Here is a 101,537-nt window from a genome sequence, read left to right as displayed (position 1 = left end):
GGAAAGGAGGAGAATCAATTTACATCATAGTCCGAAGTGCTAATAGCAATAGCCAATGGTAGGGCTATAGGAGAGAGTGTGTGATGTTAATCCTTGCTCAATGGGAGCTAAAGCCTTTGTGTTTATAGCCGATTTTGGATGTATAATTTCCGACGCAAATACAATTGGTATATTAAATATGGTATGTGGTGCGTCGGGATTATTTTGCTCATATACCCAGGGCGCCGTTTCACTTGCCCTGGGCTAATATGTATCGCCCACTTTGGGGCTTGATGGGCAGGATGTGGATAAAGCGCCAACGGTGCTAAAGATATTAGCCTAGGGTAAACGTAGTGCCGCCCTAGGTAATTAATTAATCCTCAATCCGACGCATCACGCATTCGTTTATCTATGGTAATCTTATTTGCGTCGGAATAATATAACTCAAGATTTAATCCCCCTATTTTCCTAAAAAAAAGGCATAAAAAAAGCTCCCTTCAATTAAGAAGAGAGCTTTATGAGTACTCGAGGCGGGACTTGAACCCGCACGTCCAGATGGACACAAGATTTTAAGTCTTGCGTGTCTACCAATTCCACCACTCGAGCATCCTTGGAGCGAAAAACGGGACTCGAACCCGCGACCCCGACCTTGGCAAGGTCGTGCTCTACCAACTGAGCTATTTTCGCGTAATCAATATTTTGCTGGTCATATGCTTTTCATTAAAAGCTAACCTGTTTTATTTCAATTAAAAAGCGCTCTTCAATTAAGAAGAGCGCTTTACTTGGTACTCGAGGCGGGACTTGAACCCGCACGTCCAGATGGACACAAGATTTTAAGTCTTGCGTGTCTACCAATTCCACCACTCGAGCATCCTTGGAGCGAAAAACGGGACTCGAACCCGCGACCCCGACCTTGGCAAGGTCGTGCTCTACCAACTGAGCTATTTTCGCAATTCAATCTCTTGCAGACCACGTGTTTGCTCATCTTTATAAGAAACACTTTTTCGTGATTGCGGATGCAAATATAGAGTATATTTATTTATTTACAAACTTTATTTTCGATTTGAATGAACTTTTTTCTTTGCCTGTTTATTTATGATTGAACCTCAATAAATAAGCCTACTGTATGCCGGCAAACTTTTTTATTTCGTTGAGCTTATTCAATGCCTCAACAGGCGTTAAGTTGTTAATGTCCGTACTGGCAATTTCATCACGAATTTGTTTTAGTACGGGGTCATCCAGTTGAAAAAAGCTCATTTGATAACCCTCGCGATGCTGCCCCAGGTCATTTACTGGTTTAGATAGGCTGCCTTTTCGTTTGGTGCCTTCCAACTCTTCTAATATTTCGTTGGCTCTATTGACTACACTTTTGGGCATTCCTGCCATACGAGCCACATGAATACCAAAGCTATGTTCGCTACCTCCTCGTACTAATTTGCGCAAAAAGATGACCTTATTAGCCACTTCTTTAACCGATACGTTATAGTTCTTACATCGATCAAAGGAGCGCTCCATTTCGTTTAATTCGTGATAATGGGTGGCAAATAATGTTTTGGCCTTGGCGCGTTTATTTTCATGGATGTGTTCCACAATACTCCAGGCGATAGAAATACCATCATAGGTACTAGTTCCACGACCTAACTCATCAAATAGTATCAAGCTTCGGGGCGAGATGTTATTTAAGATACTCGCCGCTTCGTTCATTTCCACCATAAAGGTTGATTCTCCAGCAGAAATATTATCAGAAGCGCCAACGCGGGTAAATATTTTATCTACAACCCCAATTTTAGCTGATTCGGCAGGTACAAAACAACCAATTTGGCCTAGTAGTACAATCAAAGCTGTTTGACGTAATAATGCCGATTTACCAGCCATATTTGGTCCAGTAATGATAATTATTTGTTGTTTCTCGCTATCTAAATAAACATCATTCGGAACATATTCTTCATCCGCAGGTAACTGCTTTTCTATAACAGGATGGCGGCCACTTTTAATATCGATAATGTCATTGTCTTCAATAACAGGGCGTACATATTTATTTTCTTTAGCCACCGAAGCAAATGAAAGCAAGCAATCCAGATTAGCCAGTAAGTTGGCATCGAGTTGGATGGCAGCCAAATATTCTCCTAAGCTGATGACTAAGTCGTTAAATAATCGAGTTTCTAAACTCAGAATCTTTTCTTCCGCACCTAAAATTTTAGCTTCGTATTCTTTTAGCTCTTCGGTAATATATCGTTCTGCATTTACCAAAGTCTGTTTCCTAATCCACTCTTCAGGTACTTTATCTTTATGTGTATTTCGTACTTCTATATAATATCCAAATACATTATTAAAGCTTATCTTAAGCGAAGATATACCTGTTCTTTCAATTTCTCTTTTAACCAGATTATTTAAGTAATCCTTACCCGAGAAAGCAATTTTTCTAAGATCGTCCAACTCCTCATTTATCCCTTCGCTCATCACATTACCTTTGTTTATTTGAGCAGGCGGGTCAGTCGCAATTTCATTTTCAATTCTTTCTCGTATCGAGACACAGGGATTCAGCTGCTCACCAATACGATTAAGCGTGGTATTCTGACTTTCTTCACAACCTTTTTTAATGGGCTCAATGGCTTTTAAGGCTTGCTTAACTTGTACTACTTCTCTGGGCGAGATGCGTCCTACAGCTACTTTAGAAACCAATCGTTCTAAATCACCCACAGGGCGAAGGTATTCTTCTAACTGCTCTTTAAACTCAGGAGCCTTAAAAAAATATTCTACCGCAGTTAATCTATCTTCAATCAACTTGACTTCCTTTAAAGGGAGAGCTACCCATCGTTTTAGTAACCTACTTCCCATTGGCGAGATGGTTTTGTCGATGACAGAAACCAGCGAATTACCACCTTCGTTCACCGTACCGTATAACTCCAGATTTCGAATGGTGAATTTATCTAACCAAACATATTTGTCCTCTTCAATTCTGGATAGACCAGTGATGTGCTGAACCTTGTTGTGCTGTGTAAGGTCGAGATAATGCATTATCGCACCAGCAGCAACAATTCCATATTTTAAATTGTGAACCCCATATCCTTTCAGAGATTTGGTTTCAAAGTGTTTTAATAATCTATCGTGTGCAGAATCTTCGGTAAAAACCCAATCCTCTAATCCGTAGGTGTAAAATTTGTCGCCAAAGTTTTCGATGAATAAGGAGCGCTTACTTTTTTCAAATAATACTTCCTTTGGTTTAAAGCTATTTAAAAGTTTATCGATATACTCAAAACTACCTTCAGCAGTAATAAACTCACCGGTAGAAATATCTAAAAATGCGACACCAGCTAGTTTTTTATCTAAATGAACGCTGGCTAAAAAGTTATTTTCTCTGTGCTCTAATACATTGTCGCTAATGGCTACTCCAGGAGTTACTAGTTCCGTAACGCCCCGTTTAACAATGGTCTTGGTCATTTTGGGGTCTTCCAATTGATCGCATACAGCAACGCGTTGGCCCGCTCTAACCAATTTGGGCAGATAAGTATCTAAAGCATGATGAGGAAAACCTGCAAGTTCAACAAATGAAGCGGCACCATTGGCACGTTTGGTTAAGGTAATTCCAAGTATCTCGGCGGCTTTAATCGCATCATCCGAAAATGTTTCGTAAAAATCACCCACCCTAAAAAGTAATATAGCATCAGGATGTTTATCTTTTATTGAATAATACTGCTTCATTAACGGTGTTTGAACCGCTTTTTTTCCTTCTTTTTTAGCCACAGAAAAGTAGTTTTTCGATATATTGACCTGTTTGTAAGACTTCTAAAATAGATGCCTTTTTAACAGACTATAGTTTAATCGTGCAAATATAGAATTATTAGTCTTGTTAATAAATTTAGCATGATTATTATGCAATGGGATTTGACAAATATTTTAAGTTTTCTCTGTGTGCTTAGCAAAATAGTTGTTCTTCTATACAAAGATTCTGGTTACATACCGATATCAGTAAGGTAACTTGGGGTCTACTTTATTTTTTTTTGACTGTCGTAAAAAAGTAAAAGTCCTTGCTACTTGGCAAAGTATAGTTATTCCTCACTAATTATGCTTAGTTAGGTTGATTTTGTTAAGAATGCGTTGTATCTTATAATCTGATGAAAGATTCTCCTCAAATATTAATTCTAGGTGCAGGAAAAGTAGCTGCTCCAATGGTCAGGTATTTTTTAAGTAGAAAGTACCATGTAACAGTGGCTTCTGAGTATGCTTACCAAGCCGAACTTATTATAGAGAATAATCCACTGGGAGAGTCTGTCGAATGGCATTCCAATGATTTAAATAGATTAAACTCATTGATAATGTCGAGTGATATTGTGGTTAGTTTGTTGCCTTATCATTTACATGTGATTGTTTGTAAGGCTTGCATTAAATGCAGAAAAAACCTCATTACCACTTCGTATCAACAGCCAGAAATGGATGCTTTGCACTCGGAGGCTTGTAAAAGCAATATTACCATTTTAAACGAGATGGGACTGGATCCTGGTATTGACCATATGTGGGCTTCAAAAATGATTGATTCGGTACGTGCACAAGGAGGAAAAGTAGAAAAGTTTATTTCAGTCTGCGGTGCTTTACCTTCACCCGAATCCTTGGATAATCCTTTTAGATATAAGTTTTCGTGGAGTCCGTTTGGCGTTATGAAAGCCAGCATGTCCAACGCACATTACCTAAAAGACGGTAAGCTTTGTGAGCATGGCAGGGGGGATTTAATGAAAAATACTTTCGATTTAAATATTGATGGGATAGGGGATTTGCAGGCTTATGCCAATAGAGATTCTATCAAGTATATTGAGTTATATGATGTGCCTGAGGTAAAGACATTTTTTAGAGGAACTTTAAGATACAAAGGCTGGTGCGAGATTTTGGATACCTTAATAAAAACGGGTTATTTATCGGAGGAACCATTTCCTGAGAATATTACGACCTACGCCCAGCTGACTTCGTATTTGAATAAACTGAATGGGGCAGAAAATTTAAGGGATGCTTTTGCAGAAAAACTAAAGGTAGAGACGCATTCTAATTCTATCATGGCCATGGAATGGATCGGGCTTTTCTCCAATAACCATTTTAGTACTTTTTATGAAAATCCGCTTACTGTACTTACCAACAAAATGATTGGTAAGATGAAGATGCTACCGTCCGATAAAGACTTGGTATTATTGAACCATCATCTAATGTATGCTTTGCCTGATGGAACAAAAAAAGTATTGACGGGCGCATTAAATATGTTGGGTGCAGATAATGAGAATACTGCCATAGCCAGAACGGTTTCTTATCCTGCAGCTTTAGCTGTAGAATTATTCCTTGAAAAAAGAATAGCCCATAAAGGGGTTATACGTCCGTTTTATAAAGAGATATATGAGCCTATATTAAATGCTTTGACAGATAGGTTTAATTTTAGTTTTATAGAACGTGAGGATGATGTAAGTATTTGGCCTGAAAATTGGTAAAGACAGGTCGAGATAAATGATATATATGAGATGTTTTTTGAAATATATTGGTTTGTTATTGATTGTAGCGGGAGGTGTTCTGTTAATTTTTTATACCACCCTGAATAGAATAACCAACATGCATTTTTTATTGGCAGGCTTGGTTGAATTATTAGGACTCTCCATTTATATCGTTACCAATCGTTTTATTAAAGATAAGAATCCACAGGATAGTTGTAATTAGCGCAACTAAAATTTACTTTTCAATTACAATTACGCCTTCTTTATTGTAATGAGGAATTACATCATATACATCGGATTTAAAACAAAATTCTAAATCATCTATGTTTCCTAATTTTTCAAGACGTTGATAGTGTTTGCCTTTGCTTGCTATTGCAATAAGGTTTGTCTGATGTTGTTCATATAAGCTACACATAGCAACGGCAGCATCGCTTAAGTCTGCTTGATGTGATTGTGCTAGTTCAAAAGCAAGTTTGCCAGCGCATAAAGAGTCCTCTAAAGTAAACAAGTCGTTTGATCCCGAAGCTACAAAAACAATATCTGCATCATCTTTAATGGCACCAATAATAGCTTGGTCGTTTAAAAAGGAAGCGATTAATAATCGTTTGGCTGTTTTGGAATGAAGTATGGCTCTTGTTCCGTTGGTAGTTGTAATCACCAAAGTTTTATTTTTGATGACATCAGGCGTGTATGAAAAAGGAGAATTGCCATAATCAAATCCTTGAATAGGAATAGCGTCACGTTCTCCACCTAAAATCACCTTTTCTTTTCCCATTTTATGTTGGATGTTAAAAGCTTCTTCAGGAGATAATACAGGGATGATTTGTTGAGCTCCGTTGGCCAGCGCAGTTGTCATAACCGAGGTAGCTCTTAAAACATCAATAACAACAACTGTTTTTCCTTTAACTCGTTCTTCTGTAATTTCTTTGGCACTTGCTATAAAGTCAATTTTCATACTTGTTCGATTTTTTGTTGAGTAGTTTTTTGTAGATATTGGAGAACCGAATTTGTAAGGAAACACTAGCTAGTATTAATCCTGTTAAATATCCCATCCAAATTCCAATAGCTCCCATTTTTAATGTGAAGGCACAAATGTATGAAACAGGTAGCGCCAGTAATATCCAAGTAATAAATGTAATAACCGTAGGAGCCTTAACATCTTCTAGTCCTCGCAAAGCGCCAAGCCAAGCTGCTTGCAATCCATCAAAAATTTGAAATATACCAGCCACTATCATTAGTGTAGATGCAATTCCTATGACGGTAATATCATCCACAAATAAGGCAGGTAATATATTTCTAAGAGAAATAAATAAGATAGCACTACAGGCCATAAATACAATGACTTTATGAATGATGGCGTACGCCGATAGTTTTAGGTTGTTCCACTCGTTAGAGCCTAGGTAGTTGCTCACCTTTATGGTTGCTGCCGAGGATAAACCCACAGACATCATATAGGTAATACTGGCCATGGATATTACAATTTGGTGAGCCGCCATAGATTCCTGGTTAATCCATCCCATCATGATGGCACCCATGCTAAAAGCAAAAACTTCAATCACCATTTGTCCTCCAATAGGAACACCTACTTTTATCACTTCAAAAACCTCTTTTATATTGATTTTAGCCTTTAGGAAGGCTTCTTTATATTGCTTAAAAAAGGAAAGTCTACTAAAAGCAAATAGAAATATGATAGGCATAATAATGCGAGAAACTAAGGTAGCCCAGCCAGCCCCATTAATGCCTAGTTCAGGAGCTCCAAATTTTCCGAATATTAACAGGTAATTAAGTAAGATGTTAACCGTGTTGGCCACTAAAGTAATTACCATGGCAATACGAGTATTGGCAATGCCTTCGGCAAACTGCTTTAGTACCATAAAAATGCTAAAAGGCAATATCGAAGATACCAGTATTAGATAGTACGGAATGGCTGCTTGCACCACAGCTGCTTCTTGCCCCATATGAGGCATGGCAAAAGATACACCATACATAACCAGTATTTGTGTTATGGCAAACATTAAGTTGGCTAAGAATCCCTGTTTTAACCAATAGGCACATTTTTTAGGCTGGCGAGCGCCGTGAGCTTTACCAACCAAAGGTGTAATAGCGATGGAAAGCCCAATATTAACTACCAAGCCAATAATAAAAATGCTATTGGCAAACGATACTGCTGCTAGTTCGGTAGCACCTAATTGTCCTACCATAAGCGTATCCGCTAAGCCTACTACCATTTGACCCGCTTGTGATAAAACTACAGGTAATGCAAGTTTTAAATTGGGCCAATAATGTGGTCCGTATTCTTGGTAAAACGATTTGTTAAAATACTTAAGCATCTTCTGGTTTCGACTTAAAGCCTAAATAAAAGTCTCCTGTTAATTGTTTGAATTTATCTGAATATAGATGTCTGCCGAACTCCTCAAGAATCATACCTTCTTCTTCGAGCTCTTTTTGTTGAAATGAAAATTCCATCAATACTCGCTTGGAAGGTTTAGTTGGGGTAGGGTACATGTCCAACAACTTATTCAGAAAAAGGTTATGGGCTTGAGCTATTTCCACAAAGTTTTCTTTTTCATCTGTAGGAAGAACTACACAAAATCTTCCTTCTTTATTTAAAAGACGATGAACACCTTCGAGTAAATCGCTAAAAGTTAAACTGTCGGTGTGCCGTGCCGTTTGCCTTTGCTTACAATCGTTTTTAAGCGAATTATTAAAATAAGGCGGATTACTTATGATTAAGTCGTATTTGTAATTGCTTTTGAATGCCTGCAGGCTAGATTCAATGATGTTTAAACGTTGGCTCCAAGGCGAACCTATAAAGTTTATTTTGGCCTGTTCGCATGCTTTCTCATCAATTTCGATGGCATCAATTTTAGCTTCTGCATTTTTTTGAGCCATCATTAAGGCAATTAAACCAGTGCCTGTTCCAATATCCAAAATATTGCATGCTTTATCTGCCGAAGCCCATGCGCCAATCAACACACCATCAGTCCCCACTTTCATGGCAGCTAAATCTTGCTGAACGATAAATTGTTTGAATTTAAAATAGTTGTTAGCCATGATTAAAATTTTTCGAAAACACCTAAGCCAAATAAGGCATAATCGTATTTTATCGGATCAGAAGAATCACATTTCCTTAGGTTGGCAGTGATTTCTTCCACTGCTTTCCAATCACTTTGTTTACGGGTTAAGATGCCTAGTTTTCTACCTACATTACCTGTGTGAACATCCAACGGTAACATTAAATCGGCCGAGTTGATGTTTTTCCAAAGCCCAAAATCTACTTTCATGTTGTCTTCTCTCACCATCCATCGTAAATACATGCAAATCCGTTTGGCAGATGAGCCTTTCACCACATTAGCTATATGCTTGGCAGATCTCTCTGGTTCTTGGAAAGAGGTAAATATTTCACGAAAGTGAGCGATTGATTCTTTCAGGCTTTTGTTAGCTGTGTAGCCATCGGTAAAAACCTTCTCCAAACCACCGTGATTACGATATATATTTCGTAATGCTAATATAAAGTATCGCAAATCAACCCCATTAAAAGTACGATAAACGGAAACATCTGGTAAACTATCCATATCGCCATTCATCACAAACTCATATGGCTCGTGATTCATCCACGAAAGTATATTATGGCCTGCTTTAATAATGGCCTTGCGTTGTCCCCACGAAATAGTTGCTGCTATAAAACCAGCTATTTCTATATCTTCTTTTTTCGAAAATAGTTTAGGTAATGAAATTGGGTCGGACTCTATAAAAGTGGGTTCGTTATATTGAAGTACCTTTTCATCTAAAAAGGATTTTATTTCTGTTATGTCCATAGGAGTTATTGCACAAATCCATCTTTCATTTTTATCTCTCTATCACTTAAATGTGCCAAATGTAAATCGTGTGTTACAATCACAAAGGTTTGTTTAAACTCATCTCTTAACTGAAAAAATAGTTTATGTAGTTCTTCTTGGTTTTGAGAATCTAAGCTGCCTGTGGGTTCGTCAGCAAAAACCACCGCAGGATCGTTAATGAGTGCACGAGCTATGGCTACACGTTGTTTTTCTCCACCACTTAACTCTGCTGGCTTATGCGTTTCTCTATCCTTTAAATTTAAAAAGGATAAAAGGTGACGGGCTTTATCTTCACTTTTAGCTTTATTTTTTCCAGCAATAAGGGCGGGTAGGATAATGTTTTCTACCGCATTAAATTCAGGTAACAGTTGATGAAATTGAAATACAAAACCAATGTTTTCATTTCTGAATTTGGCTAGTTCTTTCTCCGAGAGTCCTTGAATATTTGTGTTGTTTATATTTACTTCGCCTACATTAGGCTTATCTAAGGTGCCTAGTATTTGCAAAAGCGTAGTTTTTCCCGCTCCACTTGGTCCTACAATTGAAACCACTTCCCCTGCATTAATATCTAAATCAATTCCTTTTAGAACTTTTAAATCACCAAACTGTTTTTCAATGCCTCTTGCTGAAATCATATGTTTAGAATTAAGTAAAAAGTAAAACCATGTATAATAAGTATGTGCCCACTAATAAAAGTCCTTCCCATCGTGTTATAACACTCCTTTTTAAGGGCAATAGCGTAAGGATAAGTAGCACGGCAACTCCAATCATCCACCAAATATCTACCGATATTAGTTCCTGCGATACATTGATAGGTTTTAAAACAGATGTTATTCCTAAAATGGCCATGAGGTTAAATATATTGGAGCCTATAATATTTCCAATGGAGATGGATGTTTCTTTTTTTACGGCTGCCATTATAGATGTAGCTAATTCGGGTACACTGGTTCCGAATGCAACTACCGAAATACCAATAACACGGTCGCTGATATCGAACCCTTTGGCCACAATCACAACGCCATCTACCAAAAGCTTAGAACCAAAATAAAGGCCTACAGCGGCAAGGACCAATAGGCCAATGGCCGAAGATATCTTCATAGTTGGTTTTAGTATAATCTCACCTGATTTGCCCATCTGTTTGCGCGATTTGTAAACCGAGAATACCAGATAGATGACAATAAGGATAATGAAGATTACACCTTCGTATAATTCAATGACTTTGTTTTGAACGAATAATAAGAATAGAAGTGAGGCTCCCATCATAATAGTCCAATCAAAAAAGACAGAGCTTTTTCTGCTGACTCTAACGGGTAAGATAATTGCTACAGTTCCAAGTACTAAAGCAATATTGGCGATATTTGAACCTACCACATTACCCACTGAGATATCAGGAACGCCATCAAAAACAGCCTTTAAACTAACGAGTAATTCAGGAGCTGATGTTCCGAAAGCTACAACGGTTATCCCTACAACTAAGGTTGATATTTTTAAATATCGAGCAATTTGAACGCTGGATTTAACGAGCCAATCACCACTAAAAAAAAGCAGGACAAAGCCTGCAATTACCATTAAAACTCCCATTTAATTCAATGTTCTAATTGCTTTCTTCTTCAGAAGATTTGTTTTTTTTAGGACGAGGCTGTGCTAGATTTTCAGGTTCAGTTTCCTTTTTTTCTGGCTCTGTAGATTCTTCATCCTCAGCAGGTGCTTCGTACAGTTCATCATCCTCATCTTCTTCAAGACCCATGTATGGGTCGTAATCGTCCTCTTCCGTAACTGTATCGGTAATATCGTGAATGTGACTATCTATTTCCTTTTTACTATCGTCGAGGTCCTTCTTAAATTCATCCGTTCCTTCTTTAAACTCGCGTTTAATATCATCTGTAGCTCGTTTAAATTCGTTCATTCCTTTACCAAGCATACGTGCTAGTTCAGGTATTTTATTGGCTCCAAAAAGCAATAAAACAGCTATTAATACGATGAATATTTCTCCACCTCCAAATGAAAATAATCCTAAATACATTATGAAAACAAATTTAATTTGTTCAAAGATAATAAAAACAAAACACCCTTTAAACACAAAGGTTTAAAGGGTGCAAGTATAATATGATTACGGAAGCTTATTTCTTAGTTTTTCCGTTTTTTTTCTCTCTTGATTCAATTACCGAAAAGGCAACTGGAGTTGCAATAAATAATGAAGAGTATGTACCTACTACAACACCTAACATTAATGCAAATACAAATCCTTGAATTACTTCACCTCCGAATAAGAAGATAACTAACAATACAATGAAAGTAGTTAACGATGTATTGATTGTACGACTAATCGTTGAGTTTAATGCAGAATCAACAACCTCAACTCTGTTACGCTTAGGGTGTAATCCTAAAAACTCTCTAATACGGTCAAATACAACCACGGTATCATTAATAGAATAACCAATAACCGTTAAAATAGCAGCAATAAATGCTTGGTCAATTTCAAGGCTGAAAGGAACAAATTTATATAACATGGAGAATACTCCTAATACAACTACCACATCATGAACCAATGCAACCAATGCTCCTAAACCATACTCCCAGTTACGGAAACGGATTAAGATATAAAGGAAGATGACGATTAATGAGAATATGATTGATAAGAAGGCATTCTTTTTAATATCTGTAGCAATGGTTGGCCCTACTTTCTGAGAACTCATTCTGTAATTGTTGATGAAATCATCAAAAGTTACATCAGCTCCTAAAGTAGATTTTAACCCTTCGTATAGTTTTTCTTCAATTTCGTTATCAACGTTAGTTCCATTTTCGTCGATCATGTAGTTGGTAGCAATTCTAATTTGGTTTTCACCACCGAATGTTTTCACCTCTACTTGTGCACCTTCAAAGTGATCTGCCAACGCTTTTTGAACATTTGATGCAGATACATTTTCTTCGAAACGAACTACATAAGTTCGACCTCCAGAGAAATCGATACCAAACTTTAAGCTATTAGTAGATAATGAAACTACACTTGCTAAAATTACGATCCCAGAAATTACAAAGAACATTTTCTTCTTTTCTAAGAATTTAACTTTAGTATTCTTCATGAATCCTTCAGTTAACTTAGTTCCAAATTTAACTTCAACCTTTTTAGATAATAAGAAGTCGAAAGTTAAACGTGTAATAAAGATGGCTGAAAAGAAAGATGTTGCAATACCAATCATCAATGTAGTAGCAAAACCTTTAATTGGACCAGTACCAAATGCAAATAAGATAACACCTGTTAAGAATGTAGTTACGTTGGAGTCAATAATTGCAGAGAACGCATTTTTGTAACCATCAGTGATAGCTAAACGAACACCTTTACCTGCAGCCATTTCTTCACGAATACGCTCGTAAATAAGTACGTTGGCATCTACCGACATACCAATGGTTAACACGATACCCGCAATACCAGGTAAAGTTAATACAGCACCAAACGAAGCAAGTACTCCAAGAATGAAGAACATGTTTAATAATAGTGCGATATCAGATACAGTACCTGCTTTGAATCCGTAGAAGAAAATCATATACGCAAGTACTACTAAGAATGCCCACATAAATGATGATAAACCAGAGTTTACAGCTTCTTCTCCAAGAGAAGGGCCTACTACGGTATCCTCAACAATACGTGCTGGAGCAGGAAGTTTACCTGACTTCAATATGTTTGCAAGATCTTTCGCCTCTTCTGGCGTAAAGTTACCTGTAATGGAACTATTACCTTTAATTTCAACATTAACGGTTGGATAACTATATACATAACCGTCTAATGTAATGGCAACGCTTTTTCCAATATTTGCTTTAGTTAATCTAGCCCATATATTAGTTCCTTCAGCATTCATACTCATGCTGATTTCGTAATCTCCACGCTGACTAGTTTCTGCTCGAGCACTGGTTACAACATCTCCTTCTAGTGGAGGACGACCATCGTGACTTGATACTTTAATAGCAATCAATTCATAAATTTCGTCTTTGCTCATTGAGCCATCTTCCAACTCTTGTTGAGGAAGTGCCTTAACACCCCACATAAATCTTACGTTCTTTGGAAATAAAGCACGTACTTGATCCATCTGAAGGTACTTGTTTACTTTAGAAGTATCTTTAGCTAAAGAGTATCCAACTAGAGGTCCTTGTTGACGTCTGCTTGGATTTAAAACCGAAAATAAAGATTTCATAGACTCTTGCGTTGCTAAAGAATCTACTTGTGTGCTATCTGACTCTAGCTGACTCAATAGGTCACCTTCAGCAGCAACTGTTTCTTCTTTAACCTCAGCAGCAACTGGAGCTTCGTCTACAGTATTGGCTTTTGCTAATTCTGATTTAGCTGTTTCAATTTCAACAACCTTTTGGTTAGCTTGAATAAAGTTTTGAACTAATTCGCTAAACTCATAAGTTTCCCAGAATTCAAGACTTGCCGTTCCTTGTAATAGTTTACGAACCCTTTGTGGATCTGTAACCCCCGGAAGTTCAACTAAAACACGTCCTTTTTTCTCAAGATCTTGGATGTTTGGTTGAGTTACCCCGAAACGGTCAATACGAGTACGTAGAATGTTAAAAGCGTTATCGATAGCACTATTGGCTTCTAAATCAATAACTTTTAATACTTCTTCGTTAGGCGTATTGTAATCAATTTTTCCTTTTAGCTCAACAGTATTAAAAATAGCGGCTAAACGAGCTTCGCTATCTAAATCAGTAAATGCTTTGTAGAATAAATCGATAAAATTTTCAGAACTTGATTTTTCTTGTTGTTCAGCTATTTGTAAAGCCTCGTTGAATGTAGGGTCCGTGTTGTAGTTGGACAGGGCTTTTAGGATATCAGCAACTTTAACCTCTAGGATTAAGTTCATACCACCCTTAAGGTCAAGACCGAAATTAATTTCTTTCTCTTTACACTCTTTATAAGTGTATTCCCTCAATCCGAACATGAAATTATACACTGGTTCATTCGCAATTGAATCCAAATAATTAATTTCTGCTTGTGGATCGCCCAATGCAATTTCCTTTGCCTTGTTTTCTACCTCTTTAGTTTGATAAGTAAATATCAATTGATAAAAACTAACCAATGCTAAAAGAAGGGCAAAAACCCTGATTGCTCCTTTGTTTTGCATTTGTACTTAAGATTTTATTTTGTTGTCGTTTAAATTTGATTCTATTCTCTAGAATTGCGCAAATATATTGTTTTTTTTTAGAAAAACCGCTACTTAAATGATATGGCAATGTATTTGTAATTAAACAGCTGATTTAATTCTATTTATTATATAGATAAATATTTAGCATGAAGTGTAATAGCTTAAAAAAAATAGCTTATGAAATATGTGTTGGGTTAGATCTGATACTTTTTCCCGAATGAAGAAGAATAAGCAAGAAAGATAAACCCCAAACAATTCCAGCAATGGCTACCATTAATAAAACAGGGAACCTACTGTAGTAGGCAAAGCCATTGAGCCATAGGCTTAAGATACTAAAGGCAGTTGGTATAGCTAATAATATACCTGGGAGGATATACTGACTCACCGAAAGAAACAATTCGTTAAATATTTGAATTGGAGATGCACCAATAATTTTCTTCGATATAAACTCCTTTTGTTTCATCTCATCTACAAATGCTGTAAAAGCCCTTATTCCTAACCACGCAATCAGTAAGGATAAAACCATAAAAACCATAATGATTTTAAAAACTACATTTTCTTCATGTAGATTATTCTCCAATACATCCTCAAGCATTCTGTATTCAAATGGTTCGTTATTGGTATAAGCTCTCCAATCTTCACGAACCTGACCGATTATGTTATTGAATTTATCGGCATCATTTATCTTAATTAATAGATTGCTGTAATATATATTTTTAGGGATATCCATTAAAATTAGAGGGCGAATAGGAAATTGTATCGGTTCAAAATGGAAATCCTTAAATACACCTTTAATAGTTAATTGTTTACTGTGGCTGGTAAACTGTAGCTCGGTGCCCAAAGCCTTAGTAAAACCAAGCTCTTCTTTCGCACTGCTGTTAATTAATAGGTCAGGAGAAAACTTCTTAGTCTCGCCATTCCAAATACCTCCAGCTTCAAGCTTTAAGCCGAGTGTCTTGAAAAAGTCTTTTTCGATGTAGTTAAAAGGCATTAAAACCATTTTGTCACCATCTTTTCCTGTATAGGTAAAGGATTCCTGAGAAGCTTTTTCTCCTGGCAATACCAAACATGCAGATACATTTTCTACGCCAGGAATTAATTTTATATGGGACTTAAATTCTCCAAACTTTTTTTCTAATGAATAGCCTCTTTCAACTACAATAATGTTTTTGCTATCAAAACCTAAATCTTTGTTTCTTAAGAATTGGATTTGCCATAACATTCCTAAAGTAAATATGATTAAGAAGGTTGCCACCATCACTTGTGTCGCAGCCAAAATACCCCTAATAATAAGGCCTTTCTTTTTAGGTTGAAATCCGTCTTTAAAAATCTGCACTTCATTTATACGAGAGAAAGCTATGGCAGGATATAAACCAGATATAATACCAATTAGGAAGGTGACTACAAGTATATAAAGCAAGTCAATTCTACTCTCCGAACGATTTAATTTCAGGTTTAAATCGAATAAGATGTTAAAACCAGGTAATAAAAGCTCAACCAGCACCAGACCAATGAAAAGAGCGACAAAGCTATAAGTGATAGCCTCCACCAAAAATTGCAACATTAAGGAATTACGATGACCTCCGATGAGTTTACGAACGCCGATTTCCTTAATACGTAATGATGCTCTGGCCGTAGTTAAATTTATAAAATTTATACACGTAATGAGTAAAACAAAAATTGCCAGATAAAGGAATATCTTTACATAAAGATGTTTTGAATTGGTTTTTAATTCATCATCTAATTGAGAATGTAAGTGAATACTTTCGAGAGGTTGCAGGTGAAACGAAAGTGCCTTTATGTTATGGTTGTTTCCAGCACTCTTCTCCTGTGAGTCTTGTATTTTGTTTTTTATTTTCTTTTTAAGCTCTTGGTTTAGGCGGCCTTCAATATGCTCAGAAGAAACACTTGGTTTTAAAGTTAGATAAGTATACCAATCAATTTTTAACCAATTCTTTTTTTCTATATATAGTTTATTTATTGATTTTTCGGAAGCTACAAAGTCAAAATTAAAATGAGAGTTTGGAGCTTGTGGTTCACATACTGCCGTCACATAAAAAGATAAGCCATTATCTAACTCTATTTTTTTTCCAATCGGGTCTTCTCCACCAAAGTACTTTTTTGCGATGACCGAAGTTATCACTACATCTTCATCGCTTTCTAGTGGGTTTATTGGCTTACCTTGGATGATGGGCACATCAAAAACCTTAAAAAAGGATGAATCAGCATAAAAGAATTCAGCTTCATTAAACTTCTTATCGCCATGACTAATCAGTTTGTTTGAGCCTCTTACAAGCCTTGTGGATACCTCAACTTCTTGAAAATTATTCTTTAAGAATCCTGCCAAAGGTTTAGGACTTAGTGCACTATTAAATGAACTGCCACTTATATTTCCAGTGGTTATGATGCGATAGGTGTTTTCGCTTTTAGAGTAATTTTTATCGTAGCCCAACTCATACCTAACGTACATAAACACCACTAAACTAATGGTTATGCCAACAGAAAGCCCAATGACATTAAGTATCGCATCGGAGCGAAATTTCACTAAGGATCTTAGCGCTACTTTAATATAGGTGTAAATTTGCTCCATACTTATTTTAAACTACTGTCTAACAATAAATGTCCGTCAAATAGCTGAACAGTCTTACGCGCTCTCTCAGCAATTCTTTTTTCATGCGAGAACAAAAATATAGAAGTACCATTATCGTTGATCTTACTTAGTAAGTCCAGTATTTCGTTTCCTTCTGTAGAGTTAAGGTTGCCTGTTGGTTCGTCCGCTAAAATTAATGAAGGGTTTATAACTAAAGCCCGAGCAATAGCCGTTTTTTGTTGTTGTAAAGAAGTTAAGTTTTGAGGGTATTCTTTTTTTTTATGCAGCAAATTCATCTCGCCTAAAATAGCGCTCACTTGCTCCTGTCGATCCTTCTTTTTAATTTTTTGATAGAGCAATGGTAATTCTACATTTTCCGCCACAGTTAATTCTTCAATTAAATTAGCATCAGAAAAAATATAACCAATCTCTTTTCGCCTAAGGTTTAATCTTTCTTTTGGATTTAATGAAAGTATATTTTTTTCATGAAATAAAACTTCACCAGAATCAGGGCTGTCCAAAAGCCCTACAATATTTAGTAATGATGTTTTACCAGAACCAGATGGTCCGAAAATAGAAATATATTCTCCCTCATTAATTTCTAAGTTTATATTACTTAATATAACTGAAGAAATTTCTCCCTTGCGATATGTTTTCGATATTTCGATGGCCTGAAACATAATAATCTATTTAAAATGCACGGTTTCGATACAGTACTTGTTCGAAATCGTACAGTAATATGATGAGCAATTAGTGTGAAATAATGAAGTATTTCTCATCTTAAATGCTGCTTAATATACTATAACTATCAATTATACAATTGGTTGAATCATCCCCTGTGGCAATATGCCATACTAGCAATTACCATATTGTCAATTTAAAATAAGCATTTATTATGCCAGCGCTCTTAATGTCTTATTATCAAATACATTAGGCATTCGGCATTCTTTTTGATTCATGAGCAATCATATTTAAGCGTTCGAATATGGACATTTTATCGTTAAATTCTATTTATATTTAAACAGTTTCTTAAATACAACTGAAAACCATATAACATCATGTCAAAGAAAAACGGAAGAATTTTAGCTGTTGATGATAACGAGGATATTTTATTTGCCTTAAAACTACTTCTTAAGTCTCATGTAGAGCTTGTTAAAACAGAGAGCAATCCGGCTAACTTACAGAATATCTTAAAAAAAGAGACCTTTGATGTTATTCTTTTAGATATGAATTTTACTAAGGATGCCATTAGTGGGCAGGAAGGTTTTCAGTACTTAGAGCAAATTTTGGCTATTGACCCATCGGCAGTAGTATTGTTTATAACGGCATATGGAGATGTTGAAAAATCAGTTAGAGCCATAAAAGCTGGAGCTACTGATTTTATATTAAAACCTTGGCAGAACGAAAAAATATTGGCTACCATTTCCTCTGCAGTTAAATTAAGGCAATCGCGCAATGAGGTGCATGATTTAAAAGAGAAGCAGCAGGAGATGAACAGTATCATGGATCAGCCTTTTGCTGATTTTATTGGTGTTTCGCCTGGTATGCAAAAAGTATTTAGTACCATTAAAAAGGTAGCGCAGACGGATGCTAATGTTTTAATTTTGGGAGAGAACGGTACGGGAAAAGAGTTGGTGGCTAGAGCGCTCCATAGAAATTCTGTTAGGAATAATGAGGCCTTTGTAAGTGTTGATTTAGGAGCGCTAAGTGAGACTTTATTTGAAAGTGAATTGTTTGGACATGTGAAAGGTGCCTTTACAGATGCAAAAGCGGACAGACCAGGACGTTTTGAACTGGCCAATCAAGGAACTATATTTTTAGATGAGATTGGAAACCTGTCTTTGCCATTTCAGGCAAAGCTGTTAACCGTTTTAGAACGAAGAGAGGTAACTCGTGTAGGAGCTAATAAACCAAAAGCTATTGATATTAGACTGATTAGTGCAACTAATATGCCCTTAAAGGATATGGCTGGTCAGGATGAGTTTAGAATGGATTTATTGTATAGGCTAAATACTGTTGAAATTGAGCTTCCACCGTTACGAGATAGACCTGAGGATGTACCTGTTTTAGCCAACCACTTTTTAAATAACTTTTCTAAAAAGTATAAAAAGGCGGCTAAGCTTGGCAAAGGAGCCTTAAATAAATTGTTGCATTATCAATGGCCTGGTAACGTTCGTGAATTTCAGCATGTATTAGAACGTGCTGTTATTTTAAGCGAAGGACCAATGTTAACGGAGGAAGATTTTCAGCTTACCGCTCCAAAGGTATCTGGAGATGGTTTTGAATTGGAAACGTATAATCTTGAAGATGTTGAAAAATCAATAATTGAAAAGGTGTTGCGCATGAACAGAGGTAATATTTCGAAAGCAGCTTCGGAACTTGGCTTAACAAGAACTTCACTTTATAGAAGAATGGAAAAGTATGGTTTATAAAAATTTTAGAATCAACTTTATTATTCGGACCTTATTCTTGGTTGCTACAATATTTTTATTGTTTTATTTGATTTACAATACGGATCTCACCATGACCTTGTTTTTGGTGGGGGGTGCAGTGTGTATTCAAATTTTTGCGTTTATAAGTTATATCGATAGAACCAATAGAATTCTAAATAATTTTCTCGAATCTATTCGATATTCTGATTTTACCCGAACTTTTCAGGTAGAAGGAGAGGGCTCATCTTTTGAAAAACTTAAAAAGTCTTTTAATGAGGTAATTAAAGATTTTCAAGAGGTTAGGGCTGAGAAGGAGGAGAATTTCTATTATCTACAAACCGTAATTCAGCATATTGGTATTGCTTTAATTGCCTACCAAAAAGATGGAAAGGTTGAGTTGATAAATAATGCAACCAAAAAACTTTTTCAAGTCCGAAACCTTAGCAATATACAGGCTTTGAGTGGTTTTAGCCAAGAAATGGTTGAACATCTATTTAATATAAAACATGGTGAAAATACTCTTATAAAGGTTCAGGAAAAGGATAATCTACTACAATTGATTATTTATGCCACAGAGTTTAAAATCCACAACCGCACCATTACGTTGGTTTCTATCAAAAATATTCAGCAAGAGTTGGAAGAAAAGGAGATGGAATCGTGGCAAAAATTAATTCGTGTATTAACGCACGAAATAATGAACTCCATTACGCCAATATCTTCGCTATCATCTACAGTTACAATGATGATTAAAGATGTGACTGAAAACCTTAAGGAACAAGGTACAAATGCGGATGATTTGGAAACCTTAGATGAAGTTGAAGGAGCCTTAAAAACGATACATAAGCGCACCGATGGTTTATTACATTTTGTAAATACATATAGGAACTTAACAAAGATTCCAAATCCGAATTTTTCTATTTTTAAGGTGTCTCACTTGTTAGGTAATATAAAGTCGCTTTTTGAAGAGGAAATGCGTAGAAAGGGTATAGAATGCGAGATGAATATTGAACCAGAATCGTTGGAGTTATCTGCAGACGAACATTTAATTGAACAGGTCATCATTAATCTAATTAAAAATGCCATCCATGCCATTGAAGGAAAAGAAGATGGTAGAATTCAGTTAAGAGCCTATTTAAACTCCAGAGGAAGAATTGTTATTCAGGTGGTGGATAATGGTCCTGGTATATTGCCCAGCGTGCTGGAAAGAATATTTATACCGTTCTTTACTACCAAGCCACAAGGATCGGGTATAGGATTAAGTTTGTCACGACAAATACTCCGCTTGCATGGAGGTACTATTAATGCTTTTTCGGAACCTGATAAAGAAACTAAATTTACACTTACCTTTTAGCTGCTGATTTTACTCAGCAGTTTCCTTAGGTTTAAAATGTTTCATGCGGTTAAACATAACAGCCAAGTGTGCATATAAGGAGGTATCTTGAATAGCTACATTTTTGTCCAAGCGAATACGAATAGGTGTAAAGTTCCAGATGCCTTTAATGCCACCACCAGCCATATCCTGAGCCACTTCTTGAGCATGTTCAGCTGGTACAGTAAGGATTCCAACTTCTACGTTGTTATCCTGCATTTTTTTAAACTCATCTACATGATAAATAGGTACACCTTCTATTTTTCGCCCAATTAATTTAGGGTCTACGTCGAAAGCAGCAATTATTTTTAGTCCGTATTGATCTAAACCATGATCATGCAATAAGGCGTTTCCAAGACTACCAGCACCAAAAAGGTAAGCACGATCAAGCGATCTAAAACCTAAAAAATCTTCTAATACATCAATCAGTGTATTTACTTCGTAACCAACTCTGGTTTTTCCAACAATACTTGTGTATGATAAATCTTTGGTAACCTGGGTCGGATCAACACCCATATCTCTTGCTATATGCGTAGAAGAAACAAATTCTTGATTTCTTTTTCTAGCCAATTTAAGATATGCCAAATAAACTGGTAGCCTTCTTAACGATGGCTCAGGTACTAACCCTTCCTTTTTTTTACTATCTGCACTCATTAGTTGTAAATTCCTTGTTAGTAGTAATTTGCTGCTTTTAATCTAAATGATAAAAGAGCGTCCAAAATTAGGTAAGTTTTCTATTAAAGAAAATTTTCTGTTTTATTACTTTACTTAAAAAGTACTAAAAATGAATATTTAAAAGCGTTCTATATAAAAAAAGTGTTGAATTGCTACTGTTGTAAAATTCTCTATAAGTCCTTATTAGTATGGGGTGCGTGGATTATTATATTCGAGAAAATAGCTTTTGGCATGCCATTTGTTTATGATAGGATATAATTAGAAACTGGATGAAAGATATAACGTTTCAACAGTTTCTTTAACAGTTAATGAGATGAACGATTTTACAAAAGCAGAAAAAGTAGCTGTTAAATACTTATTAGAATGGGGGCGGTTTTCAGAAAACGGATTTCCCGATTCAGTAGTATCTTCATATTTTGACTTAATTTCAGGAGATAAAAAGGAGCAGCAAAATGCCGTAGAAAATTTGTGTATACATGTTAAAGGTGTTCTTGGTGATGAAAAATCAAAACAAATAGAAAAAGAATTGCTGGCATGTATAGCGTAAGATAATTGTTGTAAACAATAGATTTGCGAAAGCACTTAAACGGTTGAAGTTTAGGTGCTTTTTTGTTTCAATCAAGTTTCATACAATTTGACCTTTTCGGGCTACAGCTTTACCCAATTAGGTTATCAAATGGCCAACTGTTTTCTCATTTTTGTAATGTAATAACAATTAAAAATAAGTATCATGAAAAAGATTTTAAGTATAGTCCTGTTTATGATGCTAACACTAGGTGTTTCTGCATCATCAAATTTTTCTGAGGAAAAAAATAAGAATACTTCGGCAAAGGAATTTGCCATTGAATTAATGAATATTGCACCAGAATTTAAGACCATGGAGGATGGAAGACTGGAAATGTCAAGCGCATTTATGGTCACCGAAAAGGGTACTTCAAACGAATGGTTTGGTACTTTCTGGGCCGATTTTAATTTTAACGAAGGGAATGCGCACACATCATACAATACAAGTAGTTGGAAGGTAAGCGATGTTCGTTTAGGAGAAGAGTTTTCTGCTAATGAGTTAAAGGAGGTAGAACGTATATTATATCATACTTTGCGCAAAGATTTTGCGACAATTTCTAAAAACTCAGTAGATGATACAAATCGTATATCTAATCATGATAAAGCGATGGCTTTTAATAATGAAGCGCCATTAATTATATACTCTAATTTGCCTTCTGCATTAGTGGTTATTGATGGAAACCCGTTTTATGAAGAATTGGATAAACGATACACAAAAATATCCAACGCCAATGCCTTTGTTATCAAGGATAATAAGAAGGATATTTATTATTTGTTGGGTGGAGGATTGTGGTTTTCTTCGGAGCAAGTTATGGATGGTTGGGAGTATCAGGAAAAGGTGCCTAAGCGAATTACCAAAGTATTGCAAGAACATGCCAACGATTTATACGAAAGTATGAATAAGGAGGAAGTTCAAAAGAAAATTATTCCGAAAATTATCGTAACCAGTGAGCCATCGGAATTAATTTCGACCAATGGTAAGCCTGAATATATTGTAATACCAGAGGCTAATTTAATTTATGCTGAAAATACAAATGCCGATTTGTTTAGGGATATTACCACAAATAAGTTTTATAGTCTGTTCTCGGGCCGTTGGTTTGTATCTGATAGGTTAGAAGGGAATTGGGAATTTTTATCTGCAGAAAATTTACCTGATGGTTTTGCTAGAATTCCAGAGGGGCATGATAAGAACTCGGTATTAGCCAGTGTTCCTGGAACTAAAGCAGCAGAAGATGCTGTGAAGAATGCGCAGGTGCCTTATGTTACTAAGAAAAGTGTAGCTACTTTACTAGATACCGAAGTGAGTTATAATGGAAAACCTGAATTTGTGAAAATAGAGGGTACGGAGATATCTTATGCTGTGAACACTTCGCACCCTGTAATGCTTTGGAATAGCCGATATTATTTAGTGGAAGATGCGGTATGGTATAACTCATCATCGCCACAAGGACCTTGGAGAATTGCAACACAAAGGCCAGTGGGTGTAGAGGATATTCCAGCTAGTAATCCATTGTTTAATTTAAAGTACGTTTATATTTATAAGCAAACCGAGAGTGAAGTTTACACTGGATATACGTCGGGTTACACAGGCTCGTATGTAGATGAGAATACCGTGGTTTATGGTACAGGCTATCAGTACGGTGGTTGGCATGGTCATTATTATTATCATCATCCAATGACCTATGGTTTTGGTTTTTATTATCATCCTTATTATGGATGGGGGCCGTATTATTCGCCTTGGTATCACTCGTCGTTTTATTGGCACTGGCATTGGCACATGCATTGGTATTATCGTCCTTGGTATGGACATAGACCTCCATATTACAGGCCTCCTGGTTATCGACCACCAGGGCACCGTCCGCCGCATCATCGACCAAAGCCAGAGCATCCAATTGAAAGACCTGGTAATAGACCAACGCAACCTATAGAACGGCCGTCGACGCGACCAACCCAACCAAGTACCAGACCGAGTCAGCCAAGTACTAGACCAACACAACCGAGTACTCGTCCAAGTCAACCCGTATACAGGCCTTCGCAGCCAAGTGTACGACCATCGCAACCGTCGATGCGTCCGAGTCAACCAACTACAAGGCCTTCGATGCCGTCAACACGACCGTCGCCAGCGCCTTCAAGAATGAGATAGTGCAGATTGTTATTACAGATTTTCTGCTAAGGGTAGGCTTTTATTAGTCTACCTTTTTTTAGTAGAGTCCTTTGCGAAAAAAACTTCTCGCTTCCATTTTTTGCATTAAAAAAAAAACACATCAAATTGCTCATTTACGAAAGTAAACGGGGCTTTTTCTTCGTTTTTTTGCTTTAAATCTGTTTGCGATTAAGGGGTTATTCTAAGCATTCTAGTAAACAAGGTTTAGTATAATACTTAATGTGCTGATTAAAATTAATTTAGTTATGCTGCTTTTAACAAAGATCAATAGTGAAATGAAAAACAGAACCTTTGCCAACTTCACTCTCTACATAAATTTCATTTTGGTGCAAATCAATAAATTCCTTACATATCACTAAACCCAGTCCATGGCCTTTTTCACCATCGGTGCCTTCGGAAGAATAAATATTCTCTGGCTCAAATAATTTATCAGAAATTTCAGGAGGCATACCTTGCCCTTCATCTTTAATAGAAACCAGAACTTTACCTTCTTTAACTTGAGTATTCACAGTTACTTTACCTCCCTTGTGAGAGAACTTTATAGCATTGCTAATCAGATTTCTGAAAACGGTTGAGATCATGTCAATATCACCTTTAACCATTTGTTTTTCGCTGATTAAAAATTCAATGCTAACTTGCTTGTTTTCAGCTACTGCTTTTAATAGGTCAATGGTATCTCTAACAACATCAATCAACTTAAAGTTAAGCTGAGATAGCTCAATGTTTTTTGTTTGGGACTTAAACCAGAGTAATAAGTTCTGAAGTAAGTTATATACTTTAGTGGATGAAATGTTTATTGTTTTGGCATAATAAATTCTATCTTCTTCGGATAGATCGGGGTATGAGTGATGAAATAATTCAGAAAGCCCTAGTATTGAATTGAAAGGCGATTGTAGGTCATGCGCTATTACAGAAAATAAACGATCCTTGGCTTTATTAATCTTGGTTAACTCGGCGTTTGCCTGATATAATTTGTCTGATTGTACCTTAAGCTGAATGCCCTGTTCTTCAATGGTTTCTTGACGCTCCTGAAGTTCCCTATTTAGCTTGGTAAGATGTTTAGTTTGTTCTTGTAAATTATTGTTACTGCTGATTAAGGCTTTTGTTGTATCCATTATTTCACCTTCTAACGCTAGTTTGGTTTTATTTAAGCGTCTAGTTCGCATGGTAATTAATAACCAAACTAATGCTAGAATAAAGAAGGTAGCTAAAACTTTAAATGAGGTTCGCAGATACCAAGGAGGAATAACTTTAATTTGTAAAGTGGCTTCTTCCTCATTCCATAATCCATCATTGTTTGTAGCTTTTACTCTAAAGGTATATTTACCTGGTTCAAGATTAGTATAAGTTACTCTAGGAAGGTTCCCTTTTAAGTTCATCCATTCTTCCTCGAATCCTTCCAACTTATATTTGTATTGACATTTATCAGCAGCGTTATAGCTAACTGCATTAAACTCAATTGAAAAAACATTTTGATTGTATTGTAAGGAAATAAGGGGTGCACTAACTATATTTTTACTAATTATTTCGGGATGATTAATGAAATTTACAGCTTTGTTAAATACGTTTATTCCTGTAAATGCAACTTTAGGAGGCCTTGTGTTATGGCTTAATTGTTCCGGACTAAAGATCGTTATTCCATTGGTTCCTCCAAAAAATATTTCTTTATCTGATTTGAAATATGACCGGGCAATAAAGTCTGTAACTTCATTACCTTCGTCTATGCCAAAATATTTTATCGTATTATTTTTTGTATTAAACTTTGCGATACTAGATGATACGCTAAGCCATAGCACATCAGGCTCCCCAGCTACAATCGATTTTATTTCTTTACCAAATAAAAAAGTCTCAAAGTGATCTTTGCTATCATTGTATTTTGCTAAACCTCTTCCTGTACCAAACCAAATGTTACCATAGCTATCCGAAGTAACGCAATGAACTTCATTATCGGGTATGGAATTTGTGTAATTAGGGTCTGCAAAATATGTTTTAAAAGAGTCTGTGCCTGCAGTTAATTTACTGATACCCCATGCAGAGGCTACCCAAATATTTTTTTTCTGGTCTTCAGTGATATCATACACCCAATTATTACTTAAATTACTATTCTTATCGGTATAAATTTTGAATTGCTTCTCGTTCCATTGCAATAGTCCATTGCCATGGTTCGCATACCAAACGCTTCCATCCGAAGCCGCTTTTTTTGCAACTATATGTGTAGGGTTTTTGCTGGGGGGTAATTGTTGATTATGATCAATTGTAAATCTTTCGAGAGTGGAGTTGTAGTTATAGAAACCGTTGTTGTGCACAGCAACCTCCAACTCTTTATGTTGATTTTGGCCTATCATGGATATGGAGCCTAAAGGCAAACCGCATGATCCAGGATGGATTCTTTTTACTTTATTACCTAACCAATAAAATATATCAATACCTCCATTGTAGCTACCTAGCCAAAGGTTCCCTTTTTTATCTTCGTGTAAGGCCGTAGTGTTACTCGAAGATGGATACCAATTTTCTTCAATTTCGTTATTGCAAGTTCTTATTTTATTGCAAAACATGCTAATACCTATGCTGCCATACTTGTGTAGTGACCAGTAGTTACCTTCAAAGTCTTGATAAAATTTAGTTACACTATTTTTTATAGCATATTTATCGGTTGAAGCATAATATTGATAAAAAGCATCTGTATTTTGATTATAAAGATACAATCCAGAATCAGCACAAATCCAAATATTACCCTCTTTATCATCATTTATTGAAGCGATGTTTTTAATATCTGAAAATTGATTAATGTGTTTTTTTAGGATATGGTTATGAATATTTAGTTGAAGTAATCCGCCTCCATAAGAGCCAATAAATAATTGGTCATTTAATAACTTTAAATATGTAATAGGATATGAAATTTTTAAGGGTACAGATTTAAAGTTCCCCGATATATTTCCTTTAAATAAATATGGAGCCTTTGAACTACCTAGCCAAATTTCTCCTTCGTGACCTGCTTGGGTGCTTGTAATTACTTGGTCAAATGTTTTAATATGTTTGAATATTCCATCTGAATCATCGTAATAACTTATAGAATGTTCTGCAATCATGTAGATCTCTCCATTACTGGTTTCCCCTATCTCAACTATGGGAGTATGATCGATGTTGTTTGTGTATATATCAGCAGATACGTACTCGAAAATATCTAAGTGAAAATTGTATTTGGAGATGGTGTTAAGCGAGGCGCACCATAATTGGCCTTTGGAATCAATAAATAAATCATTGATGATGCGCATGCTATATTGTTCTGTATTATTATGGCTAATTTCATAAATAGAAAAATGGTTACCATTATAACGATTAACACCGTTAGTTGTACCCAACCAAATAAAACCAATGCTATCCTGCACAATATCAACCATATTGGTACTGGATAGGCCGTCGCTTTTATCAAAGTACTTGAACTTTAAAGCAGGCGGATTGGCCCAGATTAACGTAGCTAATCCCAGCCAAATTACAGTAGCAATTCCCCTCATATCTTTCTTGTTTTCCTGAAGGGCTTACGTTTAAAAAGAGATTTAGTTGTCTTTTTTTAGAGTTAAAAACAGATATGGTTTGGCGTAAATAATCATGGAGGTTAATTCATAATACAGTAGGTGTATTGTGTAAAATAAGAGAGGTTCGAATACTGGGTTATACTGAATTTTACAGTACCAATTGCTCAATATATAGTTAAACGAGAAGTGGAATAAGTGTCAGATATATAATTTAAAAAGTATTTCTAAGTTTCGATGTATTAGTACAGATAGAAGAGGATACACTACCTCTCCATCACTTCCAGTTCAACCAACTCACAATTTACATCAGTTCTTCCAATTCCTTCTACTTTAAAAAGGGCATTAAAATAAGAATCAGGAGAAGGCATTTTTTTGTAGAATTGTTCCAAAAAGTCTGGATCGATAAAGCTATCGACCACAGCCATGGTGCCAATGTCGTTATTAGAAACAAAATACAAGGCTTTATTATTTTCATTAAGCGGCATAAAAGAAACCATAGCATACTCCGAACTAATGCTGTTATTAAACCGTGCTCTGTAATGTTTTTTCTGGCCTTCTTTGATGGTTGTAAAATGCGTTGCTAAATGGGTTCGGTTATCGTTTGCTTCAACTTGAAAAACCTTACTGTCTCTCAAAAACACCTCCTTTGAAACACTCATGGTTTTATGTTGTCCAATATATACAATGTTGTTTCTTTTGGTTTCTTCGTACCTGAATTCACTTTCTGAAATTCTTAAAAACTCAGCATTATGCTGAAAAAACCATCGTGATAAATTGTATATAGAATGAGTAATTGACTTGGTAAAATAGGTATATCCCTTTTTTTGCAAGGTGTCAATGTCATTCTTTTTAATGTAAGAAATAAAATCCTCCGAACTATTTATTTCACCATGAATTAGGAATTCTCCTGGGTTACCTCCTTTCTTAGAAAGAACAACTTGGTCGGCCAATACACATACATTAGAGACATCCTTTGTAAAAAAGGATTCCCATAAGTATAGTTTTTCTTTGGTAGTGTAATAGTAGGTAATAGCAGCTGTTGCCACGATAATAGTTAAGATAAGGGCTAAGCTTTTTTTATTGATTTGTTTCTTAATAGATCGCTCGTTTGTGATTGGTTCTTTTATGCCTTTGTTCTCAATAAAACCTATTTTGTAACTGCCTTTATTTAGTACGAATTTTATATCATCCAATTTGCCTTCGTCTGAATAATAGGTGTTTAACTTTTTACGCAGGTTATACATGTATACGCGTACAAGTCCATCATTTTTAGCAGCGGTATAGTTGTCGTGAAATACTTCTGTGCCAATAACGTCTTCCTTAAGGTTGTTGCCTTTTAATGATTCTTCAACAAGGAAAGAGATAAGGTTGACATAACGAGGAGATTTATTAAACAGTCGGTTTTCCGTAATTCTAACTAACTGCTCTTTTATTTTTTTTGCATCGATTTCCTGATTCATAGAGCAGCAAATTTACAAATGTTTTCGGTTTTTTGATTTTGGTTGTGATATTGTCAGTCAATCAGCGAAGTAGGCTCTGTTTTAATGTCGAATCATTAACGTTAATTAACGGTAAATGTCAATAATAGATACCGTAATGGTTTCTTTTTGGCTAATTTATTAGTTGGGCAATTGTACTTTTATAAGGCTTGAAAAAACTACAGTATAAAAATATGTATTACCTTAAATATTGCCTTGTTATTCTTTTTATGGGAGTATTATTTGGTGCTTGTTCATTGAAAAAACCGAATAATAAAAATCAACAACCAATAAAAAAGTACGAAGCCAATTGGCAATCGTTAAAACAACACGAAATACCACGATGGGCATTAGATGCCAAATTTGGTGTTTATGCACATTGGGGTGCTTATTCGCAAGTGGGCACTTGGAAAGATATCAATAACATAAATTGGGGAAACTATTATATTACGCCTTATGCAGGATTTTACAGAAGTAATTCTGACGATCCCCGTCGCACAGCCTTCGAAAAGCGATATGGTTCCGTTGCTGAAGGCAATGGTTATAAGCACCTCTGTGACAATTTTTCTACTGCAGGTTTCGATCCTGTTGCATGGGCAGCCTTAGTAAAGCGATCAGGAGCTAAATACGCAGGTATTTGCACTATTCATCATGATGGTTATGCCATGTGGGATTCAGATGTAACACCACATAGTGTAGGAACAACTGGACCAAAGCGCGATGTTCTGGGAGAAATACTTACTGAGTTTAAAAAACAGGGGTTAAAAACAATCACGACCTTTCATCATGCCCGCACCTATCATCAATTTACTGATATTCAGAATAACCTACGAAAAGCAGGTATGTATGGAGCCGACTTGTTGGATCCAGAGATGGAGGATTATTATTGGTTTTTAGGTGGGAAAGAACGTTTTGTTAAGAATAGAAAAGCCTTAACTTACGAAGTGATTGATAGATATAAACCAGATATATTATGGTTTGATGGGTTCTCAGGAGGAGATGATTTTGGAACAGAGGAAATTTTAGCTCACTTTTTTAATATGGGAATTGAAGAAAACAAAGAAGTATGTGTACATAATAAAGGTAATTTTGGTACCAACTTTGGAATTTATTCCTACGAAAATGGAGCGCACCGACCCGGTTTTGTCGATTGGCCATGGGAAGATGATACACCTTCGGCAGTAGCATGGTGCGACTGGCCTTGGTGGTATGGCATTGAGTATAAGAAACCGCGAGATGTGGTAGTTCGCTTAGCTGATTTAGTAGCTCGTAACGGAGGTTTGTTACTATCCTTAAATCCTCGTCCTGATGGTTCTTTTGATAAAGGGCAAATAGATTTGTTGGAAGGTATTGGAGGTTGGTTGAGCCAGAATGGCGAAGCTATTTACGAAACGCGACCATGGATTATATACGCTGAAGGACATGTGGAACCATTGTTTTATCAAGATCTATCTAGTCCGATTAAAGAACATGCCTTTGGCAAAGAAGCTCGTCCTATTCAGCCTGACACCAAAAAGTTTGATGTGTCGGATATTCGTTTTACAGCAAAGGGAAATATACTTTATGCCATTCAGTTAGAAGTTCCTAACGATAGGGAAACAGTGATAAAGTCCTTAGGCATGAAAACTGAAATTTCGGATAAAAATATTATTGAATCTATTGAGCTGATTGGGCACGACAAGGTAAATTTTGTTCGATCAAATAATCAATTGGTGATTGACTTACCAGAAAACTTGCCCAACAATTGGGCTTTGTCTTTTAAGATAAAAGTAAAAGGAAAACTAAAACAGCGTGTGCTTGAAGGAAAAAATAAGGTAGTACCAATGCGTTCGTAATTAAAAATATGATTAAAGAAATGAAAAAAACTACAGCAGTTCTAATAGCATTTATAGGGAGTTTATTATTTATGCCAATAAGTACAAAAGCTATCGAAATACAAGTTCAGCAAAAGCTGGAGGCAACAGCTAATCATGGTATACAAAAGCTAACAGAGGCTTTTGAAAGTCGTCATTTAAAACTAAGCATAGGTGAGTTGGGTGCAGATACTAAAGAGAAGTATGTTATCTGTGCAGGTTTAGCAAGTCATCCATATATTTCAAAGTCTCTACAAGAGAAAAATATTACTATTTCGGATACTCCCGAAGCGTTGGCTGTTCATGTTATTTTAGATAATAATCAAACGCGCTTAATTATTGCTGGGGCAGATGCTGTAGGTATTATGTATGCAGCACTGGATATAGCGGAGCAAATCAAACATGCTCCATCTGTGCAAGATTTTTTTTCCACGATCGAGGATATAAACGAGTCACCTTTTATAACAGATAGAAGTGTGTCCACCTATACGATGAATCGGAGCCTTTTTGAACAAAGACTTTTCGATAAGCAATACTGGACTACTTATTTCGATATGCTAGCCACGAATCGTATCAATAGTTATGTATTTATTTTTGGCTATGAATGTGCAGGATTTATGGCGCCTATGTTTCCTTATTTTTTCGATGTAGAAGCATATCCTCAGGTGCAGTTTAATGGTCTGTCAAAAAAAGAGCAAGCTCTAAACAGAGAAGCCATGCAAACGGTTATTAACCTGGCTCATGAAAGAGGTATCAGAATTACCTTTGGTTTATGGGATCATATTTATCGCGGAGCAGTGCAGGCAGGGCGTATTGAATGGGCACCCAGAACCATTACCCCAGAAACGCCTAATGTGGTTTCGGGTGTTACTACCGAAAATCTGGCTCCATACACAAAAGCTGCTTTAAGGGAACTGTTGAGCGTTTTTCCAGATATTGATGCCTTGCAGTTTCGTATGCACAATGAATCGGGTTTAAAAGTTGAAGAAATACCCGTGTTTTGGGAGGATGTGTTCTCTATGCTCAGGGAACTGAAACCAAGCCTTACCTTTGATTTACGAGCAAAGGGACTTCCTGAGGAAGTTATCCAGAATGCCATTGATACTGAATTACCATTTAGGATTGCTACTAAATTCTGGATGGAACAAATCGGGATGCCTTTTCATCCAACACATGTACATCCACAAAACCAAAAAGGAAAACGACACGGCTATGCAAATTTAATCCGTTACCCTAAAGAGTACGATGTTCATTGGCGTGTTTGGAGCGGTGGAACTTTGCGTCTATTATTATGGGGTGACCCTAACTTTGTCAGACGTTTTGTGACTGAAAGTGTGCCTGTATATGGGGGGAATAGTTTTGAGATAAATGAGATGTTGGCCACAAAAATGTTGAGCGTTAAACATGATACTAAACCACATCAAATTCATACTTCTAAATATCAATATTACGATTACGAGATGGAGCGCTATTGGCATTATTACCAATTGTGGGGGCGTCTTTCGTATAATCCAGAAGCCAATCCTTCTATATGGGAGAGAGAGTTTACTCAGCGATTTGGAGACGATACTGGCCTTCAGGTGATGAACACTTTACATCAGGCCAGTGAGGTATTACCTCGTATTGTAGCATCCAGTACAAACTATTTATATTTTCCTGTAACGCGAGGATGGGCTACCATGATGCGTATGGGAGATTTGGATATTTATGCGAAAGATTCGGGTACGGATACTGAACAATTTCAAAGTTATTATGATGCAGCAAAGCAGTTATTACATGGCGGCGAAACGAGTATGCTTACTCCTTATCAGAATAAAGTCTGGTTTGAACAGACTGCTGATTTTTTACTCAAAAAGGTAAATGAAATTAGTAATGGAAAAATGCCTCGAAACCAGAAGAGAAAATTAGAATTAGAAACTTCGTTGGTAGATTTTCAGATACTTGCATTTCTTTCGCAGTATCATGCTGAACGTATTCCTGCAGCCATCTGGTACAATATTTATAAAGAAACAAACGATGAGTTTGCCATAGATAAAGCCATAGAGGCAGAAGGTAAGGCCATTGGTGCTTGGGAAAAGATTGTTAAAGTGGCTGATGGTGTTTATGGCGAGAATTTGCGTTTTGGGTCAAAGGCTATGAGTACTGAAGGAGCTGCATTGTACGAAGCTGAGAAAGGAAAGCCATATTGGGAAATTCATCCACGTTCTTTTCCGGAAAATTGGGCCGAGGAACTTACCAAACTACAAGAAGGTTTGGCGGAACTAAAGAAACTAAAAGGAGAAAACTCATTAAATAAAGCGACACACCAAAAGCTGATTGCAGGTATGGAAGCGAGGCCACGTTCTTCATTAGTAGCTGAAGTCGTTAAATCAAAATCGGCAGTTCCGGGTAAGGATTACAAAATTCAGATTAAAGTGACAGAAGCAAATAAGGTAGATAAAATTCGACTACGCTATCGTCATCTTACTCAATTCGAAGATTACAAATCTGTAGATATGCTTCAAGGTTTAGCTGAAAATATATTTGAGGCAAGCATACCAGGAGCTTTTATTGAGCAAAGATGGGATTTAATGTATTTCGTAGAAATTATTGATTCAGAGGGTGGAGGAATTAGAATGCCAGATTTTGATAAAGAAATGCCTTATGTAATTGTACACATTAAACGTTAATGTGATACCCATAAACTGAAATAAAGTAAAATATGAAAAGCTTATTATTAGGTTGTATTATACTGTGGGTTATGCTACCTGTTATTGCGCAAAAATATACACCAACCTCGTATCCTGAAGAGTTTCAAACAACAGAGGAAAGTTTGAATACACATAAAAAAGTTCCCGAATCGGTTAAAGATGCCAAGTTGGGAATTAACTTTCACTGGGGAGCATATACTGTTCCTGCGTATGGTATCCGCGTTGGATGTACACTTATAGAAAAGACGGTTGGTGCTCGGGATGGAAAGAGTACCATGAAGAAACGTATGATAGAGAGTTTAACTACCACGAATTGATTACGGATTTTAAGGTAGAATTGACGAAATAAAATCATTAATACGAAAATCAATAATGCAAATGTGATTTCCTACAGATCGACTTGAAAAGTTTTAAAACCGAATGATTTGGAAAAAACCACTCCTTAATTAAGGATAGCTCCCTTAGTTTTTTTACTTTTTATTAAGACTTTTGAACGGTAGAATTTTCTTTCTAAGTGGTAAGGTTTTTAACCTAAAAGAGCATTCTATTTTTCAGTTTGTATAAATTTAGATAATTAAAATATGAAAATTTTTCTACTGGCATGTATAAGCCTATTGTTGGTTCAAAAAACAATCAACGCTCAAAACCAACCTAATGTATTGTGGATATTAACCGATGACCATCGTTACGATGCAGTTAGAGCTTTTAATAAGATGCTAACAGGAGAAGAGATGAGTCAGCTAGGCTATGTGGAATCTCCCCAAATAGACAGGTTGACTGAAATGGGTACTACTTTTATTAATACCTATTGTCAGGCACAGGGATGTGCTCCATCGCGTGCTTCTATGCATTATGGGCGTTATCCATTCCGCTCTGGAATTTACGAGTTCGAGTATCACAATAATACCTTAGAACATTCTCGTCCAACCTTGCCTGAGCAGATGGCAAAGTTAGGTTATCAAACCTTTCATGTAGGTAAACTTGGGGTGCGCATTAAAACCTTGGAGGATGGAAAGGCAAAAGCATATCCTATTTACCAAACAGATATTGATTTTAGAACTTTAGCACGTGAAAACTTAACGGCATGGGGTAAAGATTGGATTAGAGAAATTGATGGAGTGAAGTTAGATAAGCCCTTGCCCAATATTAACTTTTTTGTAAATGCCGATGGTGAAAGAGAGTATTTAGCTACAGAAATTGAAGATTTAGGTTTCCAAAAGAAAGGAATTGCTGAGGGTAGCGTTGAAAAATACGATTTGTTGCGAAAAATAAAAGGAAAGAAAAAAGAAACATTTGATATTGGGATGATTATAGGAGGAGTGAGTTCTCGTGAGGCCGGAAAAACACGCGATGGCTATTATACTTCTGTATTTCAGGATTACCTTAAAAATCCCAACCAGCCATTTGCTGTTGGTTCGCTAACTTATAAGGGAGTAGATACTACTAAACCTTTATTTTGCCATATAGGTTACGATTTTCCACACACACCTGTTCTTCCACCTGCCGACTATAGAGCGCGCTTCAAGCAACATGCTTATAAAGTACCTGAGCTTAGCGATGAGGAATATAAAACTATGGCAAAGCAAATGAAAAACGTGGTTGACAGAAACTTTACCGATAATTATTCAGATATGGATAAGCAAACTATGATTCAAGATTATTTTGCGTTTTGTGCTTATGGCGATAAACTTATTGGGGATGCGGTAGATGAATTTATACAATATAGCGAGGCTCAAAAGCAAGAGTGGATGATTATATATGTGCATGGCGACCATGGCTGGAAACTAAATGAGCATGGAGCCATTTCTAAATTTACTCCTTGGGATATCGATAGCCATAATCCAATTGTAGTAGTTTCTTCGGATAAAAAGAAATTTCCTGCAGGTAAGGTTGTCGATGAGTTTACCGAGTTTGTCGATGTTGCCCCAACTGCTTTGTCTGCTGCAGGTGCCAAGTTAAATAATAGTGAGTATGGATATTTGGATGGTTTAGATTTAGCCAAAGTCGCTAAGGGTAAAGCGCCTGTTCGAGATTATGTTATTGGCGAAAGTCATGCTGTAACTGGGCCGCGTGCATTTATTCGTACTAAAGACTATGTATTTTCTGTGCAAACGCGTCCTAACCGTAATCATGGAGGCGATATGAAATGGGCATTAAACGCTGATTATAAAGATTTAGATCCTGCGTTGTATGATATTAGTAAGGACCCGCAAGAAGTAATTAATGTAGCATTTGATGAAGAATACAAAGAGATAGCAAATGCGATGAAGGATAAATTACTGAACATTGTTTTAGGCGATAACCGCGTAGAGGTAAACTGGGAAAAATGGGGAAGTGGAACGGAGTATTTCAATAGCAATTTTGCACCAGGTTCACACGATTATAAATTGAAATTATAATAAATCAGAATAGTTAAAAGGAGAGAGTATGAAAGAAAGAGGTAAATTATTTTTCATTTTTGTTGGTTTACTAGTTGCTGCGTTCGCTTCATGTACAAAAACAGAAAATCAGCCAAGCGTAACGGGTGAAGATGACCTTGATATCTTGGTGAAAAATAAAAAATGGGAATTGGTAGAGGATTTGTCCGATGAGTTTGAGGCATCCTCTTTTAATGGATTAAAGTGGACAAAGGACCCTTTTAATGATGATTATGGATGGTATGGCAGATGGCCTGGTTTATTTGAAGAGGATAATGTGCATCAACAAAAAGGCCTTTTATTGCTGGAAAATGAAATATTCGAAAAGCCTAAAAAGATAAATACGACTGAATGGACGCATGGTGGAGCTATTGTTAGATCTCGAGCAGTTGTACAACCAGGAATGTTTTTGGAATGCAGTATGCAAACTACAAGCACCATTATGTCAGGAACATTTTGGTTAGTAACCGAACCTGCCGATTGTGAAGATATTCCTAAAAAGGAACTGGATGTAACAGAAAGTATCGGAGTTAGAAACGGCGTATATAAAAAACAAAAAGATGGAGCTGAAGCACCTGCTTGGTACGAAAAGACTTCCTACCAATTTGAAAAGGGTATAAATGCCAATGCCAGACAACGTAAAACCGAATGTTTAGATACTAAAAACATGCCCGGTAAAGCAAGAAGGGATATTGATCCTTCGGAAGGTTTTCATACTTACGGATTTTATTGGGAAGGTCCCGAAAAGTTGCATTTTTATTTCGATGGCAAATATGAGTTTTCTATCAAACCTTCTATTCCGTTTGAGCATGGAATGAGAATTGTTTTGGCCTCAGAAACCTACGATTTTAACATGCCTAGTGACGATCCTGTTTTGGATGGTTTTAAAACGGCTGATGGTAAAGATAAAGCAGTTGAAGACCGTTCTTCTAAATATGAGTGGGTAAGAACATGGAAAACTGTGGATAGATAAGCATGTAGAGGCTTTTTATAGCGGAAGTTTGAATAGTAAAGTTTTTGTTAAGGTCTTATTTTGCTTATTTCAGCAAGAATAGCTCAATTTTAGGGTGTTTATTTCGCTATACTAAAAGAAAAGCACTTGTAAATATGGATAAAAGAATAACATCAGCAATATGCCTGATTTTAATGGTTCAGCTCTCAATAGGGCAAGTAAAATCTTGGCATTCCCCCAAGAGCAATAAAGTCGTTGAACTCTCTCAATGGGAAATAGGAGATTTAATTTATCAACTTAAAAATAAGATTGAGGCTCCTCTAAAAAAGCAGGTTTTTGCCATCGTAAAGTCAACTGACCATGTGCAGAAAATACCTTTGTTTTATAATGGAGATAATCAATGGGTTTTTCGATATTCTAGTGCCATAGTAGGTAATAAAACTTTTGAGATAGAATCGGATATAAAAGAGCTGGATGGTAAAAAAGGGAAAATAGCCGTCGCTAAAAATACCAAAGCTAATAGGCATGGAGGAATAGTTTTAAAGGAGGATAATCCGCAACATTTCTTTTATCAAGATGGCTCGCATTATTTTAATTTGGCCTTTGAGTGTGATTGGTTATTTGCGTTGGATTATGGCGAAGAGGAGCTGGTTAAAACAGATCACTTGCTTTCTTTAATTGAGGATAATGGTTTTAATCAGGTGGTGATGAATGCCTATTCTTATGATGTAAATTGGCAAAAAGACAAGAAACTTAAAGACCATCCAGAGCATGAGTATGGTGGCAGAGAGGATATATTTCCGTTTTTAGGTTCTAATTCAAAACCTGATTATAGTTCTCTTAACTTTTCGTTTTTTAATCATCTGGATAAGGTGCTTGCTAATATGCACGATAAGGAAATTGTGAGCCACTTGATGATATATGTGTGGAACAAAATGGTGAATTGGCCAGAGATGCAGTCGGACGCTGACAATATGTACTATGATTATGTGATTAAAAGATACCAGGCGTTTCCAAATATAGTTTGGGATGTATCCAAAGAGGCGTTAAGTTACGGAAGAGCAACCGAAGAATATATTCTTGAGCGAATTGAAAGAACAAGAAAACTAGATTCTTATAATCGATTAGTATCTGTTCACGATTATGGTTTCTGCAAAAAAAATTCGGAGAAGGTAGATTTTATTTCACTGCAAAACTGGGATTATGCACTGTATAATATCATGCACGAAGCAAAGAAGAAATTCTCGGATAAACCCATATTCAATATTGAACATGGGGGATATGAAGAATCTCCATATTGGGTGTTTCCAGGAGCATATATCAATGCTGAAACTTGCCTGAGACGAAATTATAAATGTGTATTTGCTGGTGGCTACTCTACTTATTATTGGCAAGGAACTTCGTGGAATGCGATTATTCATAACCCCTACCAACAGCCTGAAGATTTTATAAAACCGCACTTCGAATATTTTAAACATATGCGAACGTTGATGGATTCGGTGCATTTCGAAAATTGTGAAACCTGGCCGGAGTTTAATTCGAGTGGGTATAGTCTTGCCAATACTAAAGATGGTATTTATTTAATGTTTGTGCCCAAAGAGTGTCATTATACAGCCACCCGAATTGCCATGAGGAAATTCAATACCGATAATGCCACCATACAATGGTTCAATACTATTACAGGAGAGTTTACCGAACTTCAGCCCTATAAAAAAGGTAAACCTACCGCATGGAATAAAGAGCAACCAAGACCTTTTAGATACGAAGCGGATGCAGTTATTATTATTAGAGGCCTAGAGCCATTGAATAAATAAACTAACTTTAATCATCATGCTTGATGCTGGCTAAATAAATACAAAATGGCTATAAAGTTTAAAATAATACTGCTTTTTATATTTTGGGTAAATCATGTGTTTGCACAAAAAGTCGGCGTTTTTTATGATGAAAAAATTCCGCAGTTCGAATTTGCCGCATCGGATATTAAAAAGGCACTCAATAGTCATGGTTTTAAAGTCGTATTGAAACCGATTGATGAACTTACTAAAAGCAAGCTGAGTTGTAATGTGGTTATGGCTTTAAAGTCAGATGTTAATGCTGTAGGTTTACTGGCATATAAAGGAGTCGACACAGCTAAATTTAGTAGATTGGGTGAACAGGCTTATGCATTGCGCACCACCAATGGAAACCAGCTGAACTATTGGGCTATTGGAGGCGATATTACAGGTGCCATGTATGGAGGCCTCCAACTGGCCGAAAATATTACTTTTAATGCTTTAGTAGGAACATACAATGAAGAAGATGCACCTTATCTGAAAAAAAGAGGCATTAAATTCAATATTGCTTTCGATCAAAACTCGTCGAGTTTCGATAGTGATGGTGATCAGGATAAGAGTAACATAAAAGATGTCTGGGATATGAGTTTCTGGAAATCTTACCTCGATGATTTGGCTCGTTATCGTTACAATACCTTATCATTTTGGACTTTGCATCCATTCACGAGCATGATTAAGCTAGAGGAATATCCTGATGTGGCAATTCAAGATGTAACAGATGGTTATGGTAATCTGGTCAAGAAAATGACCATCGATGAGAAAATTGCCTTTTGGCAGGAGGTGATGGAGTACGCAGACAATCGCAGTATTGATATTTTCTATTTTACCTGGAACATTTTCTTGGGCACTGCCGAAGGTAAGTATGGTATAACGCACAAAGGATCCAACGAAATATCGAAAGAATACATGCGTAAGAGCGTTAAGGAGTTTTTGTTAACCTATCCGCATGTTGATGGCATTGGTGTTACTGCTGGAGAGCGTATGCGCGATTTAAGTTTTGATGAACGCGAAAAATGGCTTTGGGATACTTATGTTATGGGCATTCTGGATGCTAAGAAAGTTCAGGAAAATCGTAAAATTCGTTTTATACATCGACATTGGAATACGGCAGTAAGTGATATAATGAGTCATTTCGAGGAATATCCCGATGCTTTTGAGTTCAGCTTTAAATATGCGCGAGCACACATGTATTCTAGTACTAATATCGAATTTGAAGATTTTTTATTAGAAGAAATGCCCGATGGAACCAAGTGTTGGTGGAATGTTCGTAACGACGATATTTTTCAATTACGCTGGGGTAACCCGGAATATGCGCGTAATTTCCTACTAGGCTTCCATAAAGATAAAACTGCAGGCTACCTGATGGGCTCGGATGGTTATACATGGGGACGGGTTTATTCCGACAAAGACCCAACAGTTAAGGGAAAGAACGAAATCACTAAACATTGGTACAATTTTTTAATGTGGGGAAGACTGGGCTACAATCCTGATTTACCCAATGACGTTTTTAAAAATCACCTTAAACTCAAATTCCCAGAAGCTCCAATCAATGATTTGTATTTAGCATGGAAAGCCGCTTCTGAAATCATACCTCAAACCACACGTTTCTCATGGAAAGATTGGGATGGCAATTGGTATCCCGAAGGATGCAAAAGCGGAAAATTTATCAACGTGAAGGGATTTATGGTTGGCCAAACCATGCAAGGAAGTGGCATTGTAAATATTGAGGATTATTGTCAGAAAAAACTCAATAATGAAACCATTACTGAGATTACTCCATTTGACGTAGCCAATAATCTGGAAAATTATGCCAGTGAAGCATTGTCATTAACTTCAGGTATAAAACCGAATGGTAATACTGAATTAAAACTTATTATTAACGATATTACTGCTTTTGCTCATCTTGGGAATTACTATTCTGAGAAAATAAGGGGAGCAACCGAATTGGCTTTATTCATGCATACTTCAAAACAAAAACATCAAAACAATGCCGTGTCTCATCTGAAAAAAGCCTTGATGCATTGGAAAAAATATGCCGAAAGATTAGACGCGGAATACACACCAAAAGTATTAGCTCGTACCGGAAAGTTTGACTGGAATCAACTTACAAAGGATGTTGAACACGATATAGAAATGGCCAAGAACTTTGAGAAATCGCAAATAGATATTGTGTTTGAGCATGTAAAGGATGGAGCGGTATATCCGGTAGGCACCGACTTAAAAGTTGAGCTATCTATAAACTCAACTCTTCCCGTTGTATTGGTTGGCCTGGTACCAAACGGAGAATATATTGGAGTTAAGAAAAGTCCTCCCTACCTGTGGGACTCGGAAACAACTCCTTCTTTTAAAAACATGAATACCGGCATATACGAACTTAAAGTACACGCCACCGACATTCATGGTGTTAGAGTAGAAAAAATAATAAGCATCACCATTAAATAGTCATCTTATGAAACCATTACTGTATCTCCTTTTATTATCCACTTTATTTGTGGCATGTAACTCAAAGCCAGAAAAAGTTCGTGTATTTATTGAATCTAAGCACCTACAAACAGAATTTGCTATTTCAAACGCTCAGGAGTTGTTTGGAACAGATGCTTTACTACGCGTTAATAATAAAGAGGAATCAGATGTAATAGTTTCGGTTGATGAGCTTCATGAGTCCCTCAACATAAAAGAAGAAGGATTTATATTACAGAAAACAAATGATGGAAAATGGGATGTCAAGAGTAAAGACCCCGTTGGTGCTATGTATGGTATTTTTGAAATTGCAGAGCAATTGTCCTTTGGAAAAAAGCTGGTTGAACTAAAAGATAAAGCAGTAAATCCATCTCTTAAAAATAGATTTGTAAAGTTTAATTTGCCTTGGAGTTCATACCGAACGGGAGAAGCTTTATCGCTGCATGAGGAAACGTGCAGAGATACGGTTTATTGGAAATCATTTTTGGATATGATGGCTAAAAACAGGCTAAACGTATTATCCCTATGGAATATGCATCCTTTTATGGATATGGTTAAGCTAGAAAAATACCCTGAGGCATCGTCGTTAAGTGATGAGGAATTATCTGAACGCAAAAAGTTCTGGAAAACACTATTTTCTATGGCCAAAGAGAGAGGTGTTCAGACCTATATTGTCAATTGGAATATCTTTGTTTCTAAGGAATTTGCAACTGCACATAAATTGCCTGGTTATAATAAAACGGGTTCGTTTTGGGGCGAGGGTTACAACTCCGAGTTAATTGAGGATTACACGCGAGAATGTGTAAAACAAGTCATCAATGAATATCCAAACTTAACAGGTATTGGTCTTACGCTTGGAGAAAGAATGGGCGGTATGACCAATGTGGAACGCAGAGATTGGGCCGACCGTACCATTATTGAAGGCATGCGAATGGCCAACCGTAAAGCTAAACTGCTTTATCGGGCACCTCTATCAGCAGGTTTATCTAGTCATGGCACCGCGGATAAAATAACCGAGGTAATCACACGCGAAACCTTAGATACACTGCAAACACCCATTGAAACGATTATCAGTTTTAAATACAACTGGTCGCATGGCCATTCTTCCGATAAGCTTTTTATTGTGCATGGCGGCAAACTAACGGACACCTACTGGAATCCTGTTCCGGATAATTATTCAATTTTATGGACGGTTAGAAACGAAGATTTTTTTGTACACCGATGGGCTGAACCTGATTTTGTAAGAAGCTTTATAAAAAATAATCTTAGTCAATCATATATGTCGGGCTGTATTATTGGTTCCGAGTGTTATATTCCTGCTAAAGATTATTTTTCGAACGAAGCGGGGCAGCAGCATTTTAACTATGCTTTCGAGAGACAGTGGTTATGGTATTCTATATGGGGTAGACTACTATACGATTCACAAGCAGACGACCAATTATTTGCACAGCAGCTCAATAAAAAGTTTGATGTTGATTATGGTGCTGACTTGTTAGGTACATGGAAAAATGCCAGTGCTTATTACCACCTTTTCTCTTCTTTTTATAAAGGAACATGGGATGCAACCTTGTATTCCGAAGCTTTTACTTCCATTATGAGAGGGCCAAATATCGAGAAGAATAAAATCGATATTGTAACCATGCAAGCATTGGGTAATCGTCCTGTGCTGGATACTACGCGCTATGTAAATATTGCAGATTACGTGCAACAAAAAGCTACCATACCTGAGGATATGATTACACCAGTTGAGCTGGTTAATATCTTACAGCAAAATGCGGATAAAATATTAGCCGATTTAAAGGTGTATCGAAATAAAGAACACAGCACTGAATTAGAAATAGAACTTTGTGATATAGAAGTGTTAGCTTATTTGCAGAAGTTTTTTGCGGAACGCATCAACGCTACAGTACTATTGGCCGAGCACCTATTAATAGGTGAGGAGCTTTCGGAAGAAACTATTAAAGAGCATTTAGATATCTCCATCGCACATTGGAGTATGATTATTGAACTGAAAGAACGCTTTAATAAGCAGCATACCCCTTATGTATTTAAAGAGGATTTGGATTACCATGCCTACTTAAAAACCTTACAGGAAGAGCGTAATAGTTTTAAAAATATCAAGGAGTTTTGGATTCACGATGTGAGGTAGCTGGTCATAAATTTTCTGGCATGATAGTCAACATCCTAAAGAAGAATAAAAATAGAAATATGAATAGTAATTTTTTAATTCACAGAGTAGTGCTGGCAGTGTTAAGCACAACTTTATTTTGTAGTACGCAATTGTTAGCTGGGCCACCTGATCCGCCTAAGGGTTTTAAATGGGTAGCTGTTGAAGAGCTGACCGATGAATTTGATGGCGACTCTTTAGATGCTTCAAAGTGGTACGATTATCACCCCAATTGGGATGGACGTGCTCCAAGCCAGTTTAAAAAAGGAAATGCTTTTGTTGAGAACAACCAACTATTATTGCGTTCAACATTAAAGAAGGATCCAAATACTGTAGATGATAAGTTCAAGGATATTTGGGTAAACTCTGCGGCTTGTGTTTCAAAAGAAAGAAGTGCCAAACCGGGTTATTATTACGAAGCAAGGTTTAAGGCTTCTTCCCTATCTATGACTTCATCATTTTGGTTTAGAGTGGGAGATTATAGCGAAATTGATGTAATAGAACATATTGGTGATCCATCTAACGACAAAAGAGATGCTGATTTGCCTTATGAATATCATGTAAATACCCATTATTACGGAAAACATAAAGGCATAAAGCGATTGGGTAAAGGATGGCAAATGCCTACGCGCGGCCGAGACGAATTTCATACCTATGGCTTAATGTGGCATGCCGATGGTAAAAAGCTGGAATTTTACCATAACAATGAAAAAGTGATGGAGGTTATTCCAAGGGTTCCATTAACGGAAAACCTGAAAATGATTTTTGATACAGAGGTTTTTCCATTTGCGACCGCAGGGGTAGCCAAAATTGGACTTCCTCTGCCCGAAAAGCTCAACGATAACTCAAAAAATACCATGTATGTAGATTGGGTGCGCACGTATAAGTTAGCGGAATCTGACAATTAAAAGCTCCTTTTTAAACGCTGTATCTCATTACTAAATTTATAACACAGAGAAACATTTTATCATGTATAAAAAAAATATTTTAAGTTTTATTATTGTCTCATTGCAGATGGTGCTGATAATACAAAATACTTCTGCGCAAGAGTTTTGGAAAGACAAGCAAGTATACACCGTAGGTACAGAGCCACATGCTTGTACTCATCATATCTTTGCAGATAAAGCTTCTGCTTTAGAGGGGGATTATAAGGAGTCGCCTTATTTTAAAAGCCTAAATGGTGATTGGAAATTTAATTGGGCAGAAACAGTTGTCGATAAGCCCGAAGGTTTTCATGAACCGTCGTTTAGTGTGGATGGCTGGGAAACGATTCCTGTGCCAGCATGTTGGGAACGACATGGCTATGGTGTTCCTTCGCATCGTGGACTTGGTATGCTGGTTAAGGCCGAAAAAATTAAGATACCTGCAGTGCCCCAAGATGATAACCATGTAGGAAGTTATAGAACTACTTTTGAAGTTCCTACCGATTGGAAAGATCGTCAAACACTGCTTCATTTTAATGGGGTATCAAGTGCTTTTTACCTTTGGATTAATGGAGAGATGGTGGGCTACGACGAAGATGCTATGACCAGCTCTGTTTTTGATATTACTTCTTACTTAAAAGATGGTAAGAATACCATGGCGGTTCAAGTATATCGTTGGACAACCGGGAGTTATTTTGAGTCGGGCGATACATGGACGTTCAGTGGTATCTTTAGGGATGTATTTTTACAAAGTCGTCCGAATGTACAAATCAAAGATTTCTTTTTAACATCTAATTTAGATGAGGATTATAAAGACGCTGAACTAAAGGCGGAAATCAAAATTTATAACAATAGCGATTCTGTTCCTAAGGGCTATAAGGTAAATGTTGATGTTTACGATGAGGCCGGAAAACTTGTTTCGGAGTCTGGAGCTAAAAGCCCAAAACTAGGATGGAGAATGGGCAACTTGGGTGCGGAGAGTATTTTGGAATATACAACTACACTAGAATCTCCAAAACTGTGGTCTGCAGAATATCCTAACTTATACACAGTGGTATTAACCTTACGCGATGCCAAAAACAATGTGATAGAAGTAACCCAAAGTCCTTTCGGTTTCCGCGAAATTGAAATGAAAGACTTACAGGTGCACGTGAATGGAAAGCCTATTAAGTTTAAAGGTGCTAATCGTGGAGAATCTCATCCTGAAACAGGAAAGACCTTATCTGAAGAATCCATGATTCAGGATATTTTATTGATGAAGCAAAACAATTATAATGCGGTACGTTCCAGTCATCACCCCAACGACCCACGATGGTATGCTTTGTGCGATAAGTATGGACTTTACGTGATGGATGAGGCTTTGGAGTCGCCTGATTATTTTATTCGTAATAATGGTTTGCCAGGTAGTGATATTGGCTGGATGGCTGCAGCTTTAGATAGAGCGGTGGCTATGGTAGAACGTTCAAAGAATCACCCTTCCATCATATTTTGGTCTTTGGGCAACGAGTCGGGTTATGGGAAAAATTTTGCTTTAATGAGTGATTATATTCGCCGTTTCGACCCTACGCGCCTGATATCGTATGATGGCAGAGAAACCGATTGTTGGGATGTGAAGGACTATTTCGATTTAAACAGTTCGATGTACCCATATATTGAGGACGAGGCCAGTCAAAAACATTGGAAATTGTTGAGCTTTTGGGCCGAGCCAAAATACAAAAAGCCATACATCATGATTGAGTACGCCCATGCTCAGGGAAATTCGCTAGGTAATTTTGCCGAATACTGGAGAGTTGTTGAAGATAATCCATCGTTTGTGGGTGGTTATATTTGGGATTGGGTTAACCAAACATATTATGAAGAAATGCCTGATGGTAGCCAAAGAGAAAGCCATCGCATAGATTATCACCCCATCGATAGTCTTCAAATTGATTCGGATTTTTCTAATATGGAGCGCCCTGGAGCAGCGTGTGCCAAAGGGGTTATTTTTGCTGATAGAAGCATTAAGCCATCTATGTTTGAGGTGAAAAAAGCACAACAGTATATAAGTATTGATGCCGATGAAAAGCAGAGTAATCTATTTCATATTAAAAACAAATACAGCTTTATAAATTTAAGTGAGTTAGAAGGAACGTGGAGCTTACTTAAAAATGGAAAGGAAATGAAGGAGGGGAGTATTCCTGTTCTTCAGCTACAGCCTGGAAAAACGGGAAAGTTTGAGTTAGCCTTACCGCAATTAGATGCTACGGCAGAATATGCCCTTCATTTCAGTTATAAGCTGAAAGAAGCTAATATTTGGGCTAAGGCAGGCCATGAGGTAGCTAAAGAGGAAATTGTATTGCAAAACTGGGTAGCTCCCAAGGCTAAAGCGAGTGGCAAAGTAGATTTATTGGAATCTACCAATACCATTACTGTAGCAGGAAAAGGTTTTAAATTGAGTATGGATAAATCAACAGGTATTATCACATCCATGTTATCCAATAAAAAAGAGTTACTGGCACAGCTTGGCGATATATCCGGGCCATCGCTCAATGTATATCGTTCGCCAATAGAAAATGATAAAAAGTTTTATAGCAAAAGTTGGAGAGCGGGAGCATTAAATCAATTAACGGAAAAAACCGTTTTGGTAGAGGCAAAGCAAATAGAGCAGACTCTTGTGCGCATTAAAACCATCAAGGAATTCAGTTCCGATTCAGGAAGTTTTAAACATGAATGTGTGTATGAAATTAGTGGGAATGGAAGTGTTAAAATGGATAATGTAGTTACGCCAACTGGCTTTGATGATATAACTTCACTACCACGTGTTGGTCTTAAATTAGGGCTTAAGGAAGGATTAGAAGAGGTGAGTTGGTATGGTCGTGGTCCACACGAAAACTATCCCGATAGAAATGAGTCGGCCTTCTTGGGAATTTATCAGTCCAATGCCAACGATTTATTTACGCCTTATTTAATGCCTCAGGAAAATGGTGCACGTTCCGATATTCGATGGCTTGAGCTTGGTTTTAAGAACAGTAAAAAGCCGTCCATTAAAATTGAATCGGATTCTTCTTTTGTTTTCTCTGCATTGCATTATGATGCTAGCGACTTAGACAAAGCCATCCGTCCAGAATACCTTAAAAAGCGTAAAGAAACCATTTTATGTATTGACGCTCAAATGCTGGGCTTAGGAAACGCCAGCTGTGGTCCGCCACCGCTACAGGCATATTTGGTTCCAGTAAAACCTTATACCTTTAGCTTTTCCATGAAACTAGGAAAGTAATAGAAATTAGAAAGCCGATAAATCAGTTGTTTATCGGCTTTAAAGTGATCCCGTCAGGATTCGAACCTGAGACCCTCTCCTTAGAAGGGAGATGCTCTATCCAGCTGAGCTACGGGACCATCCTTAGTGCTTTTTGTTAAAAGCGATGCAAAGATAGAAAAAAAATGTTTCCTGCAATAGAAAAGTAAAAAATAATTTAAATCTATTGTAAGTTTATTTTAGCAAGTCTTTATGGCCTATGTTTATTGGGATTGATGATGGTTTTTGTAGACAGGTGTATTTGCTTCGAAAATAGAAGTTTACTAAAGTATGGCTCACTTGGAGGCATAAAAAAGCCAGTCTTCAAAAAAGAAAACTGGCTTATAAAAATATTTGGTGTTTTTATACCTCTACAGTATTTACAATTTCCATACCTCTAGTAATTGCTTTTTCGTTCATCGGAATTAAATGATGATGTCGTTCAGGTAGGGATTTTTTAAGTCCTTCAATTACATTTTCCATTTTTACCACTGGCTTAACTTTTAAGAGTCCTCCTAATACAATCATATTAAAAGTTTTTATAGATCTCATTCGTGCTGCTTCTTCCGTAGCATCAACTCTAAAAATAGTGATATCCTTGCGGGTTGGATGATGACTAATCCCATTGCCATCATATATTAATGTGCCACCTGGTTTAACTTGCTCCTCAAACTTATCCATAGATTGTTGGTTAAGTATGATGGCAGTGTCAAATTCGTGTAAGATAGGAGAACTAATCCTCTTGTCACTAAGGATAACAGTTACATTGGCAGTGCCTCCTCGCATTTCAGGTCCGTATGATGGCATCCAACTAACCTCCATTTCTTGCATTACACCTGAGTAAGCTAAAATTTTACCCATTGAAAGTACGCCTTGACCACCAAAACCAGCTATAATTATTTCTTCCGTCATTTTTAAATCATTTAAGGTTTCTACGAAAACTATTCATCTTTCATATCGCCAAGTGGATAATAAGCAAACATATGCTCCTCCATCCATTTGTTGGCTTGTACGGGTGACATTTTCCATCCCGAACTACAAGTAGAAACAACTTCAACCAAAGATGTTCCTTTGTTGGCTTGTTGATTCTCGAAAGCTTTACGTAGGGCTTTTTTAGTTTTGCGAACATTTGCTGCTGTGTGAGCAGATTGACGAGTAACATAACAAGTTCCTGGTAGTTGCGCTAATAATTCAGAGATCTTAATTGGCATTCCATCATGGCTTGTATCACGCCCTGCAGGACAGGTAGATGCAGGCATTCCAGGTAAGGTAGTTGGAGCCATCTGACCTCCAGTCATACCATATATGCCATTATTGATAAATACCATTACAATGTTTTCGCCTCTGTTACATGCGTGTATTGTTTCAGCCGTTCCAATGGCGGCTAAGTCACCGTCACCTTGGTATGAGAATACGTTTTTATTAGGTAATAATCTTTTAACAGCTGTAGCTAATGCAGGTGCTCTGCCATGCGCAGCTTCTTGCCAATCGATGTCTAGGTAGTTGTATGCTAAAACAGCACATCCTACAGGAGCAATACCAATGGTAGTTTCCTGAATACCCATTTCATCAATAACTTCAGCAATTAATTTGTGCACAGTTCCGTGGGTACAACCAGGGCAATAGTGCATTACATTATCTAAAAGAACATCTGTTTTTTTATAAACAAGATTTTCGGGTGATATGATTGTATTTGTATCTGCCATTGCTTATTCTCCTATAATTTTTTGTTCCAACGCCTCAACAACTTCTCCAGGTGAGTGCATAATGCCACCAAAACGACCGTAATGCTCAACAGGAACTTTACCGTTAACCGCTAATCTTACGTCTTCAACCATTTGGCCTGCACTTAATTCAACAGATAACATACCTTTTACCTGTTTAGCAAGTTCTTGTAATTCCTTTACAGGGAAAGGATATAGTGTGATAGGGCGAAGCATACCGACTTTGATGCCTTTGGCGCGCGCTATTTCAATAGATTTTTGACATATACGGGCACTTGAGCCATAGGCAACAAAAATATAGTCTGCATCGTCACACATGATTTTTTCAAATCTCACTTCATTTTCCTCAACCTCACGATATTTTGCTTGTAATTTATGATTGAAATCTTCTTGCACACTAGCATCAAGCTGAACGGAAGTGATTACGCTTCTTTCGTCGCCTTTCTTCTTTCCCATGGTTGCCCACTTGTGATTCTGCTCTATATATTCATCTGTCCAGCGTGGCTTAAATTCGTCCAACTCTACTTTTTCCATCATCTGGCCAATAGCACCATCTGAGAGTATCATAACTGGATTTCTGTATTTAAAGGCTAAGTCGAAAGACAACTCAACAAAGTCAGCCATTTCTTGAACAGAGGCAGGAGCAAGAGTAATTAATTTGTAATCGCCATGTCCACCACCTTTTACTGATTGAAAGTAATCGGATTGAGCCGGTTGTATGGTGCCAAGTCCTGGACCACCTCTTACAACATTAACAATAACACAAGGAAGTTCAGAACCTGCTAAATAAGTTAATCCTTCCTGCATTAAACTTACTCCGGGGCTAGATGAAGAGGTTAATACTCTTTTTCCACATCCTGCACCACCATACACCATGTTAATAGATGCTATTTCGCTTTCGGCTTGTAGAACGACCATGCCGGTCGATTCCCAAGGTCTCTCAGCCATGAGGGTTTCCATTACTTCTGATTGGGGAGTAATAGGATAGCCAAAGTAACCATCCGCACCACAACGGATAGCAGCATGGGCAATTGCCTCATTACCTTTCATTAATTTTAGTTCTCTCATTTGCTAAAATTTATTCTTTGTATTATTGCTTAACCAGTGAACGACGAGAGTCTTGTGTTAGAGGTTGATGCAATAAAATTCTTTAATTAATTATTCACTAAACAGTAACCGGCTTAGCTCTATAAACAGTAATACATGTGTCAGGACAAACAATTCCACAACTCGTACAACCAATGCAAGCATCTGGATTTTCCATGTACGCATAATGGTAACCTTTACCATTAACTGCATCTGCTAATTTAATTACCTGCGTAGGACAAGCTGATACGCAAACGCCACATCCTTTGCATTGTACAGTATCAACAACAATCGCTCCTTTAGCTCTAGCCATAATCTTGAACGTTTTTATAATTTAATCGCAATTTATACAAATATGCCATTTATACTTATGATGGTGATCATACAAAAATCCTGATTTATTGCAGGGCACAAACAGGTGCTGTGCAACATTGTACATCTCCAATTGTATGGCATTTTTTCAATACATTTACTACTATTTTTCCCTTTTTGCGCAGTGCAGTTAGCAACTTTGCTGAAATCTTTTTAATCGATCTTCCAACTCAGCAAATCTGCTTTGTTCTGTTTGCGAAACACAAGCCCTTAACCCTTCTATTTCGCTACCTGTATTTTTTAATGCAATAGCACTTACTCCGTAATGTAATAACTTTTCGAGTAATTGTCCTCCAGATAAACCTGGATAAGCTATTGTAAAATAAAAACCGTCGGCTATGGGTTCATCAATATCTTTGTCGTAAACAATTGAAAAGCCATATTTTACAAATAAGCTCTTCATTAATTTTGCCCTAGTACCGTATTCTTTTACCTCTTCTAAAAAATGATATTTCCCTTCACATGCCGCTTTGTAAATTGCTGCAATAGCATACTGAGCCGAGTGACTGGAGCCCGAAGATAATGAATATAATATTCTTCCAATAATAACATGGCCAAATTTTCCTTTGCCAAACCTTAATTTTAACGATTCAAAATAACGGTTGAATAGTTCGTTGGAAATACACATGGTTCCAATACGTTGTCCTGCATAGCTAAAAGTCTTTGAGCTAGATATTAAAAGAATATAGTTGTTGGTGTATTTAGCAACAGTTGGCTGAAATGGGGCTTTGAACGGAACAGATAGGTCGGTTCTAAAATCCATAGCAAAGTATGCCAAATCCTCTATTACTGTAGCTTCGTACTTGGCGGCGAGCTCTCCAATAATTTGTAGTTCGTCCTCATGAAAGCAAATCCAGGTAGGATTATTGGGGTTCGAATATATAATGCCACAAATATTATTGTTCCAAAGATAACTTTCCAGCTTCTCCCTTAAAGCTTCCCCTCTGTGATGATAAACATCAAATGTTTCGTATTTATACCCTAAAACATTAAGTTGCTGTTTTTGCACCGGAAAGCCTGGGTCAATAAAAAGAAAGGTATCCTTATCGGGGTTGATGTTTTTGATGGCCATAAAGGCTGCATAGCCTCCTTGCATAGAGCCTACCGTTGGTATACATCCAGCTGGGGCTATATCAATATCCATAAAAGCTTTTACAAAACGACTGGCTTCCTGCTTAAAAGGTTTTACACCTTCGAGCATAGGGTATTTTGAAGCCACTCCTTTTTTTAGAGCTTCTATTTCGCCTTGAACACCCACTTGTGATGGTGGTAAACTCGGAACGCCCATTTCCATTCTGATGAACTTCGTTTTGCTGCGTTCCTCAATTTTATTGACAATATTAACCACCTCTCGAATAGTCGCTTTTCCCAAATCATTGATGCTTTGTTCCTTAATTGCTTGTTTTACGATTGTCTCGCTGATAATGGTGTTGGCCGTTGTTTTCATGACAATTAAGATTATAAGGTTCAACAATAAAGGAAAGAGGCGTGTTGTTGGTGAGGATTATCCTCTTTAGCTTAAAACCCTTCCTTTTCGAGTTCCACTAGCCATTTTTTTACACGTTGTTCTGATTTCTCTGGTTCGTTATCTTCATCTAAAGGAAGGCCAACAAAGTTACCATCGATAAATGCCTCAGAATCATTAAAATCAAATTCATCTGGAGAAACAAAGCCGACTACCTCAACTTTTAGCGTAATGAGTTTTTCGAATAACCAGCCAATGGCATCCACAAAATGGTCGGAGTAATTAATTTGGTCTCCAAGTCCGTAGATAGCCACTTTTTTGCCTGTCCAATTAACCTTATCTAAATTTGGAAAAAACACATCCCAATCATCGTCATCATGTTCCGAATCCCAGGTTGTTCTTCCCAGCGTAGAGATTCCAAATATTAATTTGTCGTAATTATTAAGTGTTTGCACAGGGCAATCTTTTATAGCATGAAGGTCGGCTCTGGATTCACCTAATTCGTTATGCATTATTTGGGCTATTTTACTTACACTTCCTTTTTTAGGGCCGTAAAAAATTCCGATTTTATTCATTGATAAGATTTTTGATTTGCGAAAGTTTCTGTCTGATACAATCAAAATTCCAACTTTATCTGCACAAAAACAATAACATTTCTCATAACTAAAGTTTCTCTTCCTATTTAAAAGAAAATATTGTTGGATGGTGAGTTCTAATTAACTTATTTTGCGAGCAAATGAGCAGAGTAAAAAAGAAGAAATCAAAAACCAAGTCTTATATATGGTACGCTATTTTAATTGTAATGGCAGTTACCATGTACATTTACCTTCCTTCGGTAGAGTGGCTAATGTCTCAAATGAATTTAGCTTTGCAGATTATTGTAACTACTATTATTGCTAGTTTTCTGGGGAATTTAATAGAAGAACGTAATTGGACGGGCTTAGTGAAGATATTTGCGTTACCCGTTACTCGGTGGGCACATCTACCAGCTGTTTCCGCAGCAGCATTATTGACCTCATTTTTCTCTATGGTGAGTGCCAATAGTATGCTTGTTTCTGCTTTTGAGGATGGTAGATTAAATAGCCTTCAGCTTAGAGTAAGTGCTATGTGTACTTCATTTATGACCTACATATATCATAATCTTAAAATTATTTATCCAACATTGGCTGCTTTAGGAATTGTAGCTGTTTGGTATTTTGGCTTATTAATTGGGATTGGTTTATTAGTGGTGATTATAGCTTTATTGATAGCTAGGTTCAATGGAAAAAAAAGAGAGTATGCCGAAGTTAAATCTATGGAGCAAGAAGTCAAAGAAAAAGAGACTTGGAAGAAGAGTTTAAAGAAGGTGACTAAGAAAACCATCAGAATATCAAAGAGAATTACGATTGTGTCGATACCTATGTTTTTATATTTTTCTTTTTTAAGTAAGGTAGGTGTTTTAGAAATTTCTGATAATCTTATTCCTTTTGAGTCATATCGCTCTTATTACCCTAGCCAGGCTTTGGCTGTTGTAGGAACAATGTTGGGAGGAATACTTAGTGCGGCAACTGTGGGTGCTGGTTTCATAAGAAGTGGAGAGCTACAAAATTCTCAGGTTTTGTTGGCTTTGCTAACAGGTAATGCCATTTCTCTTCCTATCCGAAGTATACGACGAAGCTTACCTGCTGCAATGAGTATTTTTCCTGCAAAAGAAGCTGTGAGGATTGTTTTGTTGAATCAAGGTAGTCGGTTAATAACTAATATTGTACTGGTAATGTTACTGATATATCTCATGTCTAAGGGGTTTATTTAAACCTTATTTAACATCTTACGTATAGTAAGATGAAATCCCTCTTCTTTCGTGTATATACTGATATGAAAGCGAATTAATTGTTGTTTTAACTATTAGTTATATTATAATAAACTAAACAAAAAGTTAAAATAGATTTATTTGATATGTTTTATGTTTATAGTGCAGTACTTTTGCATCTGATTAAATAAAAACTAGAACCCATGACTTTAACTGACAATTTAGTGCTCAACTCTACAGAAACTACTCCTGAAGTTAAATTTAATTGTGGTAATGGAGAGCTTGAAATGAATGGTGTATTATTGCCATTAGATTGTGATGCTTTTTTTAATCCTTTGTTAAAATGGTTAGAGGCGTATATGTCTAAACCAGCTTTGGTTACTAAACTGGCGCTTAAGCTTGAGTATATGAATACACGAGCTTCAAAATATTTGTTTCAAATGCTGAAACGAATGAATGAGCACCTGTCAAAAGATAAAAAACTAAGTGTTAAATGGGTTTACGATAAAGATGATTTAGATATGCTTGAAGCTGGAGAAGATTTTAGTGCCTTAATTGATTCAGAGTTTGTATTTGTTGAAGCATAAATAAATCCAATAATCTTTAGTGATTTAGCGAATTATGATATGTCATGATTCGCTAATTGATCTATATCCTCAATAACTGGGTCAATATTCTGTCCAATTATAATAACAGTAGGCATAGCTAAAGGAGTTTCTTTTAGCTTAGTGGAAAAGTTTTCTAAGTTGCCAAATAGCATTTTCTCATCAGGATACGACACTTTTGATACTGCACAAATAGATGTTTGAGGAGAAACCCCATTGTTAATCATCTTTTCGATAATTACATCCAGATTGTTTAAACCCATATAAATCATTACAGGAGTTCCTAAGGTAATCATCGTAGATATGGCATCGAACTGTTTTAAGTCTCCATCTAAAGTTGTGCCTGTGCAGAATAATAAAGTTCGGTTGATGGAACGCTCTGTAATAGGTATTTGACAATTGTTAGCTGCTGCCAAGCCTGCCGTGATGCCAGGTACTAGCTCATAATCAATTTTAGTTTCTCTTAAAAAACGAATCTCTTCAATGCCACGTCCAAAAATTAAAGGGTCACCTGTTTTTAATCGCACCACTTTCTTTCCTTTTTCGTACAAGTCTCTCATTAAATGGTTTATTCTAACCATTCGCTCTTCCTGACTTTGTTTGTCTTTGTACGTTTTTCCAACGTAGACTAACTCGCACCTTTTAGGTAGCATATCTAAAATTTCCTGTCCCAATAAAGCATCGTGCAACACAACATCGGCTTGCAGTAAAACTCTATGAGCTTTTACTGTTAATAGGTCTGGATCTCCAGGTCCAGCACCAACTACATATAATCTGTGCTTTTGCATTTATTCGGAAATTTTAGGATTAAGATGCGGCAAAAGTAGTTGTTTTACTTTAGCTAGCAATAGTTTTAAATAGTTTCCAATGGGTTGTTATATATAAACTGATACTGTAGCTTGTTCTTTAGTTTCTGTATGTCAATTAGTTTGTAATTATTTTCGGTGGATGAAATAAATTCAGGTTCCGATAATCCTGCTTTTTGAGCAGCCAGTGTATAAAACTCTTTACGGGTGGGATGTTCAGGAGCGCAAGCATTAAAGGTTTCTTGCCAAATATCTTTGCTTATAATGGACTCGATAATGCCAATACAATCATCTCTATGAATTAAATTCACTGGTACATTTCCATTTTTTAAAGCCTTTCCGCCTGCTAAAAATCTACCTGGATGACGATCGTAACCAATTAATCCTCCAAACCGAATTACTGTAGTTTCAAACGAGTTATTTTGTAACAGTAGGTTTTCAGCTAAAATAAGGGCTTTCCCACTTTCTTTTTCAGGAGGAAGTGTATTTTCTTCGTTTACAGAAGATTGGGTGTTGGGGTAAACCGATGTGCTACTGATAAATATTATTTTTTTTACACCATTTGTAATGGCCGCTTTTGCTAATGCTTCTATTTGTTGGGGGTAATAAGTAGCTATGTCATTTCTTCTTCGCGGAGGTATGCACGAAATTAAGATTTCACTTTCAAAAAATGAAATGTCCGCATCCTTATTTAATTCAGGAGTAAAACCAATCTGATAAGGTTTAGCTCCAAGGTTCAAAATAGGTTCTAAATGTTCAGGAGTATGAGCAGAACCTTTTACGTTATGTCCTTTTTTTACAAGGGATTCTGCCAAAGCAAGACCTAGCCATCCACAACCTAATATGGAAACTGTTTTAGATAAATTGTCATTCATATTTTATCCTCTGTTTTTTATAGAGACCATTTTAATAGGGACAAACTTAGTTGTTTTTTGTTTTTAGAATAAGGTTTTGTGGTATCATATTAAGGAATAACAATAACTTTGAGCTTTATGGTATAAGGTAAAATATGTTGGAAAAGCACAAAGTGTTAGAAAGTATCGTTGCAGAAAAACAAGAGAATAAAGTTAGACTTTCGGATTTTGTTCTGGGACGCTTTGTATCTCTCGTTTCAAATAAATCGACTAAAAAAGCAGTGAAGAACGGTTTGGTTTGGGTGAATGGCCAACGAGGATATAGTGGAGATTATATTGCTGGAGGAGAACATATCGAGTTGATGCAAGGTGAAGAAAAGAAAAATGTACCTCAATTAAATTTAGAGATTGAAGTGTGTTATGAGGATGAATATTTAGCGGTTGTAAATAAACCTGCAGGCTTATTGGTGAGTGGTAATAAGCATAGAACATTAGAAAATGCATTATCAAGCAATCTGCTGCTTAGTCAAGAGACTGATGCATTGCAACGGCCAGAGCCTATACATAGATTGGATTATCCAACAAGTGGAGCTTTATTGATAGGAAAAACTAAACAAGCAGTTTTAGCTTTAAATAAAGTATTTGAAGAACGTTCTATTACCAAAAAATATGTAGCGATAACAGTTGGGAAGCAGGAAGAAAGTGGTATGGTGGAATTAGATGTTGATGGAAAAAATGCGAAATCATCTTATCGTTTGCTTAATGCGGTTACGTCCGAACGATTTGGATTTTTAAATTTAGTAGAGTTAACTCTTTTTACGGGTAGAAGACACCAATTGCGCATTCATATGCAATCCATAGGTAATCCTATTTTAGGAGATGCTGAATACGGTAAAGAAGGACAGGTGCTGCAAGGAAAAGGCCTTTATCTTCATTCCCATTCGCTGGAATTTACTCATCCATTTACCAACAAAACCTTGAAGGTAGAAGTCAATCCTCCTAAAAAGTTTAACAAGTTATTTTCGGCGGATTGATAGAGGATGCTCCATTAATTCCAATATTTAAAACTCCCTGCTGCGCGTTGTCTTCCAAAGGCAGAACAACCTCTTTACTGTTACTTCTCTATACGAACTCTAGCATCAACGGCAATAATTTTGTCTTTGGCACCGAGTAAAGGATTAATGTCGAGCTCTTTTATTTCAACCGCAAAACGCAACATAGTAGATAAACGAACAATGATAGAAGCAAAAGTATCTATGTCAACACCTTCTTGACCACGGATGCCTTCCAAAATTTTCTTTCCATTTAGTTCCGATATCATATTTAAGGCCTCTTCTTGCGATAATGGAGCCAAGCCTGCAGATACATCTTTCAATACTTCCACAAAAATACCACCCAAACCACATAAAATAACATGTCCAAATTTAGGTTCGTACTTAGCTCCAATAAACAATTCTGTTCCACTAAGCATTGGCTGAATGATAACCCCTTCAAAACCTTCTATCTTGCTCATTCGCTTGAACTCGCTTTTCAGAAATATTGGTCCGTTAATATTAAGTGATACTCCACCAACATCAGACTTGTGAATAGGCCCTACTACCTTCATAACAACAGGGAAATCTATTGATTCAATAGGGGCCGTAAGTTCTTTTTCAGTTTTTATCAATAGTTCCGAAACCATAGGAATGTTGGCAGCGGCAAAAAGCTCTTGAACTTGATTTGGTTTTAAATAACCATCTCCAAAACCTGCAATCATTTTTCTAATAGCGGGAATATCCACCCCTTTCATTTGAATGGATTCCTTTGCAGGCTGTATGGCGTTGTGCACTTTAGTTAAAGCATGACCCAGCATTACTTCATCAGGAAAATTAATGTTGCCTCGCGATAAAAAATATTTAATATCATCATCGGCATTTACCACAGAGGGTAATATAGGATATATGGGTTTTTTACAAGTTCTCATTTTTTCGTGAAGTACATCATAAACCTCACGCACAGGAAACAAACCAGGACTTCCAAAGATAACGGCCATCGCATCAATGTGATCAAAGTCTTTTTCGCATGCATCAATAATGTCACCTAATTGTTCAGCTGTTCCTGTAGCCAAAAAATCAATTGGGTTAGCAACACTAGAGCCTTCAAATAATTTACTTTGTAGTACTTGAGCTTTCGTTCCTTCTATGGTAGGTATATTAATGCCTCCCTGCGAAAGTGAATCAGTAAGCATAACGGCTGGCCCACCTGCATGAGTAATAACGGCCATATTATCACCCTTAAGCTCTTTGGCCATAAACACAGCAGCTACGGTGGCTAACTCTAATCTGCCGTAGCAACGTATAATACCAGCCTTTTTAAACAGGGCATTTACAGCCGTATTAGAACTAGCCATAGCACCTGTGTGGCTAGAAGCTGCTCTCATACCAGCCTCCGAAGTTCCTGATTTAATGGCAGCTATTTTACATCCTTTATTAACCAAAGAATTAGCATGATGCAATAGTTTGTCAGGATCTTTAATGCTTTCTATATAAAGTAGCTTAATTTTGGAGCTTTTATCTGGGTCGTAAGTTTCATCTAAATATGCCAAAACTTCCTCTACACCTGTTTGTGCACTATTACCAACAGAAAATATACTATTAAACTTTAAACCTAAAGCTACTCCCGTTTCTAAAATAAATACAGCGGTTGCCCCAGAGCCAGAAATAAAATCGGCACCATTGGGGTCGAGCATTGGAATGGGTTCCGTAAAGATACTATGATGGTTAGCGTTAATAAGTCCAACGCAATTAGGACCAATTAAGCATCCACCAACTTCATCAATCGTTTCTACAATCTCTTTTTCGTATTGAGCACCTGCTTCATTTTCCTCTCCAAAACCAGCTGAGATAATAATAAATGCTTTGGTATTTTTTTCTTTAGCTAATGACTTAACAACGGCAGGACAAAGCTTTGCAGCTATCGCAATAACAGCTAAATCAATATCTATAGGTAAATCACTAATGGTGTGATATGATTTAACGCCCTGAACCATTTCTTGTTTAGGGTTAGATACAAAGATTTCGCCTCTATAGCACTCTAAAATATTATGAAGTATTTTACCTCCAGGTTTTTGTAAATCATCAGAGCCACCAACAACTACAATACTTTGTGGATTAATCAACTGTTCGTTAATCATATCAGGATATTTATTTACATATACGATTGATGTTCAAAATTCATCATTTTAATGGGGGATAACAATGAAATAAGTCAGGACTACAAATAAGGAAGCTAGACTTGAATATGGTAATGATATGGTTGAAATTGATAGGTATGGAGAAATAGCAGTTTATATTCGGGTGTATTTTTCTATTTTTGCATCAGAATACTTAAAAGAGGATATAACAAACAGGGATAATGCAAGACATTCAAACTATACTTGATAAAGAGACATTAGAATTTAACGATATTGTTATTTTGCTTAAAACAGAAGGCGAAGAGCAAAAAATGTTGTTTAAAAAAGCGCAGGATATTCAATTGAATTATGTTGGAAAGAAAGTGTTTTATAGAGGTTTGGTGGAGTTTTCTAATGTGTGTTCTAAGAATTGTTTGTACTGCGGTATCCGTAAAGATAATAAGGATGTTGAACGATATAATCTGGAAGACGAACATGTTATTGAGGCGGCTAAATTTGCGCACGAAAATAACTATGCCTCTATGGTTTTGCAAGCGGGTGAGCGAAGCGATGAGCATTTTATCGAAAGAGTAGACCTGCTACTAAAAAGAATTAAAAAGGAAACCAATGGTGAGTTGGGCATCACTATCTCCTTAGGTGAACAAAGTGAAGAAACCTATAAAAAATGGTTTGAGAGTGGAGCACACAGGTATTTGTTGCGAATTGAATCTTCTAATAAAGTATTGTATAACCAAATACATCCAAATAACGACGAACATGATTTTGAAAGCCGTCTGAGTTGTCTGAAAAACCTCAAGAAAGTAGGGTATCAAACGGGAACAGGTGTGATGGTTGGATTGCCTTGGCAAACTTTTGAGGACCTTGCCAGAGATATCTTATTTATGAAGGATTTTGATATTGATATGTGCGGCATGGGGCCTTATATAGAGCATCAGGATACGCCATTGTATGAGCACCGTAATGTTTTGTGGCCTATTAAAACAAGGTTTTCTGTGACTTTAAATATGATTGCTATTTTACGTATTGTAATGAAAGATATTAATATTGCAGCAGCAACAGCTTTACAAGCCATTGATCCTATGGGGCGGGAAAAAGCTTTACGAATTGGAGCCAATGTAATTATGCCTAATATAACACCTACGCTTCATCGTAAAGATTATCAGCTGTACGAAAATAAACCTTGTACAGATGAGGGTGCTGAGGATTGCGGTAACTGCTTGAGTATGCGCATTGAATTAGCAGATAGAGAAGTAGGCTTGGGCGAATGGGGTGATTCCAAGCATTTTGCCAATAGAAATAAATAATACTTTATTAACCTTTTAATTAAGTAGGGTATTTACTACTATTACATCTTATAGTTCGGGTATAGTTGCTTAACTTTAGCCCTTAATTCCTTGAATAATGATAGCTTTTTGTTCAACCTTTCAGCCATTGGTTTGTTAGAAAAGGAATGTTTTAAGGGTTTAAACTATTAAAACCCTGAGTTTATATTATCCTGATAGAAAGATAGAATCATGAAGATACCTAAGAACCATATACTTGTTATTTTTGGCGCATCAGGCGATTTAACCTATCGCAAGCTTGTGCCAGCAGTTTTTGACCTATACGACCAGAATGTTTTACCAGAGAAGTTTGCTATTCTGGGTTTGGGAAGAACAGCCTTATCGGATGAGGCCTTTAGAGAAAAGATGAAGGAGGGCATCGAGAAGTTTGCTTTAAATAAAAAGGATGCTTCAGTAACAGAAAAGGTAAATCAGTTTTTAGACAAACTATATTATCACGCGTTTAATACCAAAGCCGAAGAGGAGTATGCGGGTTTAAAAGACAAGCTATTTACTTTAGATAGTCAATTAGGAACCGACAAAAACTTTATCTTTTATTTGGCCACACCGCCAAGTATGTATACGGTTATTCCTTGTCATTTGGCCAAGCATGGTTTGAGTAGTGAAGAAGATGGTTTTAGAAGATTAATTGTTGAAAAACCTTTTGGTTACGATTTAGAAACGGCCAATAAGCTTAACGAGAGTTTGTTGAAGGATTTTGATGAAGAGCAGCTGTATCGAATTGACCATTACTTAGGTAAAGAAACGGTTCAAAACTTATTGGTTACTCGTTTTTCTAATGCCATTTACGAACCACTTTGGAATCGTAATTATGTGAGTCATGTAGAGATAACTTCTTCTGAAAGCATTGGCGTGGGTAATCGAGGTGGATACTACGAAGGATCAGGTGCTTTGCGCGATATGGTTCAGAATCACTTATTGTTATTGGCAGGGTTAGTGGGTATGGAGCCTCCTGCATTGATAAATTCAAACAGCATTCGTAACGAAATAGTTAAGGTGCTTCAGTCTCTTCGTCCTATTAAAGAAGAGGATGTGGAAAAATATGTGATAAGGGGCCAGTATGTAGGCTCTACTGTAAAAGGACAAGCTGTAAATGGTTATCGCGAAGAGAATGGAGTAAATCCAGAATCACGCACAGAAACCTACGTAGCCATGAAGTTTTTTATTGATAATATGCGATGGGGCGGAGTGCCATTTTATATTCGTACAGGTAAAATGTTGCCTACCCGAGTAACCGAAGTGGTTATTCACTTTAAACCAACGCCACATCACTTGTTTGCCAGTAATTCGGCCATTGCTCAGCAGCAAAATCAGCTGGTTATTCGAATTCAACCTGATGAAGGTTTGTTGCTTAAGTTTGGTATGAAAGTTCCAGGAGCGGGTTTTAACGTGCAGAATGTAAATATGGATTTCCATTATTCTGAATTAGCAGATACCTACTTACCAAGTGCATACGAGCGCTTATTACACGATTGTATGTTGGGTGATTCTACCTTGTACTCAAGGGGAGATGCGGTTAAGGCTGCTTGGGAGTTTGTGAAACCCATTCAAGAAGCCTGGAAGAATAATGACCAAATTAAAGTGCATGGCTACCCAGCAGGTACTTGGGGACCCGATGTGGCAGATGATTTAATTGAAGAACCACACCTAACTTGGCGTTACCCTTGTAAGAATTTGGCCAATGATGGCAATTACTGTGAGTTGTAAAAAGTACAAAAGATAAGGGTATTCCGATAATAAATAAAGGCCCTAAAGGGGCAAAAGAAAGAACCTAGTGCATCGCCCTAGGTATACTGAGATATAAATCGGCGCAATGATAATTGAATTTTGTGCTGAAATCCCACCAAATAATAATAAACAACATGAACATTGAAATATTTAACTCCAAACAAGAACTTGCTTCATATTTTGGAAAATTACTCAAAAAAAGAACAGAGCAGAATAATAAAGTTAGTATTGCTCTTTCGGGAGGAAGTACACCCAAAGCTATCTTTGATGAGCTAGCCGCAAAATATGCTGAGATCATAAACTGGTCTAATGTGTTATTGTTTTGGGGAGATGAGCGAATTGTTCCCCCTACCGATGAGCAAAGCAATTATAAAATGACGGTAGACCATTTACTTTCCAAGGTTAATATCCCTGAAGAAAATGTATTTCGTGTCAAAGGTGAGTTATCATCCGAAGAGGCCTGTGCTCATTATGAGGATTTATTGTCGCAAAAACTAAATGTGGTTGATGGAATTCCTCAATTTGACATTATGCTTTTAGGTATGGGAGATGATGGACATACGGCTTCTGTTTTTCCTTATGAGATTGATTTATGGGATGCCTCAAGCAATTGTGTTGTGGCAACTCATCCTGACTCAGGACAAAAACGTGTTTCTTTAACAGGAAGAATTATTAACCACGCTAAGAATATTTTCTTTTTGGTTACTGGCGAGGGCAAAGCTGAAAAGCTAGATGAAATAATTAATGCCAAAGAAGGTTATAAACAATATCCTGCAGCCCTAGTAAAAAATCCGATTTGGTTAATGGATAAAGCTGCGGCAAGTATTCTGTAGTATAATTATCTAAGATTCGATTAAAATTTAAAAGTTGATAATTATTATGCTGATTTGTCGCGATAACTTTTAAATTTGCCAAGTAGCTGTTTTTAATATTATTTTTTGATTCTTCATGATTAAAATGAAGCATAAATAAGCAGCTTCTCGCATTCATTATCATCAATAAAATCGTTATGAGGTTCGTATTATTTGTTTTATCATTTTTCTTTTCCATTACATGTGCTCAAGCGCAAGGGACAGATGTTTTTGGCAATAGTGTGCCATCGCAGCAAAGTTCTAAAGTTAAAAAAGCACCTGCTCATCATAACCAAAAAGATGAACAAGGGCGTAAGCAAGGATATTGGGTAAGAAGGTATAGTAATGGTAAGCCAGCTTATACGGTTACATTTAAGGATGATAAACCTATTGGAGAGATGACGCGTTTTTATTTTAATGGAAATAAGCGCGTAGTGGTAATTTATGATGAAAACCAATATGGTAAAGCAGATCTCTTTGATGAGAAAGGAAAACTGAGTGCCAAAGGTTTTTATAAGGAAACTCAAAAAGATAGTGTTTGGCAGTTTTATTCTCCAGAAGGTGCTTTATATACCACCGAATTTTATATAGATGGAAAGAAGAATGGTATAACTTCTCACTTTTTTAAACGCGGTAATGTAGCTGAGGAAATAGAATGGAAAGAAGATATAAAGCATGGTGTTTGGAAAAAGTATCATGAGAATGGTCAGTTAAAAATGACCTCGTCTTATGTGGATGGAAAAATTGAAGGTGAGTATATTGTTTTCTTTCCAGATGGAAAATTAGAGGTGCAAGGTAAATTCGAAAATGGATTAGAAGAAGGTACTTGGGTCATTTTTAATCCATCAGGAATGGTGGCCTACAAAATTGACTACAAAGAAGGAAAAATATTAAACGAGGACGAATTCGATGAAAAGCAACAAAAGTTATTCGATGAATTCGAAAAGAACAAAGGTAATATTAAAGACCCTGAAGAGTTTAAACACGATCCTGATCAATACATGAGAGGAATGTAATTTGCAGTTAATAATTAGAAATCAACAATCGTTAGTAAATAGTTAATAGTGGGCAGTTTTCTGTAAATGGGATTAATGAATTCATTTTATGATGAAGAAAATACATATAATATTCATTTTATGCATGGTATTATCGCCCTCCATAGCACAAAAATACTTTGTGTCATTCTCCGATAAAAACAATAACAACTATACTCTTACTGCCCCAGAAGATTTTTTAAGTGATCGCGCTATTGACAGAAGAAATAAACAATCCATCGTTATAACAGAACATGATTTGCCTGTTACTACATTATATTCAGACAGCATAAACAAGTTGGACGGTGCTGTGCTATGGTCTTCAAAATGGCTGAATGGCATTATTTTTGAATCTTCCAATCAGGAATTAATGGATACCCTAGCACGTGTTTCATTTGTAGATGAGGCGAAGTTAATTTGGGTAGAGCCAACAAAGCCAGGTATTCAAAAGTTTACTGAACCCATTGTTCCTATACAAAACTCTTCTTTAAAATATACGAGTATATATGGTACGGCTTGGAATCAAACAAAAACCTTAAGAGGGCATAATCTACACAAAAATAATTTTGAAGGACAAGGTATGGTAATTGCCGTGTTGGATGCTGGATTTAAAAATGCAGATGATTTGTCTTCGTTTACACATTTGTGGGATGCTAATAGAATATTAAGTACAAGAGATATTGTGGATGTCAATAGTGACTTTTATGCGCAGAATGATCATGGCTCTATGGTTCTGTCTACAATGGGAGGTTTTATTGATGGAGCGTTTAAAGGAGCTGCGCCACAGGCTTCGTATCATTTAGTTCGAACTGAAGATGGAGCATCGGAATATCCAATTGAAGAGTATAATTGGGTAATTGGTGCTGAATACGCCGACAGTATTGGAGCTGATATTATTAATTCGTCCTTGGGGTATTATTTTTTCGATGGCGACTTTAAAGATTATATTTACGAAGATATGGATGGGCAAAGCACCATTGTTGTTCAAGGTGCAGAGGCCGCATTTTCAAAAGGTATGGTTGTGGTTAATAGCGCTGGAAATGAAGGCCGAAATTCTTGGGGTAAAATTATTTCGCCGGCAGATGGAGAGCATGTTTTAGCCGTTGGTGCCATGAAACCAGATAGCATAATGGCCGACTTTAGTAGTTATGGTTATTCGTTTGATGGAAGAGTGAAACCTGATGTAACAGCCATAGGACAAGGAGTAGCTTTGCAATTGACTGATGGTAGTTTAGGTTATAGTAATGGTACGAGTTTTTCGTCGCCCATTATTGCGGGGTTTACCGCCTGCTTGTGGCAAGCATTTCCTGATTTAACAAATGTAGAAATAATAGACCTTGTAAAAGAGAATAGTCATTTGTTTAACGAGCCCAACAACTCATACGGTTATGGAATTCCAAACTTCCAAGAAGCGTTAGGAATAGATAGTTCTATAGGCGATATTACTAAAGAAGAGTTCCGAATCTATCCAAATCCATTTATCAACGAATTGTACTTGCAAAGTAAAAGTGGAATTCAAATGCTAGAACAAGTGAGCATTTTTGATTTGACAGGAAAGGCCGTTTATCAGCAAAATAACCTGGTGTTGCCAGCCACTATTAATGGTCTGACTAATTTACCCAAAGGGATTTACCTGATTCAGATAAAAAGCATTCAAGGAATTTTCACCCAACGTATCATAAAAAAATAACTGATGTCAGATACTTCTCTATCTCTTTTGCAGCTCAACCAAAAAGTCAAAGAAACGATACATGCGGAGTTTGCAGATACTTATTGGGTGGTAGCTGAAATAAGTGAGATTAGAGAGGTGCGAAATGGGCATTGTTACATTGAGCTGATTGAAAAAAACGAAAGTACCGAACAAATAGTAGCTAAATCTCGTGCTAATATTTGGGCATATACTTATCGCGTTATAAAACCTTATTTTTTGTCGGCCACAGGTCAGAGTCTGGAGTCGGGCATGAAGGTGATGTTACGAGTGAGCATCGATTTTCAGGAAGTATATGGGTTTAGTTTAAATGTAAGAGATATTGATCCGACCTATACATTGGGCGATATGGCGCAAAAAAAGCAAGCCATACTAAATAAATTGAGCGAGGAAGGTGTAATTGATATGAACAAGGAATTACAGGTTTCCTTGGTTCCACAAAAAATTGCTGTCATTTCATCGCCAACTGCTGCAGGATACGAGGATTTTTGTAATCAGTTAAATAATAATGCGGCAAGATATAAGTTCTACACCAAGCTTTTCTCTGCCATTATGCAAGGTGACAAAACCGAAGAATCGGTGATTGCTGCTTTGGATAGAATATATGAGTACGAGGAAGTATTTGATGTGGTGGTGATTATTCGTGGAGGAGGTTCTACATCCGATTTAATGTGTTTTGATAATTACTGGATTGCCTATAATATAGCCCAGTTTCCCTTGCCGGTATTTTCTGGTATTGGTCATGAACGTGACGAAACGGTGGTGGATTATGTAGCGCATACTCGCCTAAAAACACCAACAGCTGTGGCCGAACATTTAATAGAGCTGGTAGCTGAATTCGATAATAGATTAAGCTTTTGCAAAGATGCTGTAATTGCCAATACAAGAGATATAATTGCAGAGAGTAGAGCTGCTTTTGATATGGCTTCCGGTCGTTTTAAACCCTTGGTGAATAATGCCTTGTTGGTGCAAAAAAATAAAATGGATAAGCTAATTAGGAGCCTGGGTAATTCATCCGATCGTTTTTTAGAATCACGAAAGAACAGACTTCGATTGGCTACGCAGAATTTAAAGAACTTTTCGGAACGCTCTATCCGTTATCAGCAAAACGACTTAGAGAGAATTCCTGCCCGATTAGCAACTAGAGTCAATCATCTTTTGTCTCATCAGCAATCGCAGTTAAACCTTCTTGAGAAGACCAACGACCTTTTAAATCCTGAAAATATTCTTAAAAAAGGCTATTCAATTACTTACCTTAACGGGAAAGCGGTTAAAGATACCAAAGCGATAAAATCAGGCGATGTTATTACTACTAGGTTAAGCGATGGTGAAGTAAATAGTACAGTTAATTAATTTAAGCTATGGCCGGAGAAACCAATTTACAAGAGTTGATTAAAAATATGAGTCCTAAATTGCACAAAGGGGATTATGTTTTTACTACCGTAAAAGATATTCGTCATATAAATAGGAATGACACTATTTGTGAATTTAACGAAGATGAAGGTACAACCATAGTAATTGAACAAAAGAAGGCCGACGAGCTCAATTTACCGTACGAATATATTGCTTCTTGGATTACGCTCGAAATTCATTCCTCCTTGGATGCGGTTGGACTAACTGCAGCATTTTCTGCTGAACTTGCCAAGTATAACATAAGTTGTAATGTAATTGCCGGCTATTATCACGATCATATTTTTGTAGATAAAAACGATGCAGCAAAGGCGGTGGGAGTGTTGAAGGCAATGAGTAAGGAATAATATAGCTTTATTTCTGTAATGGTTCAATATAAGCATTAAATTCTATAAAACAGACTTTTGTCAAAACGATGCATAGCAACACTTCTGATTGTTGAGGTGGTGTGAATAAGTAGCATGTTTTAAAGTGATTTTTATAATCACCAGATTAATTCCCTACTTTTGTAGTCGCTTTAAATTTAAGCCTGTTTTCACAATAACAATATGATACTACTTAACTGTCTTCCTCCGGCTGATATTAAAACGCCATCCATATCACTTTCTATCTTAAAAAAGTTTATGAGTCAAAATGGGGTAGAAGCCGAAGTAAAGTATTGGAATTTTCTGCTATCACCTATGTTGGAGTTTGATGATAGCGAAGATACAGAAGTCAGGTTGCTGTTGTTCTTATCTATTTTAAATGATAGAAATAAGAGCGAGAAAGGAAATAAGCGTATTTTATCTTTTCTTCAAAAGCTGCAGCCTGAATATAAAACACATGGTTCTCATTATTATGCCGAATTTTTAGAAAGTGCCAAGGCCGAGATTTTGCAGACCATGGAAGAAGAACTTCAGAAATTTGATTTTAGCGATATTAAAATATTTGGCATAACAGCGAAGTATAATCAGTGGATTCCAGGCATGTTATTGGCGGAATATGTAAAAGAGCTTGCACCGCATGTAAAAGTATTGGTAGGTGGTTTTTGTAATGGTAATGTGGCGCAAGAAGCCATGAAGGTGTGCCCTCATTTTGATATGGCAACTTGGGGCGAGGGTGAATATCCGCTGTTAAAGTTGCATGAGGAGTTAAAGAATGACCAACCTGATTTATCATCAGTCCCTCGTTTTATGTTTCGAGAAGGTGGTGAGATAATAAAGTCCAATACCAATAAAAGTGATTACCTCGATTTTCAACATTATCCATTTCCTGATTATAGCGATTATATCAATAGCTTTCCAAATCCGGATGAGATGGACGAAGTGAGTATTCCTATTAATACCATGCGTTCGTGTAGTTGGGGTAAGTGTAAATTCTGCGATTTTAACCAAGGTTATCGCCTTAGAATGCGAACGCCAGAGAGTGTTGTGGAGGAGATAGCCCATATCAATCAGCAATATGGCTTACGTACTTTCTCGTTTGTAGATAGCGATACTTTTGGCAACCTAGACCATTTTAATCGACTCCTGGACTTAATTATTGAGTTAAAATTATCTACATCCGAAGATTTGGAGTTTTGGTCAGAAATTATTCCTAATACAGAGCTAACATCAGAAATGATTGAGCGCATGGCTATTGCCGGATTTAAAAATATATTTATTGGTTACGATGGTTTATCGGATTCCATGTTGGCCAAAATGAATAAGCGAAATAACTTTTCTAACAACCTGTTTTTTGTAAAAGAGAGCCTAAAAAATGGTATTTATCCCTATGTAAATGTAATCAAACATATTGTTGATGAAACCGAAGATGATGTGCAGGAGTGTATCAGTAATCTTCATTATACACGATTCTTTTATAACGATGCAGTTGTATCCTTTTTGCATAATTACGTTAATCTGGTATTGTCGTCCATGAGTAAGTATTATCGTTTAATCGATGAAAAGGAACGTAAGCATTACGATTATGATGTGATGACTTATTTGCTGCCAGATTTTTTTACAGAAGACGAAAATCGTTTTCATCTTTTCAGGTATGAAAAAAATATTCCTACGAATAATAAAGAGTGGGATAAGTTGCTTGAGATTGAGGATTATTATAAGGAGAATTGCTTTACGTATAAAGTTCAGGAGCATGCGGGTGTTGTGTATTATACAGAGTATTGCAATAACGAGGAAATTGAAAATATTGTTTTTGAAGAACCAGAGTATGGGGCAGTGCTTAAAGCAGCTCAGCACAAGGTGCTAACTTTTGAAGAGCTTCAGCATAAGGAAACGATTACTGCATTAAATATGAATTCAGACCGATTAAAAGAAATAATGAGTCATCTCAAACAAGCTCATATCCTATATTATAATCAGGAATTTTCTAATGTGGTTTCGTTGATTAATCTTTCATAATTATTACAAAGTGTGTTATTATGTGTTTTTTTCAAATATAATTATATGATTATTAAAATTAGGTACTATTTTTGTTGGTATCTAAAGGAAGTTACATATAAGAGCCACAGTAATGTGTTTTTTATTATTCGATGTAGCTCGTTTGAAAAAAATATTTTTAACAAACTCTAATTAATTTAAATTATGAATTTCAATTCGAAAATTTTCTACTTTTTAATAATCACAATCTGCATATTAGCTTGTGATAAAGATGAACTTCAAAAATCAATTGATAAACCAGATGTAGAAGAGCCTAAGAGTGTTTTAACACAGTTAAATTATCCATCTGGTAAGGGGAGTTCTGGTGATATGTCAACAGGTGTTTTGGGGTATGGATATGATTGTACAGGTTTATGTGATACATTATCTGTTAGAAACAAAGTTTTTGACCTAAAAGAGAATTATATCATGATAGCCTGGCCATTTTCAAGTCATATTGGTGTATCAGTTAGCGGGTATGGTTGTAATAATGTATATGAAATTATAGAGAGCGAAAGTCCGTGGGGTGATTGGGTTGATTATCAAGATACTTTAGCGCTGGCAGCACATATCAAATCTTTATTAAACTATGGGTTAAATGAAAACTTTGTTGCCGATAGCTGTGGATATGCATATTTCTCTACAGAAAGAGTTTTTAAGCGTTATCGCTATTATCTTTGGAGGGATGAAACAAAAGAGCAAGTGACGGATGAATGTAAAAAAGATTTTAAAGAGTTGAATATTGAAGAAATAGTGGAAAAATATGGCACGCATGCTATAAAAGAAGCTTGTGCTGGCTCGCGATGGGAAATTCTTTATAAATGTAATTCTTATTCTACGAAAGGAATGTTATATAAGCGAATGAAGGAATATTTTGGATTTGTTCCATTTACTATTGCTCACTCAAACAAAATCTATAAAATTCCCGATGAGGAGGAATTGATTTTTAATGCAATAGGTACTAAAAATAACTCATTTGGGATTTTAAATATTACCAATAACAATGCAGATAGTATCCATATAGATATATATAACGCAAAACACGACGAAACAACATATCAATTGATGAAGATAGGAGAAGAAGGTTTGATTCCTCTATATAAGTTTTTTGATGCTTCAGAAAAACAGCAAGAATTAAAGGAATACATAGATAATATTGTTGAGACTAACAGTCTGCTTTGATATTTTGATTATTAAATAGGTAGTTAGATTTTTCTATTTAATCTAATTTTTTGAAAAAAATATTTAAAACAAGCTCATATCTTATATTGCAATCAATAGTTCTCCTATTTGGTTTCATTAATTCAACTATAGGTTTATTTCAACTCATTATTCTTCTGTAAACTCAAATTTATTTATGACCTTTGCACAAATTTTACAAGAACATGGCTGAGAGACATTTTAGAGATAAAAGAAAAGCAAATAAGAATAAAGAAGAGCTAGGAGGTAAGACTCAATCATCTTCGCCAAAGGAAGAAATCAGATTAAATAAATTCATTGCCAACGCAGGAGTTTGTAGCCGTCGCGAAGCTGATAAGTTAATTGCTGAGGGTTTAATTCAAGTAAATGATGAGGTAATAATCTCGGTAGGTACAAAAGTTAAACTAAGCGATAAGGTGGTTTACGAAGGGAGAGAACTGAATGCTGAGAAACTGGTTTATGTTCTCTTGAACAAACCCAAAAATTTTGTAACCACATTAAGCGATCCACATGCTACGCATAAAGTTATTGATTTGGTAAAGCATGCTTGTACGGAAAGAATTTACCCCGTTGGTCGTTTAGATAAAATGACAACAGGTGTGTTGCTACTAACAAATGATGGCGATTTAGCTAAGCAGCTGACTCATCCAAGTCACGAACATCGTAAAATATATCATGCTTTCTTAGATAAAGAAATTACGCAGGAAGATTTAGATAAAATTGCAGAAGGATTTGAGTTAGAAGATGGCTTTATTAAGTCGGATAAAATAAGCTTGGTACAAGGAAATGCTATGGAGGTAGGTATTGAAATACACTCGGGTAAAAACCGTATTGTACGTCGAATATTTGCCCACTTAGGCTATGAGGTTGTCAAGCTTGATAGAGTTTATTTCTCGGGACTAACCAAAAAGGATGTTCCTCGTGGAAAATGGAGAATGCTTACAAAGAAAGAAGTCACTTTCTTAAAAGCAGGAATTATGAAATAAGTTCTTATTTGTCAGGAGTGGGAGAAAAAACTATGTATCGGAATCGTTTATCAGATAAAACGGGAATGCTATAAAGTTTTATATTTAGCTCCTATATTATTTTACATCTTTGCAACAAATAAGAAATCAATCAAATAATTATAAAACTATGACCTTAATAAAATCCATTTCAGGAATTAGAGGTACTATTGGAGGAAATCCAGGAGAGGGTTTGAGTCCTTTAGATATTGTAAAATTTACAGCAGCATATGCCGTTTGGGCTAAGGAAAATGCTGGAAAAGATAAAATAACTGTGGTGGTTGGTAGAGATGCTCGTATCTCAGGACCCATGGTGGATAAAATTGTTGTGGGAACTTTGATGGGTTCTGGAGTAGATGTTATTAATCTAGGTCTTTCAACTACTCCAACAACAGAGTTGGCTGTAGCGATGGAAAAGGCCGATGGTGGAATTATTCTTACAGCAAGTCATAATCCAAAACAATGGAATGCACTTAAGTTACTAAACAATAAAGGGGAGTTTTTAAGTGCTGCTGATGGTGAGAAAATATTAGAAATTGCCGATTCGGAGCAATTCTCATTTACTGAGGTAGATGATTTGGGAACAGTTAAAGAGGATGATAGTTATCTTCAAAAGCATATTGACCATGTTTGTGCATTAGAGTTGGTGGATGTGGACGCTATAAAAGCAGCTAATTTTACCGTGGCTTTAGATTGTGTAAATTCAACTGGAGGAACACATTTACCACCTTTATTAAAAGCTTTAGGTGTCGATAATGTGATTGAATTATATTGCGAACCTAATGGGGAGTTTCCGCATAACCCAGAACCACTTCCTGAAAACTTAACTGAAATATCAGCTTTAATTAAAGATAAAAAGGCGGATGTTGGATTTGTGGTTGACCCAGATGTAGATCGTTTGGCCATTGTTAACGAGGACGGAACTATGTTTGGCGAGGAGTATACCTTAGTCGCTGTTTCCGATTATGTGTTAGGTCAAACCAAAGGGAATACCGTTTCTAACCTTTCTTCGACAAGAGCTTTGCGCGATGTAACCGAAAAGAACGGAGGAAGCTATGCAGCAGCTGCCGTTGGTGAAGTGAATGTGGTGAATAAGATGAAGGAAACCAATGCTGTTATTGGTGGCGAAGGTAATGGTGGAATCATCTATCCAGCTTCTCATTATGGTAGAGATGCTTTAGTAGGTATTGGATTATTCCTTACACAATTGGCCAAGTCAGGTAAAACGTGCTCAGAGTTACGAGCTACATTTCCTGAGTATTTTATTTCAAAAAATAAAATTGAATTAACACCAGAATTAGATGTTGATAAGATTTTATTGGATATGAAAGCCAAGTATAGCCACGAAAATGTGAATGATATTGATGGTGTTAAAATTGATTTTCCTGATCGTTGGGTTCATCTAAGAAAATCGAATACAGAACCTATCATTAGAATATACTCTGAAGCTCCTACAGATAAAGAAGCTGATGATTTAGCACAAAAAATAATTGCGGATATAAAAGAAATAGCTGGAATATAATCTAGCTTAATTTTTTAAATAAAAAGCGCCCTATGATTCTTATTCATAGTGGCGCTTTTTTTATGTTAGTAAATGAAATAAATATCATACAATTATTATAATTATGTTGTAAGAATAATTTTTTCTCGGTTAAGGGCGTTATATTAGTGGTGTGGTACTACAAATACTTTCGATTGAGTGATGTGTAGGCACTATTTTTGTAATGAAAAGCACTTATCCCTAGAATTATAAAGGCTAAAATCTAATGAGGAAAAATACAAAACTAATCAGGTTAACTATTGCAATTGCTTCTGTGATAGTAATCATCATTATCTATCAAGTATTTAAACCTAATGCTTACACTGAATCCACAATAATAACTAAAGTAAACAAGGGCGAATTTAAGTCTTTGGTGTATAGTACAGGTCAGCTACAAGCCGAAAATTCGGTTTCTATTAATGTCCCCAACGAATTGGGTTCTCGCCATATTAATATATACGAAATAAAAGTTTCTAAACTGATTGAAGAAGGAACTGTGGTAGATTCTGGCGATTATGTAGCCTCTTTAGATCATAGTGCTGTGGAAGAAAAAATGAGCGACGCTTTGACTTCTCTTACTGAACGATTAGAATCTTACGAAGATGCTAAAATTGATACCAACATTAATTTAAGTAACCTGAGAGATAATTTAGTAAGTGCAAAAATTGATGTTGAAGAAAAGGATTTGGTACTGAAGCAGTCAATTTACGAGTCGCCTTCTGTTATTCGACAAGCTACTTTAGATTTGGATAAAGCTAAGCGAAAACTAGATCAGGAACGTAGAAATTACGACCTTAAGAAAAAGCAGGATGTTATAAAGGTAAATAGGGCATATAAAACAGTTGAGAAAGTTCAGGAACGAATTAAGGATATTGAGGATCTGTTTGAAGCTATTGATATTAAAGCTCCCGCTCCAGGAATGTTAATTTATAGTTTCGACAGAACGGGTAATAAAATTAGGGTAGGAAGCATGGTAAACCGCTGGGATCCTAAAATTGCTGAGCTTCCAGATTTAACTTCTATGATTTCAAAAACCTTTATTAATGAGGTTGATATTAGTAAAATACAAGTAGGCCAGATGGTTAAGGTTGGTGTTGATGCCTTCCCTGAAAAAGAATTTGATGGAGAAGTGATTGAAGTGGCCAATATTGGTCAGGTTATTCCTGGAGGTGATTCAAAAGTTTTTGAGGTTTCTATTAAAGTAAATGGCTATGATAAAGACCTAAGGCCAGCTATGACTACGGTGAACGAAATTACCACCAATACATTAAGTGATGTGTTGTATATTCCTTTGGAGGCTGTCTTTCAGAATGATTCTTTGTCGTATGTATATCTAGAAGATAAACCGGATAGAAAACAAATAGTGAAGATAGGAGCGGAGAATGAAAATCATGTGGTGATAGAGGATGGATTAAAATCAGGACAAGTCGTATTGATGAATGAACCTGTTAGCGAATCGGAAGTGCCTTATGCTGGTGTAGAAATTTATGAGCAAATGATAAAGCAAGATTCTCTTGATGTTGCTGGAGCAGATTCATTATCATTAACCTCCAATCTGTAATAGATATGCACGATTTAAAACAACTTTATAGGCGGTATATCCATAATGTGATTATTGCTATTGAAGCCATCATGGCCAATACCGTTAAGTCTTTGTTAACCGCATTAGGTATCATGTTTGGAGTGGCCGCTGTTATTAGTATGTTGGCCATAGGTAAAGGTGCTCAGCAAGAAGTTTTAGAGCAAATTAAACTGGTTGGAGTTAATAATATTATTGTAACACCAGTAGAGAAGGCTATTGATGGAGAAAGTAGTGGTGGTGAAGAGGATGAGGATCAGAAAGGAAAAAGAAAATCGAAAGGCCTAACGTTGCAAGATGCTTATTCCATTATGGATGCCATCCCGTCGGTAGCTAAAGTGAGCCCAGTAATTAGCATGAACTATTATGCGGTTAAAAGTGGCAAGAGCTACCCCATTTTATTGGAAGGAGTTTCTTCTGATTATTTTTCGCTTTTAAATATTACCATTGATCAGGGTAAAACCTTTAGTAAAGAACAAGATGAAAAAGGTTTGCCCGTTTGTATTATTGGTGATAATGTAAAAAATAAGTTTTTTAATCAGGATAACCCTATTGGTAAATATATTAAAGTAGGTGAAAATTGGCTTCAGGTAATTGGAGTCGCTGAAAAAAGAGATTTTACCACCTCTGCATCTGACGAAATGGGTATTAGTTCTTCTGATAATAAAGTATTTATTCCTTCAAAATCATTGTTGATTCGATATAAAGATCGCTCACGAATTAACCCAGCCGATTTAGAAAGAATGAGTAGGGGAGGGCATCGAGGTAGGACAGAAGAGGTAGTAAAGACTGTCATTCAAAATCAACTAGATAAAATTGTAGTTCAGGTGGAAGAAACTGAACAATTAAGCGTTACGGCAGATGTCATCAAGCGAATGCTAATGCGTCGCCATTCCAATATTTACGATTTTCAGGTAACAGTGCCTGAGTTATTATTAAAGCAGCAGCAAAAAACCAACGACATCTTTAATATAGTTCTTGGAGCAATTGCTGGTATCTCTTTATTGGTAGGAGGTATTGGAATTATGAATATTATGCTTGCCTCGGTTTGGGAGCGCATACGCGAGATTGGAACTCGTCAGGCTATTGGTGCTTCTCGCAAGGATATTATTGTGCAATTTTTATCTGAATCTACCTTAATAAGTATAGGTGGAGGATTAATCGGTATTATCATTGGTGTGAGTATGGCTTACGTTATTGAGATGGCTGCTGACATTAAAACCATCGTATCCTTTTGGTCGGTGTTTATTGCTTTTGGAGTGTCGGCTACTGTAGGTGTGGTGTTTGGTTACATCCCAGCTCGAAGAGCAGCTTCTCAAGACCCTGTAGAATCTTTAAGACATTAAAAATGAAGATAAAAATCAAACAATTAACGCTATCCCTTTTTGTACTTTTTAGTGCTTTTCAGTTTGCGTATGCTCAAAAGGAAGAGGTGACTTTAAACCTCACCCTCGACCAGGCTATTGATGTAGCCTATACGCAATCGATATTTAGCTTTAGGCAGAAAAACATGTACTTGGCCAGGTATTGGCAGTTTAGAAGTTATAAGGCAGCTAAGTTGCCATTATTTGGATTGACCTCAACCCCAGTAAATTATCAACGCTCCATTGTGTCTCGTTATAATCAAGATACCAACGAGGATGAATTTGTGCCAACAGAAAGGTTGATTTCGGATGCCTCCTTAAATGTCACTCAGAATATTACAGCAACAGGTGGTAGAATAACTGCATCAACCGATCTGCAACGAATCCAAAACTTAGAATCGGGTAACCTATCATACTATTCAACACCAATTACCATTGGTATTACGCAACCTTTAAATGGTTATAACCAGTTTAAATGGCAATCACGAATTGAACCATTAAAGTTTGAACAGGCTAAACGAGAATACTTGCAGAGTCTGCAGGAGTTGGGGATGAGAACTACCAATGCATTTTTTAATGTGCTTAAAGCCGAAATAAATTACAGTATTTCGGAAACAAATGTATCGAATGCCGATACCTTATATAGAATTGGAAAAGGAAGGTTTGAAATTGGTACGGTTACACAGGATGAATTATTGGATTTAGAGCTGAGTTATTTAAATTCAAATATGTCCTTGTCTAGATCTAAAATTGATTTATACCAGGCACGTGTATCATTAAATTCTTTTTTAGGATTTGAAGATAATGTGCTTATTAAGTGCACTGTACCCAATAAAATACCTGCTTTAAAAATAGATGCAGACAAAGCCTTAGATCAGGCATTTATTAATAATCCCGATTTAATAAAGTATGAACAGCAATTGATTGAAGCTAACCGCGAAATAGCGCAGGCTAGAACAGAGAATGGGATTAATGCTAGTGTTTATGGTAATTATGGATATAATAAGAGTTCAAATGAATTGAATGATGTATATAAAATACCTTTTGGAGATGAGCAGAACCTACGCTTATCTCTTTCTGTACCTATTATAGATTGGGGATTAAGAAGAGGTAAGATACAAATGGCCAGATCGGAAAAAGAGGTAACTGAGGCAGAAGTAAGGCAAGCTAAAATTGACTTTGAGCAAGATGTTTTTATTCGTATTATGGAGTTTAATATGCAAGAGGAGCAAGTTAGAATTGCTGCAAAGGCAGACACTACAGCTTTGATGGGATATGAAGTGACAAAACAACGGTTTTTAATTGATAAAGTAGATGTTATTAAACTAAATGCTGCACGTAATTCGTTGGATGCTGCAAAGAGAAATTATATTCAGAGTATTCAGGAATATTGGTACAGTTATTTTAATATTCGTAGGATTACTTTATTCGATTTTGAAAGTAATGAGAGTTTAATAGAAGAATTGGATGATCTTTTACAGAAATAAAACACGATGATTAAAATAAATAAAATACCCAAAGTATATGGCTTTGCAGGCCTGGGAGTACTTGTGTTAATCATTGCTTTTGTGTTTTGGCCAAGCACGCTAACCTACGATACTGCCGAAGTAGAATCTATTCCTTTTAATATGGAAGTGATTGGAGAAGGGGAAGTACAGGCTTTAAAGTATGAGCAAATATTAATTCCCGAATTATTGAAGCGAAGAGAATTACGTATTTGGGATGTGAAAATTACCAATCTTATTGGTGAAGGGACTAAGGTTAAAAAGGGTGATTTTGTGGCTAGTCTCGACCCTTCTGGAGTGGAGGATAGAATTAGAAAGAGTCTGGAAAAGATTGATGAGTATGAAAATACTTTGGAGTCTGCCATTTTGGATAGTACCATTGTTTTAATGGAAAAGAGGGAAGACATTGTTAATACCTTGGATAATCTGGAAGAATGCAAAATTAGAGTAGAACAATCAAAGTATGAGTCGAGGGCAACGCAGCGCCAAGCCAATATTGCTCTTGAAAAAGCACAGTTAGATATCAATACTAAAAAAAGAAATTACGAAAAGGAAACACAAAGACAAAAGGTTAAAATTTCAAGAGCAAATAAAAGGTTAAATAGCGAGCGCGAGGTTCAGGGATTACTACAAGCCTTAAAAAAACAGTTAAGAGTGGTTTCACCTTCGTCGGGTATGGTGGTGTATGGTAAGAGCTGGAGAGGTAATAAAATAAAGGTGAATGACCATGTAGGCCCTTGGATGCCTTTGATTGCTACTATTCCTGATTTAAATTCCTTAGTCTCGGAAGTTATTGTGAAGGAAATTGATATCGCCAAAGTGCAAATAGGCCAAAAAGTAAGAATAGTGATTGATGCTTTTCCTGATGATCTTTTTGATGGGGAAATTAAAAATATAGCCAACATTGGTCAGCCTATAAAAGGAGCTGGGATGAATGGTTTTAAGGTGATTGTAGAATTAGAGACCAAGGGGAAAAAGATTTTGCCTAGTATGACTACCACAAATAATATTGTAATAGCCAGTTTCGAAAAAGAATTAGTGGTGCCTCGTATGGCCGTTTTTACCGAAGGAGATACGCAAATCGTATTTAAGAAAAAGGGTACTTCGGTGGTAAAACAAGTGATACAGACGGGTGGTGAAAATGAAACTCACATCCGTATTGTAAGTGGATTACAGAATGGTGATCAGGTATTGTTATCTCGCCCGAAATCATTTCAGGAAGAAACACTTATGTAGTCAACTTTTTACCCTATTTGTTGTTTGATTAAAGATGTTGTTAAACATCGATTAATTAATGAAGAAAAATATCTGCAATTAAAATCAACTGTATATATTTGTCACTCTCAAAAAGAAAATAGAATAGTTTAAAAATATAATATAGCAAAATTTAAAGCAATACAATTATGAAAGTAACCGTAGTTGGAGCAGGAAACGTTGGAGCTACCTGTGCAGATGTATTAGCATATCGTGAGATTGCTAATGAAGTAGTTTTACTTGATATTAAAGAAGGTGTAGCTGAAGGTAAAGCCTTAGATATTTGGCAAAAAGCACCAATCAACTTATATGATACTCGTACTGTTGGTTCTACTAATGATTATGAAAAAACAGCAGGTTCTGAAGTTGTTGTAATTACTTCAGGTCTTCCTCGTAAACCAGGGATGACTCGTGATGACTTAATTTCTATTAATGCAGGTATCGTTAAAACGGTAACTGAAAATGTTGTTAAGCATTCTCCAGAAGCGATTATTATCATCGTATCTAACCCACTTGATGTGATGACTTACCAAGCTCATATCACATCTAAATTCCCACGTGCAAGAGTAATGGGAATGGCTGGTATTTTAGATACTGCTCGTTACAGAGCTTTCTTAGCGGAAGAATTAAATGTTTCTCCTAAAGATATTCAGGCTGTATTAATGGGTGGTCATGGTGATACTATGGTGCCACTTCCTCGTTATACTACTGTAGGCGGTATTCCAGTAACTGAATTAATTGATGCTGACAAATTAGACGCTATTATTGAGCGTACTAAATTTGGTGGTGGTGAGTTAGTTAAACTAATGGGTACTTCGGCTTGGTATGCACCAGGTTCGGCAGCTGCTCAAATGGTTGAGGCTATTGTTAGAGACCAAAGAAGAGTATTTCCAGTTTGTATTAAACTAGAAGGAGAATACGGTATTGATGATTGTTACTTAGGAGTACCTGTTATTTTAGGTAAAAACGGTATCGAAAAAGTAATTGAGCTTGACTTAAATGATGATGAAAAAGCATTGTTACAAACAAGCCGTACTCACGTTCTTGATGTAATGAAAGTATTGGATAATAAATAATCTTAATACAATAATATATAACAAAGGCTGTTCGAAACTCGAACAGCCTTTGTTGTTTAATGCGATGTTGTAGGTTACTTCTTTAGCCCGACTAAAAGAGGGTTTTCATACAATATCTTTTGATCTTTCTCAAAGTCGTAAAGGGTTAATTCTCTTAATCTGTAAAAGGAAACCCAATAGGTCTCCAAAGACTTAATGTAATCGCGCTTTGCTTTATCTCTATCCGATAGGGATATATTTAAATCGGTAATACTGATTTCACCATTTTGGAATTTCTTTAGTGCAATCAGATAGCCATTACCAGCCACTTTATCAGCTTCTTGTGCAATCTCCAACTGTTCCTTTAACAAGCTAAATTGCTCTACTTGCACAATTACAGTTCGTTCAAAATTTTCTCGGTCTTGCTCCACATCAAAAATAACCAAATCACGACGACTTTCTGCTAGTTTAACATTAGAGGTAGATTTACCCCAATCTAAAATAGGAATCGCTAAAGAGAGCCTTAGAGATCGCTGATTAACAGTGTTAGAATAAACACCGGGAACTTCGTCTGCAATGTTGGTGGTTCCGTAGGTGCCTCTCAGTGTTGCCCCTAATCCATTATTGCGTTTTGCTCTGGTTAAGTCTCTATCTGCCTCAATAAGTCTTCTTTCGTATTGAGTAGCTTCTTTTCTGTTCTCCAACGCTTGCACAAGAGCTTTGTCTGGATTAACTTGAAACAAGACCATATTTAAAGGCATGATTAACTCTATGTTGCTACCTTGCTCTAAGCCGATATATTTTTTCAGTTCAAAATCAGCGTTACGCAAATCCATGTTAGCCTGTGTAAGTGCTTTTTTTGCGGTTAATACAGAAAGCTTAATTCTAGAATAATCATTTTCGCTAATGATACCCAGTTTTATTTTTGTTTCGGCTATACGCAGATTGTCCTTACTGTTTTTTAAATTGTTATCAGCTAGTTTGTAATTGGTTTGAACCGCTAAGTATTTAAAAAAACGATAGGTCGCTTTTCTAGAAATCTCTTCAATGGATTCTACATAGTTTTTTTGTGCTTCAGTATAAACCAATGGTTCTGTTTTTCGCGACCACTTCATCCAGTTATAGGCAAAAATAGGCTGAGTTATCCCAACCAGATAAGGGTTTCCTTGAAAGTTTACGTAGTCATGAACCAAATCCTCATACCTAAATAAAGTACTTTTTGCATATATTTGAGTTCCTGTTTGGGGTATGGATTGATTAACGGCAAGTTGTGCACTGTTTTTAAAATAGCCAATCTCCCTAAATTGTACACTACCATCGTTCTGAGTAATTGGTTTAGTACCTTCTTCGTAATTGGGTAAATCACCACTTAATACTAGCTGTGGCCTAAATTGAGCTTGAAAATTCTTCCATCGCCAAAAGTAGTTTTCGTAACGGTTTTGTTCGTATTTAACCGATGAAGACTGACTTATCGCTAAGTCAACTACGTTACGTAAGCTAAGTTTTAAGTTGTTATTGGTTTGACCATTTGAAATACTATAAACAAAAAGGCCAAGTAATATTAAGATGAATCTATTTTTCATTATTAGTTGGCTTTTTCAATTTTAAAGGAGTTCAGTTTACTTAGGGAAGCAATACTCGAAATAACGACTTCATCACCTGTTTCTCCACCGTTTAATACTTCTGCGTACTCCTCTGTAATTAGGCCGAATTCAATCTCTTTTTTCACAGCACTGTCGCCACTAATTAAATACAGGTTTTGTTTCTTCTTCCAATTAATTTGGTCTCCTCGTTTAACGCGTAAAACACCATATTTAGCACGTTTTACAATTTGCAGTTCAACCTTTTGGTTAGGAATAAGTTTAGACTGATCATCTTCGGTAAGTACTACCGAAAAATGGAGCTTGCCATTATCAAGCTGAGGCATAACCGAACTTACTCTACCTTGTAAGCGATTTTTGCCTGAACTAACATAGGCTTTTCTGCCAATCTTTATCAAGTTTCTAAACTTTTCATCAATAGAAGCTTCCACTTTTAAACGCGTTAGGTCCGATAAACGAGCAAGCGTTTTTTCTCCCTGAATCTTCTCTCCTTCCTGAGCATGTACACTTAAGATAATACCATCGGAAGGAGCTTTAACATCCATTTGAGTTAATAAAAACATCTGCTGTTTTAAATCTTTCTTTTGCATTTCAATTTGTAAAAGCAAACCTTTTTCATCTGTTGCTAATTGTGCCAGCTTAATCCAGTTTTTTTGCTTAACTAGTTTTAAATCTTTTTCAGCTAATGTAAGTTCTTGTTTGGTTTTGTCAACTTTAGCTTGCGATATACCACCAACCTCAAATAGTTGCTCTTGATCTGCAAGAGTTGATTTGATAGAAGCAATTTTTAGTTTCTTGGTTTCTTCGTTATACGATAAATCAGCCTTGGCACTTCGGGCATTTAACCTAGTTTTTTCCAGGTTGTTATTTTTTACATCCAGTTGATCGTTTATTTGCTCTATCTTATCCTTAATCGATTTTGGATCTAATTGCAAAACCACATCACCTTTAGAAACGCGCTGTCCTGGCCCTTTAATAATTTTAGTCAGTACACTGGAGGCAGGGCTCAATAAAATGACTTCGTTAGCTGGCTCCACCATTCCCTGGCAAAGTTCAAAAGTTTCTATATTTCCTTTGTCGATAGTGTAGGATTCAAATTCGCCCTCTATTAGTTTTGTTGGTTTGGGTTGACATCCAAAAATGATGCCTAGTAATATTACTAAAATAGTTTCCGCTAGGTATGGAAACCGAATACTCATGTTGCCTTTAAAATTCATAGTCTTTCTTTTCTTACGCATGACAAAATTACGCAAGCTTGTAGAATATGGTTCTAAATTCTAAGCTCAATTAGGTGGGGTTTTGTCCCTTTTTTTTGAAATGTATCTAATGGTCTGCGTAAATGTATTTGAGGGTGTGAAAGCCTGTATTTACTGCTTAAGTATAAGGTTGAGTTACTTCGAACTTAAAGTTTTTAATACATTTTCTTTTCGCATTCTCGATACAGGAACGGAATCGTTATTGAGCATTTTTAAGTAGCCGCCATCTCCTTTTTCAAATGATTTTACATGATGTTTATTTACCAAATGAGATTGGTGAACACGAATAAAACCTTCATCATTTAGAAGCTCCTCAAAATCTTTGAGTGTTCGCGAAACCAAAACTTTTTCGCCATTGCTTAAAAAAACGAAGGTGTAATTGCTTTCTCCTTGGCAACGTGTAATTTCTTTGGTTTTTACGAATAACACCCTTTCCTGCGAAGGCAAAGCAATAGATTTATCTTCTCCCTTTTGGTTGGCTTCTAACATTTGCCACTTCTCGTTAATGCCATTATGTGCATCCATAATTTTATCAGATACTCTAGCTACAGCTTCTTGTAGTTCTAATAAGTTTATGGGTTTAAGTAAATAATCGAAAGCGCAAAAACGAATGGCTTTAATGGCGTATTGATCAAAAGCTGTAACAAAAATAACCTCAAAGTCGCGATGAGGAATGGCTTTCAGCATATCAAAACCACTACCGCCAGGCATTTTAATATCTAAAAACACAAGCCTAGGTTTGATCTCATTTATTAGTTGAATACCTGAGGAAGCATTGTGCGCGGTACCCTCAATACTTATTTTAGGACAATATTCGTTTAATAAAGATGAGAGGTAATTGCAATTATTTACCTCGTCATCTATTATAACAGCTTTTATTTTACTCAATTTATTCACTTTCCAGTTCGTATGTAAGTTCAACTAAAGTACCGTTTTCATTTGGGTTTAAGCTTGATTTATTGGTAATGTTTAAATCAATATTTACATGGATAGAATCTTTTATCATGGCAAATCTTTTTCTGCTTAGTGAAATTCCATGACCATTACTGTTTTCGTTGTTGGCTAGGTAACCTGCTCCGTTGTCTTCTATTTGGCAAACCAAATGTTGTCCTTGTTTATTTAAGGTAATGATAATGGAGCCTTGATCCATCAAACCAGAAATACCATGAATAACCGCATTTTCGACAAAGGGTTGTAGGAATAAGGACGGAACTTCAATGTTAAAAATATCTAGCTCGTCGCTAATATTTAATTTGTAATTAAAACCAAAACGTAGTGTTTCAAGCTCTAAGTATTTCTTTATCGCACTTAATTCCTCTTCCAAGGGAATTAATTGTTTTTCTGCATTCATCAATACTTGTCGCATTAAGGAAGAAAACTCGGATAAGTACTTAGAAGCATCCTTGTTTTTTCCATCAGCAACCAAATGCTGAATAGAATTCATGGAATTAAATATAAAATGAGGGTTCAGTTGCGAACGGATTGATTTAAGTTCTAATTGCAAACGTTCTTTCTTCTCGTTAGCCAGTTTTTTAATTCGTTTCTGACGATAAAGAAAGGTCATTATAATAAGCATTAACAACACCAAGGTGCTACTAATTATCCAATAAAAGGTTCTCCAATCAAAGGAAGAGTAGTTGTTTTTTTCTTCCCATAGGTTCATGTATTCTTTTAAATTTTCAATTTCTTTTATGTAGTATTTAGTTTTCTCATATTCCGATATTGGTTTTGTTGGTAATGGATACCATAGTGCTTCAAATTGTAGATGTGGACTGATTAAAAATCCAGAATGCCGTTGTGCAGCACGATATGGTTGTGTTGAAGCATTTTCCCACATAGGGTTTATTAATATAGTTCCTTTATAATAATTCTTTAAACTGTCCATTACTTCTTTGGAAATTTCCGGGTCGGTAAGCACAAGTATAGTTTTGAATCGCTTGTCATTTATACTATCGTTAATTAAGCCCAGAGATTTAATTTGAAGCCAATCAATATCATTTTTTGTATTTTGGAAACTCAGGTAAGTCCATTTCTCTTTTAACGAAGTTGATTGAAATGATTTACCATCTAGTGTTTTTAATTCAAATGATGGAATAGTTTTACCAATCTGCATTTTCGAAATGTCTCCCATCTGTGAATTAAAATAATTTGCGAGTTCAGTCTCTGGGAATAGTTCTGAAAACATGTTAGTTAAGTTGATGCTTTCCTCAATAGCTCCTTTTCTTAAAGTCTCGCTAATTATATAGCTCATTAAAAAATATTGAGACTCATTGCTGGTAATTACTTTCGCGTAAGAGAACTGGTCTTCTATATTGATTAAATTTCTATAACTTCTTTTAAACTGCTGAATGGTTTGGTGATTGAAATAGCGATAAACAAACTCACGCATTTCGATAGAAGTATAGCACGAAAATTTATCCAGTTCAACGGCATTGTAAAGTGCATTTTTCCATTTCTTTTTATTTTCAATATGATGATTAATGTGATTTATTCCGGCCGTAAAATTATTGAAATAGATACTTGCCATCAAGTTTCTTTTGGCCCATATAGAAATATCTTTTTTATCAAGTTGGTTAATAAGTTTTTCGGAGTTCGTCTGAATTTTAGAAATTAATTCATCAGTAGACTTGGTTTTTGAAATAGCGTCTTTGGTTAGAGTGTGCGATAATAGTTTATCTGAAATTTTGAACTTCTGGCTATTTGTACATTCTATTTTCCAATGCTTTGTGTTGGTGTTTGCATCAATATTAAGTTGTATAGAATCGCCCGGTTCAATAAATAAGTATTTCGACGGACCTGCTCCACTTGAGTCGCTCACTTTTAATATAAGTTCATATGGCCTCTTTAAATTAAAAGAATGATTAAAATTACCATCTTTATTAACTTTGATGTCACCAATATTAAGGAGTTCGCTATCGCTATATTTTTTCCATAGATAAAGTTTCAGTGTTTTATCCTTCAGGTTCTTAATGCTTCCTGAAAGATGAACCTTTGTATCTTTCTTAAATGAAATCAAAGATGGATGGTAAGTTGCTTTAAACCTTCCTTTAAAATGAGCAGAACTGTTGATTTGGCCTTGTTTTATTCTGCCTTTGCTGTGGTCAAATATTAATGTGTCTGGTTCATTTTCAATGTTTACATTATAATCAGTAGAATACTTGTATGGTATTGATGATGTATCACGATAAGAAACAAACTTAAATTCTTGATATAAACATATTGAGGGAATTTTACTATTAGTTAGGTTTCCTAATGAGAGGTGGTAAGGCCTTGGAAGTTTTTTAAGTTTTTGTTTATATTCATCAATTGTATATGTAGTAGGGAAAAACTTTTGCAATATTCTTTTTGCTCCCCACAGGTTTCTCCCTATAAGAATATATTTGCCTAAATGTTTATGGTTACGACGGAATTCGGTATAATATTGATATTCTGTGGCGTCAGCTACATTATTTACTTTAATTATTTCTCCATAAGGGTTGATCTGGAAAGTTAAGGGAGTTTTCATTAGGTCTAGCCACGACAAATCATTTCCGTTCATAGCAGGCAGTCCGGAGTTACTGTTAAATGTATAATTGCCTTCTTGTCTCACAAAAGAAAGTAATGATGCCTTAATGGTTGTAATGGAGTCATTCTTAGAGATTACCTGAAATCTCATAGTTAAATCTGGAAAGTTCGTTTCAATATTGGTGTTCTTTTTTGAAGAAGAGGTTACTGCAATTTGATAAGCTTTTCCTGAATTATCTATAGTAATATCAAACTTATCCCCAACCTGAAAATTATATCTTAATGGTTTGTCTTCAGCTTTTGCGTTAATGAGTGATAGTAGAAGTATTAATAGCGTGCTTAGTATAGGTTTCATTTTGTTTGTTTTTGTTTTCTTATTTTTTATTAAAACAAATATGATACATCAAAGCTAAAATAATTGGAATGGATGAGTAATCGGTAGCTTTGATTGAGTATTTGAATTTATTTTTCTGTGTAACCTATTTTTAATTGTTGGAGTAAACAGTCGAGTATAAACAATATTAATTACACACGCAGATGAAGAATTTAAACAAGTTAGTTTGGATATTGGCAATGATAATGGTGGTGCTTTCATCATGTTCGGAGGATGAAGGTGATGATGATATCAAAAATGACGATGATGAAGTGGCAAAGATTGCCATTACTATAAAAGATTTAACGGCAAGTTCGGCCGTGGTAACTTTCCCTGTGTTAGAAGATTCTCATATTTATACCATAGAATTGTTTAATGCCAAAGGTGAAGCTGTGGATCAAGAGATAGTTGGAACAGGATTGTTGCCTGATGATGAGGTGGTTGATGGAGTGGCTACTTTAGACGCATTCACAGGGCTTGATGCTTCAAGTGATTATACGGTAAAAGTGAAAGGAACAAGAAATATTGCAGGTGAAGGTGGGGTGATGATTGCACAAGATGAAACCTCATTTACAACATTAGCTCAATAAAATATTTGTAAGTCATAGCATAAGGCTGCCCAATTTGGGTGGCCTTTTTTTTGCGCCATATTTCGGAATTCAATTGCCGAATTATATCTGTTATAATTTAAATAGTTAGCCATCGTGAGAAAGCGCGATGTATAATAAATATTAACATACTTATTAGGTAGGTGTGTTATTATTTTAGGAGGTGTTTTGTGTATAAGTTATTGGTAGTAAGGAGGTGATTGAGGTGTGCTTGTTTGTGATTTAGTGTGATGGTATGTGATGTTTAAGTATATTTATAAACTAATTTTAACATCTCAAATAATCGCATGCTTAAGTTTGAAGGACACGTACCAATCTATAAAAAGCTGATTGATTTTTATAGTAAAAAAATTGTAACCCAAGAGTTAAAGCCAGGCTCAAGGATAGACTCTATCAATAAAATGATGAGTCGTCATCAGGTTTCTAGAGAAACTGCAAAAAGGGTTATCAAGGCTTTAATTGAGGAGAAACTAGTTGTTTCTCAGGTAGGGCGTGGCACTTTTGTAAATAGCACAACGGAGCTTATAAAAGTTTGGGGAGTGGTCATTCCCTTTTATTCAAATAATATTGAGCAGCTGATATCTGAAATAAATCTAAAGGCTCAAGCAGCTGGTCGTAAGATGGACTACTTTCTGCATTACAATAATCCTGAAGAGGAAATGCGGATTATAGGAGAGTTGATTCGAAAAGGCTACGAAGCAGTTGTGGTGGTTCCTAATTACGACGAAACGGTTACAGGTGAGTTTTATATTCGATTAAATTCGGGTAATACCAAAATTGTTTTAGCTGATTATACCATGACTGGATCATATTTTAAATATGCCATTCAAAGTTACGATTTAGGCGTGAAAAGAGCAGTGGATTATTTATTTGAGCAGCATGATGGAAATTACTTGTTGTTGAGTCATGAAAGATGGCAAGGGAAAAACATGGTGTTTAGTATGATGGAGGATACTTTTGAAATGCTCTTGCAGCTGAAAAGTGGAAATAACAAATTGTTTCATTGTTCCAACATTAACGAATTGACCGAGGATTATTTTAGAGCAAATAATATTAAAGGCGTATTGTCTGTTCAAGATTCGATTACTATTCGCTTAATAGGCAGAATGAAGAATTGGGGAATTTCAATTCCAGAGGAAGTTGCTGTGGTATCATACGGAAATACAGAGTTAACCAAATTGTTTGCTCCGTCTATTACAGTAATTGATTCGAAATATGATGTAATGGCAGATAGAATACAGAAGCTTATTTGCAATGAAAAGGTTAACAACGAGCAAATAGTTATTCAGCCAGAGCTGATTGTTAGGAATACCTAACTAATGCTATTTATGCATTAGCGAACCCCAAAGACAATATTACTTAAATATGGGTAATATAACTTTAAAATATAATCATGAAAGCACGTAGTTTTGCTATTATTCAATAAATCATTGACTTTGGCATTATTAAAAGTGTGTTAATTAATGAAGTAAGAAGAAAAATGAGGTAACCGTATTGATAGCTTTTCATTGGCAGAATGAAATAAAAGGGATGGCAGTCCTTGGATAATATCTAAACTGGTTATTTTAAAATACAGACTTAAATAAGGCAAAGTTTAAACAAACAAAAACAAACAAGATTAAATCTAAGAATTATGAATGAATTACTGGAGAAATTGGCGTATTGTGTAGAGTTCGGTAAAATCAACAAAGTATCACCATTCCCTCCAAATATGAAGGATCAGGATGGAGCAGATGAAATTGCTAAGCAATTGTTAGATGGGGGAGTTCCTGCTACCGATATCTTGATGAAAGGGTTAATGCCTGGAATGGAAAAAGTAGGTGTTAAATTTCGCGAAAATAAAGTATTTGTTCCTCAAGTATTGATGAGTGCAAAATCAATGAGTGCAGCATTAGATCACCTTCGTCCATATTTCCAATCGGGAGAGGCTGAGCGTAAAGGAATCTTCATCATTGGAACCGTAGAGGGTGACTTACATGATATAGGTAAAAACCTTGTAGCTATGATGGTTGAAGGTAATGGTTACGAAGTAATTGACCTAGGTACTGATGTTAAAGCTGAGCAGTTTATTGAAACAGCTGAGAAAAATCCAGGAAGTGTAATCGGATTATCAGCTCTTTTAACAACAACAATGGGTAACATGGAAAAAATTGTTGCTACTATCAAAGAGAAAAACGCAGACTTAAAAGTATGTATTGGAGGAGCTCCTGTAAATCAAGACTTCTGTGAAAAGATTGGTGCGGATAGCTACAATCCAGATCCACAAGGAGTGGTTGAGTTCTTAAATGCATTAGCATCATAAATTAATAGTCAATAGATAATTGGTTAATAGTCATTAGTGTTTAATATCGATGACTAATACTAATGACTAATAAAGAAAATAAAATGAAGGGTTTAGAATTAATTAAAAAGGCGATGAAGCTTGAGGAAGTTGAGAGAATTCCTTGGGTACCATTTGTAGGAGCACACGCAGGAAACTTATTGGGTTTAACAGCTACTGAGTTTTTAAAATCGAGTGATAAAATTGTTGAGGGTGTTAATAAGGCCGTTGAGCTTTATAATCCCGATGGAATTCCTGTAGCATTCGATTTGCAAATAGAGGCGGAAGCATTAGGCTGTACGTTAGCATGGGCAGATGATAACCCACCGGCAGTAATTTCGCATCCATTAATGAACGGCAAAACTTTAGCAGATTTAAAAGTTCCTTGTCCTTGTGCGGGTCGTATTCCTTTGGTGATGGATGCTACACGTGTTTTAAGAGAAAAGCACCCTGACCTAGCGCTATACGGTTTAATTACTGGTCCTTTTACATTAGCACTTCACCTTTTAGGCACCGACATCTTTATGCAAATGATGATGGAGCCAGACAAAACTCACGAGTTAATGCGTTTTGCTACAGATGTGGCAAAAATGATGGCTGGTAATTATATTGAAGCTGGAGCTGATGTGGTAGCTATTGTTGATCCAATGACTAGCCAGATTGATCCAATGAGTTTTGAAACATTTGTTACTCCATACATCACAGAAATCAATGATTTCATTCGTGAAGCAGGAGCGCTAAGTTCATTCTTCGTTTGTGGTAATGCACAACAAAATATAGAAGAGATGTGCAAAACAAATCCTGATAATATCTCTATTGATGAGAATATTCCTTTGGACTTTGTTCGTGATATGGCTTTAAAGCACAATGTATCATTCGGAGGTAACATTAAACTTACCGTAGTGCTATTAATGGGTGATGAAGAAGCTTCACGTAGAGATGCTCTTGAGTGTATGGATATTGGTGGTAAAAAAGGTTTTATTCTTGCTCCAGGTTGTGATTTGGCCATGGATACACCAAAAGAAAACCTGATTGCCGTTTCAGAGTTAGTATACGATGAGGTTCTACAAGGAGAACTTAGAGCTTCTGAAGCAGCAGGTATGGATATTGAATTACTTGACCTAACGAATCACTGGGATAAAGAAAAAGTAATTATTGATATCATTACTTTAGATTCTTCATCATGTGCTCCATGTCAGTATATGGTTGATGCCGTATCTCGTGCATCAGAACCTTATGGTGATAAAGTAATCTTTAAAGAGCACCGTATCAAAGAAAAAGAAGGTGTTCAGATGATGGCTTCGTTAGGTGTTAAAAACCTACCTACAATTGTAATGGATGGAAATATTGATTTTATTTCTCAAATTCCTCCTATCGATGATATTAAAGCTAAAATAGACGGCTATTTAGCGGCAAAAAACTAGTTTGGAAAACAACTGATAAAGCCCGGTTACAGTCAGTTGTAATCGGGTTTTGTTTTTTAAAGAAAACTTTGACGCACAAGGTTTTTTATCCTTTATTTAATAGCAATCACGTTAACAGGATATGAGTTTAAATAATTCGCTCCGGCCGTGCCGGTTTAATTTAATCACAGGTTTTTTAGGTAGCGGAAAAACTACCTTATTGAGTCATCTTTTAAAAGAACTGTCTCAAGAAAAACGTATTGCTGTAATTCAAAACGAATTTGCACCTACAGGTGTTGATGGCAAAGAATTACAACAATCGAATACCGATTTTAAATTGGTGGAGATTAACAATGGTTCTGTGTTTTGCGTATGTCAGCTGACCAACTTTGTGAGCAATATGCAAAAGCTAATTGAAGAATATAAACCCGAAATAATATTTCTGGAAGCTTCTGGTTTAGCGGACCCAATTAGTGTGGTGGAACTATTACAAACGGATGAGTTAAAGGATAAAGTTACCTTGGATATGAATATCTGCTTGGTAGATGCTCCAAATTATTTCAAAGGACTTTCTGTGGTTCAGCGTTTTAAACACCAGCTCATGGTGGCCGACCATATCATCATTAATAAGGTTGATATTTTTAAAGGCGATTTAAAAGAGATTAAAGATTCTATTCAGGAGTTAAATAGTTATGCTCAGATTACGGAGACAAGCTATTCAAAAGTAAATTGGTTAGCCCTTTGCTCGGGAAATACAACACAAGGAGAGGCAGCTAAACGTTTTGAAGGTCAACAATCAGAGGGCAGACCTGACACAGTGGCTTGTGTTTTAAGAAGCCACGAGAAATTATGCGAGTGTAATTTAAAAGCATTTTTACATCATCTTAAACAGGATTGCCCTAGGATAAAAGGATTTTTGAATTTAGATGATGGCCGAGTGGTATCGGTTCATACCGTTTTTGACGAAGTGGAAATAAAAGAAGTAAGTAATTATACAGGGCGTTCGGAATTAATAGCTTTTGGAAAGGATTTAACGATAGGGAAGTTAAGAGGAGTCTTTAATCAGTTTGTAAAATAATAGGTATAAAACTATCAGCCCAAGGTAAATGACTGTGCAGTAGCATTGCCATCCTGGCTAACGAAGTCGCCCATGCATCGATACATCACTAACTAAATGAATGAAGCAAAAGGTCTTTGCATCGGAATTAAATACTTGAGTAAGGAAATAAGAATACGATATTAAATAGTTAGTGTTTTGTTATATTAGTAGCCACGAGGTTTGGCTCTAACAAGAAAAAAGTGTGCTGCACAAATTAATAAGTTCATGCAAAAGGAAAAAATAAAGCATTATCAAATACCTATTAGGGATTTAGATATCTCGATGAGTGATGTAGAAGAAATTGCTCATATGGGTGATGATATGCCTTCATATCAAGCATTTTTAGATGAAGAGTTAAAGCAGCTCGAGGGTGTGGCTTCGGTGCAAGGTGGTTATAGTATAGAGGATGCTTGCGTTAAAGGTGATCATTTACTAGTTGGAGAAGTTGAGTTTATAACAGGCAAGGCAGTGAGTCATCATTATAGAAATATGAATCGGGCAGTGGTATTTATTTGTACGGCAGGCGAGGAAATTTCAAATCGTTCAAAAGCCTTAACTGAGCAGGGAGAACTTGTTGAAGGGTATTTATTGGATGTGTTAGGTTCGGTGATGGTAGAAAAGGCTATGGATATTATTCAAGATGCCTTGCAAAATGACATGGCTGAGCAGGGACTTAAAATCACCAATAGATATAGTCCTGGTTATTGTGATTGGAACGTAAATGAGCAAAAAGAATTGTTTTCTTTCTTTCCGGAACAGTTCTGTAAGGTGAGTTTAAGTGAATCGTGCTTAATGAACCCTGTAAAAACAGTCAGTGGTATTATAGGAGTTGGCGAGAATGTGAAATTCCATAAGCATGTTTGCCACGCATGTAGTAGTGTTAATTGCCTTTATCGAAACGAGAATAATAAGTAATATATGCCTTCCTTAAAACTTCATAGTAAGCAACAAATCATCCATTGTGAATTTGAACAAGGTGAGTCTTTGCTTCAGATTATTCAACAGCAAAATGTTAATATTCCAGCACCTTGCGGAGGCAACGGAACCTGCGGAAAATGCAAAGTTAAAGTAAAGGGCTTAGGTCTGGTAAACTCGTGCACACACTTCCCTAACGACAATATTGAGGTGGTTTTGCCTAACGAAAGAGAAGCTAAAATACTTACGCATCAAAACGATTATACCTTACAACTTCCCGTTCAGCTAGATGAACTAGGGCAGCAATCCGCATATCCAATTGGATTAGGTATAGATATTGGTACAACCAGTATAGTATTTTACTGGATTAGTTTGATTACGGGTAGTATTATTCGAAGCGTAGGAGTGGGTAATCCGCAAGTAAAATACGGAGCTGATGTGATAAGTCGCATCAATTACTGTAATAGTAAAGAGAATTTATTAACGCTACAGAAGGAGTTAGTTGATGTTATCAATACGCAGATAAACACATTTGTTGAAATGGAAGGTTTGACGCCTGATTTTTTGGTTAAAATTTCTGTTTCGGCTAATACAACTATGCTGCATTTGTTGGCGGGTATTGACCCTACTTCTATTGCTTTGGTTCCCTTTAAAGCGCAGTTTCTGGAAGCTAAGAAAATAAAGAGTTGTGAGTTGGGTATTGTTGCAAATGCAGAAGCCGAGATTCATTTAATGCCTTCCATTTCTTCTTATGTCGGCGCTGATATTGTATCGGGCTTGGCTTCGCTTAAGGCGGATGAAAATATAAAGAATTACCTATTTATTGATATTGGTACCAACGGTGAGATGGCTGTGGTCACCCCTGAAAAGATATATTGTTGCGCTACCGCCGCAGGACCAGCTTTTGAAGGGGCTAACATAAAATATGGTATGGGTGCCTTTGATGGAGCTATTTCAGCTTTTGGCGTTGATGGTGTGCGGACTATCTCCGATGAAAAACCACGAGGAATATGTGGCTCTGGATTGCTGGATATTGTAGCTTTTTTATTAGAAAAGAATATCGTAGGAATGGAAGGAGAGTTGCCTGAGGATTATACTTTGGTTAGTAAAGAAGAATCAGCTAATGGAGAAGCCATCGTGTTAACTCCGCAAGATATTAGAGAAGTGCAGTTAGCCAAAAGCGCTATTGTTACAGGCGTTAAAATATTGGTGCAAGAAGCAGGCGTTAAAATGGACGAACTAGATGCCGTTTTTTTAGCAGGCGGTTTTGGTAATTATATGAATCCAGAAAGTGCTATTAAAATTGGTTTACTACCAGCAGAAGTTTCAGGAAAGATTATTACCGTTGGAAATACTTCAGGAACGGGAGCCATGTTAAATACCATCAGCACTAAATTTGAAGAATACACCCATCAAATCATCCAGAAATCATCGTTAATAGCCTTGGCTGAACATCCTGAATTTGAAATGGAGTTTGCGATGAATATGTATTTTTAATTTCTTTCGGAATACCTACAATCATAATTATACAGTTTTAAATGAAGTCTCAACGTTGAGACAATTGAAAAGATTGTAGGGTGAGAAAAATGAGGTTTAAATCTGTAATTTGTCATATTATTTTATTTGGGGTGTATTACGAATAAATAAACGGCATGTATGGATGAGGGGTGTTAAGATAAATACTTTTAAGTAGGGTGTTTTGAACTTCAGGGCCTTGTTGTTATTTCCCAATGGCATATATATTCAGAAATACACCTAGTGTTTTACTTAAGGTTTGATAATTCACTAAGCAGTTTGTAGTCTAAATAGGAGACTGCGGAAAAATATGTTGTAGGAGAGCTTGTTATAGGTTCTCCTTTTTTATGGTCATTAATGCTTATTGATATGGGGCTGTATATAAGCTAGCGTGTGTCATACCCATGAAATCATTAATTTTTTTTATCTTTCTTTCCTGTTAATGTACATTTTATGGGCGAGGTATTTCCAAGTGTAATATATAAACAAAAAAATGATGACCTTCAGATTGAGGTCATGACTTTCGAAGAGGTTAGTTCTAAAGTAAAGTCTCCCAAAGGCCACGACCCTTACGCTCCTCATAAGATAGCTTTTTATCTGATTATGGTTGTGACAGAGGGTGAGATGAAACACTTTGTAGATTTTAAGTTTTACACTCTACATAAAGGAAGTGTATTGTTTGTTGCCAAAAATCAGTTACATCATTTTACCGATTCATTTAAAACGGCTAAAGGGTATTGCATTATTTTAAACAGTGCTTTTTTAGAGGACCACTATTTTATACCTGATAATATAAAATTCAATCGGTTATACAATTACCATTTAGAGGAGCCTATTCTTCATCAGCACGAAATGGGAGAGGATAGCTTTATGGGTGTAGTACAAAAGCTGTATGAAGAGTATCATTTTCCTGATTCATATGCAAAAAGAGAGATATTAAGGGCGCTGGTACATATCATCCTATTAAAATCGGAAAGAGTTAAAGAAAGTCGGTCAAAGAGTTCCGCTCAGCCATACTGGTTCGAGGTTTTTACTACATTTAAAAATAAACTCGAAAAAGAATATGTGCAAACCAGAAGTTCAGCTTATTATGCTTCGCAATTAAATGTTTCGTATAAGTTTTTAAATGATGTGGTTAAAAAATTAACCCAGAAAACCATCAAGGCCTTCATCGATGACTTTGTTACAACCGAGATAAAACGTTACCTAGTGTCATCCTCCTTGTCGGTAAAGGAAATCGGTTATAAAACTGGTTTTGAAGAACCTTCTAATTTGGTTAAGTTTTTCAAGAAAAATACGGATATAACTCCACTTCTATTCAGAAAAGATTCTGAGTAAGGTTACACTTTTATCATTTTTGTAAATGCTTTTATAACGCTTAGTTCGGTAAATACCCAGACTTTTGTGGTATTCATAAACTATTAAACCGATTAAGCATGAAACTTATTAAATTACAGATTTTACTAGTTGCTGTTATGGCAATTACTTTTTTCATCTCGTGTGACAACGACGATGATGTTACCATTTTTACTGTGGAGGAAGGGAATACAGTTACCATGAGAAATACCTATAACGATTCTCATGTGCCTGAGATATCTTTTTCTTCTTATCTTGATTTTGCATTTGCTGGTTCAGAAGTTGAGTTTCCAGAAGCTCTAAAAGTACAATTGCCAGATAGTGAGAGTCCGATGATTAATGGATTATATGCGATTGATCTTAGCGAAAATTCCATAACGTATAAACTTTTACCATCTGCAGAGGATGAATTTTGGAAAACTAATTATCGCACTTTAGAGGCGGGTGTAAAAGACAGATATTACCTTACTTTTTCCGAAAATCATAATGTAAGCGACTTTACGGCGAGTAACCCAGCTATTAATTTAAGAATAGATGCGAACAATGTTTTGGTAGTAGAAGTAGGCGAAGGCTTCGTGTTTCAACCTGGTGCAGCGTTCTCCATTTCATTAAACGCAATTGATGAGGCTAGTCCTGCCATACCTCAAGGTGCTGCTATTACCATGCGAAATACTTATAATGATTCAGATGTGCCAGAAGTGTCTTTTGCCTCTTATGTTGATTTTGCCATGGGAACTTCTTTGGGTGAAGCTGGCTTAGATGTAACTGCAAATGTAGTTTACGAAGGAGTAGCCTTGGGTGAGGCTGGTTTAGATTTAACCGCTGATTTAAGTTATTCGTCTACCGAGTTTCCTGAAGCTTTAAAAGCGGATTTAACGGCTAACGGAGCTTTTTTAATTAATGGACTGTATGCCATTAACTTTACTGAGAATACAATTACTTATACTTTATTACCAGTGGCTGGTGATCCATTTTGGAGTAACAACTACCGAGTACTTGAAGAAGGTGTTTTCGATAGGTATTACTTAACATTTGAGAACCCACATGGTGTAAGTTCATTTACCTCCTCGAACGAAGCGGTTAATTTAAGAATCGATTCTGATAAAATACTCGTGGTTGAAATTGGTGAAGGATTTGATTTTAAACCAGGTGCTTCATTTACGCTTTCTTTGAATTAATTAAGGACAAGGGCTGGTTCAACTTTTATCATTATTAGTAAAAGAATAACCTTTACAGGCTATGTATCAATCGCTAATTTTGTTTTGTTGAATTAACCCGAATATTCAAAATCATATTTTACACCTTAAGTAATGAAAGCAACGAAAGACAAAATTCTAGTACGAAATGGGGAAGGTGAGAACTACAACTACTCGCAAGACCATTGTTTTATTAAGCTGTCTTCGCACCATACAAGTGGAGAACTCAGTTTTGTAGAAGATACACTTAAGCCAGGATTCTACTTGGCACGCCATCATCATAAAATTATGACCGAAATATTTTACATACTAGAGGGTGAGGTAGAATTAATTTTTGATGATGAAACTATTGTTTGTAAAGCTGGTGATACCTTAACAGTTCCTCCTAAAGTTTGGCATGCTGCCAAATGCGAAAAAGGTGGAAAAATGCTCTCTATCTTTAGCGGAAGAGGTCGTTTTGATGTCTATCTGGAAAAACTATCGAAGATGACGGATGAAGATTTTGCGAATGCAGATTTGATGAAACAGCTTTCGGAAGATTTTGATATCTACGAGAGATAATAACGGTTTATCTTATTTAAAATAAGAAGATATGAACAAGTTTAAACAAAGCCTTATTGCTCAAAAATTAGAGCAAGAGTTAAGCATAAAGGAAGGCATTGTAAGGGTAGACCATTCGTCATGTGATGGATGCGAAAGTTGTGTATCGGTATGTCCACAAGATGCTATTGAAATTGTTTTACTGTCGGATAAGGAGGTGAAGCAACTTCCTTTTAAAGGCCGATTAAAAGCAATGTTGAAGGGAAAATACAAGGCTAGTATAAATGAAGGTAATTGTACCTCGTGCGGTAAATGCATGAAGCAATGCCACGAGTTTGCCATTCATAAAGTAGCCATATCAAACTAAAAACAAAAAAAAAGTAAATCATGATAACGAAGAAAATAATTTTAGGGTTCCTAGCATTTGCATTAACTATGGGAACTGTGTATGCGCAATCCTCAAAAGAAAAAAAGCAAAATAATATGAAAGAAATAGTAATGCCATTTTATCAAAAAGCTTTAACAGTAAATAAAGAAAGTAATCCTGCTGAAGTTTTAAGTCAACTATTAGCAGACGATTTTATATCGTATGGTACTATTGAAGCGGCTAATAAAAATAAGGAACAACTTATTGGTCAGGTAGGTTTTTTCTGGAAGATGATTCCTGATTTAGTTTGGGAACCGCAAGAGGTGATTGTAAACGGAAATCAAGTTATTGTACGAAGTAAAGTTTCAGGTACGCCTAATTCTCCTGAAGGAAAATTCTTTGGCGTTCCAACTAATGGTACCAAGTCATTTATTACAATGTCTATCGATATTCATACAATAGAGAATGGTAAAATTGCTAAAGTAAACCATGTAGAAGATTGGGCAACGGCCATCAAACAAGTATCCGCAAAGTAAGTATATAAAAAAAGGTGATGAAGTGGGAGGTTGAAATATACCTTCTGCTTCACTATTTAAAATTTAATTACATGAAGGACGGCAATATTAACTCCAAAGCTAAACGAAACTATTATGTAGATGTTATTGCATTTATACCATTCTTACTTTTATTAATTTCTGGTATTGTTATGCTTAAATATCATGCTGGAGCTCCCTATGAATCTACAGCAATGGGTTTAAGTGGCTATGTTTGGACTAATGTGCATAAGGCGCTCACCATAATAGCTTTGCCCTTGGTGGTGTTGCATTTGGTATTACACGCTAATTGGCTGAAGAAACTATTTACCTTTAAACTTAAAAATAAGAACAAGGGTATTAATATTAGCTTGTTTATATTTTTTGTTTTGTGTGTGGTAACTTCTCTTTTGGGATGGTTAGTTTTTCCAGATTCTGATATTGCTGGCCTATTGCTTGGCTTACATAACAAGTTAGGTATTGTATTGGTGGTGCTTTTTGTAGTGCATGTTCTTATTTATACAAAGTGGCTTGTTAAAATGACCAAGAAGGTGTTGGATTAAAGACTACTTAGTTTGTTATTTAAATATACACCTCCCAAGTTTCTGAAGCTTGGGAGGTTTTGGAATTATATCTCCTCCAGTCTCTTTATCAGGTCATCTAACTTCTGTCGAACCACGGGGTAGCTTGCATCAATCATAGCACCTAAGCGTTTAGGACTGCCGTTACTCTTAATGAATGCTATCATTAGCGATTGCTCTTCGGGTGTAAGTTTTAATAAGGAAGGTAAGGCGTAATTACCTTCAATTTTTGTTTCGCAATTATTGCAATGCATATGTGTTACGTGTAAGTTGTTGGAACAACTGGGGCATGCCAATGGAAGTTTTTGTTCTGTCATAATGAGTTTACTTTAGTTTCAGTTAACCCAAAGTTATACAAAAAGCAATATAATAGGTAATTAGATGATATAATAGTTAGAGAGATTAATATTATTCATCTTATAGTTGTTTTAGTAATAAATTAGTAATTATAAATATGGCGTGCGTTAGTCCGAGTAAAAGATGCGTCAACCCTCATGTCGTTTTATTAAATCTGCACATAAAAGAAATGAATCCGCACATCATCTTAACTAATCCGCATATAATAGAATTAATTCGCACATAAAAGATATTACTCTAATTGTGAATACTATTGCACTTAACTCAGAATATATTACTGATATGGCAAAATATATTGTGCTTAATGTAGAATATATAACGGGTAGTGCGAATTATATAACTCATATAGTAGAATGAGTGAATATTGTTATAAAATATTTAATCGTTACATATTCTTAATGTTTTAGCGTATTCTTCAATAAAACACTATAAATATCCTGATGAGGATAAGCTGCGATACAAGCATTAATGGCTTCATAGGCATCAAAGTAGTGTTGCTGATTGTACAGCTCAAAAATATGATTCAGGTTGGTGTAGTGACTGTCTGACACATTAAAAACTGAATCACACGATTTCGCCTTTTTGCACACAATGGTGCCATTAGCCGGTCTGCCTTGTGGGGTATTACTCATGGTCCAATAATACGATTTGCCTTCAACAAAACTAACTTGGCTTAAGTCAATAATTGTATCCTTAACTTCTTTTATTTCAAAAACTACTTTTTGCGTTTTAGAATCTTTTAAAACAAACGACATATTTAAGGAGTCCATTTTAGCGCCCTGAAGACGAAGAATAACATTCTCGGGGTAATGTATTTTAGATTTTAAAGGAAATATTTGCCCTTTACCTCTAATTCGTGATGCTGAGCCAGATTGATTGATTAGGCTCATTTCTCCTTCAGCCCTATTGGCCATTTCGCTTATATTGTTATCATTGCCATTCTTCTTCTCAGGAATGGTATAATCAGAAACTGCAGCGACTACCACCTCTTCTCCCGAAAATAACATCACGGTAGCTTGCCCATCTTTTACTTTTAATTGTTCTCCTGACGAAAAACGCTGAAGCATCTTTAAATCAATTTCTTTTCCATCTCGTAAAAGCACACCTTTCCCCTTTAAGGATAGTATCATAGCCGAGTAATTGGGTTTACTTTGCCCTGAAACAAAGACTGAAATACAAAGCAGAATAGTAATAAATGATGTCTTTAGCATAGCTGTTTCTTCAATTAAAGCAGCAAAATACAGTTTTATTTTTTCGTGCGCTTAAATCTCTATCTAAAATTTTATCTTGCAAACTTCAAACTGGCTAAGCAGCGTCCTAAACGATTCATTTTAATGTTATGAAAGTTTTGTATAGTGTC

The 101,537-nt window shown here is 36.2% G+C and carries 77 protein-coding genes and 5 tRNA genes; 48 read left to right on the top strand and 34 right to left on the bottom strand.

The genetic code is table 11. The annotated features are described in order from the left end of the window. Positions 1–501 precede the first annotated feature (501 nt). The 5 genes from A8L32_RS15470 to mutS form a co-directional block, all read right to left on the bottom strand. Positions 502–585, bottom strand: a tRNA-Leu gene (locus tag A8L32_RS15470). Positions 586–590: 5 nt separating this feature from the next. Next, positions 591–666, bottom strand: a tRNA-Gly gene (locus tag A8L32_RS15465). A 96-nt stretch (positions 667–762) separates the two neighbouring features. Next, positions 763–849 (bottom strand) — tRNA-Leu (locus A8L32_RS15460). 5 nt (positions 850–854) lie between these two features. Then, positions 855–930, bottom strand: a tRNA-Gly gene (locus tag A8L32_RS15455). 168 nt (positions 931–1,098) lie between these two features. Beyond that, complete coding sequence (gene mutS / locus A8L32_RS15450; RefSeq protein ID WP_071797479.1) at positions 1,099–3,723, bottom strand: DNA mismatch repair protein MutS; 2,625 nt, start codon at positions 3,721–3,723, stop codon at positions 1,099–1,101. A gap of 371 nt (positions 3,724–4,094) precedes the next feature. Here mutS and A8L32_RS15445 point away from each other — a divergent pair, with 371 nt between their 5' ends. Next, positions 4,095–5,447 carry a saccharopine dehydrogenase C-terminal domain-containing protein gene (locus tag A8L32_RS15445; protein ID WP_066631711.1) on the top strand — a complete coding sequence of 451 codons (1,353 nt, stop codon included), beginning with the start codon at positions 4,095–4,097 and terminating at the stop codon, positions 5,445–5,447. A gap of 25 nt (positions 5,448–5,472) precedes the next feature. Next, complete coding sequence (locus tag A8L32_RS15440; RefSeq protein ID WP_075590931.1) at positions 5,473–5,670, top strand: hypothetical protein; 198 nt, start codon at positions 5,473–5,475, stop codon at positions 5,668–5,670. A gap of 12 nt (positions 5,671–5,682) precedes the next feature. Here A8L32_RS15440 and A8L32_RS15435 read toward each other — a convergent pair whose 3' ends face one another. The 10 genes from A8L32_RS15435 to A8L32_RS15390 all read right to left on the bottom strand — a co-directional run bounded on the left by A8L32_RS15435 (position 5,683) and on the right by A8L32_RS15390 (position 17,700). Next, positions 5,683–6,402, bottom strand: a complete 720-nt coding sequence (locus A8L32_RS15435) for a 2-phosphosulfolactate phosphatase (protein WP_066631707.1) — start codon at positions 6,400–6,402, stop codon at positions 5,683–5,685. Next, the gene (locus A8L32_RS15430; RefSeq protein ID WP_066631705.1) at positions 6,392–7,777 is read right to left on the bottom strand and encodes an MATE family efflux transporter; all 1,386 of its coding nucleotides are present in this window, start codon (positions 7,775–7,777) and stop codon (positions 6,392–6,394) included. The genes A8L32_RS15435 and A8L32_RS15430 overlap by 11 nt, the downstream gene beginning before the upstream one ends. Further along, positions 7,770–8,501, bottom strand: a complete 732-nt coding sequence (locus tag A8L32_RS15425; RefSeq protein WP_066631703.1) for a tRNA1(Val) (adenine(37)-N6)-methyltransferase — start codon at positions 8,499–8,501, stop codon at positions 7,770–7,772. The genes A8L32_RS15430 and A8L32_RS15425 overlap by 8 nt, the downstream gene beginning before the upstream one ends. Before the next feature lie 2 nt (positions 8,502–8,503). After that, positions 8,504–9,265, bottom strand: a complete 762-nt coding sequence (locus A8L32_RS15420) for a TIGR02757 family protein (protein WP_066631701.1) — start codon at positions 9,263–9,265, stop codon at positions 8,504–8,506. Between the two features lie 5 nt (positions 9,266–9,270). Further along, a complete protein-coding gene (locus A8L32_RS15415) occupies positions 9,271–9,921 on the bottom strand; it encodes an ABC transporter ATP-binding protein (RefSeq protein ID WP_066631699.1) in 651 nt (216 codons plus the stop codon). Positions 9,922–9,931: 10 nt separating this feature from the next. Then, the gene (locus A8L32_RS15410) at positions 9,932–10,867 is read right to left on the bottom strand and encodes a calcium/sodium antiporter (RefSeq protein WP_066631697.1); all 936 of its coding nucleotides are present in this window, start codon (positions 10,865–10,867) and stop codon (positions 9,932–9,934) included. 13 nt (positions 10,868–10,880) lie between these two features. Then, the gene (locus tag A8L32_RS15405) at positions 10,881–11,309 is read right to left on the bottom strand and encodes a Sec-independent protein translocase subunit TatA/TatB (RefSeq protein ID WP_066631695.1); all 429 of its coding nucleotides are present in this window, start codon (positions 11,307–11,309) and stop codon (positions 10,881–10,883) included. 97 nt (positions 11,310–11,406) lie between these two features. Beyond that, complete coding sequence (gene secDF / locus A8L32_RS15400; protein ID WP_066631694.1) at positions 11,407–14,409, bottom strand: protein translocase subunit SecDF; 3,003 nt, start codon at positions 14,407–14,409, stop codon at positions 11,407–11,409. A 196-nt stretch (positions 14,410–14,605) separates the two neighbouring features. Then, on the bottom strand, positions 14,606–17,020 hold the full coding sequence (locus A8L32_RS15395) for an ABC transporter permease (protein ID WP_066631692.1): 2,415 nt from the start codon (positions 17,018–17,020) through the stop codon (positions 14,606–14,608). Positions 17,021–17,022: 2 nt separating this feature from the next. Beyond that, on the bottom strand, positions 17,023–17,700 hold the full coding sequence (locus tag A8L32_RS15390) for an ABC transporter ATP-binding protein (RefSeq protein WP_066631691.1): 678 nt from the start codon (positions 17,698–17,700) through the stop codon (positions 17,023–17,025). A 378-nt stretch (positions 17,701–18,078) separates the two neighbouring features. Here A8L32_RS15390 and A8L32_RS15385 point away from each other — a divergent pair, with 378 nt between their 5' ends. Then, positions 18,079–19,452, top strand: coding sequence for a sigma-54-dependent transcriptional regulator (locus A8L32_RS15385; RefSeq protein ID WP_066631690.1), 1,374 nt, complete (start codon positions 18,079–18,081; stop codon positions 19,450–19,452). A gap of 91 nt (positions 19,453–19,543) precedes the next feature. Further along, complete coding sequence (locus A8L32_RS15380; RefSeq protein ID WP_233145492.1) at positions 19,544–20,803, top strand: sensor histidine kinase; 1,260 nt, start codon at positions 19,544–19,546, stop codon at positions 20,801–20,803. Positions 20,804–20,812: 9 nt separating this feature from the next. Here the strand turns inward: A8L32_RS15380 and A8L32_RS15375 are convergent, their stop codons facing one another. Then, positions 20,813–21,475, bottom strand: a complete 663-nt coding sequence (locus A8L32_RS15375) for a redox-sensing transcriptional repressor Rex (protein ID WP_066631687.1) — start codon at positions 21,473–21,475, stop codon at positions 20,813–20,815. A gap of 334 nt (positions 21,476–21,809) precedes the next feature. Here A8L32_RS15375 and A8L32_RS15370 point away from each other — a divergent pair, with 334 nt between their 5' ends. Both A8L32_RS15370 and A8L32_RS15365 read left to right on the top strand, forming a co-directional pair. Further along, a complete protein-coding gene (locus A8L32_RS15370) occupies positions 21,810–22,043 on the top strand; it encodes a hypothetical protein (RefSeq protein WP_066631686.1) in 234 nt (77 codons plus the stop codon). Between the two features lie 183 nt (positions 22,044–22,226). Then, positions 22,227–24,203 carry a hypothetical protein gene (locus A8L32_RS15365; RefSeq protein WP_066631685.1) on the top strand — a complete coding sequence of 659 codons (1,977 nt, stop codon included), beginning with the start codon at positions 22,227–22,229 and terminating at the stop codon, positions 24,201–24,203. A 275-nt stretch (positions 24,204–24,478) separates the two neighbouring features. Here A8L32_RS15365 and A8L32_RS15360 read toward each other — a convergent pair whose 3' ends face one another. Next, positions 24,479–27,739: a sensor histidine kinase gene (locus A8L32_RS15360; protein WP_066631684.1), complete on the bottom strand. Its 3,261-nt coding sequence runs from the start codon at positions 27,737–27,739 to the stop codon at positions 24,479–24,481. 284 nt (positions 27,740–28,023) lie between these two features. Then, positions 28,024–29,220: a hypothetical protein gene (locus tag A8L32_RS15355; protein ID WP_066631683.1), complete on the bottom strand. Its 1,197-nt coding sequence runs from the start codon at positions 29,218–29,220 to the stop codon at positions 28,024–28,026. Positions 29,221–29,468: 248 nt separating this feature from the next. On the opposite strand from A8L32_RS15355, the gene A8L32_RS15350 reads away from it, so the two are divergent. The 10 genes from A8L32_RS15350 to A8L32_RS15305 all read left to right on the top strand — a co-directional run bounded on the left by A8L32_RS15350 (position 29,469) and on the right by A8L32_RS15305 (position 47,788). Beyond that, positions 29,469–31,073, top strand: a complete 1,605-nt coding sequence (locus A8L32_RS15350; protein WP_066631682.1) for an alpha-L-fucosidase — start codon at positions 29,469–29,471, stop codon at positions 31,071–31,073. Between the two features lie 20 nt (positions 31,074–31,093). After that, complete coding sequence (locus tag A8L32_RS15345) at positions 31,094–33,760, top strand: hypothetical protein (protein ID WP_143525131.1); 2,667 nt, start codon at positions 31,094–31,096, stop codon at positions 33,758–33,760. A gap of 32 nt (positions 33,761–33,792) precedes the next feature. Next, positions 33,793–34,098 (top strand): alpha-L-fucosidase, encoded by a 306-nt coding sequence (locus A8L32_RS15340; RefSeq protein ID WP_066631678.1) that lies wholly within the window; start codon positions 33,793–33,795, stop codon positions 34,096–34,098. A gap of 264 nt (positions 34,099–34,362) precedes the next feature. After that, positions 34,363–36,180: a sulfatase-like hydrolase/transferase gene (locus tag A8L32_RS15335; protein WP_066631676.1), complete on the top strand. Its 1,818-nt coding sequence runs from the start codon at positions 34,363–34,365 to the stop codon at positions 36,178–36,180. A gap of 28 nt (positions 36,181–36,208) precedes the next feature. Further along, entirely contained in the window at positions 36,209–37,171 is a 963-nt protein-coding gene (locus A8L32_RS15330; RefSeq protein ID WP_066631674.1) for a LamG domain-containing protein, read from the top strand. Positions 37,172–37,305: 134 nt separating this feature from the next. Further along, entirely contained in the window at positions 37,306–38,964 is a 1,659-nt protein-coding gene (locus A8L32_RS15325; RefSeq protein WP_066631672.1) for a glycoside hydrolase family protein, read from the top strand. 45 nt (positions 38,965–39,009) lie between these two features. Further along, the gene (locus A8L32_RS15320) at positions 39,010–41,424 is read left to right on the top strand and encodes a hypothetical protein (protein WP_066631670.1); all 2,415 of its coding nucleotides are present in this window, start codon (positions 39,010–39,012) and stop codon (positions 41,422–41,424) included. Positions 41,425–41,431: 7 nt separating this feature from the next. Beyond that, on the top strand, positions 41,432–43,591 hold the full coding sequence (locus A8L32_RS15315) for a hypothetical protein (protein WP_066631668.1): 2,160 nt from the start codon (positions 41,432–41,434) through the stop codon (positions 43,589–43,591). 59 nt (positions 43,592–43,650) lie between these two features. Beyond that, complete coding sequence (locus tag A8L32_RS15310) at positions 43,651–44,517, top strand: family 16 glycosylhydrolase (RefSeq protein ID WP_075590928.1); 867 nt, start codon at positions 43,651–43,653, stop codon at positions 44,515–44,517. A 61-nt stretch (positions 44,518–44,578) separates the two neighbouring features. Next, complete coding sequence (locus tag A8L32_RS15305; protein WP_066631664.1) at positions 44,579–47,788, top strand: glycoside hydrolase family 2 TIM barrel-domain containing protein; 3,210 nt, start codon at positions 44,579–44,581, stop codon at positions 47,786–47,788. 45 nt (positions 47,789–47,833) lie between these two features. On the opposite strand, the gene A8L32_RS15300 is transcribed toward A8L32_RS15305, so the two are convergent. The 7 genes from A8L32_RS15300 to A8L32_RS15270 form a co-directional block, all read right to left on the bottom strand. Next, positions 47,834–47,907 (bottom strand) — tRNA-Arg (locus A8L32_RS15300). A gap of 262 nt (positions 47,908–48,169) precedes the next feature. Continuing rightward, on the bottom strand, positions 48,170–48,718 hold the full coding sequence (locus tag A8L32_RS15295) for a 2-oxoacid:acceptor oxidoreductase family protein (RefSeq protein WP_066631663.1): 549 nt from the start codon (positions 48,716–48,718) through the stop codon (positions 48,170–48,172). Between the two features lie 29 nt (positions 48,719–48,747). Next, complete coding sequence (locus A8L32_RS15290) at positions 48,748–49,512, bottom strand: thiamine pyrophosphate-dependent enzyme (protein ID WP_066631662.1); 765 nt, start codon at positions 49,510–49,512, stop codon at positions 48,748–48,750. A 3-nt stretch (positions 49,513–49,515) separates the two neighbouring features. Continuing rightward, entirely contained in the window at positions 49,516–50,580 is a 1,065-nt protein-coding gene (locus A8L32_RS15285) for a 3-methyl-2-oxobutanoate dehydrogenase subunit VorB (RefSeq protein WP_198931795.1), read from the bottom strand. A gap of 115 nt (positions 50,581–50,695) precedes the next feature. Next, positions 50,696–50,929, bottom strand: a complete 234-nt coding sequence (locus A8L32_RS15280) for a 4Fe-4S dicluster domain-containing protein (RefSeq protein WP_066631657.1) — start codon at positions 50,927–50,929, stop codon at positions 50,696–50,698. Between the two features lie 189 nt (positions 50,930–51,118). After that, a complete protein-coding gene (locus A8L32_RS15275) occupies positions 51,119–52,435 on the bottom strand; it encodes an aminotransferase class I/II-fold pyridoxal phosphate-dependent enzyme (RefSeq protein WP_066631656.1) in 1,317 nt (438 codons plus the stop codon). Positions 52,436–52,506: 71 nt separating this feature from the next. After that, entirely contained in the window at positions 52,507–53,028 is a 522-nt protein-coding gene (locus tag A8L32_RS15270; protein WP_066631655.1) for a flavodoxin, read from the bottom strand. Positions 53,029–53,189: 161 nt separating this feature from the next. Here A8L32_RS15270 and A8L32_RS15265 point away from each other — a divergent pair, with 161 nt between their 5' ends. After that, positions 53,190–54,245 carry a hypothetical protein gene (locus A8L32_RS15265; RefSeq protein ID WP_066631654.1) on the top strand — a complete coding sequence of 352 codons (1,056 nt, stop codon included), beginning with the start codon at positions 53,190–53,192 and terminating at the stop codon, positions 54,243–54,245. 200 nt (positions 54,246–54,445) lie between these two features. Continuing rightward, positions 54,446–54,829, top strand: a complete 384-nt coding sequence (locus A8L32_RS15260) for a DUF1987 domain-containing protein (protein ID WP_066631653.1) — start codon at positions 54,446–54,448, stop codon at positions 54,827–54,829. 32 nt (positions 54,830–54,861) lie between these two features. On the opposite strand, the gene cobA is transcribed toward A8L32_RS15260, so the two are convergent. Next, positions 54,862–55,635, bottom strand: a complete 774-nt coding sequence (gene cobA / locus A8L32_RS15255) for a uroporphyrinogen-III C-methyltransferase (protein ID WP_066631652.1) — start codon at positions 55,633–55,635, stop codon at positions 54,862–54,864. Between the two features lie 65 nt (positions 55,636–55,700). Further along, positions 55,701–56,528, bottom strand: a complete 828-nt coding sequence (locus A8L32_RS15250) for an SDR family oxidoreductase (protein WP_066631651.1) — start codon at positions 56,526–56,528, stop codon at positions 55,701–55,703. Between the two features lie 134 nt (positions 56,529–56,662). Between A8L32_RS15250 and A8L32_RS15245 the strand changes: the two genes are divergently transcribed. After that, complete coding sequence (locus A8L32_RS15245) at positions 56,663–57,541, top strand: RluA family pseudouridine synthase (protein WP_066631650.1); 879 nt, start codon at positions 56,663–56,665, stop codon at positions 57,539–57,541. Between the two features lie 80 nt (positions 57,542–57,621). Here the strand turns inward: A8L32_RS15245 and A8L32_RS15240 are convergent, their stop codons facing one another. Continuing rightward, positions 57,622–59,679, bottom strand: coding sequence for an acetate--CoA ligase family protein (locus tag A8L32_RS15240; protein WP_066631649.1), 2,058 nt, complete (start codon positions 59,677–59,679; stop codon positions 57,622–57,624). A gap of 221 nt (positions 59,680–59,900) precedes the next feature. Between A8L32_RS15240 and hydE the strand changes: the two genes are divergently transcribed. From hydE to mdh, 16 genes are all read left to right on the top strand, one after another. After that, complete coding sequence (gene hydE / locus A8L32_RS15235; RefSeq protein ID WP_066631648.1) at positions 59,901–60,983, top strand: [FeFe] hydrogenase H-cluster radical SAM maturase HydE; 1,083 nt, start codon at positions 59,901–59,903, stop codon at positions 60,981–60,983. Between the two features lie 210 nt (positions 60,984–61,193). After that, positions 61,194–62,729 carry a glucose-6-phosphate dehydrogenase gene (zwf, locus tag A8L32_RS15230; protein WP_066631643.1) on the top strand — a complete coding sequence of 512 codons (1,536 nt, stop codon included), beginning with the start codon at positions 61,194–61,196 and terminating at the stop codon, positions 62,727–62,729. Between the two features lie 155 nt (positions 62,730–62,884). Then, entirely contained in the window at positions 62,885–63,583 is a 699-nt protein-coding gene (gene pgl / locus A8L32_RS15225; RefSeq protein WP_066631641.1) for a 6-phosphogluconolactonase, read from the top strand. Between the two features lie 176 nt (positions 63,584–63,759). Next, positions 63,760–64,617 carry a toxin-antitoxin system YwqK family antitoxin gene (locus A8L32_RS15220; protein ID WP_066631639.1) on the top strand — a complete coding sequence of 286 codons (858 nt, stop codon included), beginning with the start codon at positions 63,760–63,762 and terminating at the stop codon, positions 64,615–64,617. 88 nt (positions 64,618–64,705) lie between these two features. Further along, positions 64,706–66,325, top strand: coding sequence for a S8 family serine peptidase (locus A8L32_RS15215; protein WP_083631364.1), 1,620 nt, complete (start codon positions 64,706–64,708; stop codon positions 66,323–66,325). A 3-nt stretch (positions 66,326–66,328) separates the two neighbouring features. Next, positions 66,329–67,696, top strand: a complete 1,368-nt coding sequence (gene xseA, locus A8L32_RS15210) for an exodeoxyribonuclease VII large subunit (protein ID WP_066631635.1) — start codon at positions 66,329–66,331, stop codon at positions 67,694–67,696. Positions 67,697–67,704: 8 nt separating this feature from the next. Further along, complete coding sequence (locus A8L32_RS15205; RefSeq protein ID WP_066631633.1) at positions 67,705–68,100, top strand: ACT domain-containing protein; 396 nt, start codon at positions 67,705–67,707, stop codon at positions 68,098–68,100. Between the two features lie 201 nt (positions 68,101–68,301). Beyond that, positions 68,302–70,134, top strand: coding sequence for a B12-binding domain-containing radical SAM protein (locus tag A8L32_RS15200; protein ID WP_066631631.1), 1,833 nt, complete (start codon positions 68,302–68,304; stop codon positions 70,132–70,134). Positions 70,135–70,317: 183 nt separating this feature from the next. Further along, positions 70,318–71,334, top strand: a complete 1,017-nt coding sequence (locus A8L32_RS15195; protein ID WP_066631629.1) for an MAC/perforin domain-containing protein — start codon at positions 70,318–70,320, stop codon at positions 71,332–71,334. 203 nt (positions 71,335–71,537) lie between these two features. Continuing rightward, positions 71,538–72,338 (top strand): pseudouridine synthase, encoded by an 801-nt coding sequence (locus A8L32_RS15190; protein WP_066631627.1) that lies wholly within the window; start codon positions 71,538–71,540, stop codon positions 72,336–72,338. A 148-nt stretch (positions 72,339–72,486) separates the two neighbouring features. After that, positions 72,487–73,878 (top strand): phosphoglucosamine mutase, encoded by a 1,392-nt coding sequence (glmM, locus tag A8L32_RS15185; protein ID WP_066631625.1) that lies wholly within the window; start codon positions 72,487–72,489, stop codon positions 73,876–73,878. A 244-nt stretch (positions 73,879–74,122) separates the two neighbouring features. Beyond that, on the top strand, positions 74,123–75,457 hold the full coding sequence (locus tag A8L32_RS15180; protein ID WP_066631623.1) for an efflux RND transporter periplasmic adaptor subunit: 1,335 nt from the start codon (positions 74,123–74,125) through the stop codon (positions 75,455–75,457). A 5-nt stretch (positions 75,458–75,462) separates the two neighbouring features. Then, on the top strand, positions 75,463–76,821 hold the full coding sequence (locus A8L32_RS15175; RefSeq protein WP_066631621.1) for an ABC transporter permease: 1,359 nt from the start codon (positions 75,463–75,465) through the stop codon (positions 76,819–76,821). Between the two features lie 2 nt (positions 76,822–76,823). After that, positions 76,824–78,326: a TolC family protein gene (locus tag A8L32_RS15170; RefSeq protein ID WP_066631620.1), complete on the top strand. Its 1,503-nt coding sequence runs from the start codon at positions 76,824–76,826 to the stop codon at positions 78,324–78,326. A 6-nt stretch (positions 78,327–78,332) separates the two neighbouring features. Beyond that, positions 78,333–79,580: an efflux RND transporter periplasmic adaptor subunit gene (locus A8L32_RS15165; RefSeq protein WP_066631619.1), complete on the top strand. Its 1,248-nt coding sequence runs from the start codon at positions 78,333–78,335 to the stop codon at positions 79,578–79,580. Positions 79,581–79,747: 167 nt separating this feature from the next. Then, complete coding sequence (gene mdh, locus A8L32_RS15160) at positions 79,748–80,674, top strand: malate dehydrogenase (RefSeq protein WP_066631618.1); 927 nt, start codon at positions 79,748–79,750, stop codon at positions 80,672–80,674. A 74-nt stretch (positions 80,675–80,748) separates the two neighbouring features. Here the strand turns inward: mdh and A8L32_RS15155 are convergent, their stop codons facing one another. From A8L32_RS15155 to A8L32_RS15140, 4 genes are all read right to left on the bottom strand, one after another. Further along, entirely contained in the window at positions 80,749–82,236 is a 1,488-nt protein-coding gene (locus tag A8L32_RS15155) for a TolC family protein (RefSeq protein ID WP_066631617.1), read from the bottom strand. Between the two features lie 2 nt (positions 82,237–82,238). Beyond that, positions 82,239–83,471: an efflux RND transporter periplasmic adaptor subunit gene (locus A8L32_RS15150; RefSeq protein WP_066631615.1), complete on the bottom strand. Its 1,233-nt coding sequence runs from the start codon at positions 83,469–83,471 to the stop codon at positions 82,239–82,241. A gap of 174 nt (positions 83,472–83,645) precedes the next feature. Next, on the bottom strand, positions 83,646–84,398 hold the full coding sequence (locus tag A8L32_RS15145; RefSeq protein ID WP_066631717.1) for a LytR/AlgR family response regulator transcription factor: 753 nt from the start codon (positions 84,396–84,398) through the stop codon (positions 83,646–83,648). A gap of 1 nt (position 84,399) precedes the next feature. Next, entirely contained in the window at positions 84,400–87,369 is a 2,970-nt protein-coding gene (locus tag A8L32_RS15140; RefSeq protein ID WP_066631614.1) for a sensor histidine kinase, read from the bottom strand. Positions 87,370–87,551: 182 nt separating this feature from the next. Between A8L32_RS15140 and A8L32_RS15135 the strand changes: the two genes are divergently transcribed. The 13 genes from A8L32_RS15135 (at position 87,552) to A8L32_RS15075 (ending at position 99,802) form a co-directional block, all read left to right on the top strand. Continuing rightward, the gene (locus A8L32_RS15135) at positions 87,552–87,977 is read left to right on the top strand and encodes a fibronectin type III domain-containing protein (protein ID WP_066631613.1); all 426 of its coding nucleotides are present in this window, start codon (positions 87,552–87,554) and stop codon (positions 87,975–87,977) included. 305 nt (positions 87,978–88,282) lie between these two features. Next, positions 88,283–89,311: a GntR family transcriptional regulator gene (locus A8L32_RS15130; protein WP_066631611.1), complete on the top strand. Its 1,029-nt coding sequence runs from the start codon at positions 88,283–88,285 to the stop codon at positions 89,309–89,311. 317 nt (positions 89,312–89,628) lie between these two features. Continuing rightward, the gene (locus A8L32_RS15125; protein ID WP_066631609.1) at positions 89,629–90,297 is read left to right on the top strand and encodes a corrinoid protein; all 669 of its coding nucleotides are present in this window, start codon (positions 89,629–89,631) and stop codon (positions 90,295–90,297) included. 62 nt (positions 90,298–90,359) lie between these two features. Further along, positions 90,360–91,739, top strand: a complete 1,380-nt coding sequence (locus A8L32_RS15120) for a uroporphyrinogen decarboxylase family protein (protein ID WP_083631362.1) — start codon at positions 90,360–90,362, stop codon at positions 91,737–91,739. A 121-nt stretch (positions 91,740–91,860) separates the two neighbouring features. Next, a complete protein-coding gene (locus A8L32_RS15115; protein ID WP_066631608.1) occupies positions 91,861–92,796 on the top strand; it encodes a GTP-binding protein in 936 nt (311 codons plus the stop codon). Positions 92,797–93,042: 246 nt separating this feature from the next. Continuing rightward, complete coding sequence (locus tag A8L32_RS15110) at positions 93,043–93,732, top strand: vitamin B12 dependent-methionine synthase activation domain-containing protein (RefSeq protein ID WP_075590926.1); 690 nt, start codon at positions 93,043–93,045, stop codon at positions 93,730–93,732. Between the two features lie 3 nt (positions 93,733–93,735). Beyond that, positions 93,736–95,229, top strand: a complete 1,494-nt coding sequence (locus A8L32_RS15105; RefSeq protein WP_066631604.1) for an ASKHA domain-containing protein — start codon at positions 93,736–93,738, stop codon at positions 95,227–95,229. A 471-nt stretch (positions 95,230–95,700) separates the two neighbouring features. Next, positions 95,701–96,585 (top strand): helix-turn-helix domain-containing protein, encoded by an 885-nt coding sequence (locus A8L32_RS15100; RefSeq protein ID WP_066631602.1) that lies wholly within the window; start codon positions 95,701–95,703, stop codon positions 96,583–96,585. 98 nt (positions 96,586–96,683) lie between these two features. Beyond that, a complete protein-coding gene (locus A8L32_RS15095; RefSeq protein ID WP_066631600.1) occupies positions 96,684–97,781 on the top strand; it encodes a hypothetical protein in 1,098 nt (365 codons plus the stop codon). Between the two features lie 132 nt (positions 97,782–97,913). Beyond that, a complete protein-coding gene (locus A8L32_RS15090) occupies positions 97,914–98,360 on the top strand; it encodes a cupin domain-containing protein (protein WP_066631598.1) in 447 nt (148 codons plus the stop codon). A 31-nt stretch (positions 98,361–98,391) separates the two neighbouring features. Then, on the top strand, positions 98,392–98,706 hold the full coding sequence (locus tag A8L32_RS15085; protein WP_083631361.1) for a 4Fe-4S binding protein: 315 nt from the start codon (positions 98,392–98,394) through the stop codon (positions 98,704–98,706). Between the two features lie 20 nt (positions 98,707–98,726). After that, a complete protein-coding gene (locus A8L32_RS15080; RefSeq protein ID WP_071797477.1) occupies positions 98,727–99,242 on the top strand; it encodes an ester cyclase in 516 nt (171 codons plus the stop codon). Positions 99,243–99,313: 71 nt separating this feature from the next. Then, a complete protein-coding gene (locus A8L32_RS15075; protein ID WP_066631593.1) occupies positions 99,314–99,802 on the top strand; it encodes a DUF4405 domain-containing protein in 489 nt (162 codons plus the stop codon). A 65-nt stretch (positions 99,803–99,867) separates the two neighbouring features. On the opposite strand, the gene A8L32_RS15070 is transcribed toward A8L32_RS15075, so the two are convergent. Together A8L32_RS15070 and A8L32_RS15065 are read right to left on the bottom strand one after the other, a co-directional pair. After that, positions 99,868–100,137 (bottom strand): DUF2089-like zinc ribbon domain-containing protein, encoded by a 270-nt coding sequence (locus A8L32_RS15070; protein WP_066631591.1) that lies wholly within the window; start codon positions 100,135–100,137, stop codon positions 99,868–99,870. Between the two features lie 435 nt (positions 100,138–100,572). Beyond that, positions 100,573–101,388, bottom strand: a complete 816-nt coding sequence (locus A8L32_RS15065; RefSeq protein ID WP_143525130.1) for a hypothetical protein — start codon at positions 101,386–101,388, stop codon at positions 100,573–100,575. Positions 101,389–101,537: the final 149 nt, after the last annotated feature.

It is taken from the genome of Labilibacter marinus, from assembly GCF_001659685.2.
Classification (GTDB): Bacteria; Bacteroidota; Bacteroidia; order Bacteroidales; family Marinilabiliaceae; genus Saccharicrinis; species Saccharicrinis marinus.
Note: the sequence above shows the minus strand (reverse complement) of the source record. Positions and strands in the feature narration are given on the sequence as shown.

Bases quoted from the DNA above. Each gene is read 5' to 3' on its own strand.
- A8L32_RS15365 (WP_066631685.1), top strand. From the start codon at position 22,227: ATGAAAAAGATTTTAAGTATAGTCCTGTTTATGATGCTAACACTAGGT.
- A8L32_RS15180 (WP_066631623.1), top strand. From the start codon at position 74,123: ATGAGGAAAAATACAAAACTAATCAGGTTAACTATTGCAATTGCTTCT.
- A8L32_RS15290 (WP_066631662.1), bottom strand. From the start codon at position 49,512: ATGGCAGATACAAATACAATCATATCACCCGAAAATCTTGTTTATAAA.
- A8L32_RS15135 (WP_066631613.1), top strand. From the start codon at position 87,552: ATGAAGAATTTAAACAAGTTAGTTTGGATATTGGCAATGATAATGGTG.
- A8L32_RS15285 (WP_198931795.1), bottom strand. From the start codon at position 50,580: ATGAAAGGTAATGAGGCAATTGCCCATGCTGCTATCCGTTGTGGTGCG.
- A8L32_RS15120 (WP_083631362.1), top strand. From the start codon at position 90,360: ATGACTAATAAAGAAAATAAAATGAAGGGTTTAGAATTAATTAAAAAG.
- A8L32_RS15220 (WP_066631639.1), top strand. From the start codon at position 63,760: ATGAGGTTCGTATTATTTGTTTTATCATTTTTCTTTTCCATTACATGT.
- A8L32_RS15390 (WP_066631691.1), bottom strand. From the start codon at position 17,700: ATGTTTCAGGCCATCGAAATATCGAAAACATATCGCAAGGGAGAAATT.
- A8L32_RS15325 (WP_066631672.1), top strand. From the start codon at position 37,306: ATGGATAAAAGAATAACATCAGCAATATGCCTGATTTTAATGGTTCAG.
- A8L32_RS15140 (WP_066631614.1), bottom strand. From the start codon at position 87,369: ATGAAACCTATACTAAGCACGCTATTAATACTTCTACTATCACTCATT.
- A8L32_RS15205 (WP_066631633.1), top strand. From the start codon at position 67,705: ATGGCCGGAGAAACCAATTTACAAGAGTTGATTAAAAATATGAGTCCT.
- A8L32_RS15275 (WP_066631656.1), bottom strand. From the start codon at position 52,435: ATGAAAACAACGGCCAACACCATTATCAGCGAGACAATCGTAAAACAA.
- A8L32_RS15295 (WP_066631663.1), bottom strand. From the start codon at position 48,718: ATGACGGAAGAAATAATTATAGCTGGTTTTGGTGGTCAAGGCGTACTT.
- hydE (WP_066631648.1), top strand. From the start codon at position 59,901: ATGCAAGACATTCAAACTATACTTGATAAAGAGACATTAGAATTTAAC.
- A8L32_RS15335 (WP_066631676.1), top strand. From the start codon at position 34,363: ATGAAAATTTTTCTACTGGCATGTATAAGCCTATTGTTGGTTCAAAAA.
- A8L32_RS15155 (WP_066631617.1), bottom strand. From the start codon at position 82,236: ATGAAAAATAGATTCATCTTAATATTACTTGGCCTTTTTGTTTATAGT.
- A8L32_RS15190 (WP_066631627.1), top strand. From the start codon at position 71,538: ATGGCTGAGAGACATTTTAGAGATAAAAGAAAAGCAAATAAGAATAAA.
- A8L32_RS15310 (WP_075590928.1), top strand. From the start codon at position 43,651: ATGAATAGTAATTTTTTAATTCACAGAGTAGTGCTGGCAGTGTTAAGC.
- A8L32_RS15435 (WP_066631707.1), bottom strand. From the start codon at position 6,402: ATGAAAATTGACTTTATAGCAAGTGCCAAAGAAATTACAGAAGAACGA.
- A8L32_RS15425 (WP_066631703.1), bottom strand. From the start codon at position 8,501: ATGGCTAACAACTATTTTAAATTCAAACAATTTATCGTTCAGCAAGAT.
- A8L32_RS15340 (WP_066631678.1), top strand. From the start codon at position 33,793: ATGAAAAGCTTATTATTAGGTTGTATTATACTGTGGGTTATGCTACCT.
- A8L32_RS15195 (WP_066631629.1), top strand. From the start codon at position 70,318: ATGAATTTCAATTCGAAAATTTTCTACTTTTTAATAATCACAATCTGC.
- A8L32_RS15410 (WP_066631697.1), bottom strand. From the start codon at position 10,867: ATGGGAGTTTTAATGGTAATTGCAGGCTTTGTCCTGCTTTTTTTTAGT.
- A8L32_RS15420 (WP_066631701.1), bottom strand. From the start codon at position 9,265: ATGGACATAACAGAAATAAAATCCTTTTTAGATGAAAAGGTACTTCAA.
- A8L32_RS15270 (WP_066631655.1), bottom strand. From the start codon at position 53,028: ATGAATAAAATCGGAATTTTTTACGGCCCTAAAAAAGGAAGTGTAAGT.
- A8L32_RS15095 (WP_066631600.1), top strand. From the start codon at position 96,684: ATGAAACTTATTAAATTACAGATTTTACTAGTTGCTGTTATGGCAATT.
- A8L32_RS15215 (WP_083631364.1), top strand. From the start codon at position 64,706: ATGATGAAGAAAATACATATAATATTCATTTTATGCATGGTATTATCG.
- A8L32_RS15320 (WP_066631670.1), top strand. From the start codon at position 39,010: ATGGCTATAAAGTTTAAAATAATACTGCTTTTTATATTTTGGGTAAAT.
- A8L32_RS15110 (WP_075590926.1), top strand. From the start codon at position 93,043: ATGCAAAAGGAAAAAATAAAGCATTATCAAATACCTATTAGGGATTTA.
- A8L32_RS15430 (WP_066631705.1), bottom strand. From the start codon at position 7,777: ATGCTTAAGTATTTTAACAAATCGTTTTACCAAGAATACGGACCACAT.
- A8L32_RS15090 (WP_066631598.1), top strand. From the start codon at position 97,914: ATGAAAGCAACGAAAGACAAAATTCTAGTACGAAATGGGGAAGGTGAG.
- A8L32_RS15370 (WP_066631686.1), top strand. From the start codon at position 21,810: ATGAACGATTTTACAAAAGCAGAAAAAGTAGCTGTTAAATACTTATTA.
- A8L32_RS15065 (WP_143525130.1), bottom strand. From the start codon at position 101,388: ATGCTAAAGACATCATTTATTACTATTCTGCTTTGTATTTCAGTCTTT.
- A8L32_RS15305 (WP_066631664.1), top strand. From the start codon at position 44,579: ATGTATAAAAAAAATATTTTAAGTTTTATTATTGTCTCATTGCAGATG.
- A8L32_RS15395 (WP_066631692.1), bottom strand. From the start codon at position 17,020: ATGGAGCAAATTTACACCTATATTAAAGTAGCGCTAAGATCCTTAGTG.
- A8L32_RS15075 (WP_066631593.1), top strand. From the start codon at position 99,314: ATGAAGGACGGCAATATTAACTCCAAAGCTAAACGAAACTATTATGTA.
- A8L32_RS15080 (WP_071797477.1), top strand. From the start codon at position 98,727: ATGATAACGAAGAAAATAATTTTAGGGTTCCTAGCATTTGCATTAACT.
- A8L32_RS15170 (WP_066631620.1), top strand. From the start codon at position 76,824: ATGAAGATAAAAATCAAACAATTAACGCTATCCCTTTTTGTACTTTTT.
- A8L32_RS15245 (WP_066631650.1), top strand. From the start codon at position 56,663: ATGTTGGAAAAGCACAAAGTGTTAGAAAGTATCGTTGCAGAAAAACAA.
- A8L32_RS15415 (WP_066631699.1), bottom strand. From the start codon at position 9,921: ATGATTTCAGCAAGAGGCATTGAAAAACAGTTTGGTGATTTAAAAGTT.
- A8L32_RS15150 (WP_066631615.1), bottom strand. From the start codon at position 83,471: ATGAATTTTAAAGGCAACATGAGTATTCGGTTTCCATACCTAGCGGAA.
- A8L32_RS15085 (WP_083631361.1), top strand. From the start codon at position 98,392: ATGAACAAGTTTAAACAAAGCCTTATTGCTCAAAAATTAGAGCAAGAG.
- A8L32_RS15385 (WP_066631690.1), top strand. From the start codon at position 18,079: ATGTCAAAGAAAAACGGAAGAATTTTAGCTGTTGATGATAACGAGGAT.
- cobA (WP_066631652.1), bottom strand. From the start codon at position 55,635: ATGCAAAAGCACAGATTATATGTAGTTGGTGCTGGACCTGGAGATCCA.
- A8L32_RS15240 (WP_066631649.1), bottom strand. From the start codon at position 59,679: ATGATTAACGAACAGTTGATTAATCCACAAAGTATTGTAGTTGTTGGT.
- A8L32_RS15360 (WP_066631684.1), bottom strand. From the start codon at position 27,739: ATGAGGGGAATTGCTACTGTAATTTGGCTGGGATTAGCTACGTTAATC.
- xseA (WP_066631635.1), top strand. From the start codon at position 66,329: ATGTCAGATACTTCTCTATCTCTTTTGCAGCTCAACCAAAAAGTCAAA.
- A8L32_RS15445 (WP_066631711.1), top strand. From the start codon at position 4,095: ATGAAAGATTCTCCTCAAATATTAATTCTAGGTGCAGGAAAAGTAGCT.
- A8L32_RS15280 (WP_066631657.1), bottom strand. From the start codon at position 50,929: ATGGCTAGAGCTAAAGGAGCGATTGTTGTTGATACTGTACAATGCAAA.
- A8L32_RS15260 (WP_066631653.1), top strand. From the start codon at position 54,446: ATGACTTTAACTGACAATTTAGTGCTCAACTCTACAGAAACTACTCCT.
- A8L32_RS15265 (WP_066631654.1), top strand. From the start codon at position 53,190: ATGAGCAGAGTAAAAAAGAAGAAATCAAAAACCAAGTCTTATATATGG.
- A8L32_RS15380 (WP_233145492.1), top strand. From the start codon at position 19,544: ATGACCTTGTTTTTGGTGGGGGGTGCAGTGTGTATTCAAATTTTTGCG.
- A8L32_RS15355 (WP_066631683.1), bottom strand. From the start codon at position 29,220: ATGAATCAGGAAATCGATGCAAAAAAAATAAAAGAGCAGTTAGTTAGA.
- A8L32_RS15330 (WP_066631674.1), top strand. From the start codon at position 36,209: ATGAAAGAAAGAGGTAAATTATTTTTCATTTTTGTTGGTTTACTAGTT.
- A8L32_RS15250 (WP_066631651.1), bottom strand. From the start codon at position 56,528: ATGAATGACAATTTATCTAAAACAGTTTCCATATTAGGTTGTGGATGG.
- pgl (WP_066631641.1), top strand. From the start codon at position 62,885: ATGAACATTGAAATATTTAACTCCAAACAAGAACTTGCTTCATATTTT.
- A8L32_RS15100 (WP_066631602.1), top strand. From the start codon at position 95,701: ATGGGCGAGGTATTTCCAAGTGTAATATATAAACAAAAAAATGATGAC.
- A8L32_RS15070 (WP_066631591.1), bottom strand. From the start codon at position 100,137: ATGACAGAACAAAAACTTCCATTGGCATGCCCCAGTTGTTCCAACAAC.
- A8L32_RS15350 (WP_066631682.1), top strand. From the start codon at position 29,469: ATGGGAGTATTATTTGGTGCTTGTTCATTGAAAAAACCGAATAATAAA.
- zwf (WP_066631643.1), top strand. From the start codon at position 61,194: ATGAAGATACCTAAGAACCATATACTTGTTATTTTTGGCGCATCAGGC.
- A8L32_RS15125 (WP_066631609.1), top strand. From the start codon at position 89,629: ATGAATGAATTACTGGAGAAATTGGCGTATTGTGTAGAGTTCGGTAAA.
- A8L32_RS15375 (WP_066631687.1), bottom strand. From the start codon at position 21,475: ATGAGTGCAGATAGTAAAAAAAAGGAAGGGTTAGTACCTGAGCCATCG.
- A8L32_RS15440 (WP_075590931.1), top strand. From the start codon at position 5,473: ATGAGATGTTTTTTGAAATATATTGGTTTGTTATTGATTGTAGCGGGA.
- A8L32_RS15175 (WP_066631621.1), top strand. From the start codon at position 75,463: ATGCACGATTTAAAACAACTTTATAGGCGGTATATCCATAATGTGATT.
- A8L32_RS15315 (WP_066631668.1), top strand. From the start codon at position 41,432: ATGAAACCATTACTGTATCTCCTTTTATTATCCACTTTATTTGTGGCA.
- mdh (WP_066631618.1), top strand. From the start codon at position 79,748: ATGAAAGTAACCGTAGTTGGAGCAGGAAACGTTGGAGCTACCTGTGCA.
- A8L32_RS15165 (WP_066631619.1), top strand. From the start codon at position 78,333: ATGATTAAAATAAATAAAATACCCAAAGTATATGGCTTTGCAGGCCTG.
- A8L32_RS15200 (WP_066631631.1), top strand. From the start codon at position 68,302: ATGATACTACTTAACTGTCTTCCTCCGGCTGATATTAAAACGCCATCC.
- secDF (WP_066631694.1), bottom strand. From the start codon at position 14,409: ATGCAAAACAAAGGAGCAATCAGGGTTTTTGCCCTTCTTTTAGCATTG.
- A8L32_RS15130 (WP_066631611.1), top strand. From the start codon at position 88,283: ATGCTTAAGTTTGAAGGACACGTACCAATCTATAAAAAGCTGATTGAT.
- A8L32_RS15115 (WP_066631608.1), top strand. From the start codon at position 91,861: ATGAGTTTAAATAATTCGCTCCGGCCGTGCCGGTTTAATTTAATCACA.
- A8L32_RS15105 (WP_066631604.1), top strand. From the start codon at position 93,736: ATGCCTTCCTTAAAACTTCATAGTAAGCAACAAATCATCCATTGTGAA.
- A8L32_RS15345 (WP_143525131.1), top strand. From the start codon at position 31,094: ATGAAAAAAACTACAGCAGTTCTAATAGCATTTATAGGGAGTTTATTA.
- glmM (WP_066631625.1), top strand. From the start codon at position 72,487: ATGACCTTAATAAAATCCATTTCAGGAATTAGAGGTACTATTGGAGGA.
- A8L32_RS15405 (WP_066631695.1), bottom strand. From the start codon at position 11,309: ATGTATTTAGGATTATTTTCATTTGGAGGTGGAGAAATATTCATCGTA.